This window comes from Teichococcus aerofrigidensis, from assembly GCF_054073225.1.
The window spans coordinates 1-82,734 of record NZ_JBSXMU010000005.1 but is presented as its reverse complement, the minus strand read 5'-3'; the positions used below and the strand labels follow the sequence as shown (position 1 = coordinate 82,734).

Here is an 82,734-nt window from a genome sequence, read left to right as displayed (position 1 = left end):
CGCCGGGCGGCGAGGCGGGCGGGCGGGCGCGGCGGCGCGCGGGGATCGACGGGGGCGGGGCCATGATGCGCGCACCCTAGGTTGCGGCGGCGGCGGCGGCAACAGCACCGCCCGCCCGCGCCGGCGGATCAGGCCTCGCCGCGGCCTTCGGCGCGGGCGCGGCCCACCACGGCGATGCCGTCCTGCACCACCTCGCGCAGCTTCGGCTGCAGGAAGGGGTTGCCGGCGACGATATGGCCGCTGGCGTAGCAGTCGCCGCCCTCCGGATCGGTCGCGATGCCCCCGGCCTCCTTCAGGATGACCAGCCCGGCGGCGACGTCCCACTTGGCCATGCCGAGCTCCCAGTAGCCCTCGTAGCGCCCGGCCGCGGTCCAGGCGAGGTCGAGCGAGGCCGAGCCCATGCGGCGGATGCCCGCCACATGCGGCATCAGCCGGGCGAGGGTGGCGCTGAACTCCGCCTTGCGCTGCACCTTGGCGAAGGGGATGCCGGTGGCGAAGACGGCGGAGAGCATGTCGCGCCGGCCGGAGACGCGCAGGCGGCGGTCGTTCAGGAAGGCGCCGCTGCCCTTCTCGGCCCAGAACAGCTCGTCCGCGGCGGGGTTGTAGATCACCCCGGCGACGACCTCGCTGGTGGTCTCGCCGGTGCGCCTCTCGATGCCGATCGAGACCGACCAGTGCGGGATGCCGTGCAGGAAGTTGGTGGTGCCGTCGAGCGGATCGACCACCCAGCGCCATTCCCAGTCCTTGTCGCCGCTCTCGCCCTGCTCCTCGCCCAGGAAGGCGAAGCCGGGCCGGGCGCGGCCCAGCTCGGCGCGCAGCGTCTCCTCGGCGCGCATATCGGCCTGGGAGACGAAGTCGCCCGGACCCTTCATGCTGACCTGCAGCTGCTCCACCTCGCCGAAATCGCGCAGCAGGCGGCGGCCGGCCTTCTGGGCGGCGGCGACGACGACGTTCAGGGCGGGGGAGAGGCGGGCGGAAGGGGCCACGGCGCGGATACTCCGGCGGAAGGGGACGGTGGGTCGGTCGGCGGCCCCCGGGGGGAGCGGAAGGGCCGCCGCGAAGGGCCTCAGCCCTTGGCGCGCTCGACGTAGGAGCCGTCCTCGGTCTTCACCACGATCCGCTCGCCGGCGGTGATGAAGGGCGGCACCATGGTCTTGACGCCGTTGGAGAGAAGGGCGGGCTTGTAGGAGGAGGAGGCGGTCTGCCCCTTCACCACCGGGTCGGCCTCGGCCACCTCGAGCGTCACCTGCTGCGGCAGGTCCATGGCCACCGGGTCGCCCTCGATGAGCTTGACGGAGACCGTCATGTTCTCCTCGAGGAAGGGCAGGCGGTCGCCCAGGATGGCGGCCGGGACGATGGTCTGCTCGAAGGTCTCGGGATCCATCAGCACCAGGTTGTCGCCATCGGCGTAGGAGTAGGTGAACTCCTTGTCCTCGGTGGTCAGGCGCTCGACGGTGTCGGCCGTGCGCCAGCGGTCATCCTTCTTGGTGCCGGTCTTGATGTCGCGCATCTCGACCTGGATGAAGGCGCCGCCCTTGCCCGGGGTGATGATCTGGATCTTCAGCACGGTCCAGCGGCGGCCCTCATACTCGATGACCTGACCGGGGCGCATCTGATTGGCCTGCTGCTTCATGGGCGGGGCACCTGCTCGATGGAGACGTGAAGGAACGAAAAGGGCGGCAGGCGGCATGGCGCCACCGTCCGGGCGGCGCGCGCTTTAGCCTGTCCGGGCGGCATCAGGCAACCTCGCGGTCGGGACGGGGTGAATTTCGCCGGCGGTCAGGCCATCAGTGCGCCACGTGCCCGAACACGGCCTGCAGCAGGGCGAAGAGCGCGCCGCCGGCCAGGAAGCCCACCAGCGTGCCGTTGATGCGCACGAACTGCAGGTCGCGCCCGACCCGCAGCTCGATCTTCTCCACCACCGTGGCCGTGTCCCAGCGCGCCACCACACCGGCGATGAAGTCGGCGAGCTGCGCCTGGGCGGAAACCAGGCTGCCGCGCAGCGTGGCCTGGGCGAGGTGGTTGAGCCGGGCGCGGGCGCCCTCATCCTCGGCCAGCAGCGTGCCGAGATTGGCGAAGGTGCCGGTCAGGAGGCTGACGCTGCGCCCGGAGGGATCGGCCGCGTCCGCTGCCAGCGCCGCCTTCAGCCGCGACCAGACATCGAGCAGCCAGGCGGCGACGGTCGGGTGCGCCAGGGCCTGCCGCAGCGCCCGGCCGATGGCGGCGGCCCGCTCGGGGTCGTTCTCCAGGCGCTCGATCTCGCTCTCCAGCCAAGCCTCGAAGGCATGGCGGAGGGCGCTGTCGTCCGGCGCCACCTTCTCCAGCTCCTGGTTGATGCCGGTGAGGATGCGGCGCGCCACGGTGCCGCCGGCCAGCCAGCCCACCACCGCGCCGCCCTCGGCGCGCACGCGGGCCTGGATGGCGGCGCGCAGATCCTCCTCCTTGGCCGCGAGCAGCGCCTTGATCTGGCTGAGCGCCAGGCCGAAGACCGCCTGGTGCTGGCCGCTGGCCATCATCGCGCGCAGCAGCCGCGCCAGCATCCGCGCCGCCGCCGGGCCGGAGACCATGCGCGGCAACAGGCGCAGCAGCACGCGCCGGGCGCGGCCATCCTCCACCGCGTCCAGCAGACGGGGCAGGCTGGCGGCCAGGGCCTCGGCGGCGGTGCGGCTGGTCGCCGGGTCGGCCAGCATCCGCCGCAGCAGCGCGGCGAGATCGAGCCGCCCGAGCACGCGCTGCATCTCCGCCTCGGTGAAGACATGGTTGGCGACGAAGCGGCCGAGGCCGCGCCCGAGGCGCTCCTTCTGCCGCGGGATGATCGCGGTGTGCGGGATGGGCAGGCCGAGCGGGCGGCGGAACAGCGCCGTGACCGCGAACCAGTCGGCCAGCCCGCCGACCAGCCCGGCCTTGGCGGACGCCTGCAGCAGCTCCGTCCAGTACCCGGGCGGCAGGCGGTAGGCGCCGAGCATCAGCGCCGCCATGAGCAGCAGCAGCCCGCCGGCGAAGCGGCGATAGCGCCGGAGGTTGCGGCGGAGCTCGGCCTCCGGATCGGGCGGAAGCGGTCGTTCGGGAGGGGGGGCCATGCCGTGCATCGGGCCAAAGGTAGTGCGCCTTCCCCCCGGCCGGGAGCCGGGCGGGCGAGAAAGGCGCCTTGCCTCGGCCGGCGGGGATGTTATTTCATACCATGTGATGACCCGCGCCGGCTTCTCCCTGCCCGATCCCCTCGACCTTGCCGCCGGCGCCGCCGCGCGGCTGGCGCTGGCCGTGCCGCTGCTGGCGCTGCTCTGGGGCGGCGTGGCCTGGGCCCTGTCGGTATGAACGTCTTCGGCATGAACCCCGGCGGCATGAACCCGGTTCTGGACCACGGCATCGAGTTGGCCGACCTGACCTTGACGCATGGCCGCCGGCCGGCCGTGCACCATATCAGCGGCCGCTTCGCGCCGGGCAGCCTGACCGCCATCGTCGGCCCCAACGGCGCCGGCAAGTCCACCCTGCTGCGCGCCATCGCCGGGCTGCACACGGCGCAGGAGGGGCGGGTGCGCTGCCGCCGGCAGGACATCGCCCTGCTGCCGCAGGCGGCGGCGCTGGACCGCGCCTTCCCGATCTCCTGCCGGGAGGTGGTGGAGCTGGGCCATTGGGGCCGGGCCGGCGCCTTCCGCGGGCTGCGGCCGCAGGAGCGCGCCGCGGCGCGTCGGGCGCTCGCCGCCGTCGGGCTGGAGGGCTTCGAGGCGCGGCCCGTCGGCAGCCTGTCCGCCGGCCAGTTCCAGCGCGTGCTCTTCGCCCGGCTGCTGGTGCAGGACGCGCCCGTGATCCTGCTGGACGAGCCGTTCAATGCCGTCGATGCCCGCACCGCCGCCGATCTGCTGGCCCTGGTGCGCCGCTGGCATGGCGAGGGCCGCACCATCCTGGCCGTGCTGCACGACCTCGAGATGGTGCGCGAGCAGTTCCCCGAGACCCTGCTGCTGGCGCGCGAGCCTATCGCCTGGGGGCCGACGGCCGAGGTGCTGACCGCCGCCAACCGGCTGAAGGCGCGCATGATGGCCGAGGGCTGGGACCAGGAGGCCGAGGCCTGCATCCGCAGCGCCGCCTGACGCCATGCTGGCGCTGCTGCACGACTACGCCTGGGCGCCCTTCGCCGAATTCGGTTTCCTGCGCCGGGCGCTGATCGGCTGCCTGGCGCTCTCCCTCGCCGCGCCGCCGCTCGGCGTGTTCCTGGTGCTGCGGCGGATGAGCCTGACCGCCGACGTGCTGGCGCACGGCATCCTGCCCGGCATCGCCGCCGGCTTCCTCGTCGCCGGCCTGTCCGTCACCGCCATGTCGATCGGTGGCCTCGTCGCCGGTCTGGCGGTGGGCATCGGCTCCGGGGCGCTCTCGCGCGCCACGGGGGGGCGGGAGGATGCGGCGCTGGCCGCGCTCTATCTCGTCGCCCTGGCGCTGGGCGTGACGCTGATCTCGACCCGCGCCGGCTCGGTGGAGCTGTCGCACCTGCTGTTCGGCAGCGTGCTGGGCGTGGACGATCCGGCGCTGCTCATGATGGCGGGCGTGGCGAGCCTGACGCTGCTGGTCCTGGCCTTCGCGTGGCGGCCGCTGGTGCTGGAATGCTTCGACCCCGGCTTCGCCGCCGCCGCCGGGGCGCGGGGCGGCGCCTGGCACATGCTCTTCCTGGCGCTGGTGGTGCTGAACGTGCTGGCCGCCTTCCAGGCGCTCGGCACGCTGATGGCGGTGGGGCTGATGATGCTGCCCGCCGTGGCGGCGCGGCACTGGGGGCGGAGCGTCGGCGGCATGACCTATGCGGCCGTCGGCATTGCCCTGGTCTCGGCCTGGGCGGGGCTGCTCTTCTCCTACCACCTCGACCTGCCGAGCGGCCCGGCCATCGTGCTCGTGGCGGGGGCGGGCTGGGTGCTGTCGGTCCTGGCCGGGCCGGTGGATGGGCTGCTGCCCCGCCTGCTGCGGCGCCCGCACCTCACCGGCTGAGCGGCCGGTTCCGTCAGGTCCGGCGCGCGGGGCGGCCGCCGACCGGGATGCCGCCGTCGCCGAAGGGCTGGGTCGGGGCGGAGCGCGGCGAGGGCGCCGGGGCCGAACTGCCGAAAGGCTGGGTCGGCGCGCCGCCCCGCAGGCTGTGCCGCTCCATGCAGGCGATGACGGCCTCGGTCACGGCGGAGGTTCCGCGCAGGTTGAAGCTCCAGTCCGGCTCCGAGCCCGCCGGAAAGGTGAGGGACATGGCGAGGCCTCCGCGGAACTGCCGCAGGAAGTCCACGATCTTCTCCGCGCCCGAGAGGTTGAAGTTGATCCACCGGCCTTCGCCGCGCGCGGTCGCCGTCCAGGCGGGAAGGCCGTCGATCGTCAGGGCGACGGGAATGGCGGTGCCCTCCGGGATGCGCCAGCTCTCCTTCTTGACCTGGATGCTGAAATGGTCGTTGCCGGAAAAGTGCTTGATGGCGAAGAAGCGCCCGGCGGATCCGGCCGTGCTGAGCCCGCAGAGCGCGGTGCCCGCGTTGCTCCGGCCCTGGAAGGCGTCCCATCCGCCCGCGCGGGCGATGTCATGGACCTGAGCCGCGGCGGGAGCGGCGAGGCTCAGCAGGACGGCGATGGCGAGGGCAACGGGGCGGGACACGGCGCGGGCTCCTGTCAGTGAGATAATCTCATGAAACGAGACTATCGCCGTCCCGTCGTCCCAGGAACCAGAATCGGCCGATCGCACCGGATCGTGTTCAACCCTGGGTGCGCCGCTTCGGCCTCAGGCCACGCTCCGCAGCAGCTCCGGCGCCGCGCCCAGCAGGCCGGCCGCGCTGCCGATCAGTCCCAGGGTCAGCACATAGCCCAGGATCGCCATGGCCCCGTCATTGGCCACCAGGGCCAGGGCGAAGACGGCGATCACCGCCGCCACGACGGTGGTGGAGAAGGGCAGCATCTCCAGCGGGGGGATGCAGAGGGCCAGCACCATGCAGGTGGCGGCGATGGCCCGCGTGCCCAGCCCCTGCGTCACGCCGGTCAGGCGGGGACGGAATAGGCGGTCGACGAAGCGGGCCGGCCGCCGCAGCAGGCGCATCGCCCGATGCAGGCGGTGGCAGCCGAGGCTGTGGCGGCACAGGCGTCGCGGCACCCAGGCCTCCCGCCGCCCCAGTACCATCTGCCCGGCGAGCAGCAGGATCATCAGCGCCATCGCCGTCGGCAGGCCGATGATGCCGGAGAGGGGCGACACCACCACGACCGAGGGCAGCAACAGCAGCGCGCCGAAGGAGCGTTGCCCGATCTGGTCCAGGATGGCCTGGCAGGAGACGGTCTCGGCATGGGCGCAGGCGGCCTCGACGCGGTCGAGCAGGTCGTTCAGCCCGGCGGGCGGCGGAAGAGGGGCGATGCGCCGGCGCTGCATGGCGCCCTGGAAGGCGCGCGCGATGAGGTCGCGGCTAAGCCCGCCTCCGGAACGCCCGTCCGGGCCCCGCCCATCTCGCCCGCGCCCTGTCGCCATGCCACTCTCCCTCCTCCCGACCCATGAGGAGAATCCATGACCGGAACCACCCTTGTCCGCCGCCTGGCCGAGGAGCAACGCCTCTGCGGTGCCACTGTTGCCAATGGCCTGGTCTTCCTGGCCGGCCAGGTGGCGGATGACGCCAGCCTGGATGCCGAGGGCCAGACCGCCGACATCCTGGCGCAGATCGACGCCCTGCTGGCCGAGGCGGGCACCGACAAGCGCGCGCTGCTGCAGGTGCAGATCGTGCTGACCGACATCGCCGACGCGCCGGCCATGAACCGCGCCTGGGACCGCTGGCTCGATCCCGCGCACAAGCCCGCGCGCATGACCATCGAGGGGAAGCTGGTCGATCCGCGCTGGAAGGTGGAGATCACCGGCATCGCCCTGGCGCCGCGCTGACGCCGGCCGGCGCGGCCGCGGGGAGCAGGCGGAGAATGCTCTCGAAAGCGTGAGGAAAACGCTTCAATCCGGCAACGCTTCGCGGCATTCTTCCGGGCGGTGGTCGCCATGCCGGGGTCAAAGCCCGGCCGCGCTTCCGCCGCAATCGCCGGACAGGCTGCTGTCCTACGCCGAGAGAGTGGCCGCCGCATGACCAGCGCATCGCATCCCCAGGCCTCCGGGTTCCTCCGGTGAGCGACGCCGGCATCCCGCTGATGGCGGCGGAAGGCTGGGCGGGTCGCCGCGTCCTGGTGACGGGCGGGGCCGGCTTCCTCGGCAGCGGGCTCTGCCACGCCCTGGCGGCGCGCGGCGCCCGCGTCACCGCGCTGGACGCCATGCTGCCCGAGGGCGGCGCGAACCGCGCCAACCTGGCAGGGGCGGGGGTCGAGCTGGTCGAGGCCGATCTGCGCGAGGCCGATCTGGCGCCGCTGACGCGCGGCCTCGACGCGGTCTTCAACCTCGCCGCCCAGACCAGCCACGCCGGCAGCATGGCGGACCCCTTCGCGGATCTCGCGATCAATGCCACGGCGCAGCTCCGGCTGATCGCGGCGCTGCGTCAGGGCTCTCCCGGCGCCCTCGTGGTGCATGCCTCGACCCGCCAGTTCTATGGCCGTCCGCTCTACCTGCCGGTGGATGAGAGGCATCCGCTGAACCCGCCCGATGCCAACGGCGTCTCCAAGCTGGCGGGCGAGCAGTACTGGCTGATGGAGGGCCGGGTGACGGGCCGCCCGGTGGTCTCGCTGCGGCTGACCAATTGCTACGGTCCGCGCCTGCGCGTGAAGGATGCCCGCCAGACCTTCCTCGGCATCTGGTTCCGCCGCCTGCTGGAGGGCGAGCCCTTCGAGGTCTGGGGCGGGGCGCAGCTGCGCGACCTCGCCTATCTGGACGACGTGGTGGCCGCCTTCCTGGCGGCGGCCGCGACCCCCGCCTGCCACGGCGGGGCCTTCAACATCGGCGGTGCCGCCCCCGTCTCCCTGCGGGATCTGGCGGAGGCCGCGATCGCCGCCCATGACGGGCAGGGCCGGTACGTGGTGAAGGAATTCCCCGCCGACCGCGCGCCCATCGACATCGGCAGCTTCCATGCCGACGACACCGCCTTCCGCAAGGCCACCGGCTGGGCGCCGGGGGTCGGGCTGCCGGAAGGGCTCCGCCGCAGCCTGGACTGGCTGCGGCCGCGCCTCGCCGACTACCTTTAACCAACTGTCACTGCCGGCCGAGCGGCCGCGCCGAGGAGATGGGCCGATGGACGTGCCCGTGATCACTGTTCCCCAGGCAGACCCGGGCGCCGCCTACCGCGCCCAGCAGCCGGCGATCGATGCCGCCGTCGGCCGCGTGCTGCAGTCCGGCTGGTACATCCTGGGCTCGGAAGGCGCGGCCTTCGAGCGGGAGTTCGCCGAATGGCTGGGCCTGCCGCGCGCCGTCGGCTGCGCCAACGGCACCGACGCGCTGATGCTGATCCTGCGCGGCCTCGGCATCGGGCCGGGGATGAGCGTGGTCACCGTGTCGCACACCGCCGTTGCCACGGTCGCCGCCATCGAGATGACCGGGGCGACGCCGCTGCTGATCGACATCGACCCCGACACCTACGGCATGGACCCCGAGGAACTGGCCGCCGTGCTGGAGGACCCGCCGCCGGGCCTGCCGCCGATCCGCGCCGTGATCCCGGTGCACCTCTACGGCCATCCCTGCGACATGACGCCGATCATGGCGGCCTGCCGGGCGCACGGCGTCGTCGTCATCGAGGACTGCGCCCAGGCGCATGGCGCGCGGATCGACGGGCGGATGGTCGGCACGCTGGGCGACGCCGCCGCCTTCAGCCTCTATCCCACCAAGAACCTGGCCGCGCTCGGCGATGCCGGCATCCTGGCGACGCGGGACGAGGTGCTGGCGGAGAACATCGCCGCCATCCGGCAATACGGCTGGAAGCGGCGCTACATCTCGGACGCCATCGGCGTGAACAGCCGGCTGGACGAGATCCAGGCCGCCGTGCTGCGCGTCCGCCTGCCGCTGCTGGCCGCGGGCAATGCGCGCCGCCGGGAGATCGCCGCGGCCTATGACGCCGCCCTGGCCGGCTCGGCCATCGCCGCGCCGGTCCGCCGGGCCAATGTCGAGCATGTCTATCATCAGTACGTCATCCGCAGCCCGCAGCGGGACGAGCTGGCGGCGCGGCTGCGGGCGCTGGGCATCGGCACGGGCATCCACTACCCGGTGCCGGTGCATCTGCAGGAGGCCTATCTCGGCCGCACGCCGGTCGGCCCCTCGGGCTGCGCCGAGACCGAGCTGGCCAGCCGCGAGGTGCTCAGCCTGCCGATCCACCCCGAGTTGACCGACCGGCAGGTGGAGACGGTCTGCGCGGCGCTGCGCGTCGTCGCGGGGTGATACGGACGCGCCTTCGAGCTCCGCCGCATCGGTGAGGCCCGATGGGCGCCGCCCGCGACGCGATGCGCGGAAGGACGGTGGAATCGCGGCAGGGCTCGCCGGTCATGATGGTCCGGCCTGCCCGGAGCGCGGCGGGAGCGGGGGTGAAATCCTGGCGAAGCCCGGCCGCTTTCGCCTATAGGACGCCGCTGCCCTTCCCCCCCGTGCCCTTCCCTTGGCGGATCGACCCCGCCCCATCCGGAAGAACCGTGCCATGCTGCGCCTGACCGAACTGAAGCTGCCGCTCGACCACCCGCCGGAGGCGCTGCGCGCCGCCGTCCTGGCGCGGCTCGCGATCCCGGAGGCCGAGCTGCTCGGCCTGGAGGTGTTCCGCCGCGGCTACGACGCCCGGCGGAAGTCCGACATCCAGCTGATCTACACCCTGGACCTGACCCTAAGCGACGAGGCCGCGGTGCTGCGCCGGCACGCGGGGGACCGCCAGATCGGCCCCAGCCCGGACATGCGCTACCGCTTCGTGGGACACGCGCCCGAGGGGTTCGCCAACCGTCCGCTGGTCGTGGGCGCCGGGCCCTGCGGGCTGCTGGCCGGGCTGGTGCTCGCGCAGATGGGCTTCCGTCCCATCATCCTGGAGCGCGGCAAGGTGGTGCGCGAGCGCACGAAGGACACCTGGGGCCTGTGGCGCAGGTCGGTGCTGAACCCGGAGAGCAACGTGCAGTTCGGCGAGGGCGGCGCCGGCACCTTCTCCGACGGCAAGCTCTACAGCCAGATCAAGGACCCGCAGCATCACGGCCGCAAGGTGCTGGAGGAGTTCGTCAGGGCCGGCGCGCCGGAGGAGATCCTGACCGTCTCCAAGCCGCATATCGGCACCTTCCGCCTGGTGACGATGGTCGAGAGCATGCGCGCGACGATCGAGAAGCTGGGCGGCGAGTACCGCTTCCAGAGCAAGGTGACGGACCTCGAGATCGAGACGCGCGGCGGCGCGCGGCAGGTGCGCGGCGTGGTGCTGGAGAGCGGCGAGCGGATCGGGGCCGACCATGTGGTGCTGGCCCTCGGCCACAGCGCGCGCGACAGCTTCGCGATGCTGCAGGCGCGCGGCGTCTACCTGGAGGCCAAGCCCTTCTCCATCGGCTTCCGGATCGAGCATCCGCAGGGGATGATCGACCGCTGCCGCTTCGGCGATTTCGCGGGGAACCGGACGCTGGGCGCCGCCGACTACAAGCTGGTGCATCACGGCCGCGACGGCCGCTCGGTCTACAGCTTCTGCATGTGCCCGGGCGGCACGGTGGTGGCCGCGGCCAGCGAGCCGGGCCGTGTCGTCACCAATGGCATGAGCCAGTATTCCCGCGCCGAGCGCAACGCCAATGCCGCCATCGTCGTCGGCATCGAGCCGGAACGCGACTATCCCGGCGGGCCGCTGGCCGGCATCGCGCTGCAGCAGCGGCTGGAGGAGCTGGCCTTCGAGGCCGGCGGCGGCGACTATCGCGCGCCGGCGCAGACGGTGGGCGACTTCCTGGCCGGGCGGCCCTCCACGGCGCTCGGCGAGGTCATCCCGTCCTACAGGCCGGGTGTGACGCCGACCGACCTCGCCGCCTGCCTGCCGGACTACGCGGTGGCCGCCATCCGCGAGGCGATCCCGGCCTTCGACCGGCAGATCCGCGGCTACGCCCGGGCGGACGCCGTGCTGACCGGCGTCGAGACCCGGACCTCCTCTCCGGTGCGCGTCCGCCGCGGGGCGGACGGGCAGAGCCTGAACACGCAGGGCCTGTTCCCGGCCGGGGAAGGGGCGGGCTATGCCGGCGGCATCCTCTCCGCCGGCGTGGACGGCATCCGGACGGCCGAGGCGGTGGCGCGCAGCCTGCTGGACCGGCCCCTGGCCGAGCGGGCGGCCTGAGCGCCGCATCGCCCTCGCCTTTTTCCACTTTATGCCGCAATCTCACCAAAATGAGAGCTTAGCCATCCGGCTGCCGCCGCATGGCCGCGAATCGAAGCCCCGAGGGGCGACAGGGGGTTGGTGACGTGAGTTACAGCTTGCCGGGCGCGCCAGGGGAGCTTCCTCGCGGCGAGCAACGCCTGCGGGATGACACGCGGCTGCGCTGGATCTGCCTGGGCCTGGTGGGCGCGACCCTCGGCCTCGTGCTCTTCGCCCTGCTCCGCTCGCCGATGAAGGACGACGTCGCCTGGCTGCTCTGGGTGGCCCGGCAATGGCTGCGCGGCGAGGAGCTCTACATCGACATCGTCGAGGTCAATCCGCCGCTGATCGTCTGGGTCAGCGCCATCCCGGTGATGATCGCCGATGCGCTCGGGCTCACCGCCAAGCAGGTGGCGCTGCCGCTCTTCGCCGCCGCCGCCCTCGGCTCGGCCTGGGGCACGGCGCGGCTGCTGCGGGGCGTGGCGCCGCTTTTCGCCCAGCCGGTGGCGACCTTCGCGGCCATCGCCTGCGTGCTGCTCGCCATGCCCGGTGTGGAGTTCGGCCAGCGCGAGCACCTCATGGTCATCGCCGTGCTGCCGCATCTGGCGCTGCTGGTCCGCAAGCTGGAAGGCCTGCCGGTCCGGCGCGGCCTCGCGCTCGGCGCCGGGGCGCTGGCGGGGCTGGGCTGCGCCCTGAAGCCGCGCTACCTGCTGGGGCTGGCGGTGATCGAGCTGGCCGGCTGGCTGCACCGGGGCTTCCGCATCCGCTTCTCGCCGATCGCCGCCTTCGCCGTCGCCGGGCTCTACGCGGCCAGCATCCTGGTCTTCTATCCCGCCTTCGTGGAGCGCGCCGTGCCGCTGGCGCTGACCCTCTATGGCGGCACGGATTCCAGCTTCTGGGTGCTGCTGCGGGAATCGCGCCTGCTGCTGGCCGGCCTCGCCGTCTGTGCCCTGCTGCTGGCGGTGACGCCGCGGCGCGATCCGCTGTTCAGCCTGCTGCTGGTCCTGACCGGCTTCGCCGCCGCCGCCACGATCGTCATGTTCCTGGACGGCAAGAACTGGTTCTACCACCGCATCCCCGCCCTGATGATGGTGACCTTCGCGCTGCTCTGCTGGGTCATCGAGGCGTTGCGGCGCGGCGCCGGCGCGGCGCGTCTGCGGCCCGTCCTGCTGCTGGCCGCCCTGGCGCCCCTGACGCTTTTCGCCGCGCAGACCTCCGGCCGCCTCTATGAGCGCCTGGTGCTCGCGGTGGAGCCGGACACCACCACGGAGGTCCGGCTGGAGCGGCTGATCCGGCGCGAGAAGGTGCGCAGCTACGTCGCCTTCTCCGAATGGATCGGCCTCGGCTTTCCGGTGATCAACGACACCAACGTGACCTGGGCCTCGCGCTTCGATTCCATGTGGGCGCTGCGCGGCGAGATCTGGAAGGCGCGACAGGACGGTGTGGCGCCGGAGGAATGGCCGATCCGCCACTGGGTGGTGCAGGACTTCATGGAGGGCTGCCCGGACCTCGTCGTGGTGGACCGGCGGGGGGAGGCGATGAACTACCCCGCCATCCTGTCCCAGGCGAATGCCGGCTTCGCCGCCGTCTGGGCCCGCTACCGGCAGATCGCCGTGGTCGATGGGCTGCAGGTCTATCGCCGCCAGGGCGAGGGCTGCGGCCAGGCGGCCGGCACCGGGTGAGGTGCCGCCCGGCCGGGCCACAGGGCCGGCGGTTCAGAGGTTCGCCGCCTCCAGCCGCAGGATCGCCCGCGCCAGCGCCTGGGCCCGCGGCACCATGCTCGCGACCTCCAGATACTCATCGGGGCTGTGCGCCTTGCCGCCGACCGGCCCGACGGCGCAGAGCGTCGGCGCGCCCTGGGCGGCGGTGAAGCCGCTGTCGGCGCAGCCGCCGGTGAACTCGCCCGCCGTCTCGAAGCCGCTGTCGGCCGCCGCCGCCCGGTAGAGTTCGAAGACCGCCTCGGTGCCGGCGTTCCGGGCCAGCGGCAGGAACTCGCCCTTGATCGACAGTCGGGCGCTGGTGCCGGGGACGAAGCTCCGCTCCACGATCTCGTGGATGCGGCCCATCACCATGTCGCGGTCGGCGGGCTCGACATAGCGCAGATCGATCTGCCCCTGCGCCCAGGGCGCGACGGTGTTGACGCTCTGCCCGCCCGAGACCAGCCCGACATTCAGGGTGATGCCGCGCGCCAGGTCGGTCAGCGCATGGATCGCCCGCACCTTGCAGGCCAGCTCCTCGATGGCGCTGATGCCGGCCTCGAAGTTGCCGCCGGAATGCGCGGCCTTGCCGGCGATGTCCATCACCATGAAGACGCCGCCCTTACGGCCGGTCACCACGCCGCCCGAGGGCCGGCCGGGCTCGCTGTTGAAGACCACGCGGGCCTGCCGCGCCTCGGCCTCGATCACCGGCCGCCCTTCCGGCGAGCCGATCTCCTCATCCCCCGTGAACAGCCCGACCAGCGGTCCGGGCGCCCCGCCGCAGGCCTGGAAGGCGGCCAGGACGAACATGTTCTGCACCAGTCCCGCCTTCATGTCGCAGACGCCCGGGCCGGTGGCGATGCCGCCCTCGACGCGGAAGGGCCGGCGCGCCGGCTCGCCCTTGGGAAAGACGGTGTCGCGGTGACCCATCAGCACGATGTTGCGCCGCGCATTGCCGGCGCCGCCGGCCCCCGTCGCCTCTCCGGCCACGGTGGCGCGCAGGCAGTCGCCGTAATCGCGGCCGGGGATCACCTCGACGGGAATGGCGTGGCGGCCGCAGAACGCCTTCACGCGCTCGCCCACCGCATCGACCCCGGCCTTGTCGTAGCTGCCGCCATCGGTGTTCACCATGGCCTCCAGCTCGTCCAGCATCTCCTGCTGGCGCCCGGCCAGCCAGGCCGCGATGCGGGATTCCAGATCGCTCATGCGACTCTCCTCTGCCTCGAAAGGGCGCCAGGGTGGCCGAAGCCGCGGGTGGCGGGAAGGCATGGACGCCCCGGCGCCGGAACGGCAAGATGCGGCCGGCCGGTTCGACCGCCCAACGGGAGACAGCCATGCAGCTTCGGCGGCGCCTGCCGGTTCTGGCCTGCGCGGTGGCGCTTCTGGGCCTCTCGCTCAGCGCCCTGCTCATGGCGCAGTGGAGCGAACAGCTCCGGGACATGCGGGAGGCCCACCGGCGCAGCTTCCGTGCCGCCGACGTGGCGCGTTCCCTGTGGTCCGACCTGCACGATGCCGAGACCAGCCTGCGCGGCTTCATCCTGACCGAACGGGCCGGCGACCTCGGCGACTACGAGGCGGCGATGAGGCGGATCCCGCCCCGCCTGGCGGAGCTCCGTCGGATGGAGCCGCTCAGCCCGCGCGAACGCAGCCTGGTGGCGCGGCTGGAGGAATGGACCGATCTGCGGCAGGATGCCCTGACCCACAGCCTCGCCATCGTCCGCCGGGATGGCTTCGAGGCCGCGCGCGCCAGGATGCAGCAGGATGACGGGCGCGAGGGCACGCAGGCCATCCAGTCCCTGATCGACGAGCTGCTGGCGACCCGGCGGGCGGAGCTGGAGAGGAGTAGCGCGCTCACCGAGGCGGGCGACCGGCGCAATCTGCTCCTGGGCGTGGTGGCCTTCCTGATGGCCGTGGCGATCATCCTGGGCGGAGGCCTGCTGATGATGCGCGGCAACCGGCGGCTTCGCCTCGCCGAGGCGGCGCTCGATGCCAAGAGCGCGGTGCTGCAATCGACGCTGGAGAGCAGCCAGGAAGGCATTCTCGCCTTCGATGCGGGGGACGCCCTGGTCGCCTGGAACCGGCGCTGCGCCGAACTGCTGGACCTGCCGGCCGGGCTGATGCGCGCCGGCACGCCCCGCGCCGCCTTCGAGGCTCTGGAACTGGGGCGCGGCGCCGGCGCGTCCGGGATCTTCCTGGCGGGGGAGGGCCGGGCCGGGCCCCTGGTGGCGCGCCGGGGCGAGCGGATCCTGGAGGTGTATCGCAATCCGATGCCGGAGAGGGGATTCGTCCTGACCTGCATCGACGTGACGCGGCGGGAGCGGGAGGAGGAGCGCGCCCGCCAGGTGCAGCGGATGGAGGCGATCGGCCAGCTCACCGGCGGGATCGCGCACGACTTCAACAACCTGCTGCAGGTGATCAGCACCAACCTCGATCTGCTGGCGATGCAGATCGGCGGCAGCGAGACGGCGCGCCGGCAGCTGCGCCATGCCCGCTCCGGTACCGAGCGCGGCGCGCAGCTCACCCGGCAACTCCTGGCCTTCGCCCGGCGGCAGCCGCTGGCGCCGCGCGTCCTGCATCTCGGACGGCTGGTGGAGGAGACCGCCGAACTGCTACGCCGCACCCTCGGCGAACGCATCGCCGTGGAGACGCGGGTGGCGCCGGACCTCTGGACAACGCGGATCGACCCGGCGCAGCTCGAGAACGCGCTGCTCAACCTCGCCATCAACGCGCGCGACGCCATGCCGGAGGGAGGCCGTCTGGTCCTGTTGCTGGCCAATGCCACGGCGGAGGAGATCCGCGGCCGGGAGCGCGCGGATCCGCCGGCGGGCGATCACGTGCTGCTCGCGGTCGAGGACAATGGCATCGGCATGGGGCCGGAGGTGCTGGCGCGTGTCTTCGAGCCATTCTTCACGACCAAGTCGGAGGGGCACGGCACGGGGCTCGGCCTGCCGCAGGTCTATGGCTTCGTGCGGCAGTCCGGCGGCCATGTGCGGATCCACAGCGCGCCGGGACACGGCACGGCGGTCCGGCTCTATCTTCCGCGCAGCCTGTCGGCGGCCGATCCGGAGGCACCGCCGGAGGAGGCGGCGCCCGCGCCGAGCGGCCAGGGCACCATCCTGGTGGTCGAGGACGATGCCGAGGTGCGCGAGGCGGTGGTCGACATGCTGCGGCATCTCGGCTACCGGGTGCTGAAGGCGGAGGACGCCGCGGCCGCGCTGACCGTCCTGTCGAGCGGGCTGCATGTCGACCTGCTGCTGACCGATGTGATCATGCCCGGGCCGATCCGCACGCCGGAACTGGTGCGCCGGGCCTGCGAAATGATGCCGAGGCTGAAGGTGCTCTATACGTCAGGCTATATCGCGGACGCGCTCATCCATGACGGCAGGCTGGACCCCGGCGTGCAGTTGCTGAGCAAGCCCTATCGCCAGGAGGATCTGGCGCGGCACCTCCGCCGCGCCCTTCCCGGCGGTCCATCCGAAGGGCCGCCGGGGGAGCCGCCGAAGGAGCCGTCTGAGGAGCCTTCGCCGCGGCTGGCCGCGCCGGCCGGCCGGGCGGGCGGCGCCGCGCCGGCGGGCGAAGCCGGTCAGGCCGAGGGCTGGCCCGAGGGCGAGGTCGTGCTGCTGGTCGAGGACGATCCGCTGATCCGCATGAACCTGGCGCAGATGGCCGAGCTCTTCGGCCTGGTGCCGGAGGAGGCGGATCGCGGCGAGACGGCGCTGGCCTGGCTGCGCAGCCACCCGGCGCCCGCCGTCCTGGTCACCGATCTCAGCCTGCCGGGCATGAGCGGGCTGGCGCTGGCCAGCGAGGCCAGGGCGCTGCATCCCGCGCTGCCGGTGGTGCTGGCCAGCGGCCACGCCGAAAGCTCGATCGACCTGCCTCCGGAGCTGCGCGGGGGCCTGGTCTTCCTGGCCAAGCCCTTCGCCATGCACGAGCTGGAGGCGGCGCTCCGGGAGGCCTGCCGCAAGGCCACCGCGATGCACTGAGGCGGTCCGGCGGACCGCCTCCCGGCGCCGGGACCGTCAATGATGGTGGTGATGACCGGCGCAGGCCTGCGCCTCCGGCCGGGCGACGGGCGGGGCGGTGGCCAGTTCCAGCACCCGCGCGGCCCGCAGGCAGAGATCGTCGCGCAGCTGCGCCGCAGCGATCTGCACCCCGCGCGGCATGCCCGCCTCGTCCAGGCCGAAGGGCACGGTGATCGCGGGCTGCCGCGTCAGGTTGAAGGTCAGCGTCCAGGGCGCCCAGTCGCGCCACAGCGCCTCGGCCGGCTTCACGGTCGGCGCGTCGGCATCGAAGGCGGCGGTCGGCGTGGTCGGGCAGAGCAGCAGGTCGTAGCGCTGGTGGAAGCGCGCCATGGCGTGGGCCGCCTCGGCCCGCAGCGCCTCCGCCGCCATGAGGTCGAGGGCGGACAGGCCGGCCTCGCGCCCCGCCACCTCCAGCAGGCCGGGATCGAGCAGGGCGCGCTTCTCGGGGGCCGTCGCGGCGACCTGCCGCGCCAGGGCGGCGCCCCGGATCCGCCCAAAGGCCGCCCGGGTGTCCGGCAGGTCGGGGTCGGCATCCTCGACCAGGGCGCCCTGTTCCGAGAGCAGGCGCGCCGCCGCCAGCACCGCCGCCTCGCCCTCGGCATCGACCGGCGGCGCGGCGCCGAGCCGGCGCACCACGGCGACCCGCAGCCCGGCCACGCCCCGCTCGATCCCCTCGCGCCAGTCGCGCGGCTCCTCGTGCAGGCAGAAGGGATCGCGGAGGTCCGGCTGCGCCATGGCGGACAGCATCAGCGCCGCATCGCGCACCGAACGGGTCATCGGCCCGGCACAGGAGAGCTGGCCGAAGCCGCCGGGGAAGAGGTCCTGCGGCCATTGCGGCACACGGCCGTGGCTGGGCTTCAGGCCGACGAGCCCGCAATAGGCGGCCGGGATGCGGATCGAGCCGCCGGCATCGGTGCCGGCATGCAGCGGCCCGAAGCCGGCCGCGCCCGCCGCTCCCGCGCCGGAGGAGGACCCCCCCACCGTGCGCTGCGGATTCCAGACGTTGCGGGTGATGCCGTGGAGCGGGCTGTCCCCCGGCGTCTTCCAGCCGAACTCGGTGGTGGTGGTCTTGCCGAAGATGACGGCGCCGGCCGCCTTCAGCCCGGTCACGGCCGGGGCGTCCCCGGCGGCGGGCCGGGGGTCCGTGGTCTTGCTGCCGCGCCGGGTCGGGAAGCCCTGAAGGTCCATCACGTCCTTGACCGTGACCGGCACGCCGTCGAGCGGCCCGATCGGCCGGCCGGCGGCCCAGCGCGCCGCCGACTCCCCCGCCTGGGCCAGGGCGCGCGGGTTCAGCACGGCGAAGGCATTGACCCAGGGGTTGTAGCGGGCCACGCGCTCGAGCACCGCCTGCAGCGCCTCCACCGGCGAGAGGCGGCGGCGGGCATAGAGGTCGAGGAGCTGCTCGGCCGTCATCAGGGCCGGATCGGTATCGGACATCGGGGACTTCCGCTTCCTGCTTCGGCGCCGGTTCTGGGCCAGCGGCCAGGGTGGCGCAACCGCCGCCGGGTGCCACCCAGGACTGCCCGGCGGGAGGGGCGGCCCGCGCCGAGCCAGGCCGCAGGATGTGCATGCTGCATTGCAGCAACGCCTGCCGGCCATGCAAACGCGGGGACGCCGGCGGCGTTGGCTGGAAGGTCCTCTCAGGGAGTGCATGCCATGGCTCAGCCGACCGTCGCCGACATCTTCGCCGAGACCCTCGCCACCGCCGGGGTGGAGCGCATCTATGGCGTGGTGGGAGACAGCCTCAACGCGCTGACGGAGTCGCTGCGGGCGCAGGGGCGCATCGACTGGGTGCATGTGCGGCACGAGGAGGCGGCGGCCTTTGCGGCGGGGGCGGAATCCCAGCTCACCGGCCGGCTGGCGGTCTGCGCCGGCTCCTGCGGGCCGGGCAATCTGCACCTGATCAACGGCCTCTACGACGCGCACCGCTCGCGCACCCCCGTGCTCGCCATCGCCGCGCAGATCCCGAGCCCCGAGATCGGCTCGGGCTACTTCCAGGAGACCCGGCCCGAGGCGTTGTTCCGCGAGTGCAGCGTCTATTGCGAGACCGTCTCCGATGTTTCGCAGATGCCGCGCACCCTGGAGCTGGCCATCCGCGCCGCCGTCGGCCGGCGCGGCGTCGCCGTGGTCGCGATGCCGGGGGATGTGGCGATGCGGGCCGCGGCGGCCCCGGCGCGCGCGACCGCCGAGGCGCTGCTGCCGCCGGCGCCCCTGTCGCGCCCCGGGGAGACCGACCTCGACCGCCTGGCCGACCTGCTGAACGGCGCTGGCAAGGTGACGCTGCTCTGCGGCCGGGGCTGTCAGGGGGCGCATGCCGAGTTGCTGCAACTGGCCGAGGCGCTGAAGGCGCCCATCGTGCATGCGCTGGGCGGCAAGGACTTCGTCGAATACGACAATCCCTACGATGTCGGCATGACCGGGCTGATCGGCTTCTCCTCCGGCTACCACGCCATGATGGGCTGCGACGCCCTGCTGATGCTCGGCACCGACTTTCCCTACCGCCAGTTTTACCCGGAGGATGCCCGGGTGGCGCAGATCGACCTGCGGCCGGAGAATCTGGGCCGGCGCACGCGGATCGACCTCGGCCTCGTCGGCGATGTCGGCGCCACGCTGCGGGCGCTGCTGCCGCGGCTCGCCGTGAAGCAGGACCGCCGCTACCTCGACGCCTGCCTGAAGCACTACCGCAAGGCGCGCGAGGAGCTGGACGAGCTGGCCCAGGGCAGCGCCGGCAGGCCGCCGATCCACCCCCAGCACCTGGCGCGGGTGCTGAGCGAGCAGGCCGCGGAGGATGCGGTCTTCACGGCCGATGTCGGCACGCCCACCGTCTGGGCGGCGCGCTATCTCCGCATGAACGGCCACCGGCGCCTGCTCGGCTCCTTCGTGCACGGCTCGATGGCCAATGCCCTGCCGCAGGCGATCGGCGCGCAGGCGGCCTTTCCCGGCCGGCAGGTGGTGACGCTCTCGGGCGACGGCGGCTTCGCCATGATGCTGGGCGATTTCCTGACGCTGGCGCAGGAGAGGCTGCCGGTGAAGGTGGTGGTGTTCAACAACGGCTCGCTGGGCTTCGTCGAGCTCGAGATGAAGGCGGCGGGCCTGCTGGAGACGGGGGTGGAACTGGTCAATCCGGACTTCGCCGCCATGGCGCGCGGCGCCGGCGCCTTCGCCCTTCGGGTGGAGGATCCGGGCGCGCTGGAGGATGCCGTCCGATCCGTGCTGGCGCATCCGGGCCCGGCGCTGCTGGACGTGGTGGTGAACCGTCAGGAGCTGACCATGCCGCCCAAGCTGACCCTGGAGCAGATGAAGGGCTTCAGCCTCTACACCGCGCGGGCCGTCATGAATGGCCGGGGCGACGCCGTGATGGAACTGGTGCGGACCAACCTGTTCCGCTGAGGCGGCGTGGACGGCGGTGCGCGATACCGGCAGACTGGCCGGCATCATGATCGCCCAGCATCCCTTCCGCCTGTTCCTGAACCCCAACCCCGGCACGCCGGGCGTGGTGGTCCTGCCCGAGAGCGGCTTCCGCCGCGCCGCCGCCGAGATCTCGGCCTGGCCCGGCTATGCCGTGACGCCGCTGCGCGCGCTCGACGCCATCGCGCGGCAGGCAGGGCTCGCCGCGGTGCATTACAAGGACGAGGGCGGGCGCTTCGGCCTGGGCAGCTTCAAGGCCCTGGGCGGCGCCTATGCCGTGGCGCGGCTCCTGGTGTCGGAGCTGGCGCGGCGCGGCGTGGCGCAATCGGCCAGCGTGGCGGACCTCATGGCGGGACGGCATGCCGGCGCGGCGGCGGACGTCACCGTGACCTGCGCCACCGATGGGAATCACGGCCGCTCCGTCGCCTGGGGCGCGCAGCGCTGCGGCGCCCGCTGTGTCATCTTCGTGCACGAGGCGGTCAGTCCGGGCCGGCGCGAGGCCATCGCCGCCTACGGCGCCGAGATCCGCGTGGTGCCGGGCAACTACGACGACGCCGTGCGCGTGGCGGCGGCGACGGCGGAGCGGGAGGGCTGGTTCGTCGTCTCCGACACCTCCTACCCCGGCTATACCGAGGTTCCGCGCGACGTCATGCAGGGCTACCGGCTGATGGCCGAGGAGGCCATGGCGGCGCTGCCCGCCCCGCCCACGCACATCTTCATCCAGGGCGGCGTCGGCGGCGTGGCGGCGGCGGTCTCCGCCCAGGCCCGCGCCCGGTACGGCGAGGCGGTGCCGCGCCTGGTCGTGGTCGAGCCGGAGCAGGCCGCCTGCCTGCTGGCCAGCGCCGAGGCTGGCCGTCCGTCCACCGTCACCGGAGACCTGCACACGCTGATGGCCGGGCTGGCCTGTGGCGAGCCGAGCCTGCTCGCCTGGCAGGAGCTGGAGCGGGCGGCCTTCGCCTTCATGGCCGTGCCGGACGCGGCGGCGGTGGATGGCATGCGGCTGCTGGCGCGCCAGTCGCCGCCCGTGGTGGCGGGGGAGAGCGCCGTCGCCGGCCTGGCCGGCCTGCTGCTGGCGGTGGCCGACCCCGCGGCGCGCGACGCGCTGGGCCTCTCCGCCGACAGCCGCGTGCTGCTGTTCGGCACCGAGGGCGCCACCGATCCGGCGCTTTACGCGGAGCTGGTCGGCACGCCGCCCGGCTGAGTGTCTCCAGAGCGTCACGCAACCGAAAAGCCTCTGTCACCCGAAGCCGTTAAGTCCCGCCCCCGATCTAGAGAAGGGGAGCGGGATCATGCATTTCCGCAGGACGGCGCTGATTGCCGCGATGGCCATCGCTCTCGGCGCCACGGGCGCTGAGGCGCAGGAGCAGCGGCAGAAGTTCAACTGGTGGTACGGGCTCTCCGGCCAGCTCGGCGAGGTGATGCAGCAGTACTGCCGGAACTTCAACGCCTCGCAGACCGAGTTCGAGATCGTCTGCACCGGCCAGGGCGAGTATCAGGACGCGCTGCAGAACACCATCGCGGCCTTCCGCGCCAAGGCGCACCCGACCATCGTGCAGGTCTATGACGTCGGCACGACCGACCTGATGCTCTCCGGCCAGTACGTGCCGGCGCGCGAGCTGATGGCCCAGAACGGCTACACGGTGAAGTGGGACAACTATATCTCCTCGATCGGCAACTACTACGCCACCAGCAAGGGGGAGATGCTGAGCTTCCCCTTCAATTCCTCCACCGCCGTCATGTACTGGAACCGCGACGCCTATCGCGCCGTCGGGCAGGAGGCGCCGCCCGCCACCTGGCAGCAGGTCGAGCGCGCGGTGCGCGCGCTGAAGGCGCAGGGCCATGCCTGCCCGATGGCGATCGACTTCGATTCCTGGCAGCACTGGGAACAGTTCAACGCCATCCACAATCTGCCGATGGCGACGAAGGGCAACGGCTTCGGCGGGCTCGACGCCGAGATCAGGATCGCCCCGCTGTTCCGCCAGCACGCCCACACCCTGTACAACTGGTACAAGGAAGGGCTGATCCAGGTCCGCACCCGGCAGGGTGGCCGCAACCTGCCGGAGAGCTTCGCCTCGGGTGACTGCGCGATGATGATGTCCTCCATCGCCAACCACGCCGCGATCACCCGGACGCAGAAGCAGGGGCTGGACTGGACCCCGGCCATGCTGCCGCTCTACGAGGGCCACAGCCGCACCAACAGCATGGTGGGCGGCGCCTCGCTCTGGGTCCTGAAGGGCCGCCCGGCGGAGGAGTACAAGGGCGCCGCCGCCTTCCTGAACTTCATCGCGCAGCCGCAGCAGGAACTCTTCATGGCGCAGAACACCGGCTACATCCCGGTGACGCGCGCCGGCTACGAGGGCATCAAGGCCAGCGGCTTCTATGACCGCCCCGAGAATCGCGGGCGCGACATCGCCGTCGAATCCCTGCTGGCGACGGAGCCCACCGAGAATTCGCGCGGCCTGCGCCTCGGCAACTTCATGCAGGTGCGTGCCCTCTACGCCAGCGAGATGCAGGCCGCCTTCGCCGGCCAGAAGACGGTGGACCAGGCGCTGGACGCCATCGAGAGCGAGGGCAACAAGCTGCTCCGCCGCTTCGAGCAGACCTATCGCGGCAAGAGCCTGCCTTGACGCCGCCGCCGCGCGGGGAGGCATCCCCCCGCGCGGCTCTCTCCTGACCCGATCGGGGATGACCTCGCTTGCAACGCCGCGCCACCTTCCGCTCGCCCTGGCTGCCCTGGATGCTGGTCCTGCCGCAGCTTCTCATCATCTTCGTCTTCTTCTACTGGCCGACCGGGGAGGCCTTTCAATGGGCCTTCACCCTGGAACAGCCCTGGGGCGGCGGCCGGGAATGGGTCGGCTGGCAGAACTTCGCCGAGGTCTTCTCGAGCCAGCACTACTGGTCCTCGGTGCGGGTCAGCATCCTCTACGCGGCGGCGACCTCGGCCCTGGCCATCGGCATCGGCCTGCTGCTGGCGCTCTTCGTCGACCGCGAGGTGGCGGGCAGCCGCGGCTGGCGCCTGGCGCTGATCTGGCCCTACGCCATCGCCGCGCCCGCCATCGGCATGATCTTCCGCTTCGTCTTCGATGCGCGCGCCGGCGTCTTCAGCCTGTTCAACGCCATGATGCCGGGCCTGTGGGACCCGTCGCTGAACGGCACGCATGCCCTGCTCATGCTGATCCTGGCCGGCGCCTGGCAGCTCGTCGCCTACAACTTCGTCTTCTTCCTGGCGGGCCTGCAATCCATCCCGCGCGGGCTGAACGAGGCGGCGGCGATGGACGGCGCCGGGCCGCTGCGGCGCATGCGCGACATCCAGATGCCGCTGCTGGCGCCGACCTTCTTCTTCCTCGTCATCATCAACCTGACCGACAGCTTCACCAACAGCTTCGGCCTGGTGGACATCATGACCGCCGGCGGTCCGGCCCGCGCGACCGACCTCATGGTCTACAAGATCTATTCCGACGGCTTCAAAGGCCTCGACTACTCGGGCGCGGCCGCGCAGAGCATCGTGCTGATGGGCCTGGTCGTCGCGCTCACCTTCATCCAGTTCCGCTTCGTCGAGCGGAAGATGCACTACCGCTGAAGGGGACGCATCATGGTCGAACGCCGCCCCTGGCTGGATCTGGCCACGCACCTGCTGCTGGCGCTCTCGGCGCTGTCGCTGCTGCTGCCGGTCTGGCTCGCCTTCGTCGCCGCCACGCATGACCTCGCCGGGGTCAACCGCATGCCGATCAACTGGCTGCCCGGCGCGCATCTCTGGGAGAATGTCGTGGCGGCCTGGGAGCGCGGCCACTTCGCCCAGCGCTTCCTGACCAGCCTCGGCGTCGCGCTCGGCGTCACCATCGGCAAGATCGCGCTCGCCATGCTGGCTGCCTTCGCCATCGTCTTCTTCGAATGGCGGGCGCGGATGGTGGTGTTCTGGATCATCTTCATCACGCTGATGCTGCCGCTGGAGGTCCGCATCGTGCCGACCTACGCGGTGGCGGCCAACGCGCTGCGGCCGTTCCAGGCGATCCTGGACGTGACCGGGCTGACCGGGCTGATCGAGGCCGTGGCTGGCATCCGCGTCAGCCTGGAATGGCAGATGCTGAACAGCACGGTGGGGCTTGTGCTGCCGCTTGTCGCGACCGCCACCGGCACCTTCCTCTACCGCCAGTTCTTCCTGACCATCCCGGAGGAGCTGGTGGAGGCCGCGAAGATGGATGGCGCGGGGCCGCTGCGCTTCCTGCGGGACGTGCTGATGCCGCTCTCGCGCACCACCATGGCCGCGCTCGCCACCATCCTCTTCGTCTATTCCTGGAACCAGTACCTCTGGCCGCTGCTGGTGACGACGGAGCCCGACCGCGCGACGGTGATGGTCGAGCTCGCGCGCATGGTGCCGCGCGGCGACAGCCTGCCGGAATGGAACATCGTCATGGCCGGCGCGCTGCTGGTCATGCTGCCGCCGCTCGCCATCGTCGTGCTCATGCAGCGATGGTTCGTGCGCGGCCTGGTGCAGACGGAGAAGTGAGACATGGCCGCCATCGAGTTCATCGCCGCGCGCAAGAGCTACGGCGCCAGCATCGCCATCCACGAGCTGGATCTCGTCCTGCCGCCCGGGGCCTTCACCGTCATCCTCGGCCCCTCGGGCTGCGGCAAGTCCACGCTGCTGCGCATGATCGCCGGGCTCGAGGGCATCAGCGGCGGCGAGTTGCGCATCGGCGGCGCGCGGATGAACGAGCGGGAGCCGAAGGACCGCGGCTGCGCCATGGTCTTCCAGAACTACGCGCTCTATCCGCACATGACGGTGGCGGAGAACATCGGCTATCCGCTGAAGGTGGGCGGCGTGCGGCGGGCCGAGCGGCAGGCGCGGGTGGCGGAGGCGGCGGCGGCGCTCGGCCTCGATGCGCTGCTCGATCGGCGGCCGGGCCAGCTCTCGGGCGGCCAGCGGCAGCGCGTGGCCATGGGCCGGGCCATGGTGCGCCGGCCGCGCGTCTTCCTCTATGACGAGCCGCTCTCCAACCTCGACGCCAAGCTCCGGGTGCAGATGCGGCTCGAGCTGCGCCGCCTGCACGAGCAGCTTGGCGCCACCTCGGTGCTGGTCACGCACGATCAGCAGGAGGCGATGACGCTCGCGGACCACCTGGTGGTGATGCGGGGCGGCCGGGTGGAGCAGGAGGGGCGCCCGCGCGAGGTCTATGCCGCGCCGGCCAGCCTCTTCGTCGCCGGCTTCCTGGGCACGCCGGCGATGAACCTTCTGCCGGGCGCGGTGACGCCGGACGGCGCCGGGCTCCGCCTGGAGGGGGGCGTGGTGGTGCCGCTGCCGCTTCGCCTGCCGGCCGGGCAGGCGGTGACCCTGGGCATCCGCCCCGAGCATGTGGGGGAGGGGGATCTGGAGGCCGAGGTGGCGCTGGTGGAGGATCTCGGCGCCAGCCTGCTGGTGCACGCGCGGCTGGCGGGCGGGGCGGCGATGGCCCTGCACCGGCCGGCGGAGCTGGCCCCGGCGCGGGGCGCCGCTTTGCGCCTGGGCTTCGACACCGCCCGCCTGCATTTCTTCGACAGCGGGAGCGGGCAGCGGATCGGCGGCGAGGGCGGCCGTGGCGCCGCGCCGGCGGGGGCAGGGGAGGCCGCGCGGCGGCCGGCGCTCCTGGCCACGACGTGACAGGCGTGCAAATATGGCAGCCTGTCTGAGAATATCCTGGGATCAGAACTGATGACGATGTCTCGCCGCACTCTCCTCGCCGCGGGCGCCGCCCTGACCGCGCCGCTGGCCATGCCCGCCCTGCTCCCCGGCACGGCGCGGGCGCAGGAGGCCTGGCCGAACCAGCCGATCCGCCTGGTGGTGCCCTTCTCGGCCGGCGGCCCGACCGACATCCCAGCCCGGCTGATCGCGGAGGAACTGTCGAAGACCCTGCCGCAACGCGTCATCGTCGAGAACCGCACCGGCGCCGGCACCGTGGTCGGCGCCGATGCCGTGGCCAAGGCCCCCAAGGACGGGCACACGCTGCTCTACACCACCATCGCCCAGGCGGCGATCCGCGCCATCTACCCGACGCTGCCCTTCGATCCGGTGAAGGACTTCGCGCCCGTCGCCATGGTCGGCACCATCCCGATGCTGATGATGGTGAACAAGGACGTGCCGGCGAAGACGCTGCAGGAACTGATCGAGCTGTTCCGCAAGAATCCCGGCAAGTTCGACTACGCCAGCACCGGCAACGGCGCCGCGCTGCATCTCGCGAGCGAGCTGTTCCTGAAGCAGGCCGGCGGGCTGAAGGTGAACCACATCCCCTATCGCGGCTCGGCCGCCGCCATGCCGGACCTGCTGAACGGCACGGTGGCGATGATGCTCGACGTGGCCAACAGCGCGCTGCCCTTCGTCCAGCGCGGCGAGGTGCGCGGCCTGGCCATCTCCTCCGCCGAGCGCATCCCGCAGCTGCCGGACATGCCGACCTTCAACGAGGCCGGCGTGCCGGGCTACGAGGCCTATACCTGGCACATGGTGCTGGCCCCGGCGGGCACGCCGCAGCCGATCGTCCAGCAGCTCAACGAGGTGATCAACAAGGTGATGGCGATGGACACGGTGAAGGCACGCCTCGCCGACCTGACCATGACCACCCGCAGCGACACCACGCCGCAGACCGCCGCGAAGTGGCTGACGGATGAGATCGCCAAGTGGGAGCCGATCATCAAGGAGGCCGGCATCAAGGCCGACTGAACCTTTCCGCCGCCCTGGCACCGCGGATGCCAGGGCGGCGCGCTCTCAGCCCAGTTCCGGCCGCGGGGCCGCGGCGGCGGCTTCGGCGGGAAAGACCGGCAGCAGCCGGCCGTGCTGCCACTGTGACAGCACCAGGGGCGCGCGCCGGTTCTGCCCGGCCTCATCGAAGGCCGCGCCCCAGCCGAAGGGGCCTTCCGCCGCGCTGATGTCGAGCGCCAGCACCGCCGCCCGGATGCGCCCCGCCTCCAGCGAGCCGGCCTGGTGCAGCGCCTCCAGGCAAAGCGTCGCCCCGGCGCAATTGGCCAGGCTGTGGCCGGAACGGGGCGGATGGCCGTAGGTGCCGGTATAGGCCTCGGCCAGCTCGCGCGCCGCCTCGCCGGCCGGCCCGGCCGCGGCATAAGGCGGCACGTCGGCGCTCATCACGCCCTCGAAGGCCCGGCCCATCGCCTGCGCGGTATCGGCGAGGCTGTATCCGGCCCCGGCGCCGATCACCATGGCCGGGCGCCACTGCGCCTCACGCATCGCGCGGAACAGCGTCAGCACCTCGCCGGCGGGCCCCGTGTGCAGCAGGAAGCGGGCGTGGCCGGCGCGCAGCCGCTGCACCATCGCCGGCAGGTCCTGCCCGCCCGGCACATAGGGGAAGCGGCCCAGCAGTCCGGGCGCGCCGCGCAGCCCCGCCTCCTGCAGCCCGCCCACCGCCCGGCCGCAGAGGCCATCCTCGTGCAGCACCGCGATGCGCGGCTCGCCGCCCTCGCCGGGCCAGAGGGCCGGCACCAGCTGCGACACGGCGCGCAGCGACAGCAGGGCGAGGTCGCCGGCATGCGGGCAGGTGCGGAAGACATGGCGGAAGCCGCGCCCGGTGATGGAATCCGCCGTGGCGCCCAGCTCGAAATAGGGCATGCCCTGCAGCTCGGCCGCCTGGGTCGCGGCGGCGGAGAGGACCGACGCGCCGGTGCCGAAGATCGCCGCCACGCGCTCGGGGCCCGCGGCCGAGAGGCGCCGCACCGCCTCGCCGGCCTGCGCCGCGTCCGCCGCCTCCGCGCGCACCAGCCGCAGCGGCCGGCCCTGCACCCCGCCCAGGCGGTTGCGGGCCTCGACCGCCAGCTCCAGGCCGCGGAAGCTCTCATCGCCCAGAAGGGCGAAGGGGCCGGAGGAGGGATAGATGGCGCCGATCCGCAGCTCCGCCGCGGAAGCGCGTGCCTGCGCCCGCGCGGACCGGCGCGGCCATGCTCCGAGCGCGAGGGCAAGCCCCGGCAACACGCGGCGGCAGACTGGCGGCATGGACCCCTCCGGCAGGGCGGGCGGAGGCCCATGCTGGGGCCACCGCGCGCGCCGTGCAACAGCCGCGTGCCTTTTCGGTGACAGATGGTCCGCGCCGCTTGACGGAACCTCCCGTGGCGCCGACCCTCCGCCTCCGCAGGATGATATCTGCGCGAGGAAGGGACGCCGATGACGAAGCCGCCGCAGGAGATGACGTTCATCACCCATGGGGAGGGCGGCGGGCCCGAGGTGCTGGTTCCTGCGCGCGGCCCCCTGCCGCGGCCGGGGCCGGATGAGGTGCTGATCCGCGTGCTCGCGGCCGGGGTGAACCGGCCGGACGTGCAGCAGCGCAAGGGCCTCTATCCCCCGCCGCCCGGCGCCAGTCCGGTGATCGGCCTCGAGGTCGCCGGCGAGGTCGTCGCCGTGGGGGCCGAGGCGCGCCGTTACAAGCCGGGTGACCGGGTCTGCGCCCTGGCCAATGGCGGCGGCTATGCTGAGTACTGTACCGCGCCCGAGGCGCAGACCCTGCCCTGGCCGTCGGGGTTCGACGCCATCCGCGCGGCGGCGCTGCCGGAGACCTATTTCACCGTCTGGGCGAACCTGTTCGGCCATGGCCGGCTGAAGGCGGGCGAGACGGTGCTGATCCATGGCGGCACCTCCGGCATCGGCGTCACCGCCATCCAGCTCGCCAAGGCCTTCGGTGCGCGTGTCCTCGCCACGGCCGGCAGCGACGAGAAATGCGCCGCGATGCTGAAGCTCGGCGCCGATGCCGCGATCAACTACCGGACCCAGGACTTCCTTGAGGAGGTGCGCCGCCTGACCGACAAGGAGGGCGTGGACGTGCTGCTCGACATGGTCGGCGCCGCCTACTTCCAGCGCAACCTGCGCTGCATGGCGAAGGACGGCCGGCTGGTCATCATCGCCTTCCTGCAGGGACATGAGGCGGAGAAGGTGGACCTGCGGCCGATCATGCTGAAGCGCCTGACCGTGACCGGCAGCACCATGCGCCCGCGCACCACCGCCGAGAAGGGCGCGATCGCCGCCGAGCTGGAGGCCAGGGTCTGGCCGCTGCTGGCGCGGGGCGAGAGCGGGCCGCTGATCCACAAGGTCTTCCCGCTCGCCGAGGCCGCGGCCGCGCATGCCCTGATGGAGAGCAGCACACACATCGGCAAGATCATGCTGGCGGTCGCCGACCACTGACCTGCGGATGCTCCGCCTCGCCGATCTCCGGCTCCTCCTCATCGCCGTCACCCTCTTCGGAGGCGCCTGGCCGATCACCAAGGCGGCGCTGGCGGATGCCACGCCGCTCTGGTTCGCGGTCTCCCGCACGCTGCTCGGCGCGCTGGTCGCCGGGGTGGCGCTGCTGATCCTGCGCCGGCTGCGCCTGCCGGCGCGGAGCGACTGGCCGGCGGTGCTGGCGGTCGGCCTGCTGCAGCTCGGCGGCTTCTTCGCGCTCAGCCATCTGGCCGTGGCGCTGGTTCCAGCCGGGCGGACCGCCGTGCTGGCCAATGTGACCATCTACTGGCTGGTGCCGCTCTCGGTCCTGGTGTTGCACGAGCAGATCTCGCCCGGGCGCTGGCTGGCGGCGGGGCTGGGGCTGGCCGGCGTCGCCGCCCTGGCGGGCCCCTGGGCGGTGGACTGGGGCGAGCCGGGCGTGCTCCTCGGCCACGGCATGCTCGTGCTGGCGGCGCTGCTCTGGTCCTGCGCCATCATCGTCACCCGCCGGGTGCCGCCCCGCGCGACCATGCTGGAGAACCTGCCCTGGTGCTTCCTGCTGGGCGGGACGGTCCTGGTGCCGATGGCGCTGCTGATGGAGCCGGGGGGCGGCATCGGCCCCGGCGCCTGGCCGCATGCGCTGGCCGTCGGCTGCATCGTCGCGCCGCTCGGCACCTGGGCGGTGATCGAGGCCGGCCGGAGGTTGCCGGGCGCGGTCTCCTCCGTGGGCTTCCTGCTGGCGCCGGCGATCGGCGTCATCGTCTCCACGCTCTGGCTGGGCGAGCCGTTGGGGATGGACGTGATCATCGGCGGGCTGCTGATCGGCAGCAGCGTGATCGTCGCCACGCGCGGGTGAGGGGGGAGCGATGCGGTTGCGGAGCGTCGGCATGGGAGAGGGCGGCACGCCTCTGGTCCTGCTGCACGGGCTGTTCGGGCAGGCGCAGAATTTCGCCGGGGTGCAGAGGGCGCTGGCGGCCTCGCGCCGCGTCCTGGCGCTGGACCTTCGCAACCATGGCGCCTCGCCGCACGATGCGGAGATGAGCTATCCCGCCATGGCCGCGGATGTGGCGGAGACCCTGGCGGCGGAAGGCGCCACCCCGGCCATTCTGCTCGGGCACTCCATGGGCGGCAAGGTGGCGATGACGCTGGCGCTGACCCGCCCGGACCTCGTCGCCCGGCTGGTCGTCGTGGACATCGCGCCGGTGGACTATCCACCGGCCTTCCGGCCCTATGCCGAGGCCATGCTGGCCCTGCCGCTGACCCCCGGCCTGACGCGGCGACAGGCGGATGCCGGCCTCGCGGCCGCCATTCCCAGTCCCGGCGTGCGGGGCTTCCTGCTGCAAAACCTGGACCTGGGCGGCGCCGTCCCGGCCTGGTGCAACGGCCTGGCGCAGACCGCCGCGGCGCTGTCCGTGATCGAGGCCGCGCCGCCCTGCTCCGACGGCGCCGGCTATCCCGGCCCGACGCTGATCATGGCGGGCGAGACCTCGGATTACATCCGCGCCGAGCACCGCCCCCTGTTCCGCACGCTGTTTCCGGCGGCGCGCTTCGCCACCGTGAAGGGCGCCGGCCATTGGGTCCATGCGGAGAGGCCGGAGGGCTTCCTCGCCGCGCTGGGCGCCTTCCTCGACTGAGAACCCGCCGGGCGCCGAGGCGGCCCGGCCGGCGCCTCAGGCCGCCGCGGCGGGCATCTCCCGCAGCAGCTTGTCGAGGGTCAGCGGATAGTCGCGCAGGCGCACGCCGGTCGCGTTGTACACCGCGTTGGCGACCGCCGCGCCGACGCCGCAGATGCCGAGCTCGCCGATGCCCTTCGCCTTGATGGGGGAAGATTTGTCGTCCTCCTCCTGCAGGAAGATCACGTCCATATGCGGGATGTCGGCATGCACCGGCACCTGGTACTCGGCCAGGTCGTGATTGATGAACAGGCCGTGCCGGCGGTCCACCACCGCCTCCTCCATCAGCGCCGCGCCGATGCCCATGGTCATGCCACCCAGGCACTGGCTGCGCGCCGTCTTGGGGTTCAGCACCCGGCCGGCGGCGGCGACGCTGAGCATGCGGCGGATGCGGATCTCCGCCGTGTCGGCATCCACCGCGACCTCGCAGAAATGCGCCCCGAAGCTCGCCTGGGCATACTTCTCGCTGAGGTCGCCGAACTCGATGCCGGCCTCGGCCACCAGCCCCTCGGCTCCGGTGATATCCGCCAGGGCGATGCGCCGGTTGCCGGCGCGGATCCCGCCATCCTCGAAGACGGCGTCATCGGCGTTGAAGCCGGCCTTGCGCGCGATCATGCCTCGCAGCTCCGCCGCCGCGGCGTAGACGCCGGCACCGGAGCTGTTCGCCCCCCAGGAGCCGCCGGAGCCGGAGGCCTTCGGAAAGTCCGTGTCGCCCAGCCGCACCGTCACCGCCTCGAGCGGCAGGCCCAGCATCTCGGCGGCCACCTGCGCCAGGATGGTGTAGCTGCCGGTGCCGATATCGGTCATCTGCGTCTCGACGGTGAGTTGACCCTGGCCGTCGAGGCGCAGCCGCGCCTGGGAGGGCTGCGCGAGGTTGGGCCGCACGGCGGCGGCGACGCCGAGGCCGATCCGCCAGCGCCCCTCGCGCCGCAGGCCCGGCGCGGTGCGCTTCTCCCAGCCGAAGCGTTCCGCGCCGACACGGAGGGATTCGACCAGCTTGCGGCTGGAGAAGGGCTTCGCCGGACCTTCCTCCGGAGCGTATCCGACGTCGTTGCGCACCCGCAGCTCGATGGGGTCCATGCCGAGCTTCTCGGCCAGCTCGTCCATGGCGCATTCCAGCGCCAGAAGGCCGACCGCCTCGCCGGGCGCCCGCATCGAGCCGGCGAAGGGAAGATCGAGCGTGGCGAGGCGGTTGCGCGTCATGCGGTTCTCGCCGGCATAGAGCAGGCGGGTCTGGCTGGAGGCCTCCTCGGCGGTGCCGCCGCTCTCCTGGTCGCCCGACCAGCTTTCATGCGCGATGGCGACGATCCGCCCGTCCTGCTCGGTGCCGATGCGGAGGCGCTGGATGGTCGCGGCGCGATGGGTCGTGTGGTTGAAGATCAGCGGCCGGCTGAGCGCCACCTTGACGGGCCGGCCGAGCAGCCGTGCCGCCAGGGCGGACAGAACGGCATCGGCATAGACCTCCAGCTTGGAGCCGAAGCCACCGCCGACATACCGGCTGACGACACGCAGCTTCTCCTGCGGCATCCTCAGCGTCGCGGCGACGCCTTCCTGCGCCCAGTGCATGATCTGGTGCGAGGTGAAGAGGGTCAGGGTGTCGCCCTCCCAGAGGGCCATGCTGGCATGGGGCTCCATCATCGCCTGCGACTGGTCGGGCGTCGTGTAGGTGACGTCGAGGGTCACCGGCGCCCGGGCGTAGCCGGCCTCGAAGTCGCCGACATCGGTGCGCGGTGGCGTCTGGCCGGACTCCGGCAGCTTGGCCTGGTCGCGCTCCTCGGCCAGGTCGTAATGCCCCGGTGCCGCGTCATAGGCGATGTCGATCAGCGCCGCGGCCGCGCGCGCTTCCTCCAGGCTCTCGGCGACGACGAGGGCGACGGCCTGGCCATGATGCAGGATCTCCGGCCCCTGGAGCTGCGGCGCCGCGTAGTCGCTGTCCTCGCCCTGCTCGGGCGCGTTCTCATGCGTCAGGACCAGCAGCACGCCCGGCGCGGCCTCCGCGGCGCGGCGGTCGATGCGGGCGATGCGCCCCTTGCCGATGCTGGCGCCGAGGATCCAGCCATAGGCCGCGCCGGGCGCCTCCGCATGGTACTCATAGGCATAGGGCGCGCGGCCCGACACCTTCAGCGGCCCGTCGATGCGGTCGCGCGGCTGGCCGAGGACGCGGCCACGGTCGGACGGGTTGGGGCCGGCGGGCGTGTCGAACTTCATCGCTCTTCTCCTCGGCCCTGCCGGGCCTGCGCCAGCACGCCGGCGAGGGTCCGCCGCAGCAACGGCAGCTTGTAGGCGTTCTGCCTGGTCGGACGGGCGCCCCGCAGCACCGCCTCGGCGGCCGCCTCGGCATCCCCGCCATCGGCCAGCCGGTCCTCCGCCTCCGCGACGCGCCAGGGCTTGTGCGCGACGCCGCCGAAGGCGAGGCGCGCCGAGGCGATGCCACCCCCCGAGGCACCCTGGCCGGGATGGACCACGGCGGCCACCGACACGCTGGCGAAGGCATAGGAGGCGCGGTCGCGCACCTTCCGGTAGAGGTGGATGCCGCCCGCCGGCGGCGGCAGGGTCACGGCGGTGATGAACTCGCCATGCCGCAGCACGGTCTCGACCTCGGGCGTGTCGCCGGGGAGGGTATGGAAGTCGGCGATCGGGATCCGGCGGGCCGCGCCCTCGGCGTCGATGGTCTCCACCACGGCATCAAGCGCCCGCATGGCCACGGCCATGTCGGAGGGATGCGTCGCGATGCAATGCTCGCTGGTGCCCAGGATGCCGAGGTTGCGGCTGAAGCCGCCGATGGCGCCGCAGCCCGAACCCGGTCGCCGCTTGTTGCAGGGCATGGCCGGATCGTAGAAGTACGGGCAGCGGGTGCGCTGCAGCAGGTTGCCCGCGGTGGTCGCCTTGTTGCGCAACTGCCCGGAGGCGCCGGCGACAAGGGCGCGCGACAGCACGGCATAGTCGCGCCGGACGCGCGGATCGGCGGCCAGGTCGGTGTTGCGCACCAGCGCGCCGATCCGCAAGCCCCCTTCCGGAGTCTCCTCGATGCGGTCGAGGCCGAGTCGGTTGACATCGACCAGGTGCCTCGGCGCCTCGATCTCCAGCTTCATCAGGTCGAGCAGGTTGGTGCCGCCAGCGATGAAGCGGGCCTCGGGATTGCGGGCGACGGCGGCGGCGGCGGCGGCCGGGCTCTCCGCCCGCTCGTAGGTGAAGGCCCTCATGCGCCCTGTTCCTGGACTTCGCGGATGGCCTCGATGATGTTGGGATAGGCGGCGCAGCGGCAGATGTTCCCGCTCATGCGCTCGCGCAGCTCCGCCTCGTCGAATTCGATCCGCTCCAGATCCTCCGTGACATGGCTGGGAATGCCGGCCCGGATCTCCTCCAGCACCGCGATCGAGGAGCAGATCTGGCCGGGCGTGCAATAGCCGCACTGGAAGCCGTCGTGCCTGACGAAGGCGGCCTGCATCGGGTGCAGCGCCTCGGGCGTGCCGAGGCCCTCGATGGTGGTGACGCTGTCGCCCTCATGCATCACGGCGAGCGTCAGGCAGGCGTTGATGCGCCGCCCGTTCACCAGCACCGTGCAGGCGCCGCACTGGCCGTGATCGCAGCCCTTCTTGCTGCCGGTCAGGCGCAGATGCTCGCGCAGCGCGTCCAGCAGGGTGACCCGTGGATCGAGCCGTAGGCTGCGTTCCTCGCCATTCACCGTCAGGCGCAGGTCCAGGCGGGGCGCGGCGGCGGAGCCCGCCGCCATGGAGGCCTCGCTCGTCATCGCCGACCCCGGCGCCTGCCGGCGCGGCGCGGCATGCGCGTCATCGATCATGCTTCTCGTCCCTGTCTCGCGAAGGCCCGCGGGCGCGCGGACCGCCACGCCATGGCGCGCCCGGGCGGGGGCGCGGTCCCTTGGCGATGGGCTGACCTGGTGGCAGGCCGGGTCAGCGCCGATGCGAGCTATAAACCCTCATGCGGGACGAGGTTTCCGGCCGCCGGCCAGGTCGGCCCGGATCCTGGCTCAGATCGCGGCGGGCGTCTTGAAGCGGCCTTCCTTGGCGAGATCGGCGGCGCGCCACAGATACCACGCGGCGGCCGAGCGGTACGGCGCCCAGGCCAGGCCGATCTCGGCCAGGGCCTTCGGCTTCGGCTGCGCCTCCAGCCCGGCGGCCAGGCGATAGCCCTCGCGGACGCCGAAATCGTCCACCGGCAGGATGTCGGGCCGGCCGAGGGTGAAGATCAGCAGCATCTCCACCGTCCAGCGCCCCACGCCGCGCAGCGCCACCAGCCGCTGGATCAGCTCCTCATCCGACAGGCGCGCCGCAGCGGCGCGGCTCGGCACCAGGCCGCCCACGGACTTCAGCGCGATGTCACGGATCGCCGCCTGCTTGGCGCCCGAGAAGCCGCAGCCGCGGATGGCGTCCTCGGGCAGGGCCAGCACGCCCTCGGCATGCGGGAAGTCCTGGCCGGGAAACAGCGCGATCAGGCGGTTCAGCATGGCTTCGGCGGCGCGGCCATGCACCTGCTGATGCGCGATCGCCCGCACCAGCGCCTCATAGGGCTCGCGCCGCAGCGGCTTCAGGGTCATGGCGCCGACCTGGCGGATCACCGGCCCGAGGACCGGGTCCGTGGCGAGGTGGGCGCGGGCGGCGCGGGGCGCCAGTCCGCGGGCCGGGCGGCTCGGCGGGCGCATCAGCGGAAGAACAGGGTGGGCAGGGCGGTGGTCAGCGCGGGCATGTAGGTGATCAGCATCAGGCAACAGAGGATCACGGCGATGAAGACGAAGAGATAGCGCATCATGGCCTCGATGCCGCAACCCGCCACCTGCGCCGCGGCGAAGAGATTGACGCCGAAGGGCGGCGTGATCATGCCCAGCGCCAGATTGACCACCATGACGGTTCCGAAATGCACGCCGTCGATGCCGAGGCGCTGCGCCGCATCGGCCAGGATCGGCGCCAGCACGATGATGCTGGCGCTGGTCTCGACGAACATGCCGACGATGAAGAGGAAGACATTGACGCCGAAGAGGAAGCTATTGCCGTTGTCGAAGGTCTCCACCAGCCAGGCGGCGGCGGCGTCCGGCACGCCCTGCCGGTTCAGCAGATAGGAGAACAGCGCCGCGCAGGCGATGATGAACAGGATCACCGAGGAGGAGATCACCGACTTGCGCAGGATCGGGTAGAGGTCGCGCCAGGACAGCTCGCGGTGCAGGAACATGCCGACCAGCACCGCGTAGAAGACCGCGACCACGCTCGCCTCGGTCGGCGTGGTCACGCCGCCATAGATGCCGCCCAGCACCACGACCGGCATGAGCAGGGCGAAGCCGGCCTGGCGGAGCGCGGCGAGGAAGGGCAGGCGGCCATCGCCGTCATGCTTGCCCCAGCCCTGGATGCGGCACCAGACCAGCACGGTGCCGACCAGCGCCATGGCCACCAGCGCTCCCGGCACGAAGCCCGCCAGGAACAGTTCGGGGATCGAGACCTGCGTGGCGACGCCGTAGAGAATCATCGGGATCGAGGGCGGGATGATGACGCCGAGTTCCGCCGCGGTGGCCTGCAGGGCGGCGGCGAAGCCGATCGGATAGCCGTGCCTGACCAGCGCCGGGATCATGATGGTGCCGATGGCGAAGGTGGTGGCGACGGAGGAGCCGCTGATCGCCGCGAAGATCATGCAGGTGACGATGCAGGTGGCGGGCAGGCCACCCTGCACGCCACCGACCATGGACTTGGCGAACTCGACCAGCCGGCGACTGATCCCGCCCACATCCATCAGGTTGCCGGCCAGGATGAAGAAGGGGATGGCGGCAAGAGGGAACCTGTCGAGCGCCACGAAGATCTGCTGCGCCGCCACGATCAGGGGGAAGCGCGTCCAGCCCTCGATGCCGATGATGGCGGCGAGGCCGATGGCCACGGCAACGGGAATGCCGATGGCGAAGCCGACGAGCATGACGCCGAGCATGGCGCTGGTCATACGGCGTTCTCCAGCTCGGTCGAGCGGTGGTCCAGGAAATGCCCCAGCGCGCCCAGGATGGCGAGGAGGGCGCCCGCCGGGATGGCGGCGTAGCCCCAGGACATCGGCACCTCGAGCCCGGCCATCTCCTGGAACCGCACGCGCAGCGCCATGCTCCAGCCGAACCAGAACAGCACGCCCATCAGCAGCCAGTTGGCGAAGAGCGCCACCGCCTGAAGCCCGCGCCGCAGCGCCCCATGGCTGTAGCGGTGCGCCACGTCGATGCTGACCAGGGCGCCGGCGCGCAGCGCCATGGCCAGGCCCAGCATGGCCATCCAGATCAGCGCCGTCCGCACCAGGGCCTCGCTCCAGATGGCCGGCGTCCCGGTCGCGAAGCGGGCGATGACCTGCCACAGCCCGGCGAAACAGGCGACGACCAGGGCCAGGCTGGCCAGGAGGGCGGCGAGCCCGATGCCGATCCGGTCGATGCTCAGGATCGCGCCGCGGGTCGCCGGGGCGGAGCGGCCGATCCAGAGGGCCAGCAGGGTTCCGAGGAAGCTGGCCACGCCTATGACCTGAAGGGGTATGCTGTTCACGTCCGCGCTGGTCCCGGGCGTGTCTGGATCGCCGCGTTCGGCTGGAGCATGGGTGGGGTCCCGGAGGATCATGGCGGAGGAGGCGGACCGCCCGGCGGCCGGGCGGCACGGTCGGTCAGGGCTGCGGCTTCCAGTCGCGCAGGCGCTTCAGCAGCCCGGCGTCGAGATCCTTCTCGTACTGGGCGAAGGCGGTGGCGAGGGCGCCCTGGAACTGCTCGGTGTCGATGCGGGTCACCACCGTCATGCCGCGCCGGCGCAGCTCATCGATGCCACTCTGTTCATCGGTGCTGACCTTGGCGCGGTTGGCGTCGCGCGCCGCGCGGGCCGCGTCCATGAAGAGGGCCTTGTCCGCGGCATTGAGCCCGTTCCACAGCGCCGGCGAGCCGATCAGCAGGGCCGGCGAGTAGACATGGCCGGTCAAGGTCAGGAACTTCTGCACCTGGTTGATGTTGTTGGCGACGATGACCGGGATCGGATTCTCCTGGCCGTCCACCGTGCCCTGCTGCAGGGCCGGGATCAGCTCGGAGAAGGCCATCGGCGTCGGCAGCGCGCCCAGGGTGGAGAAGGCGCGCATGTGCACCTGGTTCTCCATGGTGCGGATCTTCAGGCCACGGATGTCGGCCGGGGTCTGGACCTCATGGCGGCTGTTGGTCAGATGCCGGAAGCCGTTCTCCATCCAGATGATGCCGACCAGCCCGCGGGCCGGGAACTTCGCCAGGATGTCCTGCCCGATCTGCGAGTCGAGCGCGCCGCGCGCATGGGCGTAGTCCCGGAACAGGAAAGGCACATCCACCGTCCGCACCTCGGGGACGAAGTTGCCGACGGGGCCGGTGGAGGTGATGGTCAGATCCAGCGTGCCGATCTGCACGCTCTCGATCATCTCGCGCTCATTGTCGTTGCGCTGGATGGTGACGCGGTAGCGGCCGTTGGAGGCCTTCTCCAGGCTCTCCTTGAAGGCCATGGCGCCGGCGCCGTAATGGCTGTTGGCGGTGGGCAGCGGGTGCTGCAGGGTCAACTGAGTCTGCGCCGCGGCCGGCGTGACGGCCGACAGCCCCGCGACGAGCCCGGCAGCGAGTGCCGCGCGGCGAATGATGCCCATGATCATGATCCTCCCTTGTCCCCGGTTCGCCCCGGACCGCCTTGGAGGTCCCTTCTAGGGGAGGCCCTGCCGCCTTTCAATCTGTTGCGGCGGAGCCGCGCGAATGATCTGATTGCTGCGGTACACGGGGTGGGGAAAGACGAGTCTTGCGCGCGGTAGGCATGAAGGCCCCAGGGTGAGGCAGGGTCCGGGTGAGGAAGCCCCCTACATCCAGCGCGGCACCCCCGCCTTCCGTCGCACCAACCTGGCCTTCCTCTGCGCCGGCTTCGCCACCTTCGCGCTGCTCTACGTGGCGCAGCCGCTGCTGCCGGCCTTCTCCGAGGCCTTCGGGGTCAGTCCGGCCGCGGCGAGCCTGTCGCTCTCCCTGCCGACAGCGGTGATGGCCGTCTGCATGCTGGTGGCCAGCGCCGCCTCCGAGGCGCTGGGCCGCAAGCCGGTCATGGTCGCCTCCGTCATCGCCTCCGCCCTGCTGACGCTGGCCGCCGCGGCGGCGCCGGGCTGGAGCAGCTTCCTGGCGCTGCGCGTGCTGCTCGGCATCGCCCTGTGCGGCCTGCCCGCCGTCGCCATGGCCTTCATCGCCGAGGAGGTCGACCCGCGCTCCAGCGGCTATGCCATGGGCCTCTATGTCAGCGGCACGGCCATGGGCGGCATGCTGGGCCGCGTGGGGGCCGGCCTGCTGCTGGACTGGGGCGGCTGGCGCTGGGCGGTGGGGGGCGTCGGCGCCCTCGGCCTGGTTTCGGCGCTGGTCTTCTGGTGGTGCCTGCCGGCCTCGCGCCGCTTCGTGCCGCGGCCCCTGGCCTGGCGCGGGCTGGCCGCCGGCTTCGCGCTGCACCTGCGGGATGGCGGCATGCGGCTGCTCTTCCTGCTGGGCTTCCTGTTCATGGGCAGCTTCATCACCGTCTACAACTACATCGGATACCGCCTGCTGGCGCCGCCCTTCGCGCTCAGCCACGCGGGCGTCGCGCTGGTCTTCAGCATCTACCTGATCGGCATCGGCAGCTCCGCCCTGGTCGGCGGCCTGGCCGACCGCTTCGGCCGGCGGCGGGTGCTGTGGCTGACGGTGCTCGCCATGCTGGCCGGGCTGGCGCTGACCCTCTCCGGGGCCCTGCCGGTGATCGTCCTGGGGCTGGCGGTGCTGACCTTCGGCTTCTTCGGCTCGCATGCGATGGCCAGCGCCTGGGTCGGCCAATGGGGCGGGGCGGCACGTGCCCAGGCCTCCTCGCTCTATCTCTTCGCCTATTACATGGGCGCGAGCCTGCTCGGCCCGCTGGGCGGGCTGGCCTGGGAACGGGGCGGATGGGCGGGCGTGGCTGCCCTGCTCTCCGGCGGGCTGGCGGTGGCGCTGCTGGCCGCGCTGCGGCTGGGGCGCCTGCCGCAGCGCGGCTGAGATGGCCTGCCGCAGCGCGGCTGAGATGGCCCGCCGCCGCGCGGCTGAGGCGCCGCTTCCCTTCAGCCGCCGCGCGGCCCGAGCAGGATCAGCGCCGCCCCCAGCAGGCAGACGGCACCGCCGATCAGGTCCCAGCGGTCGGGCGCCACACCCTCGGCCAGCCAGAGCCAGAGCAGGGCCGTGGCGATATAGACCCCGCCATAGGCGGCATAGGCGCGCCCGGCCGCGGCGCTGTCCACCTGCGCCAGCAGCCAGGCGAACAGCAGCAGCAGGGCAAGGCCGGGCAGCAGCCAGAGCGCGCCGCGCCCGAGCCGCCACCAGGCCCAGACGGCGAAGCAGCCGCCGATCTCGGCCAGCGCCGCACCCCCGTACAGCAGCGCGGCGCGGACCATGCCCGGCTCAGCCGTGCCGGATGGCGATGGTCTTGAGCGAGGCGAAGCCGGCCAGGGCGGCGAAGCCCTTCTCGCGCCCATGGCCGCTGCGCTTGACGCCGCCGAAGGGCAGTTCCACGCCGCCGCCGGCGCCATAGTTGTTGATGAAGACCTGCCCGGCCCGGATCCCGCGCGAAAGGCGCATGGCGCGGCCGATATCGGCGGTCCAGACGCCGGCCACTAGTCCGAAGGGCGTGCCGTTGGCGATGGCCAGCGCCTCGGCCTCGTCGCTGAAGCGGATCGCCGTCAGCACCGGGCCGAAGACCTCCTCCTGCGCCAGCCGGTGATCGGGCGCGACATCGGCGAGCAGGGTGGGCGGCACGTAGAAGCCGCCCTCCGGCGCGTTGGAGGCGATGCGCCCCTGGCCGGCGAAGCTCAGCCCGTCGGCACGGGCGGCCTGCAGGAAGGACTTCACCCGCCTCTGCTGATCGGCGTTCACCACCGGGCCGAGGTCGAGGTCACGCTCGGCCGGGCCGGCCTCCAGCCGCCCGAAGCGCGCCGAGAGATCGGCGACGAGGCGGTCGAAGACCGGCGCCTGGATCAGCACGCGCGAGCCGGCGGAGCAGGTCTGGCCGGCATTCTGGATGATGCCGTTCATCACCGTGGCGGCGGCGGTGTCGAGGTCCGCATCCTGGAAGACGATCTGCGGGCTCTTGCCGCCCAGCTCCAGCGTCACCGGGATGGTGTGCTTCGCCGCGGCCGACTGCACCAGCGTGCCGACCTCGGGGCTGCCGGTGAAGGAGACATGCGCGATGCCCGGATGCGCCGTCAGCGCCGCGCCGGCCTCCTCGCCAAGGCCGGTGACGACATTCCAGACGCCCTCGGGGAAGCCCGCCTCGGCGGCCAGCCGCGCCAGCATCAGCGAGGAGAGCGAGGCGTCCTCGGCCGGCTTCAGCACGCAGGCATTGCCCATGGCGAGCGCCGCGCCGACCGAGCGGCCGACGATCTGCATCGGGTAGTTCCACGGCACGATATGGCCGGTGACGCCATGCGGCTCCCACAGCGTCATGACCGTCATGCCGTCGGCATAGGGGATGGTGTCGCCATGCATCTTGTCGGCGCTGCCGCCGTAGAACTCGAAGTAGCGGGCGCAGGCGGTGGCGTCGGCGCGGGCCTGGCGGATCGGCTTGCCGACATCCTGGCTCTCGGCCTGCGCCAGGGCCTCGGCGTCGCGCAGGATCAGCGCCGCCAGCCGGCCGAGCAGCCGGCCGCGCTCCGTGGCCGACAGGCGGCCCCAGGGGCCGTCGAGTGCCGCCTGCGCCGCGCGCACGGCGGCATCGATCTCCGCCGCGCCGCCCCGCGCGAGCTGTGCCATGACGCCGCCATCCGAGGGGTTGATGACGGGGATCATCCGCTCGGCGGCGACCTCGCGGCCGTTGATCCAGTGTCCATGAGTCTGCATGGCGTGCCCCTCCGATCTTTCGCGGGGAGGGTTTACGCCTTCGGTGGCAGCGGGCAAGCCCGCACGGGCGGCGGCGGCGGGCAAGCCCGCGGGGCCGTCATCGGCGCCCTCATCGAGCAAAGGCGAGCCACCCCCAGCCCATCAGCACCACGGCCAGCATGGAGGGCAGCAGCAGGCGCCAGATCTGCGCCGGCCGCGTGCCGTCGGCGAGCAGGCCGCAGATCATCGCCGTGACGCCGAAGCTCATGCCGGCCGCCGCCGCCCCGGCCGAGTTGTGCAGCCCGCCGGCGAAAGCCGGCATCAGGCCGGCCGCCTGGCCCAGGGCCGCCTGCACCGGCATCAGCGCCGCGTTGGAGCCGACATTGCTGCCGGTGACCATGCCGGAGACGAAGCCCAGCGGCGGAATCGCATAGGCGGCGAAAGGGCCGAGCGCGCCCGCCGCCGCCTCGGCCAGGGCCGTGGCGACGCCCGCGCCGGCCAGCCAGCGGCCGAGCACGACATAGAGGATCATCGCCACCACCGGCCGCCGCGCGCGCTTCAGCGTGTCGACCAGGGCCGCGCCGGCGCCGAGAGGGCGGAGCGCCAGCAGCAGCAGCGCCACCGTCCAGAGCACCACCGCCACATGCGTGATTGGCAGGGGCGGCAGGTCCGGCCAGGGATGAAGGGCCGGGGCGCCGTGCCAGGATCGGGCCAGCAGCAGCGCGGCGGTCAGCCCCGCCCAGGGCGCCAGCATGGTCAGCGCGCGCCGCCAGCCGGCCGGACCGCGCGGCGGGTCGAGCCGCCAGAGCACCCAGAGCAGGGGCAGGCCGGCGGCCAGGATGCCGGCGGTCTCGAAGGGCAGCGCCAGGTTGGCCAGCAGCAGCAGCCCGGCCAGGAGCAGCATCAGCAGGAGCTGGGCCAGCTTCTCCCGCCCCGGCACCGGCACGCCGGCGCGGGCGGAGAGGCGCCAGAAGAGCGGCGTCAGGGCCAGCAGCCAGAGCACGTGCGGCCCGGCCGTGGCCAGGGCGAGGGCCTGTGGCGGCACGCCGATCAGCGCCGCGCCCAGCGCCGTGCCCGGGCCGAGGCCGCCCCAGGGCACCAGGGTCAGTGCCAGCAGCGCCAGCGCCCCCGCCGGCGCGCCGCCGAGGCCCATGCGGCGCAGCCCGGCCAGCGCGAAGACGGCGCCCACCGCGAAGCCGGTGACGCTTTCGACGAAGGCCCCGCCCAGCAGCGTGGCGGCGAAGACGCGCCGGGGCGAGAGGGTGAGGCTCGCCTCCTCCGCCGGGGCGAGGCGGGTCACCGCCATGTGGAAGAGCAGGCCGCCCGCCAGCACGCCGACGGGCTGCATCGCCAGATAGATCGCGCGCAGGGTCTCCCAGGCCAGGAAGCCCGGCGCCAGGCCGGGTTGCGGCAGGGTGAGCAGCACCGCCGGCAGGCTGGCCGCCAGCCCCGCCAGGCAGGCCAGGGCCGGGCCGGCGCGGCCGGAGATCAGCAACAGCAGGAGCAGGAGGAGCGGCGCGGCTTGCAGCAGGAGGAGCATGGGGCGCCCATCCTCGGCCAGGGGCGGGCCGGGCGCCAGAGGGACGCGCCAGAGGGACGCGCCAAGGGGACGCGCCAAGGGGCGTGCGCGAAAGGGGGGGCGTTGCCGCGCCCGCAGCCAGCCGTCATCCTGGCGCCACGCGGCACCGGCCCCGCTTCGGCCCCCGTTTCAGCCCAGGACGGCGAGGCCACCGGCCCGCCGCGGCTCAGAGGAGGAAATCATGTCCCTGTCCCTGGTGGCTCCGCGCAAGCTGCTCATCGGCGGCGGCGCGCTGACGCAACTGCCGCAGCTGCTGCGCGAGTTCGGCCTGTCGCATCCGCTGGTCGTCACTGATCCTTGGATCGTCTCCTCCGGCATGATCGACCGGGTGCTGGCGCCGCTGGCGGCGGCGGGCATCGCCGCCAAGGTCTTTTCCGACACCGTGGCCGACCCGACCGACACGGTGGTGGAAGCGGGAGTCGCGGCACTGCGCCAGGGGCATTTCGACTGCCTGATCGGCTTCGGCGGCGGCAGCCCGATGGACACGGCCAAGGCCATGGCCATCCTGGCGGCGGCGCAGCCCGGCCAGCATATCCGCGCCTTCAAGGTGCCGGCCGCCGCCGATCGCGCCGCCCTGCCGGTGCTCTGCGTGCCCACCACCGCCGGCACCGGCAGCGAGGCGACGCGCTTTACCGTCATCACCGACACTGCGCGGGACGAGAAGATGCTGATCGCCGGACTGGGCGCGCTGCCGCTCGCGGCGCTGGTGGATTACGAGCTGACCTTCAGCGTGCCGCCGCGCATCACCGCCGATACCGGGATCGACAGCCTGACCCATGCGCTGGAGGCCTATGTCTCGCACCGCGCCAATCCGCTGGCCGATCTCTATGCCGCGGCGGCGATGAAGCTGATCGCCCGGCACCTGCGCGTGGCCTATGCCGATCCGCAGAACCCGGCGGCACGGGCCGGGATGATGGAGGGGGCCACGCTGGCGGGGCTGGCCTTCTCCAACAGCTCGGTGGCGCTGGTGCATGGGATGAGCCGGCCGGTCGGCGCCCATTTCCACGTGCCGCACGGCCTGTCCAACGCCATGCTGCTGCCGGCGGTCACCGCCTTCGGTTTGCAGGCGGGGCTGTCCCGTTATGCCGAGGCGGCACGGATCATGGGGCTGGCCGAGGCGGGCACGCCGGACGCGGCCGCCGCCCAGGCCCTGCTGCGGGAGTTGCGGGCGCTCAACCAGGAGCTGGGCGTGCCGAGCCCGCGCCAGTTCGGCATCGCGCCCGAGGCCTGGGAGGCGGCGCTGCCGGTCATGGCGGAGCAGGCCCTGGCCTCCGGCAGTCCGGCCAACAACCCGCGCGTGCCGACGGCGCCGGAGATCATCGCCCTCTATCGGGAGGCCTTCGGGCCGGGCTGAAGCGGCGGTGCCTCAGGCGGGGCGGCGGGCCAGCCGGGCGCCGGCGCGCCGCGCCGCCACCCAGGCCGGCAGAACCTGGGCGGGCAGCGGGCGGCCGATGGCATAGCCCTGGGCATTGTCCGCCCCCGCCCGCGCCACGGCGCGCCACAACCGGCTGTCCGAGACCCCCTCGGCGGTGACGGTCATGTGGCGGTTGTGGGCCAGGGTGATGAGGCGCTCGACCTCGGCGCGGGCGCGCCGGCTGCCAGGCATGGCGCCGACCAGATGGCGGTCCAGCTTGATGCCGGCGAAGGGCAGCTCGATCAGCTGGGCGCGGTCCTCCTCCAGGCCCATGTCGTCGATCAGCACCGGGTGGCCGGCGGCCTGCAGTCGCAGCAGCGCCTGCCGCAGCGCCGAGCGGTCGCGCACCGGCGTGGTCTCGGTCAGCTCCAGCACCAGGGCCGAGGGCGGGAAGCCGCTGGTCTGCTGCAGGCGCCGCAGGGCCCCCAGCACGTCGCGCTGCAGCAGCACATCGAGCGGCAGGTTCAGGCTCAGCGCGGCGCCGATCCGCATCGGCGCCGGGGCCAGCTCGTTGAAGGCCGCCCGGGCCACGGCCAGGGAGAGGGCGCGGGTCTGGCCGCTGCGCTCGGCCAGGGGCACGAAGGCATCGGGGCTGAGCGGCGTGTCGTCCCGCCGCTGCCAGCGGGCCAGGCCTTCCAGCAGGACCGGGCGCTGGTCGGCGATGCGGAAGACCGGCTGATACCGCACCGTGATCTCGCCGCGCTCCAGGCCCCGCTCCAGCTCGCGCGGGTCGTCCGTCGGCACCTGCAGCTTCTCGGCCGCGAGGCGGCGCAGGGCCTGGGCGACGACATGCGGGCGGGGCGCGGCCACGGCCACGCCGGCCGGCGGGATGGGGCTTCCCTCCTCCTGGATCAGGACGATGCCCGTGGGGGAGAACGGATCGGCGGCGGCGGCGAGCAGGGTGGGCAGATGCTCGCCGGCGGCGGCGGCCTCGCAGATCATGTGCCGGGGCGGCGTCGAGACGCCGAAGAGGCGCGCCAGGGCCTCATGGCCATCCGGAACCACCACCGGGGGCCGCGTGCGCAGATCCTCGGCGACGGTGTGCGCCAGTTCGATCAGGCGGAGGTCCCGCGCCAGGACGAGCAGCGTCGGTATGCCGTCTCCGGTCGTGGGCTGTAACCTGATCGCCATAAACGCTCCTCCCGGCAGCCGTCAGAAGCGATGTGCCGGTCTCGGTGATCTATGGTTACTTTTGTCCAAACTCAAAGGATTGTCTCATATTTTTGATTAAATTTTGGCCGAATTGAGCGGTAGAGTGGCACGACCCGGCATGGACTGCCTAAGCCCTAAGGGGTAGGGCCCCACTGCTCAACTGCGGCGTGCGAGGGTTGGTTCCATTTCTGGCCGGAATGCCGGCCGCCGGAGTCGGGCCCGCGGCAGGCCGCCGCCGGGCCCTGACCCTGGTATCAGCGCCCCGGGCTGTGTTGCGGGGCGCGGGCCTGGGTGGCCGGGGCCTCGGTCCCCCGCCGCAACCGGTTCTCGCCCAGGAAGAGCAGGATCGGCGCCGCGATGAAGATCGAGGAGGTGGTGGAGGCGACGATGCCGAAGACCATGGTCCAGGCGAAGCCCGCCAGGGCGTCGCCCCCGAACAGCGCCAGCGGCAGCGCCGAGAGCAGCAGTGTCATCGAGGTGCCGATGGTGCGGTTCAGCGTCTCGTTGATCGACTTGTCGATCAGCTGCCGCAGCGGCATGGTCTTGTACTTGCGGAGATTCTCGCGCATCCGGTCGTAGACCACGACCTTGTCGTTGATCGAGAAGCCGATGATGGTCAGCACCGAGGCCACCGTGGTCAGGCTGAACTCGATCCGCGTGACCGCCAGGAAGCCGACAACCTTGGTGGTCTCCAGGATCAGCGTCGCGATGGCGCCGACGGCGAACTGCCATTCGAAGCGGAACCAGATATAGGCCATCATCGCCAGCATCGAGATGCCGAGCGCGATCAGGCTGTTCTGGAACAGCTCGGCGCTGACCCTGTTGCCGACCGCCTCGGTGCGCAGGATGCGCGCGCCCGGCGCCACCTGCTCCAGCGCGCCGCGCACGCCGTTCACCGCGCCCTGGGTGGCGCCCTCGTCACCCTGCACCGGCAGGCGCAGCAGCACCGTGCTGTCGTCACCGAACTGCTGCAGGCCGACATCGCCGAGGTTGAGCCCGCTCATGGTGGTGCGGAGGGTGGCGAGATCGGCCGGGCCCTGGGTTCGGATCTCCATGATGACGCCGCCGCGGAAGTCGATGCCCTTCTCCAGCCCGGGGTAGAAGGCCAGGACGAGCGAGAGGACGGAGATCACGGCGGAGAAAATGATCCCGATCACGCGGCCGCGCATGAAGGGGATGGCGGTGTCGTCCGGGACGATGCGGAACAGGGGGCGGGAGAGGAACATGCGGTGTGTCTTCCTCAGACCGGCAGGGCCTTGGGGCGGCGCGAGCGGTACCAGGCGGCGACCATCAGCCGCACCAGCACGGTGGCCGACCACATCGAGGCGATGGTACCGATCGCGACGGTCACGGCGAAGCCCCGCACCGGGCCGGAACCCAGCACGTAGAGGCAGGCCATGGCGATTAGATTGGTCAGGTTGCTGTCCAGGATGGTGCCGGAGGCCTTGGTGAAGCCCGCCTCCAGCGCGTTGATCGGCGTCCGGCCGGCGCGCACCTCCTCGCGGATGCGCTCGTTGATCAGGATGTTCGCGTCCACCGCCGTGCCGAGGGTCAGTACGATGCCGGCGATGCCCGGCAGGGTCAGCGTGGCGCCCAGCAGGGACAGGGCGGCCATCAGCAGCAGGATGTTCACCACCAGCGCCAGATTGGCGAACCAGCCGAACAGCCCGTAGGCCAGCCCCATGTAGCCGATGACGAAGACCGCGCCGACGCCGAGGCTGATCAGCCCGGCGCGGATGGCGTCCGCGCCCAGCTCCGGCCCGACCGTGCGCTCCTCCACCACCGTCAGCGGCGCGGGCAGGGCGCCGGCGCGCAGCAGCACGGCGAGGTCGTTGGCGGTGGCGGCGGTGAAGCTGCCGCTGATCTGGCCGCGCCCGCCGGTGATCGGCTCGTTGATGCGCGGCGCGGTGATCACCTTGTTGTCCAGCACGATGGCGAAGGGCTGGCCGACATTCTGCCGGGTGATCTCGGCGAAGCGCCGCGTGCCGATCGAATCGAAGCTGAAATTCACCACCCATTCGCCGGTCTGCGAATTCTGCCCGGCGCGGGCGTCGGTCAGGTTGGCGCCGTCCACCTCGATGCGCCGCCGCACGGCGATGCGCCCGCCGCCCTGCTCCATCTCTAGGAACTCGACGCCGGGGGGCGGCACGGCGGCCTGCGGATTGGCGCCCGCATCCACCAGCCGGAAGGTCATGCGCGCGGTGCGGCCGAGCAGCTCCTTGATCCGGTTCGGATCCTCGACGCCGGGCAGCTGCACCAGGATGCGGCTCGCCCCCTGGCGGGCGATCAGCGCCTCGGCCACGCCGGTCTCGTCCACGCGGCGGCGGACGATCTCGATCGACTGCTCGACGGCGCCGCTGGCGCGGGACTGCAGCGCGGCGTCGCTCAGCGTCGCGGTGATGGTGCCGTCGGCGGCGGAGGTCAGCGTCACATCGGGCGCGGTGGCGCCGCCGCCCACCGGGACGGGGGTGGCCAGTTCGCGCAGCGCCGCGAGCGCCGCCGGGATCTGCGCCGGATCGCGCAGGCGGAGCGAGAGGCGCTCATTGGCCGGATCGGCCTGCAGGTTCAGATAGCCGATATTGGCGGCGCGCAGCCGGGTGCGGGCGCTGTCGGCCAGGCTCTCCAGCCGCTCCCGCACCACCGCCCTCAGATCCACCTCCAGCAGCAGGTAGGATCCGCCGCGCAGGTCGAGCCCGAGGGAGATCTGCCGCGCCGGCAGCCAGGAGGGGATGGCGGAGCGGGGGACGAGATTGGGCAGCGTCAGCAGCACGCCCAGGAGGATGACGCCCAGAATGGTGGCGACCTTCCACCGTGCGAAATACAGCATGGCCGAGCGGGCCCCCCTCGTGCCCGCGGCGGCAGCCGGCCGGGGGCGAATGACGTCTCTGACAAGCGCGGTCTCTCAGGCTCCGGCGGGGCGGGCCCGCCGGAGCGGCGGAAAATGATGCGCCCGCGCCGCGCGCGCAACCCGTGTTGCGTTCCGCCACGCTCGCGCACCCGCTTTTGGCAAGGCGGGGCGGAGTCTGTACATCGCGTCCGATGGATCCGGGTTGGCGGGAAAGGCCATGGGCATGCTGAAGCTGGGCATTCTGGGGGCGGGGCATTTCGGGCGCTTCCACGCGCTGAAGGCGGCCAAGGCCGCATCCGGCGGGAGGGTCGCCTTCCTGGGCCTGGCCGATGCCAGCCCCGAGCGGGCGGCACAGGTCGCCGCCGAGGCCGGATGCCCCGTCCTGGCGCCGGCGGCGCTCCTGGCCGCGGCCGATGCGGTGATCATCGCCGCCCCCACCGCCTTCCACCACGAGCTTGCCACGGCCGCGCTCGCGGCGGGCTGTCATGTCTTCGTCGAGAAGCCGATCGCCGCCACGCTGGAGCAGGCCGACGCGCTGGTGGCGCAGGCGGCGGCGGCGGGCCGGGTGCTGCAGGTCGGGCATGTGGAGCGCTTCGGCGCCGGCATGGCGACCCTGCAGGGCAGCGCCGGGGTCGGGCGGCCGCTCTACATGGAGGCGGTGCGCATCGCCCCCTTCCGCCCGCGCAGCCTCGACATCACCGTCATCCTCGACCTGATGATCCACGATCTCGACCTGGTCATCGCCCTGGCCGGCGCCGAACTGGTGGGGGTGGAGGCGGTGGGCGCGAAGGTCGTCTCGGACCGTATCGACATCGCCAATGCCCGGCTCCGCTTCGCCAACGGCGCCCAGGCGACCGTGACCGCGAGCCGCGCCAGCCTCAGGATGGAGCGTCGCCTGCGCGTCTTCGGCACCGAGGGCTATGCCAGCCTGGATTTCCTGGCGCGGGAGCTGAAGCTGGTGCGCCGCGGGCAGGGCGCCGCGCTGGAGCAGATCCCCGGCCACGGCATCGAGACCCTGTCCTGGCAGGAACACGACAACCTGGAGGCGGAGCAGGCCGCCTTCCTGGCCGCCTGCCGGGGCGAGGCGCCGGTGGTGGTGGACGGCCGGGCCGGGCGGGCGGCGCTGGACGCCGCCCTCCGGGTCGAAGCCGCGGTGGCCAGCGCCCTGCGCGCGGCCGGGATCTGAGCGGAGAGGGGCCTCACCGCGCCAGCAGCACCCGGTGGAGCGGGCCGCCAGCCAGATCGAGGCGCGCGGCGGGCGCGACCTCGGCGTCGCTGAGCAGGCACCGCCAGCGCCGTCCCGCCAGATCCTCCGGGAGGGGGATGCCCACGCCCGGCCGGTCCGCGGCCTCCTCCAGCCCGGCGCCGCGCAAGGGCACCACGACCAGCAGCGCCGCCCCGCCCTGGCGGCGGCAGAAGGCGAGCAGCCCCTCCGCCCCAGGCCCCTCGGCCGCCAGGGGCTCGTGGCGCCCCTCGGCGAAAAGCGCGGGGACCTCGCAGCGGGCGCGCAGCAGGCGGTGGATGACCGCCTGCTTCACCGCGCCCGAACGCCAGGCCGGGAGCAGCGCCGCGGGGCTCTCCCCGCTCTCCAGCGCCGCGCGGCGGAGCGCGTAGTCCACCGGACGCCGGTTGTCGGGATCGACCAGGGATTCGTCCCAGAACTCCGTGCCCTGGTAGAGATCGGGCACGCCGGGCACGGTGTAGCGCAGGATGGTCTGGCTCAGGCTCCGCACCGCCCCGGCGGCGGCGAGCCGGGCGGCGAAGTCCTGAAGGCCGGCGGCCAGGTCGGGATGCGTGGCGGGATCGACCACGCCGCGCATCCAGCCCTCCGCCGCCGCCTCATACGCCTCGTCCGGCATGGCCCAGCCGGAGCGCCGCTTGGCCTCGCGCAGCGCCTTGCGCAGCCAGCCGGCGAGCCGCTCCTGCCAGGCGCCGACGCCGGCCCGGTCCTGCACCTCGAGGCCGAGCGGCCAGGAGGCCAGCAGCATCTGCAGGATCATCACCGCGTCGCCCGGCTCCGGCGCGGGGCCAGCGGGCAGGTCCCGCACCAGATCGCCCGCCTGGGACAGCGCGCCGCGCAGCACGGCCGCCCAATCGTCCGGGATGTCGGACAGGGCGGCGAGGCGCATCCGCAGATCCTCGCCCCGCTTGTGGTCATGCGTGGCCGTGGCCAGCATGGCGGCCGGATGCGCCGCGCCGCGCGCCGCGCAGGCGCGGTGGAAGGCCTCGGGCGGCAGCGAGAACTGGTCAGGATGCGAGCCGACCTCGTTGCGGGAGAGCAGCCGCCCGTAGCGGTAGAAGGCCGTGTCCTCCACCGACTTGGCCGCGGTGGGGGAGGAGAGCTGCTGGAAGCGGGCGCGGGCGCGCAGCAGGTCCTGGCGGGCCTCGCCGGGCGGGCGGGTGCGGATCTTCTCCTCGGCCAGCCAGAAGAGAAGATGCGTCAGCACGACGTGATCGGTCGGATGCAGGCGGGCGCGGGCGGCCTCGGCCACCTGCTGCAACACCCGCGCATCCTCCGTGCTCGGCCGTCCGGCGCGGGTGTAGATGCGGTAGACCGGGAAATGCAGCAGCATCTCGGCCAGGACGCGACGGATGGCGTTGAAGGAGAAATCGCGCGAGCGGATGTGGCCGCGCGCCAGGTGGTGCAGGGCGCGGGCGCAGCCATCGAGCTCGGCGGCGAGGTTGTCGCGCAGGATCTGCTTGCGCGCGGCCAGCTCCTCGGCGGGGAAGTCGGCATCGCGGCCCGAGGTCTCGCGCCAGAGGGCGGAGAGCGGCGCCTCGCCCGCCGGGTTGTGCAGCACGGCACCGACCTGGTCCATGAAGTCGTAGCCCGTGGTGCCGTCGGTGCGCCATTCGGCGACCAGCGGCTCGCCCGGGGCCAGGATCTTCTCGACCAGGATATAGGGCGGGCCCTGGGGCGCCTCCGCCGGGCGGCGCGCGCCGGCGGCCATCATGCGGCGGCGCAGCTTGCGGCAATAGCCGCGCGGATCCGCGAGGCCGTCGACATGGTCGATCCGCACGCCGTCGATCAGCCCCTCGGCATAGAGGCGCAGGAGCAGCTCGTGCGTCGCGTCGAAGACCTCCGGATCCTCGGCGCGCAGCCCGGCGAGGCCGGTGACGTCGAAGAAGCGGCGCCAGTTGATCTCGTCCGTCGCGGTGCGCCACCAGGCCAGGCGGTAATTCTGCCGCTCCAGCAGGGCGTGAAGCCGCGCGGCGCCGTTCAGCGTCGCCGGATCGTAGTCGGCGAAGCCGTCATCGGCGTCCAGCAGCGCATTGGCCTCGCGCGGCGCGATCGGGAAGCGGTTGTCGAAATAGGCGACCGAAACGCCGGTCGGGCCTTCCGCCACCAGCTTCAGCTCGCCCTCCGCCAGCGCCTCGCCATAGGGGCGGCCTAGGAAGGGGGCCAGCATCTTGCCATGCAGGGACGGGTCGGCGCTGTCCCAGTCGATGTCGAAGAAGCGGGCGTAATCGCTGTCTCGGCCCTTGGCCAGGACGTCCTGCCACCAGGGGTTGTGCGGTCCGTCCACCCCCATGTGGTTGGGCACGATATCGAGCAGCAGGCCCATCCCCTCGGCCCGCAGCGCGGCGACCAGCCGCCGCAGCGCCGGCTCGCCGCCCAGCGCGGGATTGATCGCATCGTGCGCGGTGATGTCGTAGCCATGGGTCGAGCCCGGCGCCGCCGGCAGCAGCGGGGAGGCATAGAGATGGCTGATCCCGAGCCGGGCGAGGTAGGGCACGATGCCGACCGCGTCATCCAGCGTGTAGCCGGCGTGGAACTGGATGCGGTAGGTGGCGCGCGGAAGGGTCGTCGCGGGCGGCGTCAGGGGGGTGTTCACTCGGGGGCTCTCCGGGCGCGCGCCAGGACGCGCAGGCGATGGTCGAAGGCGGGGTGCCGGAACAGGAGCTCGACCGGCGGGTCCAGCCGGCGGCGCCAGTTCGGATGCTCATCAACGGTGCCGGGCATGTTGGGTTGCTCGACCGCGGCGAGCGCATCCTCGAGCGGCAGCAGGGCGAGGTCGCAGCGGGCGCGGCCGATATAGGCGGCGGCGGCATCCGCCACCCGCGCCGCCTCGTCCGGCCCCGGCACGTCGCCTTCCGCGACATGGGCCTGGCGGAAGGCGGCCCAGAGCTTCGGCCGTTCCGCGGCCCGGGTGGCGGCCTGGCCGTCGATGGTGCTGCCCAGCTCCTCCCGCCAGACCAGGTCGCGCCCCTCCCACCAGCCGGCGACGGTCGGCAGGTCGTGCGTCGAGGTCATGGCCACGGCTTCGCGCGTCCAGCGGACAGGGTCCTTGAAGCCGGGATTCTCCGCCGGCCCCGTCTGCTCGAACCACATGACGCGCATCCCGGCGAGGCCGGCCTTCTGCAGCCTGGGCCGGAAGCCATCCGGCACGGTGCCGAGATCCTCGCCGATGGCGACGGCGCCATGCAGAAAGGATTCGAGGGCGACGAGGCGCAGCATGTCGGTCAGCGGATAGCGCAGGTAGCAGCCCTCGGCCGGGGAGGCGCCCTCGGGCACCAGCCAGAGTCGGCGCAGGCCGAGCACATGGTCGAGCCGCACGCCGCCGGCATTGCGGAAGGCGGCGCCCAGCATCTCGCGGAAGGCGGCGAAGCCGTTGGCGATCAGGCCTGCGGCGGCATAGGTGGTGATGCCCCAGCCCTGGCCGCGCGTGTTGAAGATGTCGGGCGGCGCGCCGATCTCGACGCCGGAGAGGAACTCCTTCTGCCGCGCCCAGGCATCGCTGCCGCCGCCATCGACGCCGATGGCGAGATCGGCGATCAGCCCGATGCGGGCGCCATGCGCGCGCGCCGCGGCCTGCGCCGCCGCGAGACCGCGATCGGCCAGCCATTGCAGGAAGGCGTGGTACTCCACCTGCTCCGCATGCGCCGCCGCGAAGGCCGCGACATCCGGGCTCTCCGGGTCCTGCAGCCCGGCCGGCCAGTCGCGCCAGTGCCAGCGGCCCGGGCCGGCGGCGACCTGCTCCGCCTGGATGGCCTCGAAGCGGGCGTGATTCTCGAGCGAGCGCCCGCCCGCGGCGCGGAAGGCCTCGAATTCCGCGCGCAGGGAGGCTGGCGCGGTGTCGCGGAAGGCGGTGTGCAACTGCCGCAGCCGGGCCAGCCGGGCCTGGGCGGCGTCGGGCCAGTCGATCAGCGGCAGGGCCTCCAGCCGCGCCCATTCCGCCCGCAGCTCGGGCGGGAAGGGGGGCGCGTCGTCCAGCAGTTCCTCGCCATCGGCATGGCGGACATCGAGCCGCAGCCGGCTCGAGGGAGCATAGGGGCTGAAGCGCGTCGGGTCGGCGGTGAACTGCGCGTGCACGGGGCTGATGGCGATGGCATCGGCGCCTTCCCGCGCGGCACCGGCGGCGAAGGCGGCGAGCGCCCGGTAGTCGCCGATGCCGCCATCCCCCGCGCGCTTCAGCGCGTAGAGCTGCACCGCCAGCCCCCAGGCACGGCCACCGGGACAGGCATCGGTGATGCGGTGGCCGTGTTCCGGCGCCACGGCGAGCGTCACCTGCCGTCCGCCGGCTTCGAGCGTGTAGTAGCCGGGCAGGCTCGGCGCGGTCATCATCGCGCCGCGCGGGGCCGGGGCGGCCTCGCCTTCCACGCGGGTGCCGTCAGCGGCGGCCAGGAGGTAGCGGCCCGGACTGAGCGGGATCCGCAGCGGCGCGCCGGCGGCGGCCGTGATCAGGGGCGGCGGGCTGGCGCGCCGGGCGGCCTGGAAGGCCGCGAGGCTCTCGCGGATCTGCGCCGCGCTGCCGGCGGGATGGCCCAGCGCCGACAGCACGTGGCGCAGCGTCTGCGGCGCCGTGCGCTGCGGGCGGCCATTGGCGTCCTCCCACTCGGCCATCAGCCCGACGGCGCGGGCCAGCCGGCCGAGGGCCTCCGCCTCGCTCACAGCGCGGGGTCCGAGAGCCACGCGGCGGCGGACCAGGGGCCGAGGCGCCCCTCCGCCACATCGCCGCTGCTCGCCAGCAGAGGGCCGGAGCCGGGCGGGCATTCCACCGCCCGCGGGCCGAGCTGCGCCGCCAGGGTCAGCACGGCGCCATCCCCCAGGCGCCACTGCACGCGCAGGCCGGTCTCCCCCAGCATGGCGCCATTCAGCAGCGTGGTGCCGGCGAGCCGCGGCGCCAGGCGCGCGGCGCGCAGCTTTAGCAGGCCCGACACATGCGCCGCCATCGCCGCCTGCTCCGGCTGCCCGGCCTCGGCCGCATCCGGGCGGCTGGCGGCGAAGGTGTCGGGGTGGTTGGGGTCGGGAATGCGCTCGCGCCGCTCCGGATCGGTGAAGGCCGCGAACCTGGCGAATTCCTTGCGCCGCCCCTCGCGCACCGCCTGGGCCAGATCAGGGTCCGGGAAGCCGGTGAAGAAGAGGAAGGGCCGGCGGGAGCCGTATTCGTCGCCCATGAAGAGCATCGGCACGGCGGGGGACATGAGCAGGACGAGCAGGGCGGCGCGCGTCGCCTCGCTGGAAGCCAGGCTGTAGATCCGCTCGCCCATCGCGCGGTTGCCGACCTGGTCATGGTTCTGCAGCGCGTTGACGAAGGCCGAGGGCGGCAGGTGGCCGCTCTTCTGGCCACGCGCATGGCCGAGATTGGCCGAGACCTCGCCCTGATAGACGAAGCCCTCGGTCAGCGCGCGCAGCAGCTTCCCGGCCGGACGGTCGGCGTAGTCGGCGTAATAGGCGTCGGTCTCGCCGGTCAGCAGGACGTGCAGGCAATGATGCGCGTCGTCGTTCCACTGCGCGTCGAAGCTGGTCTCGAGCAGGCTCGCATCGTTGTTCTCGTTCTCCAGCACCAGATAGACCGTGCGGCTGCCGCAGGCGGCGCGGACGCGCTCCGACAGCTCCGGCAGGAAGGTCGGATCGGGGATGGCATGGACGGCATCCAGCCGCAGCCCGTCGAAACGGTACTGCGTCAGCCAGAAGATGGCGTTCTCGATGAAGAAGTCGCGCACCGGCGCCTCGCGGAAGTCGATGGCGTCGCCCCAGGGCGTCGGCTTGTCCTTGCGGAAGAAATCCGGCGCGATGCTGTGCCAGTAGTTCCCGGCGGGGCCGAAGTGGTTGTAGACCACGTCGAGCATCACGGCGAGGCCGTGGCCATGCGCGGCGTCGATCAGCGCCTTCAGGTCGTCCGGCGTGCCGTAGGCCTCGTCCGGCGCATAGGGCAGTACGCCGTCATAGCCCCAGTTGCGCGCGCCCGCGAAGTCGTTCACCGGCATCAGCTCGATGGTGTTGACGCCGAGCGCGGCGAGGCGCGGCAGCTCCGCCATGATGCCGCGGAAACCGCCCATGGCGCCGGCATGCAGTTCGTAGATGACGCTCTGCGGCCAGGGATGCGTCGTCCAGCCATCGTTCTGCCAGCGATAGGCGTGATGGTCGACCACGACGCTCCAGCCATCCACGTCACCGTCCTGCGCCTGCGAGGCGGGGTCGGGCACGGTCGGGCCGTTGCCCAGGTGAAAGCGGTAGCGCGTGCCGGAGGGTGCCGGCAGGGTGACGCTCCACCAGCCGTCAGGCTCGCTCCGCATCGGATGGGTCCCGGCGGCGGGGCCCTCGCGGCATTCCAGCGTGACTCCCGGCTGGCCGGGCGCCCAGAGGCGGAAGCGCGTGCCGCCATCCGGCCGGGGCAGCGGGCCGAAGGCGAAATCCAGGGGCCGGGCTTGAGTCATGCGGGACGATCCTTCGTGGAGAGCAGGGCCACCAGGAGCTGAACGGAGCGGCCGGAGACGGTAACTTCCGATCCGGCGATGGGTTGTTCCGCGTCATCGGGGCGCGCGCTGTCGAGAGCGAGGGACCAGGCCAGGGCGGGTTCCGGCAGGCGGAAGCGATGCGCCGCGGCCGTGCCGTTCACCAGCAGCAGCGTCACCTCCACCTGATCCGACGCGCCGCCGGCAGTGGCGCGGCGCAGCGCCAGCAGCCGCGCCTCAGCATCGTGCCAGTCCTCCTCCACCAGCGGATCGCCCGCCTCGTCGAACCAGGCCGTGTCGGCGATGCCGGGCCATGGCTCGGTGCGCCCGTGCAGGAAGACCGGGCTGCGCAGCGTCGCGAGGCGGCGGCGCAGGGCGGTGGCACGGGCGACGAAGCGGAGCAGGGCCGAGCCCGCCGGCGCCTCGGCCATCGACCAGTCCAGCCAGGAGACCGGATTGTCCTGGCAATAGGCGTTGTTGTTCCCCTGCTGGCTGCGGCCGAACTCGTCGCCGGCGAGCAGCATCGGCGTGCCATGCGCGGCGAAGAGGGTGAGCAGCATGGCGCGCTTCACCTGCTCGCGCCCCGCCAGGATGGCGGGATCGTGGGTCGGGCCCTCGACGCCCCAGTTGGCGCTGAAATTGGCGCCGTGCCCGTCGCGGTTCTCCTCGCCATTCGCCTCGTTGCGCCGCTCAGTGTAGCTGACCAGATCCTGCAGGGTGAAACCGTCATGCGCGGCGACGAAGTTGACCGAGGCCCAGGGGCGCCGCCGGCGATGGTCGAACAGCTCGCCCGAGCCCGAGAGGCGCGCCGCCAGCTCGGGTCGCAGCCCGGAATCGCCGCGCCAGAAGCGGCGCAGCCCGTCTCGGAAGCGGTCGTTCCATTCCGAGAAGCCGGGAGGGTTCCGGCCGAGCTGGTAGCCGCCCGGCCCGATGTCCCAGGGCTCGGCGATCAGCTTCAGGCGCGACAGCACCGGGTCCTGCCGGATGGCGTCGAAGAAGCCGGAGCCGGCATCGAAGCCATCCGCCTCGCGCCCCAGCGTGCTGGCCAGGTCGAAGCGGAAGCCATCCACCCGGAAGGCGGTGGCCCAGTAGCGCAGACTGTCCATCACCATCTGCAGCACGCGCGGATGCGAGAGGTTGACGGTATTGCCGCAGCCGGTGTCGTCGATGTGGTGTCGCTCGTCGCCCGGCGTCAGGCGGTAGTAGCTGGCATTGTCGAGGCCGCGCCAGGAGAGGGTGGGACCGGTTTCGCCGGCCTCGCAGGTGTGGTTGTAGACCACATCGAGGATCACCTCGATCCCGGCGGCGTGCAGGCGGCGGATGGCGACGCGGATTTCGTCCAGGCCGCCGGTCGAGAGATAGGCGGGCTCCGGCGTGAAATAGGAGAGGGTGGAATAGCCCCAGTAGTTGCGCAGCTGCCGCTCGACCAGGAAGCGGTCCTGCAGGAAGGCATGCACCGGCAGCAGCTCGACGGCGGTGATGCCGAGGCGCTGCAGATGTTCGATGATGCGCGGATCGGCCAGGGCGGCGAAGGTACCACGCTCGCGGGGCAGCAGGTCGTCGCGCTGTACCGTGAGGCCGCGCAGATGCGCCTCGTAGATGACGGTCTGGTCCCAGGGCACCTGGGGCGGGCGGTCGTCGCCCCAGTTGAAGGTGTCGTCCACCACCACGGATTTCGGCATGGCGGCGGCGGAATCGCGGCGGTCGAAGCTCAGGTCGCCGCGCGGGGCGCCGATGCGGTGGCCGAAAAGCGCGTCGGTCCAGCGCAGCGTTCCGGCCATCTGCTTGCCGTAGGGGTCGAGCAGCAGCTTGTGCGGGTTGAAGCGATGGCCTTCGCGCGGGCGGTAGGGGCCATGCGCGCGGTAGCCGTAGATCAGGCCCGGACGCGCCTCGGGAAGATAGCCGTGGAACACCTCGTCGGTGCATTCGGGCATCGGCAGCCGGGCGACCTCGCGGCGCCCGGCGGCATCGAAGACGCAGAGATCGACCTGCGTCGCATGGGCGGAGAAGACCGCGAAGTTGATGCCCAGCCCGTCCCAGGTCGCGCCCAGCGGATCAGGCCGTCCGGGCAGCAACCAGTCCGGCAGCAGGGGCAATTCAACGCTCCATCGGTGTCAGCACCAGGGTGGACAGGCCGGGAAGCTCGAGCGCCAGGCTGTGGTCCAGCCCGTGGCAGGGTTCCGCGGTTGCGTGAACCATGCCGCCATTCCCGCCATTCGCGCCACCATAAACAGCCGCGTCGGAGTTGAAGACCTCCGCCCAGGCGCCGCCCAGGGGAGCCCCCAGGCGGTATCCCTGGCGTGGCACGGGCGTGAAGTTGCAGACGACCAGCATCGGCGCGCTGCCCTCGGGGCCGAGGCGCAGGAAGGCGAAGACGCTGTTCTGACTGTCGTCCAGCACCACCCAGCGGAAGCCCGCCGGGTCGCAATCCAGCGCGTGCAGGGCGGGGTGCTCCCGGTAGAGACCGTTGAGGTCGCGCACCAGCCGCTGCAGCCCGGCATGGCGGGGCTCGTCCAGCAGGTGCCAGTCGAGCGAGGTGTCGTGGTTCCACTCCCGCCACTGGCCGAACTCGCCGCCCATGAACAGCAGCTTCTTGCCCGGGTGGGTCCACATGAAGGACAGGTAGGCCCGCAGGTTGGCGAATTTCTGCCAGTCGTCGCCGGGCATCTTGCGGATCAGCGAACCCTTCCCGTGCACCACCTCGTCATGCGAGAGCGGCAGCATGAAGCGTTCGGAATAGGCATAGACGATGCCGAAGGTCATGCCGCCATGCTGGTACTGCCGGTAGACCGGGTCCTGCTCCATGTAGTGGAGCGTGTCGTGCATCCAGCCCATGTTCCACTTGAAGTCGAAGCCCAGTCCGCCGTCGCGGGCCTTGCGCGTGACTCCGGGGAAGGCGGTGGATTCCTCGGCGATCAGCAGCTTGCCGGGACAGCGCTCGGCGATGATCGCCGACAGTTCCTGCAGGAAGGAGATCGATTCCAGGTTCTCACGCCCGCCATGGATGTTCGGGACCCACTCACCCTGCGCCCGGCTGTAGTCGCGGTAGAGCATGGAGGCCACGGCATCGACGCGCAGGGCATCGATGCCATAGGTCTCCAGCCAGTGCAGTGCGCTGCCGATCAGGAAGTTCCGCACCTCCCGCCGGCCGAGGTTGTAGATCAGCGTGTTCCAGTCCTGGTGGAAGCCCTCGCGCGGGTCGGCATGCTCGTAGAGCGCGGTGCCGTCGAAATGCGCCATGCCGTGCGCGTCGGTCGGGAAATGCGCCGGCACCCAGTCCAGGATGACGCCGAGCCCCGCCTCATGGCAGCGCTCGACGAGCCGTGCGAAATGCTCCGGCGGACCGAAGGGCGCGTGCGGCGCATACTGGCCCAGCGGCTGATAGCCCCAGGAGCCGCCGAAGGGGTGCGACATGATCGGCAGGAACTCGACATGGGTGAAGCCCATGCCGGTGACGTAGGGGATCAGCCGGTCGCCCAGCTCCTCCCAGCCCAGCTCGCGGTTGCCGTCGCCGCGCATCCACGAGCCGGCATGCACCTCGTAGACCGAGATCGGCAGGCCGGCCGGGTCCTGCTGCGGAGGCGGGGTGCGCAGGGCGCGGATCGCGCCGGTATCGGCGACGATCGAGCCGGTGGCCGGCGGCGCCTCGGTGCGCCAGGCCACGGGATCGGCCTTCAGCGGCAGCACGCTGCCATTGGGGTCCAGCAGCTCGTACTTGTAGATGGCGCCCGGCTCCAGGCGCGGGATGAAGATCTCCCAGACGCCGGCCTCATGCCGCAGGCGCATGGGATGGCGCCGCCCGTCCCAGCTGTTGAACGTGCCCACGACGGAGACCCGGCGCGCGTTCGGGGCCCAGACGGCGAAGCGCACGCCCGGCACGCCCTCGATCACCGTCGGGTGGGCACCCAGGCAGTGACCGATATCGCGATGCGCGCCTTCGCTCAGCAGATGCAGGTCAAGCTCGCCGAGGAGGGGAGGGAAGGCATAGGGGTCCTCCGTGACCTGCACGGCCTCGCGCCACTGGATCCGCAGGCGGTAGGACCCTGCCGGGCAACGGCCCTCGAACAGACCCTCCGCCACCGGATGCAGGGACACCGCCTCGCCCTCGCCCTCCGCCGTCACGGCCAGCGCCCCGGGGAGAAGGACGCGCAGGATGCGGCCGGAGGCCGTGTCATGGGGGCCGAGCACGGCGAAGGGATCGCCGTGCCGGCCGTCCAGCAGGGCACGCAGGGCGTCGGGATGAAGGTCCGTCTCAGTCATGCGGCGCATCCTTTCCCGTCAGCCGGGTCATCATGTCGTCCATCCCGCGCATCGGGATGGGGAGCCAGCCAGGGCGGTTGGCGGCCTCGTAGCAGACCTCGTAGGCCGCCTTCTCGAGCAGGAAGAGGTCGAGCAGCGCCGCCTCCGCTTCCGGCGCCACCCAGGGGCGGGGTGTCTTCGCATGCACCGCGCGGTAGGCGTCGAGGAAGGCCGCCGCGGCGCGGTTGCGGAAGACCTCCAGCAAGGCGCCATGGCGCCCCGCGCTTTCGTCCGTCGCCGTGCCGTGGTTCGGCTGCGCCGTGGCGACGACATAGTCGAAGGACCGCAGCAGGCCCGCCACGTCGCGCAGCGGCGAGGTCTTGGCGCGGCGCTGCTCCAGCGACTTGGCCGGTTCACCCTCGAAGTCGATGATGCAGGCATCGCCCTGCGTCACCAGCACCTGGCCGAGATGGAAGTCGCCATGGATGCGCGTCTTCAGCGCTCCATCGGCGGCGGCGGCCAGCCGATCCACCGCGGCCAGGATCTCCGACCGGGCACCCGTCAGGCGGGCGGCGATCTCCGCGTCCTCGGGCTTGTCCCACGTCCGCGCGCCGCCGATCGCCTTCAGCGCCGCCTCGACCTGGCTCCGCGCCCCCCGCGCCCAGGCCTTGCCATCCTTCTCGCCGGCGACTTCCGGGCGGAAGGCCTCGTTCTCGCTGTCCTGCGCGAGCAGGGCGTGCATCTCGGCCAGGCGCCGGCCGAGCGCCGCGGCGAAGGAGGTGTAGCCGGCGAAGACCTCGTCCTGCTCGCCGATCGTCACCTCCGTCAGCGCCATCTCGCTGATGGCGCGGTTGAGGAACTCGATGGTCCATCCCCAGCCATCGCCCTGGTTGCGCACGAAGCCCTGCACCACGACCAGGGTGCGCGGCACGCCATCCGGCGTCACCCGCACCACCTCGCCCAGGAGCGGCGCGGTCTGCGCGAAGCCGAGCTCGGTCAGGTGGCGCGTCATCTCCGTCTCGGGACTGATGCCCTCGGTGATGCGGCGGACCAGCTTGAGCGCCGCCTGATCGCCGATGATGAGCGAGGAGTTGGACTGCTCCGAGGAGAGGCGCCGGATCTCGGCGTCGGGCGGGATGGCGGCGAGATCGAAGAGCGAGGTCGGCAGGAAGCGGATCTCGCCTTCCTGCAGCGGCATCACCGCCTTCTCCGCCAGGCCGCGCAGCACGCCCCAGGGCAGCGCGTCCAGCGCGAAGGCATCGGTCAGCACGCCGACGCGCCGGCCGCGGCGGACGCGGGCCAGGGCGAGCTGCTGCGTCAGCACGGGAAGGTTCTGATCCTCCCAGGCGATGCCAAGCGGCAGCTGGTAGCGCGCCATGCCGGCCTCCTCGGCCACCTCGACCTCGGCCAGCAGCACCTCCACCGTGCGGCCGGCCAGGGCCTCGGCGAAGGCCAGATGCGGCTCGATCCTGGGCCCGTTCTTGCCGGCGAACCAGCGCCGCTTGGCGAGGTATTGCGGCAGCGCCTCCTGCTCCAGGATCCGACGAGGAGCGGGAGCCAGGGCCTCGGCCAGACCGCCACGCAGGACCAGCGTGGACAGCTCGGTCATGACCTCGGGCGCGGGCGCGTGCCAGCTCGGCATGGCGGCCTCCGTTGCCAGGATGAACCAGTAGAAGCCGTAGGGCGGCAGGGTGAGCAGGTAGGTGAGCTGGCCGATGGGCGGGAAGGTCGAGCCGCCCACCAGTTCCACCGGCACGCGGCCGGCATAGGCGGAGAGGTCGAGTTCCACCGCCTGGGCCGTGCGGGAGAGGTTGCAGACGCAGAGGATGGTTTCGCCGTCATGCTCGCGGAGATAGGCGAGGATCTTGCGGTTGCCGGGATAGAGATAGCCGAAGCTGCCGCGGCCGAAGGCCCGGTGGCGGCGGCGCACCGTCAGCATGCGCCGCGTCCAGTTCAGCAGCGAGTGCGGGTCGGCCGACTGCGCCTCGACATTCACCGCCTCATAGCCATAGACCGGGTCCATGATGACCGGCAGGACCAGGCTGGCGGGATTGGCGCGCGAGAAGCCGCCGTTGCGGTCGGGCGACCACTGCATCGGCGTGCGCACGCCGTCGCGGTCGCCGAGATGGATGTTGTCGCCCATGCCGATCTCGTCCCCGTAATACATCACGGGCGTGCCGGGCATGGAGAGCAGCAGCGAGTTCATCAGCTCAATGCGGCGCCGGTCATGCTCCAGCAACGGCGAGAGACGGCGGCGAATACCGAGATTGATGCGCGCCCGCCGGTCGGAGGCATAGGTCTCCCAGAGGTAGTCCCGCTCCTTGTCGGTGACCATCTCCAGCGTCAGCTCGTCGTGGTTGCGCAGGAAGATCGCCCATTGGCAGTTCTCGGGAATGTCCGGGGTCTGCCGCAGGATGTCGGTGATCGGGAAGCGGTCCTCCTGCGCCATCGCCATGTACATGCGGGGCATCAGCGGAAAGTGGAAGGCCATGTGGCATTCGTCGCCATCGCCGAAGTACTGCTGCGTGTCCTCCGGCCACTGGTTGGCCTCGGCCAGCAGCATGCGGCCGGGCGCGTGCTCGTCCAGCGCGGCGCGGATCTGCTTCAGGACGACATGCGTCTCCGGCAGGTTCTCGTTGTTGGTGCCGTCGCGCTCGATCAGGTAGGGGATGGCGTCCAGCCGCAACCCGTCGACCCCGGCATCGAGCCAGAAGCGCATGACGGAGAGCACCTCCTTCATCACCTGCGGATTGTCGAAGTTCAGGTCGGGCTGATGGCTGTAGAAACGGTGCCAGAAATAGGCACCGGCCACCGGATCCCAGGTCCAGTTCGACTTTTCCGTGTCGAGGAAGATGATGCGGGTGCCGTCGTACTTCTTGTCGGTGTCCGACCAGACGTAATAGTTGCGGTGCGCCGATCCCGGCTTGGCGCGGCGGGCGCGCTGGAACCAGGGATGCTGGTCCGAGGTGTGGTTGATGACCAGCTCGGTGATGACGCGCATGCCCCGCGCATGCACTTCCTCGATGAAGCGGCGGATGTCGCGCATCGTGCCGTACTCGGGGTGCACCGCCTTGTACTCGGCGATGTCGTAGCCGTCGTCGCGCCGGGGCGAAGGATAGAAGGGCAGTAGCCAGATGGCATCCACACCGAGGGCTGCGATGTAGTCCAGCTTCGCGATCAGGCCCGGAAGGTCCCCGACCCCGTCATTGTTGGAGTCGAAGAAGGACTTGATGTGCAGCTGGTAAATCACCGCATCCTTGTACCAGAGCGGGTCCGCCGGATGGTGCGGCTTGTCGTTGGACGGCATGGATCAGGCCTTGTCGGCGGCGCTCAGGCGCCAGATGGCGAAGGGCAGGGCGTGCGGGTCGAGGCGGAGGAAGCGGTGGGTCCCGCTCCAGACCTCGCTGCCGCCCTGCATCAGGTTCTCGGCGAGCAGGGGCGCGCCCGAGGGCAGCCCCATCACCCATTGCGGCAGTTCCACATGGCTCTCCAACGGCTGATGGGGGTCCATCGAGACCGCCACGAGAACCACGTTGGAAAGGTCGGGCGTCGCTTTCACATAGTACAGGATGCCTTCGTGATTCGAGGCCAGGAAGGTCACGCCGAGATGCGTCTGCAGCGCCGGGTTGGCGCGCCGGATGCGGTTCAGGGCGGTGATCTCGCCGGTGATGTTGCCCGGCCGGTCGTAGTCCCAGACCTTGATCTCGTATTTCTCGCTGTCGAGGTACTCCTCCTTGCCGGGCTTCACGGGCCGGGCCTCACAGAGCTCGAAGCCGTTGTAGACACCCCACAGCCCCGAAAGCGTCGCCGCCAGCGCGGCGCGGATCAGATGCCCCGGTCGGCCCGAATGCTGCAGGAAGACCGGGTTGATGTCCGGCGTGTTGACGAAGAAATGCGGGCGGAAGAAGTCGCGCTGCGGCGCCTCGTTCAGCTCCTCCAGGTACTGGCGCATTTCCCAGGCCGAGTTGCGCCAGGTGAAGTAGGTGTAGGACTGCGAATAGCCGACCTTGGCCAGGCGGTACATCACCTTGGGGCGCGTGAAGGCCTCGGAGAGGAAGACCACCTCGGGGTCGCGCGACCGCACCTCGGCGATCATCCACTCCCAGAAGGGCAGGGGCTTGGTGTGCGGGTTGTCGACGCGGAACAGCTTGACGCCCTCCGCCACCCAGAACAGCACGACGTCGCGCAGCGTGATCCACAGCGAGGGAATGGCGCCGGGCTTGTAGAAATCGACGTTGACGATGTCCTCGTACTTCTTCGGCGGGTTCTCGGCATAGCGGATCGAGCCGTCCGGCCGCCACTCGAACCACTCGGGATGCTCGCGCAGCCAGGGATGGTCGGGCGAGCACTGGATGGCGAAGTCGAGCGCCAGCTCCAGCTCGTGCTCGACCGCCGCGGCCCTGAGGCGGCGGAAATCCTCCAGGGTGCCGAGCTCGGGATGCACCGCGTCGTGCCCTCCCTCCTCCGAGCCGATGGCATAGGGGCTGCCTGGATCGTCCGGGCCGGGGGTCAGCGTGTTGTTGCGCCCCTTGCGGTTCTTCTTCCCGATCGGATGGATCGGCGGGAAGTAGAGGACGTCGAAGCCCATGTCGCGGACGCGCGGCAGCGCGCGAATGACGTCGTCGAAGGTGCCGTGGCGCGTCGCGTCGCCGCTCTGCGAACGCGGGAAGATCTCGTACCAAGAGGAGAAGCCCGCCGCCCGCCGCTCGGCGTCGAGCGGCACGGGCGTGTGGCGCAGGCGATGGTCGCGCGGATCGGCCGCGTGCATCAGCGCCCGCGCCTCCGCGCCGGTGAAGAGCGTCACCGCTTCGGCGTCCTCCGCCGCGGCGATGCGCGCGGCGAGCGCCGCGAGAGCCTCCGCCGCCTCACCCTGCAGGCGCGGCTGCGCCGCCTCGAGCAGCGCCATGCCCTCGCGCCGCTCCAGCGCGACATCGACGCCCGCGGCGTGCTTCTTGCCGATCTCGTCGGAGAAGGCGGCGTAGTGATCGACCCAGGCCTCGACCGTGAAGAGATAGCGGCCGACCCGGTCCGGCACGAATGTCGCGGTCCAGACGTCGTTGACCGTCAGGACCAGCGGCACCTCCTGCCACTCCGCCCCGTCGGCCGCGCGCCAGAACAGGCTGGCCGAGAGCTTGCCGTGTCCGTCGGTGAAGATATCGGCCGTCACCGTGACGGGCTGCCCCACGCTGCGCTTGACCGGGAAGCGCCCGCCATCCACCGCCGGCAGGACATTCTCGATGGCGATGCGCGGCGCCTCGGCCGCGGCCAGGGCGGATTGCGTGCTGTCGCCGATCGGCAAACGCACCGGCGCGACATCATGGATCGGCATGCAGCGGACTTCTCCCGCGGCCAGGACAAGCTGGCCGGTCTCGTTCAGGACATCTTCCGGCAGACGGCCGGGGCAGGGCAGCGCGCCCGTCAGCTGGCCGGCCCCCAGCCGGGCCGGCTGGCGCAGGGAGGGATTGGCCACCACCATGAGCCTAGCCTGCCGGGCGCGTTCCGGCCGCGGATCGCCGGCCAGCGGGGCGTGGCGCAGCAGCACCACGGGGGCGCCCGGCGCCGAGAGCAGGGCGGGCGGCAGCCGCGTGGCGGCGGCCGGCTCGCGGGCCCTCTCCACATTGGCGGCCGCCACGGCGGCGCGCAGGTCGATCCGGGGCGAGGCCAGCAGCTCGGCGAGATGCCGGGCCGCGCCGCCGTCATGGCGCATATGATGGATGTCGCCGCATTCGAAGCCCATCGGCATCAGCCAGGCGCTGCCCGCCCCGGCGGCGAAGTCCAGGGCCCGCCGCGCAGCCAGCTCCGCCTCGTGGCGATCGGCGAAGCGGCTGCCGATGCGGGGCGCGAAAGGCGCCTCGGGCATGGTCAGCAACGGCGCGATCCGCGCCAGCCGCGTAACCTCCTCGCCCCACCAGGCCGCGCGGAAGTCCCACCACGGCAGGGAGGAGACAGTCAGGTCGAAGCCGAGATCCTTCAGCCCCTCCACCTCGCCCACCGGCAGGCCGGGGGTCCAGGCGATGAAGCCCGCCGTCGGGGCCGATTGCCGCAGCGTGTCGATCAGCGATCGCCAGAACGCGCCACCTCCCCAGCCCGGCTGCAGACAGCGGAACCCGGCGACACCCGCCTCCGCCCAGTCCCGCAGCCGGTCCTGCCACCAGCCCGCCAGCTCGGGGGAGGGGCGCAGCCGCGCGCCGCCCAGCATGTCGGGCTCGCGGCGCGGATCGGGCGGCGCGCCGGCCTCCAGCCGCTCCGCCGCCAGGCCCTGGCGCAGCGCCGGGGCCTCGGCGGCCATGCGGTCGGGGACCAGGTCGAGCAGCAGGGAGAGGTTGTGGACGCCGGCCATCTCCGCCATGCGCCGCAGGGCCGGCAAGGCCTCGCCGCCGCCGAGGGCGGGATGCAGCCGGGCATGGTCCCGTGTCAGGAAGAGGTTGCCGGACGCGCCGGGCTCGAAGGGGGGCGCGATGGCCAGGCTGTCGAAGCCCAGATCGACGATCCGCCCAAGCGTCTCCGGCCATGCTTCCAGGGGGCCGGCGGCCAGCGGATTGAGGTAGTAGATGGCCTTGGGGAAAGCTGCTCCAGGCAAGGGCGGGTCCTCTTTGCCGGTTCTGGGGGCCGGCTCCGGGTTGCGGCACGCGGCCCGCATCCGGAGTGGCGCTGGCTCGAGGCGGCAACGTCAGGGTCGCATGCAAGTTTCGTGAAGCTTGGGCCGTGCCGCAAGGGCCTGGAAACCGCCCGGAAAGGGCTGCGTTAGCCCCCGGAGCACGAGAAACGAGCACGAGAAGAGGGGGGGGGGAAGGAATGTCGACCAGCCCTGGACTGGTTCCGGCCCGATCCGGCCGGTGTCCGCCATGTTGACGCTCGAGGCGGAGGGCGTCGCGCTCGACCGGCGCTGGCGCGCGGTCCGCGACCACACCGAACGTCTCGCGGCCAGCCTCTCGGACGAGGACCAGTGCGTCCAGTCCATGCCCGATGCGAGCCCAGCCAAGTGGCACCGGGCCCATACCACCTGGTTCTTCGAGCAGTTCCTGCTGCAGCCGCACCTGCCGGGCTACGCGGTGTTCGACCGGCAGTTCTCCTTCCTCTTCAACAGCTACTACGAGCAGGTCGGTCCCCGGCATGCGCGCCCGCAGCGCGGCCTGCTGACCCGTCCGCCGACCGGCGCCGTCGCGGCCTACCGGGCGCATGTGGACGCGGCGATGGAGCGCCTCCTGGCGCGCGAGCCCTCGCTGGAGCTTCTGGAGATGGTGGAGCTCGGCCTGCAGCATGAGCAGCAGCACCAGGAGCTCCTGGTCACTGACACGCTGCACGCCTTCTCCTTCAATCCGCTGCGGCCCGCGCTGGCGCCGGACTGGCGGGAGCCGGCGCCGTTGTCCCGCGAGGCCGCCGCCATGCGGCCGCTGGAGGCGGGGATCATCCGCATCGGGGCGCTGAACACGGGCTTCGCCTTCGACAATGAGCGCCCGTGCCACGACGTGCTGCTCAACGGCTCGCGTATCGCCTCGCATCTCGTCAGCAACGCCGAATGGTGCGCTTTCATGGCGGAGGGGGGATACCGCAAGCCTCTGCTCTGGATGTCGGAAGGATGGGCGGCGGCGCAGCAGCAGGGCTGGGAGGCGCCGCTCTACTGGGAACGCCACGACGGCCACTGGCTGCAATTCACCCCCGCCGGCCTGCGGCCGCTCGATCCGCTGGCGCCGGTGCGTCACGTGAGCTGGTACGAGGCGGATGCCTTCGCCCGCTGGGCCGGCAAGCGCCTGCCCACCGAGCAGGAATGGGAGGGCGCGGCGCGGCGCGGCCTGCTGGAGGATGCGGAGCGCTTCGTCTGGGAGTGGACCGGCAGCGCCTACCGTCCCTATCCGGGGTTCCGCCCGCCGGAGGGGGCCGTCGGCGAGTACAATGGAAAGTTCATGATCAACACCATGGTGCTGCGGGGCGGCTCGCAGGCAACACCGCCCGGCCATGCGCGGCCCACCTACCGGAACTTCTTCCATCCCGACCGGCGCTGGCAGTTCACCGGCCTGCGCCTGGCAGAGGAGGGCTAGCCCGATGGATATGCCGACGAGCCAGACGCGCTTCGATCCGGCCACCGCCGAGGTGGCGCTGCGTGGGCTGCGCGCGCCCCGCAAGACGCTGCCGCCGCATCTCCTCTACGACCCCGAAGGCTGCCGCCTCTTCGATGCCATCACCACCCTGCCGGAATACTACGTCACCCGCACCGAGCTCGGCCTGCTGCGCGACATCGGCCCGGAGCTGCGCGCACGGATCGGGCCAGGCGCCGCGGTGGTCGAGTACGGCGCCGGATCGGTGACCAAGGCGGCGCTGCTGCTGGCGGCGCTGGAGCAGCCCCGCGCCTATGTGCCGCTCGACATCGCCGCAGGCGCGGTGGCCGCCACCGTGGCGGCGATGCAGTCCCGCTTCCCGGCGCTGGCGCTGCATCCGATCGTGGGCGACTTCCAGCAGCCGCTGGCCCTGCCGCCGCTGCCGCGGCCGCTGCTCGGCTTCTTCCCCGGCTCGACCATCGGCAATCTCGACCGCGAGGCGGCGCTGCGCTTCCTGCGAACGGCGCGGGCCACGCTGGGGGAGGGGGCGCGCTTCCTGCTCGGTGTCGATCTGCCGAAGTCGCCCGAGATCCTCATCCCCGCCTATGACGACGCCGCGGGCGTCACGGCCGCCTTCAACCTGAACCTGCTGCACCGCCTCAACCGGGAGGCCGCCGCCAGCTTCCAGCCCGGGCATTTCCGCCACCGGGCCATCTGGAACGCCGAGGACAGCCGGATCGAGATGCATCTGGAGAGCCAGGTGGCGCAGTCGGTGGCGGTGGCGGGCGTGCCGATCGCCTTCGGCGCGGGCGAGACTATCCACACTGAGAGCAGCTACAAGCGGCGGCCGGAGGACATGATCGCGCTGGCGGGCGAGGCGGGATGGCGGTCGGAGGCGGTCTGGACGGATGCCGGCGACCTGTTCTCGCTGCATCTCCTGGCCTGACACGCAAGGAGGGCGGCCGGCGATCCCGGCCACCCTCCCCCTTCTTCTCCATACCGGATCGCCTCAGCGGCGGCGGCTGCGGCCACCGGTCAGCAGGCGGGCAGTGAGGGCGGAGGCCGCGGTCACCAGAATGGCGGAGAGGATCGGATTGCTGGTCAGCGGCTGCGTCAGCCGGTTGAACTGGGCGATCAGACCATGGCCCTGCACCGCCGGTGCCGCCACCGTGCTGTCCTCATCCTCGTCGAGCATGGCGGCGTAGCGGTCGCGCGTGGCGCGGACCTGGCGGTGCTGGCGGTGCAGCAATCCGCGGGCTTCCTGAGGCAGATCGGCTTCCAGGGCCTCGTCATAGGCATCCTCGAGCGCCGCCTCGCCCCGCACCACCTCGCGCAGCACCCGACGGCGGCCCTGGCCGAAAAGGCTGCCCTTGAGGTCGAGGAAGACGCGATGCGCGGCGCCCAGCGTGCTGCCCGAGCGGCGCGGCTCGCCTCCTTCGAGGTGCAGCAGGCGGTCGAGATCCTGCGCCATCTTCTCCCGCCGCTCCGCCAGCTCCGCGAACTCGATGCGCAGGAAGCGGTCGGAGGTCAGCCGGCGGCCCTGATCGTAGCCCCGATGGCTGTCATGCAGATAGGCGCTCAGCGTCTTCAGGGCGGAGCTACCAGGCGAAGTCCGCTGGGGGGCGGTCAGGTCATTCATCTCTCGAACATCCTTCAACGGTGTATGGCCACCCCTTCCGCCGTCAGGCCTTGTTGGACGGCGGCGGCGGCTCGCATTCACCGGTCCCGTATTCGGTTTCCGGGAAATGCTTGCGCGCGCTGGGCGGGGTCGGCTGCGGCTGCGGGTCCTCCCGCGGCGGCGTCTCCGGCGGTGGCGGTTCGGGCGAGGGCGGGTCGATCGGCGGGCTCTCGGGCGGAGGCTGCGGCGAGGGCACCTCCGGCGTCAGCTGGCTGCGCCGCGCCTCACCGGCGGAACCGGAAGCCGTGTTCGTGGCCTCACCCTGCGGCGGGCGAGGGGGGGTCAACTGATCGGACATGGTGTTCCTCCCGTTCCTGTTCCGGCCATCGCGGCCGATGGTCCGCCGCCGTCTCGCACTCAGGGCGCCCGATGTTCCGGGTCCGAGGCGGGGACGGGCGACGGAAGCGCCGGCCGGGGGCCGGTCTCTCCCGTCACCGGACGCCGCTTCAGCAACCGCTCCGCCAGTTCGGCGCGCAAGACGGAGGAAAGGCTGTCCGGCACAGGCCGCTCAAGCCGGCCCGAGGGCTTCAGCCGCGGGCGGCCTGGTTTCAAGTTCAGCATGCTGTCGTCATCCAGAGGCGTGGCGGGAAGCTAGGCGGGCTGGTGTCAGCCCTGCTCCTCCGCTTCGGCACCGCGGTTCGCGGCGCGGCCATGGGTCGCCTGTCCGCCCTTGCGTCCGGCGCTGGCCGCGAGGCTGCGGTCACGTGAGAAGGAGCGGTCCCCCGCCTGCACGGCCTGTCCACCCTTGCGGCCCGCCTCGGCGGCGAGAGCCGGGTCCTGGGCGAAACTGCGCTTGGCCGCTGGAACGCTCTGCCCGCCCTTGGAGGCGATGTCGCGCTGCTTGGCCTGGTCCATCGAGGCAAAACCCTGCTTACCGCCCTTGCGCTGGGTCATCCCTGTGATCCTTCCCTGGTACGCCCGCCAGCGGCGAGCCTGGTTGCACCGGGCCTCACGGTCCTCGCCGGCGCCGCTCCCACCCGCTCAGCGAGCCCACGCGGGAGCGACGCCCGGCAATGCCGCGGGCACCTGTCGCAAAAACGCCCCGCCAGCGGCTTCGTTGCAGGTTTTCCCATTGATGCAACACGACATTCTCACGCCGGCCAAGCCTCAGCTCACCATGGCGGCGACGATGAACGCGACGATGACCAGGACGAGGGACGCCAGGAGAACCCAGCGCATACGGCCGAAGGTGACCCCCTGCCGTACCTTGGTGGTCGGGATCGGCTTCTCCGGCATGGGCGCCTCGTGATGCCCGGGCGGCGGCTCGATGACGCGTTCGCGGGCCGGGGTGTCGTCTCGGGCATCGGACATGGCGACTTCTCCTCGCTGTGGCAGGCCATCCTGGCAGTCGGATGCCGGTGGAGCCGGTGGTATGCAGATGGCATGCAGAGGGGAAACGCGGGGTGGCAGCAGAGTTGCATCCCGCGCGCGCCTGGAACCCCACGGCCTCGCCGGGAGTTATTTCCGCGAGGGCCGTTCCGGCCCGCAGCTGGAGGAGACCATCATGGCGGATCCGACCACCGACCCCACCGGCCCGTCCGCGCGACGGCATGACGAGATGGTCAACGAGATCGCCCCCGGCGGCAGCGCGCGGCTGATCTCCTCGGACCGGGTGGAAGGCACCGCGGTCTTCGATCCCTCCGGCAACCGGCTGGGGTCGATCGAGGCGCTGATGATCGACAAGGTCCGGGGGGTGGTCGAATACGCCGTCCTGTCCTTCGGCGGCTTCCTCGGTATCGGCAGCTCCCACTACCCTCTGCCCTGGGACCAGCTGCGCTACGACATCGGCCTCGGCGGCTATGTCGCCGATGTCAGCGCCGAGCAGCTCCAGCAGGCCCCGTCCTTCCGGCGGGAGGAGGCGGTCGACTGGTCCGACCAGCAATGGGGTGAGCGGGTGCGCGGCTTCTACGGCCCTTCCCCCTACGGCTCACGCGACGACGCCTGAGACGAGGCCGGACGGCCGGCGACGTCCTCGCGACGCGCCGGCTGCCGGGAGAGTGGGCCGCGAGGCCCTGCGTCGTTGTCGTAACACTTGAATTCTCTGCTGCGGGGATGCCGTCGGCGACACTGCGTCGCCGGCGGCGCCGTTGTTCCGGCGCGTCGAGATCCAGATCGATTGCTGTCAAAACCTTACAGTCAGGAGCACAAAGCAAATCAATACTGCGAGGGCAGGGGGTGGCTAGGATGCGTGCGCGTGGCAAGGCCAACGCCCTTCATGGTGGAGGGTACTTGGATGTTACGCAACCATAACGGTGGCACGACCACCCAGCCGGAGACCCTCCATGTACCTCGATCGCAACACCCCCGTCGTCGCCGAGACCGCTGGCCGCAGCCTGCCGCCCGCGCATGTCGCCCTGTCGGCCCTGCGCTTCGACAATCTCGAACTCCGCCTGGAGCCGGAAAGCCGCACCGCCTGGTGCACCATGCGCCCGCAGGGTCGCCCGAGCTACACCCTCGAACTGATGCAGGATGTGCATCGCATGCAGGACGCCATGTCCGCGCTCTTCGCGGAGCGCGCGGCGCTGGGCGAGCGGCCGGCGGACTGGTTCGTGATGAACTCGGCCGTGCCGGGCATCTACAATCTGGGCGGTGACCTGGCGCACTTCGCCGAGCGCATCCGCTCGCGCGACCATGCCTCGCTGGTGCGCTACGGCCACATCGCGGTGGAGGCGATCCACAAGAACACCGTCGCCTTCGGCCTGCCGCTCATCACCATGGCGCTGGTCCAGGGGGACGCGCTGGGCGGCGGCTTCGAGCACGCGCTCTCCTTCGACATGATCGTCGCCGAGCGCAGCGCCAAGATCGGCCTGCCGGAGATCCTGTTCAACATGTTCCCCGGCATGGGCGCCTACAGCTTCCTCTCGCGCCGCATCGGCCGTCGGCAGGCCGAGGAGCTGATCACCTCCGGCCGCATCTACACCGCCGCGGAACTGCACGCGATGGGCGTGGTCGATGTGCTGGCCGAGGATGGCGAGGGCGAGGCGGCGGCGCGCGACTATATCGCCCGCCACAGCCGCAAGCACAACGCGCACCTGACGATGCACCGCGCCCGCCGCCGGGTGGATCCGGTGACGCTCGACGAGCTGCGCGACGTGGTGGAGATGTGGGCCGGGGCGGCGATGAACCTGGGCGAGGCCGACCTCAAGAAGATGGGCCGGCTGGTGGCGGCGCAGGAGCGCCGGCTGGGCAGCCTGCCTTCCGCGGGGCTGGCGCACGCCGCAGAGTGATGCGCGGCCTCACGAACAGACCGGTCGCATGAGGACGCGCCCGTCTTCCCGGCGGGGGGCCGGGACGGGGTGGCTCAGCCGCGATGCTCGCCGGCGCCGGCATCGTCCGCGGGATCGCCCCTGTAGGCCCGGCGCGTCCGCTCGAGCTCGGCACGGGCCCGCTGCGCGAGGTCCGCCCCCTCGCGCATCATCGCCTCCCGCCCCAGGCGGCGCCATTCGGTGCAGAGGCGGGCGAGCGCCAGGGCGCCGACATTGGCGGCGCTGCTGCGCAGGGCATGCGTCTCGGAATGGAAGCGCGTCGCGTCGCCGGCCAGGGCAGCGGCGGCGATCTCCTCGATCAGCGCCCCCGCATCGTCGAGGAAGTCGCGCGCGAGTCCCTGCAGGAACTCCTCGCCGCCGAGCTGGCGCAGGTTCTCCACCACCTCGTCATCCAGCGCCGGGCTGGTCGGGCGGAAGCGCGGGTGGCTGGCGATGGCGGTCACCGGCCCGGCGGGCGCGGCCTGGCCCGGGCGGGGCGGGCGCGCCCGCTCCTCCACCAGGCGCAGCAGCTCGTCCGGCCGGATCGGCTTGGTCACGTGGCCGTCCATGCCGGCCTCGGCACAGCGCCGCACCGCCGCCTCCGTGGCATCGGCGGTCAGCGCCAGGATCGGCAGATGCGGCTGCCCGAGCGCCATGACGCGGAACAGCTTCGTCGCCTCGATGCCGTCCGTGTCCGGCATGTTCACGTCCATCAACACCAGATCGAGGCTGTCGGCCTCCTGCTCCAGGATGTCGAGCGCAGCATCGCCATTGTCGGCCAGCCGCACGGCATGGCCGGCCCGTTCCAGGATCTTGGCGACAACGCGCTGGTTCACCCGGCTGTCATCCGCCACCAGCACGCGCAGCGGCCGCGCGGGCCGCCGAGCGGGAGCGGGAGCAGCCCCGGCCTCCTCCGGGGGTGCCGCCTCCTGCGGCTCGTCGCCGGCCGGGGCGGGGGCCAGGGCCAGGGCCAGGCGCAGCGCATGCGCCAGCTCCTCGCCGGTGGCCTGGGGCGGCAGCAGGGTCTCGGCCGCGTGGCGCAGCGTCTCGGGCGGCAGCGCCGGCGCGGCGCCTGCCTCGTCCACCAGCAACCGGGGATGCGCCGGCGCGTCGGCGGGCAGGGCGACCGGCGCATAGGCCAGCAGCAGGCAGCGCCCTTCCGGCCCTTCGGGGCGGGCCCGCATCAGGCGCGCCGCCTCCTCCACACCGGCCGCCGGCCGTGCCTCGGCGCCGAACTCTGCCAGCTTCTCGGCCAGGGCCGCCGCCCGGATCGGTGCCGGGTCGAGCAGCACCACGGCGAGGCCGGCGAGAGAGGGGCGGGGCTGCGGCGTGACCGCCTCGGCCAGGACGGTGAAGCGGAAGGTGCTGCCCTGTCCGGGGATGGAGGTGACGCCGATCTCGCCCCCCATCAGCCGCACCAGCCGGCGGCAGATGGCAAGGCCCAGCCCGGTGCCGCCGAAGCGGTTGATGATGGTGGAATCGGCCTGGGTGAAGTTCTCGAAGATCCGCTCCTGCGCCTCGGGCGCGATGCCGATGCCGGTGTCGGAGACCTCCACGGTCAGGCGCAGCCGGGTCTCGCCCGGCGCCGGCGGCGCGGCGTCCAGGGCGACGGTGACCCCGCCCTCCGCGGTGAACTTCACCGCGTTGCCGGCCAGGTTCAGCAGCACCTCCATCAGGTGCCGGCGGTCGCCGCGCAGCAGCAGCGGCGTGCGCGGCGTGACGTGCAGGGAGAAGCGCAGGCCCTTGGCGCGGCACTGCGCGGCCAGCAGGCGGCGCAGCTCGGCGAGCAGCGGGCCCACCTCGATGTCCACCGTCTCGGTCGGCATGCGGCCAGCCTCGATGCGCGACAGGTCGAGGATGTTGTCGATCAGCGCCAGCAGCGAATGCGCGGCGGTGTTCACCGTCTCCAGCATGTCGCGCTGCTCGCCATCGAGCCGGGTATCGCGCAGCAGGCCGCCCATGCCGATGATGGCATTGAGAGGCGTCCGCAGCTCATGGCTGACGCTGGCCAGGAAGAGCGACTTGGCCTGGCTCGCCTCCTCCGCCTGCTGCCGCGCGGCGGACAGGCGGCGGATCAGCGTGCCGGCATAGAGCGGCAGGATCAGCAGGCCGATCAGCAGGCCGATCGACAGGTGGAGCTGGCCGTTCCAGTAGGGCGTGGTCAGGATGACGAGGCCGAAGCCGAGGAAGGCCACCAGCATGGCGACCCGCAGCGAGGACAGGCCGAAACGGAAGCCGTTGCCGAAGATCACCCAGAGATAGATCGGGAAGAACAGCGCCACCGGTTCCTCGCCGATGTGCAACTGCCAGGACAGGAAGCCGCAATCCAGCAGCAGCGCGGCCAGCCGGCGCGGCGGCGAGGCGGCGGGCACGAGCAGGATATGGCCCAGGATGCCAAGGGCGAGGGCGACATAGACCGCCATGGCCAGCAGCGCGTCCCGGGAATCGCCGCCGACCAGCAGGAAGAGGATGATGACCGCCGCGAAAGCGAGGCGGTTGAAGCTCATCTCGTGCTCGCTGTCCGGACGCCCCCGCAGCCGGTTGCGCAGCCAGGCCAGCGGCCCGGGGCGGCGTCCGGGCGGCGGCGTGGCGGCCTTGCTCACGGCACGCCGTAGGGCTCGGCGGGACTGGCCGCCGGGATGAAGGCTCCCGCCGGGTCATGCTCCGCCAGCAGCCGCGACAGGGCTTCGGCCGGGATGGGCGGGCTGAAGTAGTAGCCCTGCACCTCGTCGCAGTTCTCCTGGGAGAGGCGCGCCAGCTGCTCGGCCGTCTCGACGCCTTCCGCCACCACCGAGAGCCGCAGCGAATGGCCCAGCGCCACGATGGTGCGCACGATGGCGGCATCGTTCGGATCGCTGACCATGCCGCGGACGAAGGACTGGTCGATCTTCAGCCGGTCCACCGGGAAGCTCTTGACGTAGTTGAGGGAGGAATAGCCGGTGCCGAAATCGTCCACCGAGACGCAGACGCCGAGCTGCCGCAGCTCCTGGAGCATGACGGCGGATTCCACCGCCTGCTCCATCAGGATGCCCTCGGTCAGCTCCAGTTCCAGGAGGGCCGGGTCCAGTCCGGTCTCGGCCAGGGCGCGGCGCACGATCTGCCCGACATCCTGGCGGCGGAACTGGATCGGCGAGAGGTTGACGCCGATCCGCAGCGGCCGCCCCGCCCGGGCCCAGGCGGCGGCCTGGCGGCAGGCCTCCCGCAGCACCCATTCGTTGATCGGGCCGATCAGCCCGGTTTCCTCCGCCACCGGCAGGAAGACGCCCGGGCTGACCAGGGCGCCGCCGCCCCGCCGCCAGCGCAGCAGCGCCTCGGCGCCGACGATGCGGTGCGTGCGGAGCGAGATCTGGGGTTGGTAGTGCAGCACGAATTCGTCGCGCTCGAGACCCAGGCGAAGGTCGCGCTCGACGCGCATGGCCTCCCGCGCCCGCTCGTCCATGGCGGCGGCGAAGAAGCGCCATCCGTTCCGCCCCTCGGCCTTGGCGCGGTACATGGCGAGGTCGGCGTTGCGCAGCAGCCCCGCGGCATCGCGGCCATCGCGCGGGGAGAGGGTGATGCCGAGGCTGGCGCTGGTGGACAGGACCTGGCCATCGCAGGCGAAGGGCGCCGAGAGGCTCTCGACGATCCGCGCGGCCAGCGCCGCGGCATCCTCCGGCCCGGAGATGCCGGCCTGCAGGATGGCGAACTCGTCGCCGCCCAGGCGCGAGACGGTGTCCTCCGGCCGGACCGACTGCTGCAGCCGCCGCGCCACCTCCTGCAGCAGCTGATCGCCGAGGTGATGGCCGAGCGCGTCGTTCACCGACTTGAAGCGGTCGAGATCGAGGAAGAGGAGCGCGAAGGCGTGCCCGCTGTTCCGCCCGCGCGCCAACTCGTGCCGCAGCCGCTCGCTGAGGAAGATGCGGTTCGGCAGGCCGGTCAGCGCGTCGTGATGCGCCATGTGGCTGAGCCGCCGCTCGGCCATCTTGCGGTCGGTGACGTCGAGCGAGGTGGTCAGCACCGTGACGACCTGTCCGGCGGAGTCGCGCAGCGGTGATTTGGTGGTGACCAGCACCCGCGCCTCGCCGCTGGGGCCGACCGCCTCCTCCTCCTGCTCGGCCAGGGCCGCGCCGGTCTCGAAGACGTGGCGGTCCCGCTCGCGCGAGGCGGCGCCGCGCTCGGCACCGAAGACCCGCTCGATCTCGTTGCCGACCAGCGCCTCCGGCGTCGATCCGGAAAATGCCGCCTGACTGGCGTTGACGAAGACGCAGCGGCCCTGGCGATCGGCGGCGGTGATCATGGCGGGGACGGTGTCGATCACCTGCGCCAGCGCCTTGCGGCTGTCGCGCAGCAGCGCCTCGCGCGTGCGGGCGCTGTCCTCCAGCTCCTGCTCCAGGCTGCGCGCGCGGCGCTGGATCACCTGCTGCTGCCAGCGCATCCGCAACAGGTTGCGGGCGCGGGTCATGAACTCGTAGTGGTCCACCGGGCTGAGCAGGAAGTCGGTGGCGCCGGCCTCCAGCGCCCGCAGGCGGTAGGCACGGTCATTGTAGGCGGTGATGACGATCACCGGCACGTCGGCGACGGCGGGATTGTCGCCCAGGGCGCGCAGCCGGCGGGTGAACTCGGCGCCGTCCATGCCGGGCATGCGGAAGTCGGTGACCACGAGGTCTACGCTGTTGCCGCGCAGCCATTCGAGCGCCTGCTGGGGATCGCCGAAGGCCTCGACCCTGGCGCCGCGGTCCAGGGAGGCGGCGAGGCGCGAAAAGATGTCCCGGTTCGTTGTCCTGTCGTCGAGGATCAGGATGGTTACCATAATGTCTTGAAGACCTGTCCCCGGCTCGTGCGGCGTCGCGGCCGGAGGCCGCGTCACAAATCATATACACGGGGGAGAGGCCGCTGCACAAAGCACAATCATGAGGCGAATAACCCGACCACCTTGCGGCCTTCCGTCCGGAGATGCCTGGAGAGGACCACCGGAAGGGCGGGTGCGACGGGCCGGACAAGGTGGCTTGCCGGTCTCCCGGGGGGCCGGTAGCGTCCTGCCCCAAAGGTGCCTGCGGCCCGCCGGGCCCCCAGGCCAGGCCCGGAGAACGCCGCCATGATCGACCTTCACTACTGGACCACCCCGAACGGCCACAAGGTCACGATGTTCCTGGAGGAAGCCGGTCTCCCGTACCGGATCCACCCCGTGAACATCGGCAAGGGCGAGCAGTTCCGCCCCGAATTCCTGGCCATCGCGCCGAACAACCGCATCCCCGCCATCCTCGACACCGAGCCCGCGGATGGCGGCGCGCCGGTGTCGCTCTTCGAGAGCGGCGCCATCCTGCTCTACCTGGGCGACAAGATCGGCCGCTTCATCCCGCCCCCGCAGGAGATCCGGGGCCGGGCCGAGGTGCTGCAATGGCTGTTCTGGCAGATGGGCGGCCTCGGTCCGATGGCGGGCCAGAACCACCATTTCAACGTCTATGCGCCGGAGAAGATCCCCTACGCCATAGACCGCTACGTGAAGGAGACCAACCGCCTCTACGGCGTGCTGGACCGGCGCCTGGCCGACCGCGCCTTCGTGGCCGGGCCCGACTACAGCATTGCCGACATGGCGATCTATCCCTGGATCGTGCCGCATGAGCGGCAGGGCCAGAAGCTGGAGGACTTCCCCAATGTCGCGCGCTGGTTCGCGGCCATCAAGGCGCGGCCGGGAACGGTCAGGGCCTATGCCCGGGCGGAGGAGTTCAGCGCCCAGGCGATCAAGCCGGAGGACAGCCGGGCGGTCCTCTTCGGCCAGACCTCGACCACCGGAAAGCAGGGCTGAGACGATGGCGCTCCGGCTCTACGAACTGACCGGCGAGGACCCGGAGCGCCGCTTCAGCCCCTATTGCTGGCGCAGCCGGATGGCGCTGGCGCACAAGGGGCTCGACGCCGCCTGCATCCCCTGGCGTTTCACCGAAGGCGAGGCCCTCGCCTTCTCCGGCCAGGACAAGGTTCCCGTCCTGCGGGATGGCGAGACGGTGGTCGCCGATTCCTGGGCCATCGCCCTGTATCTGGAGCAGGCCTATCCCGACCGGCCGAGCCTTTTCGGCGGTGACCCGGCGGCCACGCGGTTCATCAACGCCTGGGCCGATGCGACGCTGAACGCCCATCTGGTCCGGCTGATCGTCAGCGACATCCCGCGTTGGCTGGGCGAGGGGCAGCGCGCCTATTTCCGCGCCAGCCGCGAGGCCCGCTTCGGCCAGCCCTTGGAACAGGTGACTGCCGGCCGCGAACAGCGCCTGCCGGAGTTCCGGGCCAGCCTGCAGCCGCTGCGGCTGCTGCTGCGCGATGCGCCCTTCCTCGGCGGCGAGGCGCCGCGATACGGCGACTACGCGGTCTTCGGCGGCTTCCAGTGGGCGCGGTCGGTCTCGGAGCTTGCGCTGCTGGAGCCGGACGATCCGGTGGCCGCCTGGCGCGAGCGCATGCTGGACCTGTTCGGCGGCCTGGCCCGCCGCTCCCCGGCGGCCTGAGGCACAGGATACCGCAAGCGGCAACCCTGAGCGCGGCGGCTCGTTCTCTCCACAGAACTTGCTGTTAACCGCCACAGTCAGGGAGTTGCCCATGGAGTATGAAACCATCTGGCTTGCCGAGCAGGAGGGGGTGCCGAACAACCCTCGGCTGCCGGTGCTGATCTACCGCGAGGCCTTCGAGGCCCGGCGGGCCGAGGCGGCGGAGGCGCTGTTCGCCGGCCATGGCTGGCCGCCCGCCTGGCGGGACGGCATCTACGGCCATGTCCATTTCCACACCACCGCGCATGAGGCCCTGGCCATCATCGAGGGCGAGGTCCTGCTTCAGCTGGGCGGGGAGGGCACGGTGCCGCAGCGGCTGCAGGCCGGCGACGTGGTGGTGCTGCCTGCCGGCACCGGCCACAAATGCCTGCTGGCGAGCGAGGATCTGCTGGTGGTGGGCGCCTATCCCGAGGGTCAGCGGCCGGATGAGCAGCGCGCCGAGCCCGGCCAGGCCGCGGCGGCGCGGGCCCGCATCGCCCGCCTGCCGGACCCGCCGGCCTGTCCGGTCACCGGCCAGCCCTATCGCCGCCGGCCCTGAGAGCCGGTCACGCGGCGGCGATGGCCGCCCGCATCGCCCGCACCCCGGCCTCCGGCCCTTCCGGATGGCTCCACACCGCCCCGACCACCGCCAGGAAATCGGCCCCCGCCCGCACCAGGGGGGCGCAGTTCGCCGCGGTGATGCCGCCGATGGCGACCGAGGGCAGCTCGAACATCTCCGTCCACCAGGTGAGGATCTCCGGCTCGGCGCGATGCTCGGCCTGCTTGGTCGCGGTCGGGAAGAAGGCCCCGAAGGCGACGTAATCGGCACCGACCTCACCGGCCTCCATCGCCAGGTGCCGGCTGCCGTGGCAGGTGATGCCCAGCGTCCGGTCCGGCCCGAGCAGCTTGCGGGCCGCCGCGTGGTCGCCATCCTCCTGGCCGAGATGCGCCCCGTCGCAGCCATGCGCCACGGCCAGGTCGGCGCGGTCGTTCATCAGGACGGCGACGCCGCGGGACTGCGCGACCGGGCGCAGCGCGTCGATGGCGCGCCGCAGTTCGTCCTCCGGCACATCCTTCAACCGCACCTGCAACGCGGCCACCTCGCCGGCGTCCAGCGCGCGGGCCAGCAGGTCCGGGAAGCGGCCGGGATCGATCCGGGGCGGGGTGATCAGGTAGAGCTGGCAGTCGGGCATGGGAGGCTGGGATCCAGGAGTGGCGGCGGAGCGGGGATGGCCCGCCCCGGCCGCCGGGTCAGGCCTTGTAGACGGCGATGATGTCCGACAGCAGCCTCAGCGCCTCCGCCTTCGGGCGCTGGAAGGTGTTGCGGCCGATGATCGAGCCATTGCCGCCGCCGGCGTGGATGCCCCTGGCCATCTCGACGAGCGACTCGCTGGTGCCCGCCTCGCCGCCGGAGAAGACCACCAGCCGCCGGCCGCCGAAGCAGGCCTGCACCACATGGCGGATGCGCCCGGCCAGGCTGCCGATCTCGGGCACCGGGTTCTTCTCGTAGGTCTTCTTCGCGGCGTCGAGGGAGATCGCCTCCGTCGGCGGCTTCACCTTGATGATGTGCGCCCCCAGCAGCGCCGCCATGTGCGCGGCATAGGCGCAGATGTCGAGCGCCGTCTCCGCCGTCTTGTCGAGATTGGGGCCGCGCGGATAGCTCCACACCACCACCGCGAGACCGGCCGACCTGGCCTCCTCGGCCAGCTCGCGCAGCTCCTCCATCATCTCGAACTGGTATTCCGAACCCGGATAGATGGTGAAGCCGATGGCCGAGCAGCCGAGCCGCAGGGCATCCGCCACCGTGCCCGTCACCGCCTGGTCCTTGGTGGTGGAGAGGCTGTTCGAGGAATTGACCTTCAGGATGGTCGGGATGGCGCCGGCATAGGTCGCGGCGCCGGCCTCGATCATGCCGAGCGGGGCGGCATAGGCGTTGAGCCCGGCCTCGATCGCCAGCTCGAAGTGATAGCGCGGGTCATAGGCGGCGGGATTGGGCGCGAAGCTGCGCGCCGGGCCGTGCTCGAAGCCCTGGTCGACCGGCAGGATCACCAGCCGGCCGGTGCCGCCCAGCTTCCCCTCCATCAGGATGCGGGCGAGGTTCGCCTTGGTGCCGGGATTGTCGCTCTCGTACCAGGAGAGGATGTCCTTCACGCGGGGTGTCAGCTGCATCGTCCGTCCTTCCGTGTCGGCGTTGTTTCCGCCGGATTCTGGCCGTACAGGCTTAGCCGAGCCCCCCCAGGATGTCACCAGCGGGGGATGTCACCGGCGCCGCCGTCGAGCCAGGCGTCCAGCGCGCGCTCCATGGCGCTGCCGAGCGGCGGCCGCAGCACCAGGGAAGGGGGCGCCCGCCGCCAGGCCGCGGCGCCCAGCGCGGCGGCCACGGCCTCCACCGCCGGCC

At 72.1% G+C, this 82,734-nt stretch carries 65 protein-coding genes; 29 read left to right on the top strand and 36 right to left on the bottom strand.

Going from position 1 to position 82,734, the window contains the following annotated elements; all coding sequences use genetic code 11:
• Positions 1-128 precede the first annotated feature (128 nt).
• The 3 genes from ACVMLK_RS02860 to ACVMLK_RS02850 form a co-directional block, all read right to left on the bottom strand.
• On the bottom strand, positions 129-986 hold the full coding sequence (locus tag ACVMLK_RS02860) for an inositol monophosphatase family protein (protein WP_198367417.1): 858 nt from the start codon (positions 984-986) through the stop codon (positions 129-131).
• A gap of 80 nt (positions 987-1,066) precedes the next feature.
• On the bottom strand, positions 1,067-1,633 hold the full coding sequence (gene efp, locus ACVMLK_RS02855) for an elongation factor P (protein WP_198367416.1): 567 nt from the start codon (positions 1,631-1,633) through the stop codon (positions 1,067-1,069).
• 154 nt (positions 1,634-1,787) lie between these two features.
• Positions 1,788-3,080 (bottom strand): DUF445 domain-containing protein, encoded by a 1,293-nt coding sequence (locus ACVMLK_RS02850; RefSeq protein WP_457485560.1) that lies wholly within the window; start codon positions 3,078-3,080, stop codon positions 1,788-1,790.
• 106 nt (positions 3,081-3,186) lie between these two features.
• Here ACVMLK_RS02850 and ACVMLK_RS02845 point away from each other — a divergent pair, with 106 nt between their 5' ends.
• From ACVMLK_RS02845 to ACVMLK_RS02835, 3 genes are read left to right on the top strand one after another with little or no spacing between them, the layout of a single operon-like run.
• Positions 3,187-3,315 carry a hypothetical protein gene (locus ACVMLK_RS02845; protein ID WP_422923305.1) on the top strand — a complete coding sequence of 43 codons (129 nt, stop codon included), beginning with the start codon at positions 3,187-3,189 and terminating at the stop codon, positions 3,313-3,315.
• Positions 3,312-4,088, top strand: a complete 777-nt coding sequence (locus tag ACVMLK_RS02840; protein WP_457485559.1) for a metal ABC transporter ATP-binding protein — start codon at positions 3,312-3,314, stop codon at positions 4,086-4,088. Before ACVMLK_RS02845 ends, ACVMLK_RS02840 begins: the two co-directional genes overlap by 4 nt.
• Before the next feature lie 4 nt (positions 4,089-4,092).
• Positions 4,093-4,971, top strand: coding sequence for a metal ABC transporter permease (locus ACVMLK_RS02835; RefSeq protein WP_457485558.1), 879 nt, complete (start codon positions 4,093-4,095; stop codon positions 4,969-4,971).
• Positions 4,972-4,984: 13 nt separating this feature from the next.
• Here the strand turns inward: ACVMLK_RS02835 and ACVMLK_RS02830 are convergent, their stop codons facing one another.
• Together ACVMLK_RS02830 and ACVMLK_RS02825 are read right to left on the bottom strand one after the other, a co-directional pair.
• Positions 4,985-5,611 (bottom strand): hypothetical protein, encoded by a 627-nt coding sequence (locus tag ACVMLK_RS02830; RefSeq protein ID WP_457485557.1) that lies wholly within the window; start codon positions 5,609-5,611, stop codon positions 4,985-4,987.
• A gap of 123 nt (positions 5,612-5,734) precedes the next feature.
• The gene (locus ACVMLK_RS02825; protein WP_457485556.1) at positions 5,735-6,370 is read right to left on the bottom strand and encodes an exopolysaccharide biosynthesis protein; all 636 of its coding nucleotides are present in this window, start codon (positions 6,368-6,370) and stop codon (positions 5,735-5,737) included.
• A gap of 132 nt (positions 6,371-6,502) precedes the next feature.
• On the opposite strand from ACVMLK_RS02825, the gene ACVMLK_RS02820 reads away from it, so the two are divergent.
• From ACVMLK_RS02820 to ACVMLK_RS02800, 5 genes are all read left to right on the top strand, one after another.
• Positions 6,503-6,868, top strand: a complete 366-nt coding sequence (locus tag ACVMLK_RS02820) for a RidA family protein (protein ID WP_422923314.1) — start codon at positions 6,503-6,505, stop codon at positions 6,866-6,868.
• Positions 6,869-7,098: 230 nt separating this feature from the next.
• A complete protein-coding gene (locus ACVMLK_RS02815) occupies positions 7,099-8,103 on the top strand; it encodes an NAD-dependent epimerase/dehydratase family protein (RefSeq protein ID WP_457485555.1) in 1,005 nt (334 codons plus the stop codon).
• Positions 8,104-8,149: 46 nt separating this feature from the next.
• A complete protein-coding gene (locus ACVMLK_RS02810; RefSeq protein WP_457485554.1) occupies positions 8,150-9,286 on the top strand; it encodes a DegT/DnrJ/EryC1/StrS family aminotransferase in 1,137 nt (378 codons plus the stop codon).
• A 253-nt stretch (positions 9,287-9,539) separates the two neighbouring features.
• A complete protein-coding gene (locus ACVMLK_RS02805) occupies positions 9,540-11,177 on the top strand; it encodes an NAD(P)/FAD-dependent oxidoreductase (protein WP_457485553.1) in 1,638 nt (545 codons plus the stop codon).
• 125 nt (positions 11,178-11,302) lie between these two features.
• Entirely contained in the window at positions 11,303-12,877 is a 1,575-nt protein-coding gene (locus ACVMLK_RS02800) for a hypothetical protein (protein ID WP_198367408.1), read from the top strand.
• Positions 12,878-12,910: 33 nt separating this feature from the next.
• Here the strand turns inward: ACVMLK_RS02800 and ACVMLK_RS02795 are convergent, their stop codons facing one another.
• A complete protein-coding gene (locus ACVMLK_RS02795; RefSeq protein ID WP_457485552.1) occupies positions 12,911-14,098 on the bottom strand; it encodes a M20 family metallopeptidase in 1,188 nt (395 codons plus the stop codon).
• A 128-nt stretch (positions 14,099-14,226) separates the two neighbouring features.
• Between ACVMLK_RS02795 and ACVMLK_RS02790 the strand changes: the two genes are divergently transcribed.
• The gene (locus ACVMLK_RS02790; RefSeq protein WP_457485551.1) at positions 14,227-16,875 is read left to right on the top strand and encodes a response regulator; all 2,649 of its coding nucleotides are present in this window, start codon (positions 14,227-14,229) and stop codon (positions 16,873-16,875) included.
• A gap of 36 nt (positions 16,876-16,911) precedes the next feature.
• Here ACVMLK_RS02790 and ACVMLK_RS02785 read toward each other — a convergent pair whose 3' ends face one another.
• The gene (locus tag ACVMLK_RS02785) at positions 16,912-18,351 is read right to left on the bottom strand and encodes an amidase (RefSeq protein ID WP_422923326.1); all 1,440 of its coding nucleotides are present in this window, start codon (positions 18,349-18,351) and stop codon (positions 16,912-16,914) included.
• 219 nt (positions 18,352-18,570) lie between these two features.
• Here ACVMLK_RS02785 and poxB point away from each other — a divergent pair, with 219 nt between their 5' ends.
• The 7 genes from poxB to ACVMLK_RS02750 all read left to right on the top strand — a co-directional run bounded on the left by poxB (position 18,571) and on the right by ACVMLK_RS02750 (position 27,013).
• The gene (poxB, locus tag ACVMLK_RS02780) at positions 18,571-20,304 is read left to right on the top strand and encodes a ubiquinone-dependent pyruvate dehydrogenase (protein WP_198367404.1); all 1,734 of its coding nucleotides are present in this window, start codon (positions 18,571-18,573) and stop codon (positions 20,302-20,304) included.
• A gap of 16 nt (positions 20,305-20,320) precedes the next feature.
• Positions 20,321-21,523, top strand: coding sequence for a diaminopropionate ammonia-lyase (locus ACVMLK_RS02775; protein WP_457485550.1), 1,203 nt, complete (start codon positions 20,321-20,323; stop codon positions 21,521-21,523).
• 88 nt (positions 21,524-21,611) lie between these two features.
• Entirely contained in the window at positions 21,612-22,949 is a 1,338-nt protein-coding gene (locus ACVMLK_RS02770; protein ID WP_457485549.1) for an extracellular solute-binding protein, read from the top strand.
• A 68-nt stretch (positions 22,950-23,017) separates the two neighbouring features.
• Positions 23,018-23,902 carry a carbohydrate ABC transporter permease gene (locus ACVMLK_RS02765; protein ID WP_457485548.1) on the top strand — a complete coding sequence of 295 codons (885 nt, stop codon included), beginning with the start codon at positions 23,018-23,020 and terminating at the stop codon, positions 23,900-23,902.
• 12 nt (positions 23,903-23,914) lie between these two features.
• Entirely contained in the window at positions 23,915-24,829 is a 915-nt protein-coding gene (locus ACVMLK_RS02760; RefSeq protein WP_422923334.1) for an ABC transporter permease subunit, read from the top strand.
• Positions 24,830-24,832: 3 nt separating this feature from the next.
• Positions 24,833-25,960, top strand: coding sequence for an ABC transporter ATP-binding protein (locus ACVMLK_RS02755; protein ID WP_457485547.1), 1,128 nt, complete (start codon positions 24,833-24,835; stop codon positions 25,958-25,960).
• Between the two features lie 51 nt (positions 25,961-26,011).
• Positions 26,012-27,013, top strand: coding sequence for a Bug family tripartite tricarboxylate transporter substrate binding protein (locus ACVMLK_RS02750; protein ID WP_457485546.1), 1,002 nt, complete (start codon positions 26,012-26,014; stop codon positions 27,011-27,013).
• A gap of 45 nt (positions 27,014-27,058) precedes the next feature.
• On the opposite strand, the gene ACVMLK_RS02745 is transcribed toward ACVMLK_RS02750, so the two are convergent.
• Positions 27,059-28,294 carry an ABC transporter substrate-binding protein gene (locus ACVMLK_RS02745; protein ID WP_457485545.1) on the bottom strand — a complete coding sequence of 412 codons (1,236 nt, stop codon included), beginning with the start codon at positions 28,292-28,294 and terminating at the stop codon, positions 27,059-27,061.
• Positions 28,295-28,462: 168 nt separating this feature from the next.
• Between ACVMLK_RS02745 and ACVMLK_RS02740 the strand changes: the two genes are divergently transcribed.
• The 3 genes from ACVMLK_RS02740 to ACVMLK_RS02730 are packed head-to-tail and all read left to right on the top strand — an operon-like array spanning position 28,463 to position 31,122.
• On the top strand, positions 28,463-29,473 hold the full coding sequence (locus ACVMLK_RS02740) for an NAD(P)H-quinone oxidoreductase (RefSeq protein ID WP_198367398.1): 1,011 nt from the start codon (positions 28,463-28,465) through the stop codon (positions 29,471-29,473).
• A 7-nt stretch (positions 29,474-29,480) separates the two neighbouring features.
• Positions 29,481-30,344 carry a DMT family transporter gene (locus tag ACVMLK_RS02735; protein ID WP_198367397.1) on the top strand — a complete coding sequence of 288 codons (864 nt, stop codon included), beginning with the start codon at positions 29,481-29,483 and terminating at the stop codon, positions 30,342-30,344.
• Between the two features lie 10 nt (positions 30,345-30,354).
• Positions 30,355-31,122 (top strand): alpha/beta fold hydrolase, encoded by a 768-nt coding sequence (locus ACVMLK_RS02730; RefSeq protein WP_457485544.1) that lies wholly within the window; start codon positions 30,355-30,357, stop codon positions 31,120-31,122.
• Positions 31,123-31,158: 36 nt separating this feature from the next.
• Here the strand turns inward: ACVMLK_RS02730 and ACVMLK_RS02725 are convergent, their stop codons facing one another.
• The 7 genes from ACVMLK_RS02725 to ACVMLK_RS02695 form a co-directional block, all read right to left on the bottom strand.
• Positions 31,159-33,369, bottom strand: a complete 2,211-nt coding sequence (locus ACVMLK_RS02725; RefSeq protein WP_457485543.1) for a molybdopterin cofactor-binding domain-containing protein — start codon at positions 33,367-33,369, stop codon at positions 31,159-31,161.
• On the bottom strand, positions 33,366-34,364 hold the full coding sequence (locus ACVMLK_RS02720) for an FAD binding domain-containing protein (RefSeq protein ID WP_457485542.1): 999 nt from the start codon (positions 34,362-34,364) through the stop codon (positions 33,366-33,368). Before ACVMLK_RS02720 ends, ACVMLK_RS02725 begins: the two co-directional genes overlap by 4 nt.
• A complete protein-coding gene (gene paoA, locus ACVMLK_RS02715) occupies positions 34,361-34,963 on the bottom strand; it encodes an aldehyde dehydrogenase iron-sulfur subunit PaoA (protein ID WP_457485541.1) in 603 nt (200 codons plus the stop codon). The genes ACVMLK_RS02720 and paoA overlap by 4 nt, the downstream gene beginning before the upstream one ends.
• Before the next feature lie 189 nt (positions 34,964-35,152).
• Positions 35,153-35,824 carry a DNA-3-methyladenine glycosylase family protein gene (locus ACVMLK_RS02710; protein ID WP_198367392.1) on the bottom strand — a complete coding sequence of 224 codons (672 nt, stop codon included), beginning with the start codon at positions 35,822-35,824 and terminating at the stop codon, positions 35,153-35,155.
• Positions 35,824-37,101 (bottom strand): TRAP transporter large permease, encoded by a 1,278-nt coding sequence (locus ACVMLK_RS02705; protein WP_198367391.1) that lies wholly within the window; start codon positions 37,099-37,101, stop codon positions 35,824-35,826. The genes ACVMLK_RS02710 and ACVMLK_RS02705 overlap by 1 nt, the downstream gene beginning before the upstream one ends.
• A complete protein-coding gene (locus ACVMLK_RS02700) occupies positions 37,098-37,646 on the bottom strand; it encodes a TRAP transporter small permease (protein ID WP_457485540.1) in 549 nt (182 codons plus the stop codon). Before ACVMLK_RS02700 ends, ACVMLK_RS02705 begins: the two co-directional genes overlap by 4 nt.
• A 145-nt stretch (positions 37,647-37,791) precedes the next feature.
• Positions 37,792-38,775, bottom strand: a complete 984-nt coding sequence (locus ACVMLK_RS02695; RefSeq protein ID WP_422923356.1) for a TRAP transporter substrate-binding protein — start codon at positions 38,773-38,775, stop codon at positions 37,792-37,794.
• Positions 38,776-38,950: 175 nt separating this feature from the next.
• On the opposite strand from ACVMLK_RS02695, the gene ACVMLK_RS02690 reads away from it, so the two are divergent.
• Positions 38,951-40,162 carry an MFS transporter gene (locus ACVMLK_RS02690; RefSeq protein ID WP_457485539.1) on the top strand — a complete coding sequence of 404 codons (1,212 nt, stop codon included), beginning with the start codon at positions 38,951-38,953 and terminating at the stop codon, positions 40,160-40,162.
• 62 nt (positions 40,163-40,224) lie between these two features.
• On the opposite strand, the gene ACVMLK_RS02685 is transcribed toward ACVMLK_RS02690, so the two are convergent.
• From ACVMLK_RS02685 to ACVMLK_RS02675, 3 genes are all read right to left on the bottom strand, one after another.
• Entirely contained in the window at positions 40,225-40,554 is a 330-nt protein-coding gene (locus tag ACVMLK_RS02685; RefSeq protein WP_198367387.1) for a YnfA family protein, read from the bottom strand.
• A gap of 7 nt (positions 40,555-40,561) precedes the next feature.
• Positions 40,562-41,995 (bottom strand): aldehyde dehydrogenase family protein, encoded by a 1,434-nt coding sequence (locus ACVMLK_RS02680; protein WP_457485538.1) that lies wholly within the window; start codon positions 41,993-41,995, stop codon positions 40,562-40,564.
• A 109-nt stretch (positions 41,996-42,104) separates the two neighbouring features.
• Complete coding sequence (locus ACVMLK_RS02675) at positions 42,105-43,514, bottom strand: L-lactate permease (RefSeq protein ID WP_457485537.1); 1,410 nt, start codon at positions 43,512-43,514, stop codon at positions 42,105-42,107.
• Positions 43,515-43,734: 220 nt separating this feature from the next.
• Between ACVMLK_RS02675 and ACVMLK_RS02670 the strand changes: the two genes are divergently transcribed.
• Positions 43,735-44,907 carry an iron-containing alcohol dehydrogenase gene (locus tag ACVMLK_RS02670; protein ID WP_198367384.1) on the top strand — a complete coding sequence of 391 codons (1,173 nt, stop codon included), beginning with the start codon at positions 43,735-43,737 and terminating at the stop codon, positions 44,905-44,907.
• 12 nt (positions 44,908-44,919) lie between these two features.
• On the opposite strand, the gene ACVMLK_RS02665 is transcribed toward ACVMLK_RS02670, so the two are convergent.
• From ACVMLK_RS02665 to secD, 3 genes are all read right to left on the bottom strand, one after another.
• A complete protein-coding gene (locus tag ACVMLK_RS02665) occupies positions 44,920-46,098 on the bottom strand; it encodes an EAL domain-containing protein (protein ID WP_457485536.1) in 1,179 nt (392 codons plus the stop codon).
• 275 nt (positions 46,099-46,373) lie between these two features.
• Positions 46,374-47,345 carry a protein translocase subunit SecF gene (gene secF / locus ACVMLK_RS02660; RefSeq protein WP_198367382.1) on the bottom strand — a complete coding sequence of 324 codons (972 nt, stop codon included), beginning with the start codon at positions 47,343-47,345 and terminating at the stop codon, positions 46,374-46,376.
• Between the two features lie 14 nt (positions 47,346-47,359).
• Entirely contained in the window at positions 47,360-48,946 is a 1,587-nt protein-coding gene (gene secD / locus ACVMLK_RS02655) for a protein translocase subunit SecD (protein ID WP_457485535.1), read from the bottom strand.
• 238 nt (positions 48,947-49,184) lie between these two features.
• On the opposite strand from secD, the gene ACVMLK_RS02650 reads away from it, so the two are divergent.
• Positions 49,185-50,153: a Gfo/Idh/MocA family protein gene (locus ACVMLK_RS02650; protein ID WP_457485534.1), complete on the top strand. Its 969-nt coding sequence runs from the start codon at positions 49,185-49,187 to the stop codon at positions 50,151-50,153.
• Between the two features lie 13 nt (positions 50,154-50,166).
• On the opposite strand, the gene treY is transcribed toward ACVMLK_RS02650, so the two are convergent.
• The 7 genes from treY to ACVMLK_RS02615 are packed head-to-tail and all read right to left on the bottom strand — an operon-like array spanning position 50,167 to position 67,466.
• Positions 50,167-52,803 (bottom strand): malto-oligosyltrehalose synthase, encoded by a 2,637-nt coding sequence (gene treY, locus ACVMLK_RS02645; RefSeq protein WP_457485533.1) that lies wholly within the window; start codon positions 52,801-52,803, stop codon positions 50,167-50,169.
• Positions 52,800-54,860: a 4-alpha-glucanotransferase gene (gene malQ / locus ACVMLK_RS02640; RefSeq protein ID WP_457485532.1), complete on the bottom strand. Its 2,061-nt coding sequence runs from the start codon at positions 54,858-54,860 to the stop codon at positions 52,800-52,802. The genes treY and malQ overlap by 4 nt, the downstream gene beginning before the upstream one ends.
• The gene (gene treZ / locus ACVMLK_RS02635) at positions 54,857-56,629 is read right to left on the bottom strand and encodes a malto-oligosyltrehalose trehalohydrolase (protein WP_457485531.1); all 1,773 of its coding nucleotides are present in this window, start codon (positions 56,627-56,629) and stop codon (positions 54,857-54,859) included. The genes malQ and treZ overlap by 4 nt, the downstream gene beginning before the upstream one ends.
• Positions 56,626-58,743 carry a glycogen debranching protein GlgX gene (glgX, locus tag ACVMLK_RS02630; protein ID WP_457485530.1) on the bottom strand — a complete coding sequence of 706 codons (2,118 nt, stop codon included), beginning with the start codon at positions 58,741-58,743 and terminating at the stop codon, positions 56,626-56,628. The genes treZ and glgX overlap by 4 nt, the downstream gene beginning before the upstream one ends.
• Position 58,744: 1 nt before the next feature.
• Positions 58,745-60,907: a 1,4-alpha-glucan branching protein GlgB gene (gene glgB, locus ACVMLK_RS02625; protein WP_198367377.1), complete on the bottom strand. Its 2,163-nt coding sequence runs from the start codon at positions 60,905-60,907 to the stop codon at positions 58,745-58,747.
• Positions 60,900-64,193 carry a maltose alpha-D-glucosyltransferase gene (treS, locus tag ACVMLK_RS02620; protein WP_457485529.1) on the bottom strand — a complete coding sequence of 1,098 codons (3,294 nt, stop codon included), beginning with the start codon at positions 64,191-64,193 and terminating at the stop codon, positions 60,900-60,902. Before treS ends, glgB begins: the two co-directional genes overlap by 8 nt.
• Before the next feature lie 3 nt (positions 64,194-64,196).
• On the bottom strand, positions 64,197-67,466 hold the full coding sequence (locus ACVMLK_RS02615; RefSeq protein WP_457485528.1) for a maltotransferase domain-containing protein: 3,270 nt from the start codon (positions 67,464-67,466) through the stop codon (positions 64,197-64,199).
• A 265-nt stretch (positions 67,467-67,731) separates the two neighbouring features.
• Between ACVMLK_RS02615 and egtB the strand changes: the two genes are divergently transcribed.
• Together egtB and egtD are read left to right on the top strand one after the other, a co-directional pair.
• Positions 67,732-68,925 (top strand): ergothioneine biosynthesis protein EgtB, encoded by a 1,194-nt coding sequence (gene egtB, locus ACVMLK_RS02610; protein ID WP_457485561.1) that lies wholly within the window; start codon positions 67,732-67,734, stop codon positions 68,923-68,925.
• Positions 68,926-68,929: 4 nt separating this feature from the next.
• Positions 68,930-69,868 carry an L-histidine N(alpha)-methyltransferase gene (egtD, locus tag ACVMLK_RS02605; protein WP_457485527.1) on the top strand — a complete coding sequence of 313 codons (939 nt, stop codon included), beginning with the start codon at positions 68,930-68,932 and terminating at the stop codon, positions 69,866-69,868.
• A gap of 63 nt (positions 69,869-69,931) precedes the next feature.
• Here egtD and ACVMLK_RS02600 read toward each other — a convergent pair whose 3' ends face one another.
• The 4 genes from ACVMLK_RS02600 to ACVMLK_RS02585 all read right to left on the bottom strand — a co-directional run bounded on the left by ACVMLK_RS02600 (position 69,932) and on the right by ACVMLK_RS02585 (position 71,911).
• The gene (locus ACVMLK_RS02600) at positions 69,932-70,561 is read right to left on the bottom strand and encodes a PA2169 family four-helix-bundle protein (RefSeq protein WP_457485526.1); all 630 of its coding nucleotides are present in this window, start codon (positions 70,559-70,561) and stop codon (positions 69,932-69,934) included.
• Positions 70,562-70,604: 43 nt separating this feature from the next.
• Positions 70,605-70,898 carry a hypothetical protein gene (locus tag ACVMLK_RS02595; protein WP_198367371.1) on the bottom strand — a complete coding sequence of 98 codons (294 nt, stop codon included), beginning with the start codon at positions 70,896-70,898 and terminating at the stop codon, positions 70,605-70,607.
• Between the two features lie 308 nt (positions 70,899-71,206).
• On the bottom strand, positions 71,207-71,494 hold the full coding sequence (locus ACVMLK_RS02590) for a con-10 family general stress protein (RefSeq protein WP_232477267.1): 288 nt from the start codon (positions 71,492-71,494) through the stop codon (positions 71,207-71,209).
• A gap of 213 nt (positions 71,495-71,707) precedes the next feature.
• Positions 71,708-71,911 (bottom strand): hypothetical protein, encoded by a 204-nt coding sequence (locus ACVMLK_RS02585; protein WP_198367370.1) that lies wholly within the window; start codon positions 71,909-71,911, stop codon positions 71,708-71,710.
• 193 nt (positions 71,912-72,104) lie between these two features.
• Between ACVMLK_RS02585 and ACVMLK_RS02580 the strand changes: the two genes are divergently transcribed.
• Positions 72,105-72,545: a PRC-barrel domain-containing protein gene (locus ACVMLK_RS02580; protein WP_198367369.1), complete on the top strand. Its 441-nt coding sequence runs from the start codon at positions 72,105-72,107 to the stop codon at positions 72,543-72,545.
• A 337-nt stretch (positions 72,546-72,882) separates the two neighbouring features.
• Positions 72,883-73,827, top strand: a complete 945-nt coding sequence (locus ACVMLK_RS02575; protein WP_457485525.1) for a crotonase/enoyl-CoA hydratase family protein — start codon at positions 72,883-72,885, stop codon at positions 73,825-73,827.
• 74 nt (positions 73,828-73,901) lie between these two features.
• Here the strand turns inward: ACVMLK_RS02575 and ACVMLK_RS02570 are convergent, their stop codons facing one another.
• Together ACVMLK_RS02570 and ACVMLK_RS02565 are read right to left on the bottom strand one after the other, a co-directional pair.
• Positions 73,902-76,448 (bottom strand): ATP-binding protein, encoded by a 2,547-nt coding sequence (locus tag ACVMLK_RS02570; protein ID WP_457485524.1) that lies wholly within the window; start codon positions 76,446-76,448, stop codon positions 73,902-73,904.
• The gene (locus ACVMLK_RS02565; protein ID WP_457485523.1) at positions 76,445-78,634 is read right to left on the bottom strand and encodes a two-component system response regulator; all 2,190 of its coding nucleotides are present in this window, start codon (positions 78,632-78,634) and stop codon (positions 76,445-76,447) included. The genes ACVMLK_RS02570 and ACVMLK_RS02565 overlap by 4 nt, the downstream gene beginning before the upstream one ends.
• A 285-nt stretch (positions 78,635-78,919) precedes the next feature.
• Between ACVMLK_RS02565 and ACVMLK_RS02560 the strand changes: the two genes are divergently transcribed.
• The 3 genes from ACVMLK_RS02560 (at position 78,920) to ACVMLK_RS02550 (ending at position 80,895) form a co-directional block, all read left to right on the top strand.
• Positions 78,920-79,630 (top strand): glutathione binding-like protein, encoded by a 711-nt coding sequence (locus ACVMLK_RS02560; protein WP_198367365.1) that lies wholly within the window; start codon positions 78,920-78,922, stop codon positions 79,628-79,630.
• 4 nt (positions 79,631-79,634) lie between these two features.
• Positions 79,635-80,318, top strand: coding sequence for a glutathione S-transferase family protein (locus ACVMLK_RS02555; protein ID WP_457485522.1), 684 nt, complete (start codon positions 79,635-79,637; stop codon positions 80,316-80,318).
• A 91-nt stretch (positions 80,319-80,409) separates the two neighbouring features.
• A complete protein-coding gene (locus ACVMLK_RS02550) occupies positions 80,410-80,895 on the top strand; it encodes a cupin domain-containing protein (protein ID WP_198367363.1) in 486 nt (161 codons plus the stop codon).
• A 7-nt stretch (positions 80,896-80,902) separates the two neighbouring features.
• On the opposite strand, the gene thiE is transcribed toward ACVMLK_RS02550, so the two are convergent.
• Both thiE and ACVMLK_RS02540 read right to left on the bottom strand, forming a co-directional pair.
• Positions 80,903-81,529 (bottom strand): thiamine phosphate synthase, encoded by a 627-nt coding sequence (gene thiE / locus ACVMLK_RS02545; protein ID WP_457485521.1) that lies wholly within the window; start codon positions 81,527-81,529, stop codon positions 80,903-80,905.
• A gap of 58 nt (positions 81,530-81,587) precedes the next feature.
• A complete protein-coding gene (locus ACVMLK_RS02540) occupies positions 81,588-82,505 on the bottom strand; it encodes a class I fructose-bisphosphate aldolase (RefSeq protein ID WP_422923404.1) in 918 nt (305 codons plus the stop codon).
• Positions 82,506-82,734 lie beyond the last annotated feature (229 nt).

Bases quoted from the DNA above. Each gene is read 5' to 3' on its own strand.
- efp (WP_198367416.1), bottom strand. From the start codon at position 1,633: ATGAAGCAGCAGGCCAATCAGATGCGCCCCGGTCAGGTCATCGAGTAT.
- ACVMLK_RS02850 (WP_457485560.1), bottom strand. From the start codon at position 3,080: ATGGCCCCCCCTCCCGAACGACCGCTTCCGCCCGATCCGGAGGCCGAG.
- ACVMLK_RS02845 (WP_422923305.1), top strand. From the start codon at position 3,187: ATGACCCGCGCCGGCTTCTCCCTGCCCGATCCCCTCGACCTTGCCGCC.
- ACVMLK_RS02840 (WP_457485559.1), top strand. From the start codon at position 3,312: ATGAACGTCTTCGGCATGAACCCCGGCGGCATGAACCCGGTTCTGGAC.
- ACVMLK_RS02835 (WP_457485558.1), top strand. From the start codon at position 4,093: ATGCTGGCGCTGCTGCACGACTACGCCTGGGCGCCCTTCGCCGAATTC.
- ACVMLK_RS02825 (WP_457485556.1), bottom strand. From the start codon at position 6,370: ATGCAGCGCCGGCGCATCGCCCCTCTTCCGCCGCCCGCCGGGCTGAAC.
- ACVMLK_RS02820 (WP_422923314.1), top strand. From the start codon at position 6,503: ATGACCGGAACCACCCTTGTCCGCCGCCTGGCCGAGGAGCAACGCCTC.
- ACVMLK_RS02810 (WP_457485554.1), top strand. From the start codon at position 8,150: ATGGACGTGCCCGTGATCACTGTTCCCCAGGCAGACCCGGGCGCCGCC.
- ACVMLK_RS02805 (WP_457485553.1), top strand. From the start codon at position 9,540: ATGCTGCGCCTGACCGAACTGAAGCTGCCGCTCGACCACCCGCCGGAG.
- ACVMLK_RS02795 (WP_457485552.1), bottom strand. From the start codon at position 14,098: ATGAGCGATCTGGAATCCCGCATCGCGGCCTGGCTGGCCGGGCGCCAG.
- ACVMLK_RS02790 (WP_457485551.1), top strand. From the start codon at position 14,227: ATGCAGCTTCGGCGGCGCCTGCCGGTTCTGGCCTGCGCGGTGGCGCTT.
- ACVMLK_RS02785 (WP_422923326.1), bottom strand. From the start codon at position 18,351: ATGTCCGATACCGATCCGGCCCTGATGACGGCCGAGCAGCTCCTCGAC.
- poxB (WP_198367404.1), top strand. From the start codon at position 18,571: ATGGCTCAGCCGACCGTCGCCGACATCTTCGCCGAGACCCTCGCCACC.
- ACVMLK_RS02770 (WP_457485549.1), top strand. From the start codon at position 21,612: ATGCATTTCCGCAGGACGGCGCTGATTGCCGCGATGGCCATCGCTCTC.
- ACVMLK_RS02760 (WP_422923334.1), top strand. From the start codon at position 23,915: ATGGTCGAACGCCGCCCCTGGCTGGATCTGGCCACGCACCTGCTGCTG.
- ACVMLK_RS02755 (WP_457485547.1), top strand. From the start codon at position 24,833: ATGGCCGCCATCGAGTTCATCGCCGCGCGCAAGAGCTACGGCGCCAGC.
- ACVMLK_RS02750 (WP_457485546.1), top strand. From the start codon at position 26,012: ATGACGATGTCTCGCCGCACTCTCCTCGCCGCGGGCGCCGCCCTGACC.
- ACVMLK_RS02745 (WP_457485545.1), bottom strand. From the start codon at position 28,294: ATGCCGCCAGTCTGCCGCCGCGTGTTGCCGGGGCTTGCCCTCGCGCTC.
- ACVMLK_RS02740 (WP_198367398.1), top strand. From the start codon at position 28,463: ATGACGAAGCCGCCGCAGGAGATGACGTTCATCACCCATGGGGAGGGC.
- ACVMLK_RS02735 (WP_198367397.1), top strand. From the start codon at position 29,481: ATGCTCCGCCTCGCCGATCTCCGGCTCCTCCTCATCGCCGTCACCCTC.
- ACVMLK_RS02730 (WP_457485544.1), top strand. From the start codon at position 30,355: ATGCGGTTGCGGAGCGTCGGCATGGGAGAGGGCGGCACGCCTCTGGTC.
- ACVMLK_RS02725 (WP_457485543.1), bottom strand. From the start codon at position 33,369: ATGAAGTTCGACACGCCCGCCGGCCCCAACCCGTCCGACCGTGGCCGC.
- ACVMLK_RS02720 (WP_457485542.1), bottom strand. From the start codon at position 34,364: ATGAGGGCCTTCACCTACGAGCGGGCGGAGAGCCCGGCCGCCGCCGCC.
- paoA (WP_457485541.1), bottom strand. From the start codon at position 34,963: ATGATCGATGACGCGCATGCCGCGCCGCGCCGGCAGGCGCCGGGGTCG.
- ACVMLK_RS02710 (WP_198367392.1), bottom strand. From the start codon at position 35,824: ATGCGCCCGCCGAGCCGCCCGGCCCGCGGACTGGCGCCCCGCGCCGCC.
- ACVMLK_RS02705 (WP_198367391.1), bottom strand. From the start codon at position 37,101: ATGACCAGCGCCATGCTCGGCGTCATGCTCGTCGGCTTCGCCATCGGC.
- ACVMLK_RS02695 (WP_422923356.1), bottom strand. From the start codon at position 38,775: ATGGGCATCATTCGCCGCGCGGCACTCGCTGCCGGGCTCGTCGCGGGG.
- ACVMLK_RS02685 (WP_198367387.1), bottom strand. From the start codon at position 40,554: ATGGTCCGCGCCGCGCTGCTGTACGGGGGTGCGGCGCTGGCCGAGATC.
- ACVMLK_RS02680 (WP_457485538.1), bottom strand. From the start codon at position 41,995: ATGCAGACTCATGGACACTGGATCAACGGCCGCGAGGTCGCCGCCGAG.
- ACVMLK_RS02675 (WP_457485537.1), bottom strand. From the start codon at position 43,514: ATGCTCCTCCTGCTGCAAGCCGCGCCGCTCCTCCTGCTCCTGCTGTTG.
- ACVMLK_RS02670 (WP_198367384.1), top strand. From the start codon at position 43,735: ATGTCCCTGTCCCTGGTGGCTCCGCGCAAGCTGCTCATCGGCGGCGGC.
- ACVMLK_RS02665 (WP_457485536.1), bottom strand. From the start codon at position 46,098: ATGGCGATCAGGTTACAGCCCACGACCGGAGACGGCATACCGACGCTG.
- secF (WP_198367382.1), bottom strand. From the start codon at position 47,345: ATGTTCCTCTCCCGCCCCCTGTTCCGCATCGTCCCGGACGACACCGCC.
- secD (WP_457485535.1), bottom strand. From the start codon at position 48,946: ATGCTGTATTTCGCACGGTGGAAGGTCGCCACCATTCTGGGCGTCATC.
- ACVMLK_RS02650 (WP_457485534.1), top strand. From the start codon at position 49,185: ATGGGCATGCTGAAGCTGGGCATTCTGGGGGCGGGGCATTTCGGGCGC.
- treZ (WP_457485531.1), bottom strand. From the start codon at position 56,629: ATGACTCAAGCCCGGCCCCTGGATTTCGCCTTCGGCCCGCTGCCCCGG.
- glgB (WP_198367377.1), bottom strand. From the start codon at position 60,907: ATGACTGAGACGGACCTTCATCCCGACGCCCTGCGTGCCCTGCTGGAC.
- treS (WP_457485529.1), bottom strand. From the start codon at position 64,193: ATGCCGTCCAACGACAAGCCGCACCATCCGGCGGACCCGCTCTGGTAC.
- egtB (WP_457485561.1), top strand. From the start codon at position 67,732: ATGTTGACGCTCGAGGCGGAGGGCGTCGCGCTCGACCGGCGCTGGCGC.
- egtD (WP_457485527.1), top strand. From the start codon at position 68,930: ATGGATATGCCGACGAGCCAGACGCGCTTCGATCCGGCCACCGCCGAG.
- ACVMLK_RS02600 (WP_457485526.1), bottom strand. From the start codon at position 70,561: ATGAATGACCTGACCGCCCCCCAGCGGACTTCGCCTGGTAGCTCCGCC.
- ACVMLK_RS02595 (WP_198367371.1), bottom strand. From the start codon at position 70,898: ATGTCCGATCAGTTGACCCCCCCTCGCCCGCCGCAGGGTGAGGCCACG.
- ACVMLK_RS02590 (WP_232477267.1), bottom strand. From the start codon at position 71,494: ATGACCCAGCGCAAGGGCGGTAAGCAGGGTTTTGCCTCGATGGACCAG.
- ACVMLK_RS02585 (WP_198367370.1), bottom strand. From the start codon at position 71,911: ATGTCCGATGCCCGAGACGACACCCCGGCCCGCGAACGCGTCATCGAG.
- ACVMLK_RS02580 (WP_198367369.1), top strand. From the start codon at position 72,105: ATGGCGGATCCGACCACCGACCCCACCGGCCCGTCCGCGCGACGGCAT.
- ACVMLK_RS02575 (WP_457485525.1), top strand. From the start codon at position 72,883: ATGTACCTCGATCGCAACACCCCCGTCGTCGCCGAGACCGCTGGCCGC.
- ACVMLK_RS02565 (WP_457485523.1), bottom strand. From the start codon at position 78,634: ATGGTAACCATCCTGATCCTCGACGACAGGACAACGAACCGGGACATC.
- ACVMLK_RS02560 (WP_198367365.1), top strand. From the start codon at position 78,920: ATGATCGACCTTCACTACTGGACCACCCCGAACGGCCACAAGGTCACG.
- ACVMLK_RS02555 (WP_457485522.1), top strand. From the start codon at position 79,635: ATGGCGCTCCGGCTCTACGAACTGACCGGCGAGGACCCGGAGCGCCGC.
- ACVMLK_RS02550 (WP_198367363.1), top strand. From the start codon at position 80,410: ATGGAGTATGAAACCATCTGGCTTGCCGAGCAGGAGGGGGTGCCGAAC.
- thiE (WP_457485521.1), bottom strand. From the start codon at position 81,529: ATGCCCGACTGCCAGCTCTACCTGATCACCCCGCCCCGGATCGATCCC.
- ACVMLK_RS02540 (WP_422923404.1), bottom strand. From the start codon at position 82,505: ATGCAGCTGACACCCCGCGTGAAGGACATCCTCTCCTGGTACGAGAGC.